The sequence below is a fragment of the Citrobacter amalonaticus genome (assembly GCF_002918555.1).
Taxonomy (GTDB): Bacteria; Pseudomonadota; Gammaproteobacteria; order Enterobacterales; family Enterobacteriaceae; genus Citrobacter_C; species Citrobacter_C amalonaticus_A.
In genome coordinates this window covers 345,107-449,067 of the sequence record NZ_PQMB01000004.1, presented here as the reverse complement: position 1 = coordinate 449,067, position 103,961 = coordinate 345,107, and the positions used below count along the sequence as shown (strand labels likewise).

Here is a 103,961-nt window from a genome sequence, read left to right as displayed (position 1 = left end):
TGGAAGGCGGGCCGAACCTGAGCTACGCGAAGGGCAGCCGCACGGCGTCCCTGCAGGGTGCAGCGGGTCAGCGTTTCGGCGTTGACGACGGTCAGAAAGGCGGCAGCGTGAACGGCATGGCGCAGGCCGGGGTGAGCTACAGTTCAGACAACACCCGGATGGGGGTGGATGCGTACAGCTGGAAAGAAGACGGCATCAGCGACAAGGGCTTTATGCTGAACGTTAAACACCATTTCTGATAACAGCCAGAGTGGGTAAAAGCAGAACCGCCGGAGTGATTTCCGGCGGTTTTTTTACGCTTAACGACGAACGGCAATCGCTTCGATCTCGATTTTCACATCCTTCGGCAAACGGGCAACTTCCACGCAGGAGCGCGCCGGGAAGGTCGCGTTGTGCTCGGTGAAGAAGGCTTCGTAAGTGGCGTTGACGGTGGCGAAATCATTCAGATCTTTAACGAACACAGTCGTTTTCACGATGTCGCCCACTTTCAGGCCAGCCGCTTCCACGATAGCTTTCACATTTTCCAGCGACTGACGCGCCTGAGCGGACACGTCTTCCGGTACGCTGCCGGTTTTGGGATCAACCGGGATCTGACCGGAAGTGATGATCATGCTGCCCAGATCTACGCCCTGAACGTATGGACCGATAGCAGCAGGTGCATTTTCCGTCGCGATAATTTTGCTCATGATTTCTCCTGAATAACAGTGGTAATAGAATTTTCTTCGGCATTATACACGTCATTTTTCACGCTGCCTCTTCGCTGGCTAAACCCTCATACCCAATTAGTTAGCCAGCACCACATTATGCGAAAATTCTTTTTCACAGTATTTACATTTGAGTGCGATGTCATTCGTGCGTTTTTTCACTGCAAAACTGGACGAAACGGGTTCAGCATGGCTGATGCAGTTGCTGTTCGGGCAGACCAGTACGTTGTCGATGCGCTCCGGCAAACTTGGGCGTGATTTCCCTACCACTTCGTAGTTGTCGATCCGGTTCACGGTAGCCTGCGGTGCGTACAGGGAGAGTTGGTTAACCTGTTCGGCGGTCAGGAAGGTATTTTCGATTTTAATCAGGTCCTTGCGCCCCATTTCACCGGAAGGCAGGTTCAGGCCAATGGTGATGCGCTGGTCGGTTTCCGTCAGCTTGAACAGGGTCAGCAATTTAAAGCCAATCTGCGCGGGGATGTGGTCGATTACGGTGCCGCATTTGATCGCTTCAACCTGCAATTTATTGTCGTGTGTCATCTCTTTTCTTCCTTCCTTTACAGTGCCAGATCGTCAGTCAGAACCAGTGCCAGTAACGCCTGGCGAGCGAAAATCCCGTTACCCGCCTGCTGGAAGTACCAGGCGTGCGGCGTTTTATCCACGTCGGTGGCGATTTCATCAATGCGCGGCAGCGGGTGCAGCACCTTCATGTTTTCCCGTGCGCCTGCCAGATCGCTGGCGCGCAGGACAAACTGAGCCTTCACGTTGGCGTATTCCGATGGGTCCAGGCGCTCTTTCTGCACGCGGGTCATATACAGGATATCCACTTCCGCCATCACTTCGTCGATAGCGCTGTGCAGACTCCAGGCAATCCCTTTTTCGTCAAGCATGTCGAGGATGTACTGCGGCATCGCCAGCGCGTCCGGAGCGATAAAGTAGAAGCGGTTGCCGTTAAATTTTGCCAGCGCCTGCGTCAGTGAGTGCACGGTACGGCCATACTTCAGGTCGCCAACCATCGCCACGCGCAAATTCTCCAGTCGGCCCTGCGTCTCCTGAATGGTGAACAGATCCAGCAGCGTCTGAGTGGGATGCTGGTTTGAGCCATCTCCGGCGTTCAGCACCGGCACGTTGCCGGAAAACTCAGTCGCCAGACGCGCTGCGCCCTCCTGAGGATGACGCATCACAATGGCATCCACGTAGGTGCTGATCACCGAAATGGTATCCGCCAGGGTTTCGCCTTTCTTGCCCAGCGAGGTGTTGGCGCTGTCAGAGAAACCGACCACGCTGGCGCCCAGGCGGTGCATTGAGGTCTCGAACGACAGACGGGTACGAGTGGAAGCTTCGAAGAAACAGCTGGCGATCACTTTGTGTTTCAGCAGCTCCGGCTGCGGGTTCGCTTTTAATTTCGCTGCCGTCGCCAGTACCAGATTAAGGTCATCGCGACTAAGGTCGTTTATGGAAATGATGTGTTTTTGATATAGCGGGTTAGCCATGTTTATCTCCTGACGCCTGGGCAAAAAAAAAGCCCCTCAATTGAGGGGCTGTGAATAGGGCATTAACGGAAAGAAAAACGGCAGGCCAGCGTCTGCTTTCAGACGCGGTAAGACAGAATGTCGTACACACTGAACCATACTTCCTCCCGGCAAATTGTCCGCGATTATACTCAGCTCAGCTTTGGGATCAAGCGATTAATGCGGGTTTTATTCATAGCAAACGGTTTTAATGAATATTAATTCATTTTTAGTAAATAATTAATCTGCTTGTGGACCAGGCCCGTGCGCTCAACTACGCGCGGGGCGACCCAGACGATACTGCTACCGGCAATCACCCCCAGAATTTCTGGCAGAGCGTGATAGTCGAGAATTCTGGCGACTGCGCGGCCATATCCGGCGGCGGTGTGGATAAGGATAAATTCGCTATTATGTTCCACGCTGACCACCATTTCCGCAATCGAACGGGCGGCATCCGGCGCGGGGCGCAGCTGTGGATTTACGGAATAAATTTTTTGTCCTTTGGTATTTCTTATTTTTATGACGCCAAGCAACTTGAGCAGGCGTGAGACCGTCGACTGGCTGATGCTTTCGAAACCATGACTTTGCAGGTCGCGACGTATCTCCTCCTGGGACAGGTAACTTTTTTCGCTAATCAGGCGCTGACAAACTGAGAGTTGTAGTTCTTCTTTTTCTGAAGCGGGTTGATAAAATTTCATCATCAGTTATTCCAGTGTAATAAGCCGAAGGTAACAACCAATAGGTTTGTCCAATGTTTCTATTTGTCATAGATAGATGGCGTACTAAGTCAAAGTTCTCCATTTCAATAGGGATGTGCTTGATCGGCTTATTGAAATTTCATCGGAGCGCGCTTCTGCATCCTGATGGATGATATCTTCATGAGAAAATATTCCACTTAGCCGCCGAAGGGAAGGCGGAGTTTTGCCGCTTCGTCTTCCCTGTGTTTGCGTGCGTCAACTGAGCGTGAGCACGCCTGTTGCTAACAAATAGACTGCGTAGATCCCCGCCGCCACCACCATAATAGCCAGAACGATCTCTATTGGATTGAAAAGTCTTCCTTTTTTCTCTTTTCTCGCCCAGATATAAAAAACGATGCCGAGAGCGTAAAGGATCATCGACAGCAGCAAATATTCCATCCCTGCGGCATAGACCAGCCATGCGCCGTAGAGTGTCGCCATTGCGCCGATGAAGATGTCGCGGGCGATGGAACGCTGTTCATCGTTCCTGTAACCGTCCTTTTGCAACGCCACTTTCAGGGCGTATAAGCCGCTGAGGAAATAGGGGATCAGGATCATCGAGGTGGCCAGCAGCAGCAGCGCGAGATACCCCGCCTGTTGGAAATGGGCGATGATGAGAAACAGCTGGGTCAGGCCATTGGTCAGAAGCAGTGCGTTGATCGGCGCTTTATTGGCGTTTTCCTTGCCCAGAAATTTGGGCATGGTGCCGTCTTTACCTGCCATATACGCCGTTTCCGCAGACAGCAGCGTCCAGGCCAGCAGTGCGGCGCCTACGGATACGATCAGGCCGATATTCATCAGGGCTGCGCCCCACGGCCCGACTGCCGCAGCCAGCACGCCGGCGGTAGAAGGGTTCTTCAATTGCGCGAGCTCAGGCTGGGAAAGCACGCCGAGCGACAGAACCGACACGGCGACGAACAGCAGGATCGAGATGAAAAAGCCAATCATCGTGGCCTTACCCACGTCTGATTTTTTCATCGCCCGGCCCGAGTACATGGCGGCGCCTTCAATGCCGATGAACACCCAGGTGGTGACCAACATGATGTTTTTCACCTGGTCCATGACGGATCCGAGATGTTCATTACCCCAAAATTCGATCCGGAAGGTGCGGACCTGAAAGGCGACGCTGACCAGAACGACAAACATGATCAGGGGGACGACTTTGGCGACCGTGCCGATCAGATTAAGCAGCGCCGCGCCCTGTACGCCACGACAGATCAGGAAATGCAGACTCCAGAGCAGGATTGAACCGACGATCAGCGCAGAAAGCGTGGTTCCATCACCGAAGAAACCGAGCGCGCTGAACGAGCCGAGTGCGGAGCAGATGACCACATAGTACGAAACGTTGCCAATCCACGCCGAGATCCAGTAGCCCCAGGCTGAGTTAAAACCGATGTACTCGCCGAAGCCTGCGCGGGCATAGCCATACACGCCGCCTTCTATTTCGCTTTTGCGGTGCGCCAGGGTCTGGAAAACAAAGGCAAGGGTTAACATACCAATGAAGGTAATGCCCCAGCCGATCAAAATCGCGCCAGCGCCTGCTTTCGCGGCCATATTTTGCGGAAGAGAAAATACGCCAGCGGCGATCAGTGCGCTGACCACCAGCGCCGTCAGCGCCGGAAGTTTGAGCTTGCCTTCGGTCTGCGAGGCCGAAGCGTCCACAGCCGGTTTGCTGTTATCAAGAGTAGTCATGAAGAGTGTCCTCACTCTGACAGAGAGTTATTTTTAGAAGTAGCCGTATTGCTTGCCGACGTATTCAGAGGTCATGCACTGCAAGACGCCGCTGTATCCAAGGGAGAAATAGACGATGTCGCCCACCTGATATCCCGAGGCGGCGTGGGTGACGTCCAGGATCAGGTGATCGGAACTGGCGCCGAGCACTTTGACGCCAGGGTCAAATGGCTGGAGTTGAGAGAAGGAAACATCCTGTTCGCCAAGCGCGGCGAGCGCCCGGTGGTGCACGCCAAGATCGTCAAATATCGGCTTTCTTCCCATGGCATCCAGCGCTGTGGAACGTTGCGGAACAGAGGGCTTATCTTTCAGCTCGATGATCTCCACGCCGAGCCTGATGGCATCCTGGCGTGTGTGAGGAATCGGCTCGTCATTCAGGCCGAAGCCCATGATCAGCGAGGCGCCGAGGCGCAGTTGATTAACACCCTCCGGCAGCCCACCGTTAATCAGCAGAAACAGGGCGGAGGAACTGGCGCCTGAAATGGTTCGCAGTTCAATGCCCAGTTCGTTTTCGATGTCGCGAGCCAGATCGACCAACTGCTGCTGGTTTTCGGTTGTGGGTTCAACGCCGCCGTAGCAGGCAAGATTGGCGCCCAGCCCTTCCAGCGTCAGCCCCGGCAACGTGTTATGCACCAGCCGCGCAAGCCGCCGCGTCTCCTGCGGATCCATGCAGCCTTCACGTAGATCGCCCAGGTCATGCATCAGAATGACCCGGTGCTTTTTGTTCTGCGCCACTGCCGCCGCAGAGAGTGCCTGCAACGTGTGTTCTTCGGAGTTCAGCGAGATATCCGCATAGGCGACAATGTCATGCGCAAGGCTGATTTGCGGCAGACGCAGCAACAGTTTGTCGACGGGCAGGTCGGCGATTTTCTTGAGATTCTGGATACGGGAATCGGCGATCGTGCTGATACCGGCGTCAATCATTGCTCTGGCAACGCTCGCCGCTTCGCAGCTCAGCTTATTAACGCCAACGGGTTCGACACCATGCTGGCGACATAGCGCGATCAGCGTCCGGGTGTTGTCACGAATGACCGAAAGATTAACGAAGAGGCACGGAAAATCCTGGTTTCGCATAATGGGTCTCCTTACGTGAGACGCGGGGCTGACGACGCGCCCGCGCCTGATTCGTCCGGTCCAATTGCTACCGTGAAGAAAGACGCCGTTTCGCACGGCGCTTTCCCTATGGGTTAGTCGCCAAGCGTCGCTACCATGACCGCTTTAATGGTGTGCATGCGGTTTTCCGCTTCGTCGAACACGATGGAGTGCGCGGATTCGAAAACCTCTTCGGTAACTTCCAGCCCTTTCAGGCCGTAAGCGGCTTCGATTTCACGACCTACTTTGGTGTGTTCGTTATGGAAGGCGGGCAGACAGTGCATGAACTTCACATCAGGGTTGCCGGTTGCGTTGATAACCGTCTGGTTGATTTGATAAGGCTTCATCAGGCTGACACGTTCTGCCCACGCTTCTTTTGGCTCGCCCATCGAAACCCAGACGTCGGTGTAGAGGAAATCCACGTCATAAACGCCTTCTTCTACGTCTTCCGTCAGCGTGATGCGCGCCCCGGTAGTGCTGGCGATGGTGCGGCATTCGGCAACCAGCGCCTCATCCGGCCAGAAGGATTTCGGTGCCACCAGGCGGATATCCATTCCCATCTTCGCCGCGCCGACCATCAGCGAGTTACCCATGTTGTTACGGGCATCGCCCAGATAGGCGAAGCTGAGTTCCGGCAGCGTTTTACCCGGAGAGTGCTCCAGCATGGTCATCAGATCCGCGAGGATCTGTGTGGGATGGAATTCGTCGGTCAGGCCGTTCCAGACCGGCACACCTGCGTACTGCCCCAGCTCTTCGACGATCTGTTGGCCAAAGCCCCGGTATTCGATGCCGTCATACATCCGTCCCAGCACGCGGGCGGTATCCTTCATCGACTCTTTGTGACCAATTTGCGAGCCGCTTGGCCCGAGGTAGGTGACCTGTGCCCCCTGGTCGAATGCGCCAACTTCAAAGGCGCAGCGGGTGCGGGTGGAGGTTTTTTCGAAGATCAACGCAATGTTTTTGCCTGACAGCGTTTGTTTTTCGCGTCCGGCTTTCTTCGCGGCTTTCAACTCGATCGCCAGATCGATCAGGTACTGGATTTCCGCCGGGGTGTAATCCAGCAGCTTCAGAAAGTTACGATTTTTCAGTGAAATAGCCATTTATCTATCCTTAAGTCGATGTCGTGCTGGAACCCGCAGGCCTGATGGCGCTGCGCATATCAGGTCTGCAGATACGTGCTAATGGGTTATGCGTCGGTGGTTTCCAGGCGTATCAATGTGCCTTTGTCACCGGCGAGAATGGCCGGGCCGTCGGCCAGTGAACCGATACCGGCAATTCCGCGGCAGCGGCTGACAAACTCAGCGCAGGCGGTGACTTTTGGCCCCATCGAACCGGCATCGAATTGCATTTCGCTGAGCAGTTCCGGCGTCACCTGCGCCAGCGGGCGCTGCGTGGGTTTGCCCCAGTCGAGATACACCGCGTCGGCATCGGTGAGGATCAGCAGCGCATCGGCGTGGATCTGGCTGGCGAGCAGCGCAGCGGAAAGGTCTTTATCGATAACCGCTTCGATGCCGTGATAGCCGTCCACTTTCTCGACTACCGGAACGCCGCCGCCGCCGTTGCAGATCACCAGGTGATCGCGGGCAATCAGCGCCTGGATCGCATCGCGCTCGACAATGCGTTTTGGCTGCGGTGAAGGAACCACGCGGCGGAAAGCCTTGCCGTCGGCTTTGAAAATCCACCCTTTTTCTGCTTCTAACGCTCTGGACTGGGCTTCGTCGTAAATCGGTCCGATGTATTTGGTGGGGTTGCGGAATGCCGGATCGTTGGCATCGACCTCAACCTGAGTGAGCAGTACGCTGATTTCCCGCTGCGGGAGCTGGTTTTTTAGCGCCTGTTGCAACATGTAGCCGATCATTCCCTGACTTTCCGCGCCAAGAATGTCGAGGGGATAAGGCGTGACGCGGTCATAAGCACTGTTTTGCAGCGCCAGCAGGCCAACCTGCGGACCGTTGCCATGTACCAGCACAACCCGCCACTGTTGGGTGAGCTGTGCTATGGTTTTCGCCGCTAACTCGATGTTTTTGCGTTGAATATCTGCTTCCAGTGGCTCGCCGCGTTTGAGCAGCGCATTGCCGCCCAGCGCGACAACCAGGGTCGGTTTGTTTTCCATGTCCGTTCCTTAAATTCCATCACGTTCCAGGGGGCAACTCATGCAGCGCGCGCCACCGCGCCCGCGTCCCAGCTCGTCGCCAGGAATGGGCAGAACGGTGATGCCGGCCTTGTCGTATTTTTCGTTGGTCCAGATGTTGCGCTCATAGCCGACCACCACGCCGGGACGAAGGGTGAGGACGTTGTTCGCGTCATTCCACTGCTCGCGTTCGGCCTCAAAGGCGTCGCCGCCGGTGGTGATTAAGCGCACCTGATCGATGCCGAGCGCTTTCTCAATGGCGTGAACCAGGGTGTTCTCCTGGGTACGCTTCAGTCCGCCGCGCCCGTCCGGAGTGATGGTCCAGCACTGGACATCCGGACGAACCACTTCCGGGTAGACGGAGAAGGTGTCGATGTCGATATGGGTCATCACGGTATCGAGGTGCATGCAGGAGCGGTGTTTGGGCAGTTCAACGGCAATAACGCGCTCAGCCTGGCGATGCTTAAACAGCGACTGGGCTAGGAACTCGATCCCCTGCGGCGTGGTGCGTTCGGACATGCCGATCAGCACCGCCCCGCGTCCAATCACCAGCACGTCACCACCTTCTAATGTGGCGTGGTCATAATTGATATTTTCGTCGCCGAAATACTTAATAAATTCACCGTCGGCAAATTGCGGATGCCAGCGATAAATAGCACGCAGATTATTGGTTTCGCGCTGGCGGGCAGATTTAGCCATTGGGTTAATAGAGACGCCGTTATATATCCAGCAGGAGGTGTCTCGGGTAAATAAATGGTTGGGTAATGGCTTCATAATAAAGTCATTAACATCATGAGTATCAACCACCATATTTTTAATCGAGGCGGGAATTTCGCCGTAGGTCAGGCCGCCGCTTAAATGACGCGCCAGTTCCCGGTGTGACATATCCGCAAGCCAGGCGCGGACATCGGTAGCAAAGATTGGACCCAGTCGATAATCAGAGATTTGTGTTTCCAGCAGCCAGCTTTTGGCTTCAGAAATATCGAGGGTTTGTGTCAATAAATCAGTGAGTAACAGTACTTCTATACCCTGCTGGCGGAGCGTGTTGGCAAAAATGTCATGCTCTTCACCCGCTCGCTCAACTGACAGGACGTCATCAAACAGCAGCTCCTGGCAGTTCGATGGCGTGAGGCGTTTCAGACTGAGATTAGGGCGATGCAGCATCACGCTGCGCAATTGACCGATTTCAGAACCAACATAATGTTTTTCCATTACGATACCTTTCACTCTATTTTCAGGAATAAAAAGGAGAGGGCTGCAAATAATTAATGAGTTTGCAGTCATTACTGTTCAGCTAATTTCTGAGAGGCATCATTGAATTTAATTTACGAAGGTAATGTGATGTATTTCACATCAAAAGGGATGTTTGATTTTTCTTATTTAATATATGACGTGGGTCTGAGAAATTAAAAAAACAAATGTTCGTAAACTGAATTACTACGCATTTATTTGGCGGGTTATTCTTCTGTGTTAATTGTTTGTATGTTTTTACAAATAATGACCAAATCCTAACTTATTGATTTTTATGTTTTTTATGTATTGGCGAGCATAATTATGCGTAATGCGGATGACATTATTTTCGCTATAAACTAAATTTCAAAATAACTATAGCGATAAGCACTGATTATGCAGGGGGAGTGAATTGTGATCGATCCAAGGTTTTTCTGGTAACCCTTTTTATAACAATAAGTTGAATTTATGGGAAAAAAAGTGATTTCAGAAGTTATGCAGAAAAAATGCATAAAACGCTACTATGAATTAACAGACAGTCAACAACTCCAGCGATAAACATGCGCTGACGCAAAACATGAAGAGATAGCGGTGGTATGGCATTCGATTTTTTCGTATAACAAGTAAATTGAAACGATGTTTTATTGGGGGTTAAGATGATCACAGGCAATATCCACAATCTGCAATCCTGGCTGCCGGAAGAGTTACGCCAGGCAATCGAGCATATCAAAGCGCATGTCACGGATGAAACCGCCAAAGGTAAACATGACATTGATGGTGACCGGTTGTTTTATCTGATTTCAGAAGATATGACCGAACCTTTTGAAAAGCGTCGTGCGGAGTATCACGCTCGCTACCTGGACATTCAGATTGTCTTAAAGGGCCAGGAGGGAATGACTTTCAGCACCCAACCAGCGGGCGCGCCTGAAACCGACTGGCTGGCTGACAAAGACATCGCGTTTTTGCCTGAAGGGACAGAAGAAAAAACGGTGATCCTCAATGAAGGTGACTTTGTGGTCTTTTATCCAGGCGAAGTGCATAAACCTCTGTGCGCGGTCGGTGCGCCGGCGCAGGTGCGTAAAGCGGTGGTGAAGCTGCTGGTAGCATAAAAAAGAAAAGGCCGGGTTCGGCCTTTTCTTTTTCCGGGGACTTATTTCGCTAACGTCGCGACCATCACCGCTTTGATGGTATGCATCCGGTTTTCTGCCTGATCGAAGACGATACTGGCCGGAGATTCAAATACCTCATCGGTCACCTCCATCCCGCCGTGTAAGCCGAATTCAGCCGCCATTTGTTTGCCAAGTGTGGTCTGGTCGTCATGGAACGCCGGCAGACAGTGCAGGAATTTCACCTGTGGATTGCCGGTCAGCTGCATCATTTTGCTGTTCACCTGATAGTCGCGCAGCAGCGCAATACGTTCCGCCCACTTCTCTTTCGGTTCGCCCATCGACACCCAGACGTCGGTATAGATAAAGTCAGCGCCCTGTACGCCAGCCGCAATATCCTCAGTCAGCGTAATGTTGCCGCCATTTTTCTTCGCCATTGCGCCGCATTCTGCAACCAGAGACTCCTGGGGCCAGCATGCTTTTGGCGCCACCAGGCGCAGATCCAGCCCGGTTAACGCTGCCGCTTCCAGCATGGAGTTACCCATGTTGTTACGCGCATCGCCAGCGTAAACCAGCGTCATTTCGTTAAACGCTTTACCCGGCAGGTGTTCATGCATTGTCAGCAGGTCTGCCAACAGCTGCGTGGGGTGGAACTCGTCGGTTAAACCATTCCATACCGGTACGCCGGAATATTCCGCCAGCGTTTCCACCACTTCCTGGCCGTAGCCGCGATATTGAATACCGTCATACATCCGTCCGAGTACGCGGGCGGTGTCCTTAATTGACTCTTTATGCCCAATCTGGCTGCCGCTGGATCCGAGATAAGTAACGCGAGCGCCCTGGTCGTAAGCGGCAACTTCGAAAGAGCATCGGGTACGGGTCGAGTCTTTTTCGAAGATGAGCGCGATATTTTTGCCAGTAAGCTTTTGTTCTTCTTTGCCATTTTTCTTATCAGCTTTTAGTTTTTCGGCAAGCTGTAGTAGCGCGGTGAGTTCAGCAGAGGTGAAATCGAGTAACTTCAAGAAGTGCTTCTGATAAAAACCTGACATAGTTCCCTCCCATGGCTTAGGCCATTTATTGAATTAAAATTCAATTTATATGGATGATTATTCATTTGCAACCCCGTATAACAAATCTTTCTTACAAAGGTGGAGGCAATGACGGCGGTATGTGACAATAAGAGTATCGGCAGGACATTATGAGGAATGAGCTATGGCAAACCCGGAACTACTGGAAGAGCAGCGTGAAGAGACGCGCCTGATTATTGACGAATTGCTGGAAGATGGCAGCGACCCGGACGCGCTGTACACCATTGAACACCATCTTTCCGCAGATGATTTCGAGACGCTGGAGAAAGCGGCGGTAGAAGCCTTCAGGCTGGGCTATGAGGTGACCGAGCCGGAGGAGCTGGAAGTGGAAGAGGGTGACACGGTGATTTGCTGTGACATCCTTAGCGAATGCGCGCTGAACGCAGAACTTATCGACGTGCAGGTTGAGCAACTGATGAACCTGGCTGAGAAGTACGACGTTGAGTACGACGGTTGGGGCACCTACTTTGAAGATCCGAATGGCGAAGAAGGTGATGACGGCGACGATGAAGATTACGTCGACGATGACGACGACGGTGTGCGTCACTAAGAACCTGGCTCATCAGGCTATTTTGCCCAGGTTCTGAGCGTCAGATGTTACCCGGAGCGGCGCTGGCTGCCGCTCCGGATTCCTTATGGATTATTCGTCTGTTGGTAGCGCCTGAGATGCAGTAAGAAGGCTTACAGGGGTTTGAGCATTCGTACTTCGCAATCGACATGCCCGGTGCAGCCCAGCGGCTCGCTGATATGCTCAAACCCTAAATGTTCATACAGGCCGATGGCCTCGCGTAAAAAGGCGGTCGTCTCCAGATAGCAGCGTTTAAAGCCCTGCTCGCGGGCGTGATCCAGTGCCATCAGCGCCAGCTTCTTCGCCATTCCCTGCCCACGTGCAGCAGGTAAAAAGTACATTTTTTGTAGCTCGCAAATGTCCGGTTCGCTACATGTTAAAGGGGCAATTCCGCCGCCCCCCACGACTTCGCCATTGTGTTCAACCACCCAGTAGGCGTGTCCTGGCTGAGAATAGAGTTGGTACAACTCATCCAGATTCGGGTCGGCAACGGTGTAGCCTTTATCTGCGGTAAGCCCGTATTCTGCGGAAACCTGGCGGATAACCGTAGCGATAGCAGGATTATCCTGTGCTGAAAGAGGACGGAGGGTGAGCGCCGGGTGCGTCTGATTATTCATATTGTCGTTTAATTAAATATAAAAATATATAACTGCAATTGATATCATTCTCTTTGAATACATGCAAGAGGTACGTCAAAAAACAAGCGTTTATTCATGGGCAAGTTATTCTGCTGTTGCTAATAAGTATGTTTTTATTATTTATGAGATTTATACTCTTCATATTTCAAATTGCAGATGCGTCGCCGCGTTACCCGGCCTTCGGGGCCAGCGCAAGCGCTGTTCAAAACGACGACGCGTTTTGTCCTGCAACTCGAATTATTTAGAGTATATATTGAGGAAATAAAAGAATTGTTATGGATTCGGTGGTAAAAACGAGCCGTGGTCCCGTTGGCTGTTTAACTTTCATGGTCGTGCCGGGGCATACTTTATTCTCTGCCTGACTAATTTGATGCTGTGTATTATTACCTTCGGGATATATATCGCCGTGGGCGATGGTGCGCAGTCGGCGCTATATTTATGAAAATATGGCGTTGAGCGGCGTCCGCTTGGCTATCATACGCGGGGGCTGGCGATTTTCCTGAGCTGATATTATTATTCTTGTTTGCTATGGTATTCCCCATTCTGATGGTCAAAAACATAAAATATAATGCCATGAGGACCAGGCTGAATAATATGCGCTTTAACTTTCATTATTCACCCGTACAGGTATGGTGGGTGATGGCGGGATTGCCCGTTGTATCTGATACAAAAAGGCCGGAGTATGCTCCGGCCTTAATTCTTTCTCGCAAGGATTACAGTGCGGCGATAACCGCCTGCTGCTCAATCAGCTTCGCTTTTGCTTCGGCGTAGCCTTCCAGCTTCTCACGCTCTTTGGCGATAACCGCTTCCGGGGCGCGCGCCACAAAACCTTCATTCGCCAGCTTGCCTTCGATACGGCCAATTTCCGCTTCGACTTTCGCCACTTCCTTCGCCAGACGCGCCAGCTCGGCCTCTTTGTCGATAAGACCCGCCATCGGGATCAGCAGTTCGGCGCCGTCGATGATTTTGGTCACGGAAACCGGACCTTTGTCATCGGCTGGCAGCACGGTGATGCTCTCCAGACGTGCCAGGTTCAGCAGGAAGCTGCGGTTGTCGTTCACACGACGAATCGCGTCGGGACTGCACCCACGAAGCAGCAGTTCGAGCGGTTTGCCTGGAGCGATGTTCATTTCCGCACGGATATTACGTACGGCAACGATCGCCTGCTTCAGCCATTCGGTGTCAGCCAGTGCCGCTTCATCAACCTGAGAGGCATCATACTGCGGGAACGGTTGCAGCATGATGGTGTCGGCGGTAATACCGCAAATTACCTTCACGCGCTGCCAGATGGTTTCGGTGATGAACGGGATGATCGGATGAGCCAGGCGCAGCAGACCTTCCAGCACGGTGACCAGCGTATGGCGGGTGCCGCGCAGTTCAGACCCGGAGCCGCCGTTCATGACCGGCTTGGTCAGTTCCAGATACCAGTCGCAGAACTGGTTCCAGGTGAACTCGTACAGAATGCCTGCCGCGATATCAAAGCGGAAGTTATCCAGCGCTTCGCGGTACGCTTTGGTGGTCTGGTTGAACTCTGCCAGAATCCAGCGATCCGCCAGCGACAGCGTCATTTCGCCGCCGTTAAAGCCGCAGTCATTTCCTTCCGTGTTCATCAGCACAAAGCGGCTGGCGTTCCACAGCTTGTTGCAGAAGTTACGGTAACCTTCCAGACGCTTCATATCCCAGTTGATGTCGCGGCCGGTAGAGGCCAGCGCCGCCAGGGTGAAACGCAGGGCGTCGGTGCCGTGCGGCTCAATGCCTTCCGGGAACTGTTTCTCGGTGCGTTTGGCGATTTTCTCTGCCAGCTGCGGCTGCATCATGTTGCCGGTGCGTTTTTCCAGCAGATCCGGCAGGGAGATGCCGTCGACCATATCCAGCGGATCGATAACGTTCCCCTTGGATTTGGACATCTTCTGGCCTTCGTCGTCGCGGATCAGGCCGGTCATGTAGACGGTCTTAAACGGCACCTGCGGCTTGCCGTTTTCATCTTTGATGAAGTGCATGGTCATCATGATCATGCGGGCAATCCAGAAGAAGATGATGTCGAAACCGGAAACCATCACGCTGGTTGGATGGAACTGACGCAGGGCGTCGGTGTTTTCCGGCCAGCCCAGGGTGGAGAAGGTCCACAGCGCAGAGGAGAACCAGGTATCGAGAACGTCTTCGTCCTGGCGCAGCGCAACGTCGGCCCCCAGGTTGTTCTCCTGACGCACTTCGTCTTCAGTACGACCAACATAGACGTTGCCGTCGTTGTCATACCATGCGGGGATACGGTGACCCCACCACAGCTGACGGGAGATACACCAGTCCTGAATATCGCGCATCCAGGAGAAGTACATGTTTTCATACTGCTTCGGTACGAACTGAATGTCGCCGTTCTCAACCGCTTCTACAGCCGGTTTCGCCAGCACGTCGGCACGGACGTACCACTGGTCGGTCAGCATCGGTTCGATCACCACGCCGCCACGGTCGCCGTACGGCACGGTCAGGTCGTGGGGTTTGATCTCTTCCAGCAGGCCCAACGCATCAACGGCGGCAACCACCGCTTTACGCGCGGCAAAGCGCTCCAGTTTCTGGAACTGCGCCGGGATCTCATTGGAATAGACGTCAGATTCTTCGCCTTTGGTGTCGTAGACTTCGGCGGTTTCACGGATATCGCCGTCAAAGGTCAGAATGTTGATCATCGGCAGGCCGTGACGCTTACCGACTTCATAGTCGTTAAAGTCGTGCGCCGGGGTGATCTTCACGCAGCCGGTGCCTTTTTCCATGTCGGCGTGCTCGTCGCCCACGATCGGAATGCGGCGGTTAACCAGCGGCAGAATGACGAATTTGCCGATCAAATCTTTATAACGCGGATCTTCCGGGTTGACGGCCACACCGGTATCGCCCAGTACGGTTTCCGGACGGGTCGTTGCCACAACCAGGTAATCTTTACCGTCTGCGGTTTTCGCACCGTCGGCAAGCGGATAGCGGATGTGCCACATGGAGCCTTTAGACTCGCGGTTCTCCACTTCCAGATCGGAGATGGCGGTGCGCAGTTTCGGGTCCCAGTTTACCAGGCGCTTGCCGCGGTAAATCAGGTCTTCTTTGTACAGACGGACAAACACTTCTTTCACGGCATTGGAAAGACCTTCGTCCATGGTGAAGCGCTCGCGCTCCCAGTCAACGGAGTTACCGAGACGGCGCATCTGACGGGTAATGGTACCGCCGGATTCCGCTTTCCACTGCCAGATTTTGTCGATGAATGCATCGCGACCATAGTCGTGACGGGTTTTACCTTCTTCGGCGGCAATTTTGCGCTCAACCACCATCTGGGTTGCGATCCCGGCGTGGTCGGTACCGACCTGCCACAGGGTATTTTTACCCTGCATACGCTGATAGCGGATCAGGGTATCCATGATGGTTTGCTGGAAAGCATGACCCATATGCAAACTGCCGGTGACGTTCGGCGGTGGGATCATGATGCAAAAGGACTCTTTGCTTTCATCGCCGTTAGGCTTGAAATAGCCCTGCTTTTCCCAGTGCTCGTAAAGCGGCTGTTCGATATCTTGGGGGTTGTATGTCTTTTCCATTATTTCCAGGTTGCCGTATTCAGGTTAAAACCAGCCACGCGGTAGGCTTTATAGCGTTCGCGTGCCGATTGTTTCAGAGAATCTTCGTAAGGGACAAAGTCTATCACTTCTGTGAAAGCGGTGGCAAAATCTGCAAACCCGACGCGCAGACTGATGAGCAGATCGCGCGGGCTGCTGTTGCGTTTTTCCGGCCAGGCGATCTCTACCGGCGCGCCGCCGCGCGGACCTTCTCCTGCCAGATTATGCGGGACAAAACTCTCTGCCGGTCTTGCCCACAGCGCTTCATCCAGGCGGATGGCCTGTTTTTCGTTTTCACAGGCAATTAATACGCGTTTGCCGCTGCGCCAACGTTCTGCGGCAATTTCACACACCAGTTGTTCTACGGCGCTGAGGCCATCAACGATGTTGTCATTGTCCAGAATATAAAAGGTTGCATTCTTCATATCTCTACCCGTCGTCTTTCACGTTGCCTCTTTGTTGGCTGCCTTCACCCACCCCAGTCACATAGTAAACTATGCTCCTGGGGATGTGTTCAGTTGCCGCCGCGATGCAACTCGAAATCCATAGGGTACAGAATTCTAATTGCCTGAGCCTGTCGGCCGGATAGCCGCGTAAACGTCGCTATCCGGCAATCAAACAACGTTACTCTTCGCCGTTAAATCCGGCGCGATTGAGCAGGAACTGTGACAGCAAGGCCACCGGACGACCGGTTGCGCCTTTCGCTTTCCCGGAACGCCATGCGGTACCGGCGATATCCAGATGCGCCCAGTTGTATTTGCGGGTAAAGCGCGACAGGAAGCAGCCTGCGGTGATGGCACCGCCAGGACGTCCTCCGATGTTCGCCATATCAGCAAAGTTGGACTCCAGCTGTTCCTGATACTCATCGCCCAGCGGCAGACGCCATGCGCGATCGCCAGCCTGCTCGGAGGCACCGATCAGCTCATGTGCCAGCGGGTTATGGTTCGACATCAGACCGGTGATGTGGTGGCCCAGGGCAATCACGCAGGCACCAGTGAGGGTCGCAACGTCAATCACCGCTTCCGGTTCAAAACGCTCAACGTAGGTTAACACGTCGCACAGTACCAGACGGCCTTCGGCATCGGTGTTCAGCACCTCAACGGTCTGACCGGACATGGTGGTCAGCACGTCACCCGGACGATAGGCCCGGCCGCCAGGCATGTTTTCACAGCCAGCCAGCACACCGATAACGTTAATCGGCAGCTGTAGCTCCGCAACCATCCGCATTACGCCGTAAACTGCCGCCGCGCCGCACATGTCGTATTTCATCTCGTCCATGCCTTCGGCAGGCTTGATGGAGATACCTCCGGAGTCAAAGGTCAGCCCTTTGCCCACCAGCACCACTGGACGCGCGTCTTCGGACGGATTGCCTTTATATTCGATCACCGACATCAGCGACTCGTTTTGTGAGCCGTGACCGACCGCCAGGTAGGAGTGCATCCCCAGCTCTTTCATCTGCTGTTCGCCGATGACGCGGGTGATGACGTTTTTGCTATAGCTGTCGGCCAGCTGGCGAGCCTGAGAGGCCAGATAGGCGGCATTACAGATATTCGGCGGCATATTGCCAAGGTCTTTTGCCGCTTTAATCCCGGCGGCAATGGCCAGACCGTGCTGGATGGCGCGCTCGCCGCTGGTCAGTTCACGACGGGTCGGTACGTTGAAGACCATTTTACGCAGCGGACGACGCGGTTCGCTTTTGTTGGTCTTCAGTTGATCAAAGCTGTACAGCGTCTCTTTCGCCGTCTCGACAGCCTGACGCACTTTCCAGTAGTTGTTACGGCCTTTTACATGCAGTTCAGTCAGGAAGCAGACGGCTTCCATTGAGCCTGTATCATTCAGAGTATTAATGGTTTTCTGAATGACCTGCTTGTACTGACGCTCATCAAGCTCGCGCTCTTTACCACAGCCAATGAGGAGGATTCGCTCGGAAAGAACGTTAGGAACGTGGTGCAGCAACAGCGTCTGCCCCGGTTTTCCTTCCAGTTCGCCACGGCGCAGCAGGGCGCTGATATATCCGTCGCTGATCTTATCGAGCTGTTCTGCAATCGGAGAAAGGCGGCGTGGTTCAAAGACGCCCACGACGATGCAGGCACTCCGCTGTTTCTCCGGGCTACCGCTTTTTACACTAAACTCCATGCACTACGCTCCTGAATCTTAAAGACAACGGCGGCACCTGCAGTTAGAATTGCAAGCTTTCGTAACTCATGTCCGCAGTTGCGATGACTTCGTGTTAATCTTACGTTATTACGGCATTGGCACGTCAGAACGCGTTCTGAAGGGCGAATCCGCTGAGTATAATAATTTTAGCGACGATTTCGACGACTCAAGAGAATAAATGACGTTTAAGCCATGAAACAAGCTAAATTCCTGCAAAAGACGAGTTTTTACGGGCGTATTTAAAGTGATAATCATAAGATATCTGGTGCGGGAGACGCTCAAAAGCCAGCTGGCAATACTCTTCATCTTACTTTTGATCTTCTTTTGTCAAAAGTTGGTGAGGATCCTCGGCGCGGCGGTTGACGGTGATATTCCGGCAAATCTGGTGCTCTCGCTGCTGGGGCTGGGCGTACCGGAAATGGCGCAGCTCATCCTGCCGTTAAGCCTGTTTCTCGGGCTGCTGATGACGCTGGGCAAACTGTATACCGAAAGTGAAATTACGGTCATGCATGCCTGTGGGCTGAGCAAGGCTGTTCTGGTGAAAGCGGCCATGATACTGGCGCTGTTTACCGGTATTGTTGCGGCGGTTAACGTGATGTGGGCGGGGCCATGGTCCTCGAAACATCAGGATGAAGTGCTCGCGGAAGCGAAAGCCAACCCTGGCATGGCGGCACTGGCGCAGGGACAATTCCAGCAGGCAACGAACGGTAGCTCGGTGCTGTTTATTGAAAGCGTTGACGGCAGCAACTTTAATGATGTGTTCCTCGCACAGATTCGCCCGAAAGGCAGCGCACGTCCTTCCGTGGTGGTAGCCGATTCCGGACATTTAAACCAATTACGCGACGGCTCTCAGGTGGTCACCCTGAACAAGGGGACACGTTTTGAAGGGACTGCGCTGCTGCGCGATTTCCGTATTACCGATTTTGAGAACTATCAGGCGATTATCGGGCACCAGGCGGTAGCGCTGGACCCGAATGACACCGACCAGATGGACATGCGCACGCTGTGGTCAACAGACACCGATCGCGCACGTGCGGAGCTGCACTGGCGTATCACGCTGGTATTCACCGTATTTATGATGGCGCTGATGGTTGTGCCGCTGAGCGTGGTAAACCCTCGTCAGGGACGCGTGTTGTCAATGCTGCCAGCGATGCTGCTGTATCTGATGTTCTTCCTCATCCAGACCTCCCTGAAATCGAACGGCGGTAAGGGTAAGCTGGATCCGGTTATCTGGATGTGGGTAGTTAACCTGCTGTATCTGGCGCTGGCGATTGCTCTGAACCTGTGGGATACGGTGCCGGTACGCCGCCTGCGCGCCCGTTTTATGCGTAAAGGAGCGGTGTGATGCAGCCATTTGGTGTACTTGACCGCTATATCGGTAAAACCATTTTTACCACCATCATGATGACTCTGTTCATGCTGGTGTCGCTCTCCGGGATCATCAAGTTTGTTGACCAGCTGAAAAAAGCCGGGCAGGGGAACTACGATGCGATGGGCGCAGGGATGTATACCCTGCTTAGCGTGCCAAAAGATGTGCAGATTTTCTTCCCAATGGCGGCGCTGCTTGGGGCGCTGCTGGGGCTGGGGATGCTGGCGCAGCGCAGCGAGCTGGTGGTCATGCAGGCATCCGGCTTTACCCGGATGCAGGTGGCGCTCTCGGTTATGAAAACCGCGATCCCGCTGGTGCTGCTGACAATGGCTATTGGCGAATGGGTGGCTCCGCAGGGCGAGCAGATGGCACGTAACTATCGTGCGCAGGCGATGTACGGCGGCTCGTTGCTCTCCACCCAGCAAGGTTTGTGGGCGAAAGATGGCGACAGCTTTGTCTATATCGAACGCGTGAAGGGTGATGAGGAGCTGGCGGGGATAAGCATTTATGCTTTTAACGACCAGCGCCGTTTACAGTCTGTGCGCTATGCCGCCTCCGCGAAGTTCGATCCGGAACATAAGATCTGGCGTCTGTCGCAGGTGGATGAGTCTGACCTGAAAGATCCAAAGCAAATCACCGGTTCACAAACCGTGAGTGGGACGTGGAAAACCAACCTCACGCCGGACAAGCTGGGCGTGGTGGCGCTGGATCCGGATGCGCTCTCCATTAGCGGTTTGCATAACTACGTGAAGTATCTGAAGTCGAGCGGCCAGGACGCCGGGCGTTACCAGCTCAACATGTGGAGCAAAATCTTCCAGCCGCTTTCTGTGGCGGTCATGATGCTGATGGCGCTGTCGTTTATCTTTGGTCCGCTGCGTAGCGTAGCGATGGGCGTGCGTGTGGTCACCGGTATCAGCTTCGGCTTTGTGTTCTACGTTCTGGACCAGATCTTCGGTCCGCTGACGCTGGTTTATGGCATTCCACCGATTATCGGCGCGCTGCTGCCAAGCGCTTCGTTCTTCCTGATCAGTCTCTGGCTGATGATGCGGAAGGCGTAAATTGTTGGTCGGATAGCGGCACCGCGCCGCAGGCCGGATAAGGCGTTTCTCCGCCATCCGGCAAGGTAAAGCGCAGTGCCTGATGGCGCTGCGCTTATCAGGTCTGTGCTGGCGTTAGCGTTTTCTGCCCCCCATCAGGCTACCCAACATCCCCCGGATAATCTGGTTCGTCACCTGACGCGCTGCGCTTTTCGCAACGCTCTGCACCACGCCATCGCGCTTGCCGCCGCGCGGCCCGGTACTGCCAAACAGAATATCCTTCAGTCCGCCAAGAATGCCGTCGTCAACGGCGACTTCTTTACCTTTTACCTCGGGATTATTTTGTTGATCGGTGGCGGCCTGAACGCCTTTTTGCAGCATCTCCCAGGCCGATTCACGGTCGACGGCGTCTTCATATTTGCCGTACAGCGGGGAGTGGTTGATAAGCCCGTTGCGCTCATCATCCGTCACCGGTCCCATGCGTGAGCACGGCGCAATGACCATTGCCCGCTCAACCACCGACGGGCTGCCTTTGGCATCCAGAAACGAGATCAGTGCTTCACCGGTCCCCAGTTCCTGGATCGCTTTCTCTGTATCAAACGCCGGATTGGCGCGCATGGTTTGCGCTGCCGTTTTCACCGCCTTCTGATCTTTCGGCGTGAAGGCGCGCAGGGCGTGCTGCACGCGGTTACCCAACTGACCGAGCACGTTGTCCGGAATATCAGACGGATTCTGCGAGACAAACCAGACGCCGACCCCTTTTGAGCGGATCAGGCGGATGACCTGCTCGATTTTATCCAGCAGCACCTGCGGGGCGTCGTTGAACAACAGATGCGCCTCGTCGAAGAAGAAGACCAGTTTGGGTTTTTCCAGATCGCCCGCTTCCGGCAGCTGTTCATAAAGCTCAGAGAGCATCCATAGCAGGCTGGCGGCGTACAGTTTTGGCATCTGGTAGAGTTTTTCCGCGCTGAGGATATTGATGATCCCTCTGCCGTTAGCATCGGTGCGCATCCAGTCTTTAATCTCAAGCATCGGTTCGCCAAAGAAGTGCGTGGCGCCTTGTTGTTCAAGCGTGAGCAGCCCGCGCTGGATCGCCCCAACCGAGGCGCTACTGATATTGCCGTACTGATTCTGGAAAGATTTAGCGTTATCGCCGATATACTGGGTGATTGCCCGCAGGTCTTTGAAATCCAGCAGCAACAGGCCCTGGTCATCGGCAATGCGGAAGATAATATTCAGCACGCCGGACTGCACTTCATTCAGGTTCAGCAGACGCGCGAGCAGCAGCGGCCCGAGGTCCGAGACGGTGGCCCGCACCGGATGACCTTTCTCGCCGAAGATATCCCACAATATCACCGGGCTGGCATGTGGCTGCCAGTCGTTGACGCCGATATTTTTCAGTCGGGTAAGCAGCTTTTCGGAGCCTGCGCCTTCCTGCGCCACGCCAGTTAAGTCACCTTTCACATCCGCCATAAATACCGGGACGCCGATTTCCGACAGTGATTCCGCCAGTTTTTGCAGGGTGACGGTTTTACCGGTCCCGGTCGCGCCGGTAATCAGGCCGTGACGGTTTGCCATGCCCGGCAGCAGGAACAGTTCTGTATCCAGCGTGCGGGCAATTAACAGGGGTGAGCTCATGAAATTTCCTCCATTTATCCTGCGTGGAGTATAGGCAATGTCCATGAAAGAAAGTATGTGTCAGGAAGAGAAAATGACGCAGAGCCTGGCAGGACAGGCTCTTAAAGCGTATTGCCGTGGTAAATCTGATACCCTAAATCAATCGTATTGTGGTTATGGTCGTTGTTCTTGATTTTGCTCAGTAACATCTGCGCGGCGGTACGACCGATGTCAAAACGGGGGGTGATCACGCTGGCAAGACTTGGGATCATCTGTCGGCCCATCTCCAGCCCGTGGAATCCGGCAATGGAGATCTGCTCAGGGACAGAGAGGTTACGTTCCCGGCAAAAAAGCAGGGCGCCCATCGCGATATCATCATTAGTGCAAAACACGCCATCCAGATCGGGGTGCTCGCCGAGCGCGTCGCGCATCAGTTGTGTACCCAGATGAATAGAGGAAATGGCTCGTGGATTGACCCGTAAAGGCGTCAGTCCCTGCCGCGTCATCGCATCGCAGTAACCGTGATAACGTTGCTCATCACGGATATCATCTTTTGACCCAAGGTAGAGGACTTTCTGCCGCTGGCGCTTATCCAGCATGGTGCTGACCATATCAAACGCCGCCTGACGATTATCGAATCCTACTTCCATGTCCAGACGATCGCCCTGGATATCCATCAGTTCGATAATCGGAATGGCGGCTGAGCGCAGGAACTTCACCGTTCTGAGGGTGTGGTACTTTTCGGAAAGAATAATGCCGTCGATATTATAGGACAGCAGATTGATGACCGACTCTTCCTCCGATTCGCGATCATAGTTGTAGTTCGCAATCAGCGTCTGGTAGTTATGGCCGGAAGTCACCGATTCAATACCGGCAAGAATATCGGCGAACAACTGGTTCTGAAAAGAGGGGATCAGTACGCCAAGCGTGTAACTTTGCGCATTCAGCAGCATGGCAGGCGCACGGTTTGGGATGTAATTGATCTCCTCCATGATCTGCGCGATACGATCGGCGGTTTCCTTTGCGACCTTTTTCGGCGAACGGATATAGCGGCTCACCGTCATTTTAGTGACGCCCGCGAGCGTGGCGATGTCCTGCAAGGAAATTCTGTGGTTCCTCATTTTGTCTCCAGTGCCGGGGAACGACGACATTGTTCCCCGGTGATAAAACTACCCCTTCGTAACGCCTTAATGGAGAATTGCGTTGAGCGCCAGTACGCCCAGCAGGCCCATAACAGAAATCAGCGTTTCCATGACGGTCCACGTCCGCAACGTTTCACCCACGCTGAGGTTAAAGTAGCCTTTAAACAACCAGAAGCCCGGATCGTTAACGTGTGAGGCGATCACACTGCCAGCGCCGGTTGCCAGGACCATCAGCGCGGGATCGGCGTGGGTGACGTTGATTATCGGCAGTACCACGCCTGCGGTGGTGATCGCCGCGACGGTGGCTGAACCAAGCGCAATGCGCAGTAATGCCGCAACCGTCCAGCACATGAGCAGAGGTGAGAGCGAGGTGCCCGTCATCAGCTGCGAGATATACTGACCCACGCCGCTATCCACCAGAACCTGCTTGAACGCGCCGCCGCCAGCGATAATAAACACAATCATCGCAATGGCGCCGATGGAGTCACCCACGATATCCATGATTTGCTCTATCGTCCGGCCATTACGCCGACCAAGAGTGAAAATGGCCAGCACAATGGCGATAAACAGCGCCACCGCAGGGTTACCGATAAACTCAAAGAACACCCGCACGCTGTTGGTCTTCGGCAGGGTGATTTCGCACACTGCCGCCACCGCCATCAGTATGACCGGGATGACTGCTGCAAAGATACTGTTCCAGAACGACGGCATCTCCTCTTCGGTGAACAGATGCGGATTAAATAATCCTTCCGGCGGCGCTTTTTCGAAACGCGTTAGCAGTTTTGAAAACAGTGGGCCTGCGACGATGACGGTTGGAATCGTTATAATGAACCCATACAGCAGCGTTGTACCGAGATTCGCCTCAAAGATTGTCGCAATGGCGGTCGGACCTGGATGCGGCGGCAGAAAGCAATGAGTGACGGAGAGGGCTGCCACCATGGGGACACCCACGTACAGCAGTGGTAAACCCGAAGACGCCACCACCGTAAACACCAGTGGCAGCAGCAGAACAAAACCCACTTCAAAGAACATTGCCAGACCGACAACCAGCCCGGTGACGACCAGCGCCCACTGCACGTGTTTTTTACCGAAAGTATCGATAAGCGTGGTGGCGATGCGCTGCGCTGCGCCCGTATCGGAAATTAATTTACCCAACATCGCGCCAAAACCGAGGATCATCGCCAGCCCGCCGAGCGTGCCGCCGATCCCGTTTTGAATCGAGTGTAAAACGGCTTGTGCGTCCATCCCTTCGGCAAATCCGACGACCGCCGCGACCAGTACCAGGGCTATAAAGCCGTTGACTTTAAAGCCAATCATCAGGACCAGAAGCAGTGCGACGCCTGCCGCAATTATGATTAATGGCATAATCTTTTCTCTTATATCCCCGTCATACTTCAGGTTGCAGGTGTGTTGGCTACGCTCACTCACCCGAATCACTTACTCAAGTAAGCTCATCGGGTTCATTTACTTGCCGCCGTCCTGCAACTCGAATTATTTAGGGGGGGCCAAAAATGCAGCGCCTGGGCGCTGCGTGATGTTGCGTTGTGTTGTATCAGACGGCGACCAGCATGCCGCCATCGACAAATAGCAAATGGCCGTTAACAAAATCAGACGCTTTGGAAGAGAGGAACACCGCTGCGCCAATCAGTTCCTGCGGATCGCCCCAGCGTGCGGCAGGGGTTCGTTTACACAGCCAGGCGGTGAAGGCTTCATCCTCAACCAGCGCTTTGGTCATCTCTGTTTTAAAGTATCCCGGCGCGATGCCGTTAACCTGGATGTTATGACGCGCTAACTCTACGCACATCCCGCGTGTCAGCATTTTCACCGCACCTTTTGAAGCGGCATACGGGGTGATGGTGTCGCGGCCCAGCTCGCTTTGCATTGAGCAGATGTTGATAACTTTCCCGGCCTGGCGCGCCACCATGCGGCGCGTCACCGCCTGAGACACGAGGAACACGGCGGTCTGGTTTACCGCGATGACATCGTTCCACTCCTGTTCTGGGAATTCGGTAAACGGATGGCGACGCTGGATCCCGGCGTTATTCACCAGCACATCGACAGGACCAATATCTTTTTCTATCTGTTCAACCGCGTCGTCGATTTCCTGTTTGTGGGTTACATTGAAGGGCGCTGCAACGGCGCGGATCCCATCCTGCTGTAGTTTTGTTACCGCTGCTGCTGCGCGTTCTGGCGTAATATCGTTAACGATAATTTGTGCGCCATATTTGCCAAGCCCGGTGGCCAGCAAATAGCCGATCCCCTGGGCGGAGCCGGTGATTAAAATATTTTTACCTTCCAGCGAAAAAAGATCGTTCATGGTGTCCTTCCTTATTTTTCATTCTCAAAAACCAGCTGCACTTTCGCCGCCTGTGTTTTATCGCCCGCGAAGATCAGCGCCTGTTCCAGATCGGTGAACGGATATTCCGCACTCAGCAGTGGCAGGGGATTAATCACGTTATGAGCAAGCCAGGAGACGGCGGTGTTGAATTCGGTGGTAAACCGGAAAGAGCCTTTCAGGGCGATCTCTTTGCCGATTAGCATCATCATCGGGAAATCCGGAACTGCGCCGCCCATTCCAACCTGCACCATCACGCCTTTTGCGCGGGTCACTTCCAGGCAGGTAGTGATGGAAGAGGGGTGGCCCGACACCTCAAAGCTGATATCGAAATAGCCTTTTTCCTCTTTCCAGCTATCCAGCGAGTCATGCTGCGGATTCACCAGAGTATCTGCGCCCATTTGCTGCGCCAGCGACAGTGAACGGGGGCTGATATCCGCACAGACCACTTCCGCAGCGCCCAGGGTTTTTACCGCGCTGACGATCAGACAGCCAATTGGCCCGACCCCGGAGATAAACACCCGTTTACCCTGAAGATCGCCGGCCTCATGGGCTGCATGGATAGCCACCGCCAGCGGTTCGGCAAAGGCCATAACTTTTTCATCCGCCTGTTCCGGATAAGGGACGCACTGGGCAGTATCGACAGTTTTAAACTGGGTAAAACCACCATCAACATGTGGAAAATACATGGCGCTGCCAAAGAAGCGCATTTCAGTACACTGGTTTTCTTCATGCTGAAGACAGTATTTACAGTGGCCGCATGGCTTAGACGGATTAATGGCAACCCGCTGTCCTTCACGTAATGTTTTTGAATCACTATGAACGACTTTACCAATCACTTCATGGCCTAAAATCATCGGCGCTTTTATTGTGAAGTTACCAACTTTTCCCTCCTGATAATAATGCAGGTCGGACCCGCAAATACCGCCTCGTGTTATTTTTACGAGCGTGCCTTTATTATTCCATGCGATATTCTGTTGTGTTACGGCAACAGAATGCTTACCTGCAACAACGCAGGATTGGGTTTTCACTTCCATAAATTCCTCACTGGGGTCTGGTAGTCACCTCAGGTGCATTTAAGCGGTTTTAATTGTTATTATTTGTGATGAAGATCACGCGTGAAAATTGTTACACTACAATGTTACGCATAACGTGATGCGCCTTGTAATTCTTGTTGATGGAAATAAAAAAACGTGAAATTGCTGAATGTGCAGGCGTAGTATCAGATCATGGAATACGACTCAGGGGTATTTAAATGGCCGGGGAAAGCTATATTTTGATGGGCGTTTCGGGAAGTGGTAAATCGTTAATTGGCAATAAAGTTGCCGCGTTATTATCGGCGAAATTCATTGATGGTGACGATCTCCATCCAGCCAAAAACATTGATAAAATGTCTCAGGGGATTCCATTAACCGATGAAGACCGATTGCCGTGGTTAGAACGGTTAAACGATGCGTCCTACAGTCTTTATAAAAAGAATGAAACGGGATTTATTGTTTGCTCATCATTAAAAAAACAGTATCGCGATTTTTTACGTAAAGGCAGCCCCAACGTGCATTTCCTCTGGCTGGATGGTGACTATGACACCATCCAGGCGCGGATGGAGCGCCGGGCTGGGCATTTTATGCCAGTCGGTTTGCTGAAAAGCCAGTTTGATGCGCTGGAATGCCCGAAGTCGGATGAAAAAGATGTCGTGCGTATTGATGCGAACCATGACATTGAGAGCGTGACGGAGCAGTGTCGGCAGGCGGTTTTTGCTTTTCGCCAGGCGCAGGAGAGTCTCAGCGCGTCAGTATGAGCATCGACGCGCTGGGTCAGAAAATCAGAAGTCAGCTTTCAGCACCACGCGATAGCGGGCCTTACCATCGCGAACGTGCCGGATAGCCTCGTTGATTTGCGACATCGGAAAGAGTTCTGTGGTCGGCGCGACTTTACTGCGACCGGCAAATTTCATCAGCTTACGCAGTTCATAAGGCGTACCGGTTGCCGAGCCAGAGATGCTGCGATCCCCGGCGATCAGGGTAAACGCCGGAACCGGAAGCGGCTTCAGTACCGCCCCGACGGTGTGGAAGTTGCCACCATAGGCCAGCGCTTCGAAGTAGGGCTGCCAGTCGAGATCGACATTGACGGTGTTGATAATGAGATCGAACTGGCCTGCCAGCGCTTTCAGTGCCTCTGGATCGCGACTGTTGACGACTTTATCGGCCCCCATCGCCAGTACTTCCTGTTCTTTCGCCGGACTGGAGCTGAACGCGGTAACTTCGCAGCCCATCGCATGCAGCAGCTTGATGGCGATATGGCCCAGTCCACCGATACCGATTACGCCAACGCGGCTGGTGGCGGTGACATGGTGCATCAGCAGCGGTTTGAACACGGTGATACCGCCGCACAGCAGAGGGCCGGCGGATTCGATATCGATGCTTTCCGGAAGCGGGATCACCCACTGCCAGTCTGCACGCAGCTTTTCGGCAAAGCCGCCGCGGTTGAGGATGGTGGGAACGGAGCCTTCCAGACAGTTAATCTGATTGCCACTGATACAGGCATCGCAGTGCCCGCAGCTGCGTGCAGTCCAGCCAATCCCAACGCGCTGACCAACCTTCAGACCTTTATCTTGCGCCGCGCTGCCGAGCGCCGCCACGCGGCCTATTACCTCGTGTCCGGCAACCAGCGGATACTGAGAGAATCCCCATTCATTGTCGATCATCGACAGGTCTGAATGACAAATACCGCAGTAATCCACCTGGACTTCGACATCTTCCGGCTTAAGCTCGCCCGCATCATATTCATAGAGTTCGAGTTCGCTGCCAGCTTCTTTTGCTGCGTAACTTTTTATCATCGCCATCGTGTTTCCCCTCAATGTGGTGTTGAACAGGAAAGTGTAGAGCATGAGATGCTGCGCCGCTTTGCAGAAGAGGGGATAAAGGACGATGAAAACCGTCAGAGAAGGAGTGCTTGTTTTTTCGACACTTAACGAAACTACCGTACGCAACTGCTTGCATGGTGGCGCGTGACAGGTATAATCCACAACGTTTTCCGCATACCTCTTCAGTGCCGAAGTGGCGAAATCGGTAGACGCAGTTGATTCAAAATCAACCGTAGAAATACGTGCCGGTTCGAGTCCGGCCTTCGGCACCATACAAAGCTTTTTTCAAGTCTACTAACGTCTGCTTTAGTCCATAAAAACAGTAAGTTAAGCAGGTTCCTGACTTGGCTTAGTCTGTTCACGTCTACTCAATTCCTTGAACATATACCAACCGATGATGGTATAACTGATGGTATTCCCGGTTCGATTGATTTTGGTACCAACACTGGAGGTATCAACTGATGGCTCTCACCGATATCAAAGTCAGGACTACCAAGCCCTCCGACAAACCTTTCAAACTCACAGATGGGCAGGGTATGCACCTGCTGATCAACCCCAATGGTTCAAAATACTGGCGACTCCAATACCGTTTCGATGGCAAACAAAAAGTTTTAGCATTGGGTGTTTATCCAATGGTCTCTCTTGGTGAAGCTCGCAGGAAACGAGATGAAGCCAAAAAGTTGGTATCTGATGGTATCGACCCTTCTGAGAAGAAAAAAGCCGACAAGATCGAGCAGAGCGAAGCTCTTACTTTTGAATCTGTTGCCAGGGACTGGCATAAGGCTTGTAAAAGAAAATGGTCAGATTCCCACAGCGAGAGAGTTCTAAAAAGCATGGAAGATGGTCTCTTTACTGCCATTGGTAAAAGAAAAATATCCGAGCTTAATACCAGAGATCTTCTTGCCCCTATCAAGGCTGTTGAAGCTTCCGGGCGATTGGAAGTTGCTTCCCGCCTACAGCAAAGAACAACAGCAGTAATGCGATATGCCGTCCAAAATGGGCTGATAGATTACAATCCTGCTCAGGAGATGGCAGGAGCTATTGCCGTAGCCAAACGAACCCACAGGCCAGCTTTGCCATTCGAACGATTCTCAGAACTCTTAGAACGAATTGATAACTTCAAAGGTAGGAAACTCACGAAGTTAGCCGTAAAGCTGACATTGCTCATTTTCATTCGTTCCAGTGAACTCAGATTCGCAAGATGGTCGGAGATCGACTTTGAAAATGCGATGTGGACTATCCCTGGAGAACGCGAGCTATTGCCAGGGGTCAAACATTCGCACCGTGGTTCGAAAATGCGAACTCCACATCTTGTTCCTTTGAGTTGTCAGGCATTGGCTGTGTTGACGGAAATTAAAGAGATCAGCGGTGATCATGAACTCGTGTTCATTGGCGACCATGATTTCAGAAAGCCTATGAGTGAAAATACGGTAAACAAGGCTTTGAGGTCTATGGGCTATGACACAACCGTGGAGGTCTGTGGACATGGATTCAGGGCTATGGCTTGTAGTGCCTTGATTGAATCCGGTTTGTGGTCGAAAGATGCTGTTGAACGGCAAATGAGCCATCAGGAGCGGAACTCAGTTCGTGCTGCTTACATACATAAAGCAGAGCACCTTGATGAGCGAAAGTTAATGCTTCAATGGTGGGCCGATTACCTTGACCTTCTTAGAATACGACAAGTTTCACCATTTGATTTTAAAAAGACTTAACTATGAATAAGTAGTTAATTAATCGTTCTTCCTTATCAATGCTGTTAAGGGAGAATCAATTCAAATAAGTAGTGTTAACTCATTCAAGCTTTGAATACAGTGGAGGGATTAATGAAAGTAGTAAGCCCTTATGAAGAATTAAAAAGCTGGTTTAGTCTCGAAAACTATGAGCAGTTAAAATCACTTACAATCAAAGAACTGCATACTGAGCTTGCCTTTAGAGAAGCGATTTTCGACAGTGTAAATTTTGGATGGGAGGATGATAATCAAAATTTAAGGTCTATCCTTGAAGGTAATCCTATTTTAAGCAGACAAGATAATAATCATGGTCATTTTGGTAAGGGCCAAAGACATGTTACGCAGGTTAGCTTTGGTGATATAAAAAAATTAGAGAACAAGTTAATAATGTTTAGCATGGATTTTTTTGAAGAAAATGGCGATTTCAAAAAAGAGTTGAAAAAGAAACCAATAACAAAAACTATGAGAGACTTTTTTCTAAACCAAAATAGCAGCAAGATGTATGTTTCATTTGATTTAGGAATGTCCAGCGATGAAGAAATTATAACAACCTTACAAACGATGCTACCCGTTCTCAGGAAAGAATATGAAATTGAGCCAGTAAAAACAGAAAAAATTGGACTGGCAAAAATAAGAAAACTTGTCGATTACAATATTATCCCAATGATGGATCTATTGATTTGGGCAAAATTTAAAAAAGTAAAAATCTCAAATATGGTGTTGTCTCGTGTCTTGTATCCCGACTTTACAAATGAGATCAGAGGAGAAGATCACATTAAAGATACAGACAGGCCTGTTGCAGAGAAGTCATTGAATGGAGAAACAACCCGTAGTCTGGAATACTTTATCAGCAAAAACAGCCATCTCCTCAACATACCGATTTCTGAACTCGGCTCTTTCTAGTTGTAAATCATCATGTTAATTGTCAAGGGGAGGGCATAAATATTTTTCTTCCCCGGAATTCCCTTTCATTCTTCCCTCATCTAACTTTTCAGTTATCAGCATTCCCTTCATAGATACAAATCTGTGTGGCTAATATCTTCGTAACGGAAGCGGAGGAGACAGCCAAATGACTACAACTAATCAAAGCTTAATTCGTTTGCCAGAAGTCTTGAAACGAACTGGTTTCGGCAAGGCATGGATCTATCGTTTGATCAGTGAAGGTCGGTTTCCAGCATCAGTAAAGATCGGCGTTCGTGCCGTTGCTTTTGTCGAGAGTGAAGTTGACGAGTGGATTCAGTCTGTTATTGAAAAAAGTCGAAATAATGTTGCTTAATTGAACTTAGGAGAGATTTTATGAATATCGAAGAATTTGTGAGTGAAGAAAACTATATGTGTAATCTGGGCCAAGATCTTTTTTCCAAGATCTTCGAACCCGGAGCAATTTATGATTTACCTGATAATCAATTTAACAGAAAGATTGTTTACTGGTTAAGCCAGTATTTAGTAGGGAATCTAAGGGAACCGTTAGATGCGATCTCTGAGCTTAATATGTTCAATCAGTTTTACGTTTATGAGACATGGTTCTCGCTAATTAAATGTCCTATTGAGATGAAAAGTCTTTCAAAGCGAATAATCCAATACCACATTGGACTGAGAACTCTTTTGTAAAAATGTAAAGTTTGACTCCATATTTTAACTTAAAACCTTACAAAATTACTTACATTATTTTGGATGCCGTTTATTAGCAAGGCAGTGAGATAGTATCCCAAGGATTAGGTGTACATAATATTAACTAGATCTACCAGATGATAATTTGACAGGAATAAACATCTATCTCACTGTTTTAATTTAACTAAATGGCTTAATCAATTCAAATAAATTTGTAAATCTACGAAATGCTTATTATTAATATATTGGAATTATACTTTTTGTAAAGTTTAGGAGGAAAATATGCGTAGTATTTGTGTGGATTCTTTTATGTTCGAAAATGGTGAGAGATATTGTCATATCGTAAATAAAAATACTGGTGAACCATTGTATTATCCTAACTTGTATATAACAACACAGGTCAGGAATCGGTCAGAGTCTATATCAACAATGAAGGTTATTGCCGGTAGCATTTCATTGTTATATCGATTCTTTATGAGGAAAGAGATCAATATTGATGAAAGAATTCAGAAAAGGATATTTCTGGCTCCTCATGAAATTGAAGATTTGATCGAATTCACTTCATTCAATTTTCGAGATGGCGAGAATGATAATTTTAGAAGTTCAAATGTCAAAAAACCAACTAAGTACTTTCGGATAACAACCATAGCTAACTATCTGGAATGGCTGTGCAAAATACATCTTTCTCATACAGGACAGAAGGATACTCTCAAATATATTTTAGATTTCATTAACAACATAAAACGAAAGAAACCGAGAAATAATGATAAATATAATATGGATATAGAAAAAAGTTTAAATAATGAACAATTGGATTCTTTGTTTAGCATTCTTGCACCGGGTAGCAAATTAAATCCTTTTTCAGAAAAAGTGCAAAAAAGAAACAATCTAATATTCCTGCTATTACACTGCTTTGGCCTGAGAGCAGGTGAACTTTTGAATCTGCGAATTGGTGATATAGATTTTGCAGAATCGACAATTGCAATAAGAAGAAGAGCAAATGATAAAACAGATCCGCGAGTGTATCAGCCTTTAGTTAAAACTTGTGAGAGGAAATTAATTGCTGATAAAAAGCTCATGTTTGAAATTTCAGATTATATTCTGAATGATCGAAGAAACATAAAAAATTCTAACAAACATGATTTCCTGTTTATTACTTATAAGGAAGGAAAAACTCAAGGGCAACCTATTTCATTTTCTTCATATCACAAAGTGGTGAGTGTTGTTCGTCAATCCTCCTCACTTCTAGGGGGATTGACAGGTCACAAACTCAGACATACATGGAATTATGAGTTTTCGAAATCAATAGACAAGAATCAGGACATATCCGATGAAAAAGAACAACAAATCCGTTCTTATCTCATGGGATGGCGACCGGGTTCAGAAACTTCAATAATTTATAATCGCAGGCATATTTTTGAGCTATCGAAAAAAACTGCACTTGAACAACAAGAGCAACTATTCAAAGGAGAAGTTGATGAATAATTTAATTAAATATAACTCGGATAAAATGTCTTTGCATGAACATAAAATCGTCAGTTCGCTTGAAAATAATGGAATCAATCTTACAAACTTAATATATGCTATGAACGAAAATTTGGTTTGTGGATTTGTAAATACAGTACAGTATTATTTTAATAGCAACAGCTATTTGTATGTGAAAAATATTGTTAGAAATATGGAGGGTCTTATCCGTAAATTATCTCCTACTCATATTGATGATAAGGTTCTAATTGAATATCAAAATAAAGAATTATCAAAATCCCCAGCATCATTTCGTGTTTTACGACCATTTTTGATTAAATGGTTTGAGTTAGGATATCCTGGAATAGATGAAAGTGCGGTAGAACTGTTAAAGCATTTGGACCTAAAAATAAAAAAATCTGGTCAGTCTGTGCTTCAAGATGATCCAACAGAGGGACCACTAACTAAAGAAGAACATGCTTCTTTGATTAAGGCTATGAATCATGCATATAGAAAAGGTGAACTGTCACTGCCAGATTATGCAATATCACTATTGATCAGCCTTACAGGTAGAAGACCTCAGCAGTTAGTTATGTTGAAATATAAAGACCTTCTTCAAAATAACTTAGATAATGGAAAAGTAGAATATGTAATTTCAGTGCCACGAGTTAAACAACGGGGTAAAGAACTACGATATCGAGAACTTGCAATAATATCAGAGGTTGCATCAATTGTTCAATTGCAAGCTAATCAATCAGTGAAACTTGTTGAGCAAGCTCTTGGAAAAACTCTTGATGATTATTCTAAACGAGAAGTTCCTATTTTCTTAAATGAGGAAAAACTCTCAGATTTATCCATAACAGGTTCAATTCTTCTGGAGAATAATAAATTTTATGCGAAGCCTACAATTGCTAATGTAGCATTGAAGAGTATTGTTAATAATGGGGATATAATATCCAACCGTACCGGTTCGATACTAAATGTTACTCCTCGTAGGCTTCGTTATACAATAGCAACCATGCTGGCTAAGGATGGGCATAATGTTAATACTATAGCTGAATTATTGGATCATTCCTCTACTTCAAGTGCGGGGATTTATATTAAAAATCATGCTGACAGTGTTGAGAGGATTGATTCCGCTGTTTCAGAACAATTGTCATTTGTCGCTGATATTTTTATGAACGGAATCAAATCGAAAAAGAGTAGTCATTTCAAATTTTTTTCTTCAAGTAGATGCCAGAGTCAGAATTCAGGATTTCCTTGCAATCAATGTATATTTTTTATTCCGATTGATCGCAGTGAGGTGAATCAACTATGAATAATATTATTTTGTTCAAATCAAAAAAACATATTCTTGTAGAAGAAAATTATAATGAGTTCATAAAATTTTGTCGCTATCAACTGCCCGGACTAACCCAAACTCAGGATTGGGAACAATATGTTTGGAAAGGGTACGTAACTTTTAGAAAGATTGGGGTTGGAAATAAAGTATTTAACTACAAAGATGCCATGCATGAAGATTTTCTCGATTTTGCAAAAGCACATATCAGATATCAACACTCATTGAAACCATTGAAAAATTATGGGGTTATTATGATGGCCTTGCGATGTCTCGAACAGGCCCTTTTGCAGGTTCAGAACACTGGTCTCATTTATAATGTTACAGCCGTTGTTTTCGATGAGGCAATGCAGATCGGGAGTAAATATTTTGAAGGTAACGTTTTGGCTAAATGTGGAATACAGCTTGAAAAAATATCAAAGTTTCTGTGTGAACATAATCTTGTAAAGTCAGGATATATCTCATGGAAAAACCATGTAAAACAGAAAGTCAAAAACAATTATCTTCCTGAGATCGAGGATTATCACCGAAGCGATAAGTTACCAGATGAAGAGGCATTGCTCGCTATTGCTGATATTTTTTCTCAAAATGATGAGTTACTGAGTCCAAGGGATAAGTTCACCAGTTCAGTATTTGCACTTCTGCTTTGTTGTCCGAGCAGAATTTCTGAAATTTTAGCCTTACCTGCTGATTGTGAGATTACACAAATAGATGGAAAGGGTATCGAAAGATATGGATTGAGATTTTATTCGGTAAAAGGGTATGGCCCTAATATCAAATGGATTCCACGGGTTATGATACCAGTTGCAAAGAAAGCGATTAGAAGATTACTTTCCTTATCACAACATGCAAGAGCACTTGCTCAGTGGTGCGAAAAGTACCCGGATAAATTTTACCGACATGAGCTTTGCCCAACAGTTGATGAAAAAGCTAAATTGACCGTTGTACAAGTTTGCCATGCACTGGGGTATCATTTATTTGATCATAAATCATGTGTTTTAAAAATTAAAAGAACGAGTTTGGATGGTGGGAGAAGTTTCTTAAACCACAATGATTACAACTATTCATTGAGTGATTTGTGGGAAATTATTAGTTCTAATTTTAGCAGAGACTTTCCATGGTATGATAAAGAAAAATCCATAAAATTTAGTAATGCTTTATGCTTGCTCAATACGGATCAATTTTCTTTATCAAGAATGACTTCAATTTTCACATTTTATAAACCTACTAAAAGTTTCTTTTTCAGTGATATACAAAGTAAAAAAAGCTATGAGATGAATTATAAAAATATATTTTCCCGATATGGGTATTATGATGATGAAGGTAAACCACTACTTATTCGCTCACACCAGCCACGGCATCTTTTAAACACAATAGCTCATTATGGTGAAATGTCTGAACTGGATATAGCTAAATGGTCTTGTCGTATCAATGCGAATCAGAACAGAGTTTATAACCATGTGTCAGAAGAAGATATGTTAGATAAAATAAAAGCTATTAAATTGAGCATGAAAAATTATTGTCAAAGGGAATCAATACCCACAAATGAAATGACAGTTGATTTTGATAACCTGAATGAAGGAGCAATTCACTTAACAGAATTTGGCTACTGTGTGCATAACTATTTATTTCGTCCTTGTAATAAAATCGATGAATTTATAGAATATGATAATGAAACACTGGAAATGAAATCAATAGATAGAATTAGACTTGAATATATCCGAGAAAAAGTAACAAAACTGAAGAGTATAACGCAGACCGCTTATGAAAATGGTGATTATGGTGCAGACAAATGGCTGCAACACCATGAGAAAAATTTGGAAAGAATTAATAAACTATTGAATAATTGAAACAGGAGATACATATGGCAAAACATTTAAACAGGAGTGAAATAAAAACAATTACAAATATTATACTGGCTTGGGACGGCAAAATAACATGGGATGATTTATGTGAATCAGTATATAAAAATCTAAACAGAACCATTACAAGGCAATCTTTAAGTGCTCATAACGAAGTTGTTGAAGCATATAAAACAAAGAAAAATTTGTCCAATTTGAAAAAATCAGGCCTTAAAAAACCAGCTAATTTAACGATTGCGGCACAACAAATATTAAATCTAAAAGCCGAAAATGAAATGTTAAAAAAACAGAACAATAGATACAAAGAGCAATTTAGTTATTGGCAGTATAATGCTTATAGACATGGTCTCACTATGGAACAATTGAATAGACCATTTAATAAAAAATAGCAATTGATAGGTTGCACCTATTGACAAGTTAAATAAATGCGATAAATATAAACATATGGTCAGGAAGACTATTTCAATTATGCAAGGATGCATTTTATGGACAAAAACATCATCAATTCAGAGTTTACTCTGGAAGAGCAACTTATCATTATTGTCGATAAGTATATCTCAAAAAGATACCATCCCGGAGATAAAAGTTTCTCATATCAACTTTACCTAATTTTTGTGGGCTATCATTTAAAGTATTTCTATCCTAAAAGAATTTATTCCAAATCAGATCGCAATATAGACAATGTGATGACCATGTTCAGTTCGGTATACAAAAGTCTGACAAGCAGTCTACTACAACGATTAAATAACAAAGAAGGGGTTCTTAGGGAGCTAAATTCTCTCGTTAATTATATTGATAACAATCAAGAAAAAGCCGAAGAAATCTATACTACTGTCAGAGCACAATATGAAATGAAAGTAATCGAGAAAGAGTTAACCCATGAAGTTCGCGTAAGAGCCGTCAGATTATAGGCAATAAAAAGCCCCAATGCGGGGGCTAAAAGAGACTTCTTGATATAGGCTACTACTGAACTTCTTTCCAGTTACCATCAGCTTTCACAAGCTTTACAGGCTTTGTCTGTTTCATATTGCTAATAGAGGCATCGACAATGCAGTTATAAACATTGTTTGCTTCTTCTGTGCAGTTAACTTTCTTCACATAATCGATTCTTAAAAGATCTTTTTCGGGAATACTTGAGTTCAGAGCTTTCATACTTGCATTTGATCTTTCTACAACAATTTTGAAAGCATTGTATATATCGTCTTGCGATGGTTCACTGTTACATGCAGTTAGAAGACATGTAGTAAGGATAACTGTAAGGATTGAGTATATTTTCATTTTATTATCCAGAAATAATTAATTAAGAATGCCAGTTTTGGTGTTGTTGTTGTCAGAGGAGAAAGCCCATCTACTTACGGTCTCTCCCTTGAAGTCGATTTCAAGCGTTTTAGACTGAGTCTGAGAACCGCCAGTTAGCAATCCGACAACAGGGATAAAAGTCGTTGCACGGAACTGATTGTTAGACATGAAATATTTCCACTGCTCATTTCCGTCATCGAGTGTGGTTCTTGTATCAGGCTCACCTAACTTAGTGAGTAATTCCGACTTAGTTGTTTTGTTTTTAATGATCTTTGACTGGAGGCTTTGCGGTGTTTCGTTTTTAAGGTTCTGGTTCCCTGATGTTGAACAGCCAGAAATTAAAAATATTGCAATGAAAAAGGAGGTTACAATAAATTTATTCATTTTATCTTCCTTATTATATTTGATTAGGGTTAGCTTTTATGTGTGAAAACGGCTCTGTGTGCAAATTTCTTACGTAAATAGAATCTTAAAGAAATTGCTGATGCAAAATAGATAACGACAGCAAATATAAAACTTTGACTGACAGCGAATATGAAGAAAGCTATCGCCAACAGCACAATTCCTATTAGTAAAGCTAACCAAGATGAAACGGCTCCATATTTGATGGTTGAATGACAGCCAGTGCAGACGCTAACTCCAAACTGGCTCTCTTTGAAGCAGAACGGGCACTTTATTGTTTCGTTTTTCATATCAACCTCAAGGTTGCAGATTAAATGGTGCGTTTACAGAGATTCTCGATGACCGACTCTCTTTAGTAAAATTGCTTGTACCGATCGATGATTAGCTCTTGATAGGTTTTGGTTATCACAACTAGATTATCGATCTGTAATAACGATCAATATTTTCTTGACTAAACGCAAATTTGTTACTACAGATAGAGTGCGGTTACGAAAAGTATTTGTAATTGACTGTCTATAAACGAATTTTTCTTGCAGGTTTTAGATGATGTGTTGAATAGACTTCTGAGAAGTTTGTAGGGGTCTTATGAAGAATGCTCTTACCATAGCTTCGCAGAAGCTCTATTAACCTTCTGATAAATGGAATCCAGCCGATGAGCCTGAGATGCTTTTGCTGTTTGACTGTATTCTTTAGAAGAATCTTTTCTACGAGTGCGGTCCGTTTGTCTTCTCTGAGCCGTAATTCCAGTTCTGCAATTTTTCCACCGATACTTTCCCTTCTCTCAGTTGTCCTTAAAATCGTTGCAGGAGCAGGAGCAGGAGCAGGAGCAGGAGCAGGAGCAGGAGCAGGAGCAGGAGCAGGAGCAGGAGCAGGAGCAGGAGCAGGAGCAGGAGCAGGAGCAGGAGCAGGAGCAGGAGCAGGAGCAGGAGCAGGAGCAGGAACAGCAGGGTGGTCTTTTGTTGGTGTGTTGGTTCGTATAGCTTCTAAGTGGTCGGGGTTGTAGCTAAGTTGCTTTTGAAGATTTACCCAAGAGTATGCCTTTCCAAGCTGAGATGCTTTGAAGGCTATATCTCGGTAGGAAAATGAGAACCCGTTCATTTTACCTGTGCTTGCGACATTCGCCGTCCAACCGACTTCTGCTTCTTCCAGCCTCTTGATAAAAGTTAAAAGGTCAGGTGTATCTGCAAAACTTTTATCAAGTATCTGCTGCAGAGCTTCTCTTGGTGAAAGCACCCCGGTTCGTTCCGATAGCATTTTCTCATTACGGGATACTCTCTTCCGCTTCGGTTGTGCTTGCGAGGGGGGAGATGCAGTTTTGGTCACTGTCAGGCCATGAGCGACTTCGAGTTTACTGATGATCTGCGTGCTGATGAGGTTTTCGTTCCTACCCAAGTAGAGCTTCCCACCATTGAGATCTATGCGACTTGCGATAATGTGTATGTGCTGGCCATCGTCTTCATGAAGCACATAACAACGAAGGTGAGTATCATTAAACCCCATCCTCTTCATGTAGTCATCTGCGATGCTGGACCACTGTTCAGCCGTTAGTGATTCACCTGCTGGTAAGCGTAGGGAGTTATGCCATACCGGTTTCTGAACATCTGGACGAAGCTTTTTAGTGCCATCAAATTCAGCGATCAGTTCAAGGACTGAATCACCTAACATGTTCCCGCCAATTACGATTGGATCACTTTTATGATGTGAACCTGGCTTTAACACATAGAGAACCACACCAGAGAAGCTTTTTCCCCTTTTGATCTTCTGCATTCCTTTCATGCGAAAAAACTACCTTACGGACGGATCAGAAGCTGTAAGACATGAGCGAAGCTCTTTAATCTGCTTTTTAACAGCGAAGATCTCTGTTTTCGTCAATTCACTATTACTGCTTTTAGTATCAAGGTGGATTATTAGACGATTTAGCTTTTGAGATATATCTGACAATGATTGCCAAACTTCTAAGTTGATTGCAGGAATGGCAGGAGGAAGCTTTTGAAGTGATGCCATGCGAAGCCATTCACCTTTGCGTTTATCACCACGGCTTGCATTAAGAAGCTCTAACTCTTCTTTATTTAATCGTACACTGACACAGTGTATTCGCAATGATTGAGATTTATTATCGCTAATTGGCTTAAATTTATTTGTATACGACAATGTTATTATTTTACTCATATAAACTCCTTTTCATATGTGTATTCGCTTTAAAGTGAGCAATTCCTTTGCAACACATTATATATTTATAGTGGAAATGCAATTCATGTCAATGAGGTAGGTTCGACTTTGACTTTCTTTTTCAACCGAAGGGCGAAAAACAAGGGAACTCAGAGAAGCGGAGCTTCGATGAGTTAGCCCTTGCTTAGGAGGTGTAGTGTTTATTATATGTTTGGTTTATTACTATTTGATATTTTATCCAAAGGGTTGAGTGAGTTTGAAATTTCATCTTTGTCTGAAGCGATTTTGTCAAACTTATCTTTAAGATAGTTAATGCTAGTTTCTAAATATAATATTACACTATTATTGCGATTTATTTCTTTATGAATTTTTAATAAAAAACAGCACGTCGAATATAATATCATGTCGAAAATTGTAATGGTTGATTTTTCTTCTGGCAACTCTTCTAACTCTTCTTCACACTCTTCGCCTAACAGTATAATTCTTAAACGACAGCCTTCTTCTTCGTTAATAAGCTTTAACTTTTTTTCTAATATAGGAAATTTGAATAAAGGATTTTCAGCTTGGTGAGCTTTCTGCAACTCCTTTTTTTTATTTAATGCATATGCTTCTGTAACACAAACAATAGGATCAATTTTATTGGCTCGATCAATAACTACAAAAATAGGAATGAAGTTAGAAGGGCAAATATTATTATGCGATAGTTCAATTTTTAAAAATTCAGGGATATATACTAAAAACTCCGGGGTGCAAATCTTTACAATGTAAAATCTATGATTTGACATATTAAGATCTCTCTTGGCTATGATTTAAGAATGCTGATATCAAAAAATAAATATTAACATCATTCATAGATATTGACAAACAAAAAATATGCATTATCAGTAATTAAAAGAGGGGAATATATGGACTTTCATCATTTCAATTTAAAACTTGAAGAAATTTGCTGCGGAAATAAAAAGTTGTTTGCGTTTCCTAAAATATATATTGATGCAAACAACAACTTATACTACAACTCACTTGATAGCGTTTGTCTTTCCGAGTCGTACATAACTAAAAAAAATTATTTTTATAATAACAACGAGATTTTAATTGATATATTAAAGATAAAAAAAGAATTTAAAGTGCATGATTTATATTTGGAGTTTGATGAAACAAGTTTGTCTTTAATAAAAGTGCCAATTTATTTTAGTGTTGATGAATATCATTTCAATGAATTAATATCAGACGTGTTTACTTTAACAATGATAAAAAAACTATGTAAACAAAAAAATGAAGAGGCACTACTAGTTTCGATAATAAATTATCTTAAACTGTTTGATTTAAATAAATCTATTTTTATCATGCAATATATTTCCTTTTATAATATGGTAACACAACACCAGCTTTCGAGAATTTATATTGAATACATTCGTCATCTGAACAAAAAAAATTTATTTAGTACGAAAAATAATGAAAAGCTAACTCAAAAGGCAATATTTAGGTATTTTTCAATAAAGGAAATAAAGTTAGCATGAGGAACCGAATTTATTCAGTTTAAGTATTTATGCTATACAGGGTGACTTAAAACCAGAAACTGCCTTGATGTTACCTTTGGATTGTGATAACTGCCCGCTTACTGTAAAATTAGTTGTAAGAAAACGATTGCTTATAAGAGTGAAGGATAAATTGAATAAAATCAAGGCCATAGATCTTTTTTCAGGTGCGGGAGGCTTTTCGTTAGCCGCTCTGGATCTGGGTATTGAAATTTTAGCTGCAATAGAACTTGATAAAGATGCTTGTGATACATACAGAAAAAATTTAATTCAAAAAAGAGAAAATAGCATAAAATTACTAAACAAAGATATTATGGCTATTTCACCTGATGAGTTAATGGATAGCTTACAACTAAAAGAAAAAGAGTTGGATCTAATCATTGGTGGGCCACCTTGCCAAGGTTTTTCATCTCATAGAATAAAAAATGCTGGTGTTAATGATCCAAGAAATGAATTACTTATTCGCTACTATGATTTTGTTAAAATTTTTCAGCCTAAGATGTTTCTTGTTGAAAATGTGCCAGGTTTGCTTTGGGAAAAACATAAAGATTATTTAAACAACTTTAAAAGGCTTGCCGCTAATAGTGGATATAATATCTTGGGTCCATTAAAGTTGAATGCAAAAGATTATGGAGTTCCTCAAAACAGAAACCGGGTATTTATCTTAGGACTCAGAGATGATATTTCTATCAGCGAAGGTGATTGGCCACCTTCCCCAACTCATTTCAAAGATAAAAAACCTTATTGGGTTAATGCTTCTGAAATCTTTGAAAAACCTACATCTTCTATTATTGAAAAAATTACTGCTGTTTTAGGGCAAGATGTCGCACACAAATTAAAATTTAGAAATACGCTTAAAGAAAATAAAAGTGATCCAAATAATATTCATATGAATCATGCTGATTATATGATTGAAAGATTTAGTTTGACACCAATTAATGGCAGTCGGGAAGATGTTGATTTTAGATTGCCTTGTCATTCGAATGGCTATGTTGGTCATAAAGATGTTTATGGTCGGATAAGGCTATCATTACCTGGCCCAACAATAACGACTGGTTGTTTTAATCCTTCAAAGGGCCGTTTCCTACATCCGTGGGATAACCATGGAATTACTGTAAGGCAGGCGGCTAGATTTCAAACATTCCCCGATGATTACATTTTTTCTGGAGGCATCATTAGCCAAGGGAAACAGGTGGGAAATGCTGTTCCTGTAAATCTGGGGAAAATTCTTCTGAAATCTTGTGTTGAAATAATAATCAATAACTCTCATAGGGATGATAAAAATGCAGATGAGATCTCTTAGCTTTAAAGCGAGAGCAAGGACAATTGAACATCTCGGTAAGGGGCAGATTGCAGATTGTCCAACTGCTGTAAGCGAGCTTTGGAAAAATGCATATGATGCTTATGCAAGAGATGTGGCATTATACACAATAGATGGCGATTACCCTTGCGGAGCCCTTATAGATAACGGTTGCGGAATGTCCTTGCAACAAATTATTGATAATTGGCTTGTTGTTGGCACCGAATCTAAAACGAGAAAGAACACATTAGAAGAAAATGAGCGGTTCGGATTAGGTATCCGAAAAACTCAAGGAGAAAAAGGGATTGGGCGATTATCTGCTGCTTTTCTATCTCCCGTAACTTTTCTTGTTACTAAGAAAATGGATAATAATTATGTTGCCTTACTAATTGATTGGAGGCTTTTCGAAAACCCGTATCTCTCATTTGACGATGTCACTGTTCCATTCAGAGAGTTTGAAAAAATAGATTCTCTCTCTGATGTTTTATCTGGTTTGCTCATTGAACTTAAGAAGAATGTATCCTTTCCCAGCAAAGATGATGATGAAGATGAAGTTCGTCATTTTAATCATCTTCTCACAAAAGCAGCTTGGGAAAAATTCTCAGAAGACGAGAAAGCTGTAAATGAAAAAAGTGACTTTATTACTACTCAAGATAAAATAATTAATTTTTGTGACCAATTTAAAATTGATCCTAGTGTCTTCGTTCCTTGGGAAGAAATCCTAATCAAAGTTGAAAAGATAGACGGTGGTAAACATGGTACCGCTCTCTTTTTATTGGAGCTTGGACGAGATTTGTCATTATTAACCAATGCAGGGGATTTAGCTAAGGATAATGCAGAGTTATCTGATGTTGAACAAAGCTTGGTTGACACTTTAAGGGCATTTGTAAATCCTTATATTTTAGAGGATCTATCATTCTCTTATGAGATATATACAGTTAAGGCCAATGGTTACCATCGTCAAATATTAAAGCAATCGGATGTATTTAGTAAAAGCGATTTTGATGCTTTAGAGCACACTGTTGTAGGCTATGTTGATGAGAAAGGTTGGTTTAGAGGTCGCGTAAAAGCTTTTGGTGAGGATAAGGGCGAAGTAGTTATTCCTGCCAGCATAAGTGTTAATTCTGATTCTGGAGTCGGACCATTTGAAATTCAAATTGGGACATTAGAATTTCTGCCGCAAAATACCTCGCACACCGAGCGAGAGCATACACACTTTGACCTCAAGGCAAAAAAATATGCTGGGCTTATGGTGTTTCGGGATAATTTAAGAGTGTTGCCATATGGACGAGTAGATAATGATTTCTTCCAAATCGAGGAAAGACGTTCATGGAATGCTGGGCGGTACTATTGGTCTAACCGAAGAATTTTCGGATTTATCAGTATCACACAATCAAATAATAAAGAACTAAAGGATAAATCTGGAAGGGAAGGCTTCATTCGAAACCAAGCTGCTAGAGAATTGAAAACATTAGTTTCAGATTTATTAACATCATTAGCGGATAGATTTTTTGGTAGAAATTCCGAAGATCGTAAAGAACTTCTTGAGCAAGTTAAACGTGAAAAGGAATTACGAAAATCAGCACAGCAACAAGCTCGTAAATCGACACAAAAGAGTTTCTCTGAGGCACTAAAAACGCAAACTCCCGTTTTAGATGCTTCGCTTGAAGCTGTAAAAAAATTGAAGACTAAATTAGATAGTAATCAAAACAAGCATGATTATAATTATATAAAAGAAATAGATGCTGACCTTGCTAATTTAGAATCATTGAGAACAGAAATAAAAACTCCAACTAAGCCACCTAAAATTGGTGTATATGAGGAGAGATATAGAAATTATCGTGATAAATACAATGAATTCTCTGCGTATATATTAGAGATGAAATTAATAGTTAATAAATTGGATTCTGAATTAAATAAGTTAGAACCTTCGTTAGTAGGTAAAAATCATCTTGATAAAAATCAAGGGATCATAAATGCCAGATTAACCAAGTTTAGTAATAATATAGATGAAAAAACAAATGCTCTCTTAAAGAAATGGGGAGAAGAAATTAAAAGTGATAGAGCTATATATTACTCTAAAGCTATATCAATAGTTGACTCAATTAATAACAATACTGAGATCGAGAATGTTTTAAATTTACTCGACAGCATTTATATTGAAACAATTGACTCCCTAACATTCAAATATCAATCTATAAATAAAGGATTAGAAAGGTTATTTGAAGGAGTAAATTTAGACTCAGCTTTTTCGCTATCAGAAGAAGAAAGAGAGTATTTCGAGGATAAAGCTAAGAGTTTAAATGCTTTGGCTCAGTTAGGAATCAGCGTCGAAATACTCTCACACGAGCTTGAAGAAATGGACTCGATGGTTACACGAGGACTAAATTCTTTGCCTTCAGCCGCGAAGGAACACCCTGGTTTCACATTGGCTCTGAATGCACATAGATCATTAACACAACAAATCAGGTTTTTATCACCTTTGAAAATATCTGGATATCAGTCAAGGCAAAAAATTTCTGGAAAAAATATAATGGATTATATCCTGAAGTTTTTTGGTGATCGTTTTGAAAGACAACGTATTTCCATTGAGTTCGGTGATGATTTTAAGAACATATCTATCAATGATATACCTTCACGAATATATCCGGTTTTTACTAATATTATAAATAACGCAATGTATTGGGTGAGTTTGTCCGATAATCGTCTAATCAAAATAGATTTTGTTAATTCTTTAGTTATAATTGCAAATACAGGCCCTGCTATAGACCCAGATGACATTCCTCGTTTATTTGAATTGTTTTATAGCAAAAGAGCTAATGGTCATGGTGTCGGGCTTTATTTATGCAGGGAGAATTTAGCTGTAGCACACCACAAGATTTGGTATTCTGATCCAAATGTTGAAGATGACTATTTAATTAAAGATGGTGCTAATTTCGTAATTAAGTTCAATGGAGTGGAGTCATAACATGGCTATAACAACTTATAATTCCCTTGTGCAGAAAACTTTTTGTGATAATGCTATTCGTTCAGTAGTAATGATAGATGACGATTTTATTACTTATTCTGACTCTATCAAAGCACTTAATAGCGAGATAAAATTAGACCCAGCAAAAGTTGATTCCTCAAAGCGTGCTGCTACCCTCGAAGAATATTTTCAAGCCAAGAATATGATCTGTGATATTGACAACGGTTCAGTAAACTTTGATGTTGACCGCATCCGTAAGTCAGATTTGGTCATAATGGATTATCATTTAGATAACAATGCACCGGATAAAACTATTACAATATTAAAAGAATTAAAAAATTCTGATCATTTGAATATGATTGTTATTTATACGAGAGAGGAGCTCAAAACTGTTTGGATGCAAATTGCTTCTTCTCTAAGAGGGATCGAAAATTGTAATGAGAAAATACTTGAAACAGAAAATGATGAATTAATTGAATACTGGCAGAGTGTTATTTCACCTGATTTGATCCACAAAGGAGAAAGGGCATTAACGAGGGATGAAACTGTACTATATATCCAAAATGACTGCCTATGTAAGCGTATTAAGAAAGCAATCCGAGATGATGGAAGCCTTACAGAGCAAAATGATATTAATTTCATTGCTAAGATGATTTCTGAATATGCAGTCGCTGAAAATGCCGTCATTCCAGATTATGTGACAAAAAGTATGGTTGTAGGGGACACAGCCGGTATTAAATGGATTCAAAGTGGTAATATATTTATCAGTGTGTTCCATAAGGATAAAGATGATCATGAAAGTGATGGTGAGAGAATTTGGCAAACACTAAATGAATCATTAATTGAATGGAATCCATCTTACTATCAAATTATCAAGTCAGAGATTCAAAATACTATTGAAGCCGAAGCACTTTCTTTCAATAACCATTTAGCTAATGATGGTTATGGTCAAGCTGGGTGGTTGAATCAAATATTAAATTCCGCTTCTGATGAAATTAAAAGGAAAAACATTGAATTTGTTTTTAGTAATTTATCTGAAGAACTCTATGAAAGATTGAAGGGAAATAAATCTTTAGTAGGCTTCATTAATGATGTTTTTGAAACATATACAACTGATTTTAAAAGTAGTGGAGAAGCGAAATCATTAGATTATTGTTCAAAACAAATGAATTTACCTGCAAATGCAAGCTCATTTAATGAGATGTATCATGCTTTGAACATGAATCTGTCTTCTAAAAATTTTGAAGAAGGACATATTTCAACAGGCACAATTTTCTTCGATACTGAATCTGAAAAATGGTATTTATGTGTTTCTGCTGCTTGCGATCTTGTGCCTACTCAGGGTAATGATCCACATCATAAAAGATTAAGTCCTCATCGTTTAATTAAGGTGTTAGAACTTTTCAATGCTAACCAGAATAAAGCATTACCTAATGCAGAACAATCCAAGTATATTTATGTAATTCATAAGAATACCAGAAAGTATTTATCTATATTTGAAGGCGATAAAACTTTACCAGTGGTTGATTATATGGTTGTTTTAAATCACGGCCATACCGTTCCGGGGGAAGAGAAAAATATACTTTCAGCGGTATTCTTGAGTAGCATGGATGACAATGTACAAAATGTACCAGTTAAACTGAAATTAAAGTCCCAGCTTCGAAGTGGTTATGCTGAACGATACCAAGCTATTGCGTCGCAATACAGTTCTAGAATTGGTGTAGATTATGTATCTATGATGCCTTAAAACATGAAAAGCCGATATGATATAGGAGTATAATCATATCGGCTTTTTATAGTGCCAAGTTATATTTAATACTCTTCCGAAACTTAATTATTATCTTTGCTTTAATCTCCTAAGTTTCATTGACTCAAGCGAAAATAACAATAAAGTTGTGCTATAAATGAATCCTGAATTAGTTAGCAACTTGAGATTTAAGGCATCTGGTTGTTCACTTAAAAAATGAAATGCATAAACCAAATAAACTGCTAATGTTGCCGTTCCAATCGTTGGGCCGATATCGCCCTGATCATGAGGTTCCAATGTGACATTGAACTTAAATATGAGCCATTCATATCCCCCTGTTAAAAAGACTACCATTATCATTGCAGATAAAAGATATAGTATGTTTTCTATGTTAGGACTTTTTAATGCTGACTCTTTTTGTAAAAATTCACATACTGATAAACCAAAGAAAATAAAATAAAGCGGTCTTGAACTAAATTTTTCAAAAATCTTAAATAATGTATCCAAGTTCATTTCTCCATGCAATATATTTGTTGTTTTATATTACCATAAATCAAGAATCCTTATAACCTGTATACAAATTATCCTATTTTTCAATCGGATGAAAAAATAAATATACGAGTTATTTTGATGTTCTTTAAAAAATTCTTGCTAAAAATACATAAATTAACTTACATTCATAATGTTCGTCATGATTTTTTATAGTGTTCGATTATCACCAATCGGGACTGATGGTATCAATGATGGTATCTAACCTACTATGTTAAGTTTAATCTCTTAAGATCATAAGGATAGTTGCGATGTTCGAGTCCGGCCTTCGATCATTTGCATCATCTTACGCGACTGCGCCAGCTTCTCTTCCATACGCAGCATCCGCAGATCGGCGAAAGGATCGTTGTGTTCTGCGGCGATGCGTATCTGGTTGAGAATTTCGATAAAGCGCGGCATCCCGATGATTGGCGCTGGGCCGTTCTCGGTCGCCCGCCGCCTGGTCCACAGCCGGGTCGCGTTGTGGGTGTGAAGCTGAATATGGATCGCACTACGCAGGAAACCCATGTTGAAGGTGTCGTCCGACATATCTGTTTCCTGTTGCGGATGGGGGTCAGCGCAGAGTGATGGCGTGAGGGGTTGTGAGCAATGGGAAAACGAAAACGCAGGCGGGGAGATTGTTTGATCTGGGTTTTGATGCAGTTATGTTAACGGTTATATTTCAGGCATCCGTGCCCTAATCAGTTCCATGTGAATATTAAAAAAGGAATACAAAAATACTCCAAATCAAATATCCCGCTTATGATATCCATTCATCCTGTGTTGGAGTGTGTCTCGACGCTCATCGGGAGTAAGAAATGGAGTTTCAGGTGGTAAATATCTTTTAAGATCAGATAACGGTACTAACTCATAACTAACGCTTGGCTTTGAGTCTTGTGGCATATTTTGCCACCGGATCATTAATGTATTTTCATGCAGGCCCGCAGTATCCAGCCAGTTTGCTACTCCTGGATCCTTTAAACTGACAACAAAAGTATATGATCCGTCATTATTTGGATAAGCCTGTCTGTTATTCAGGCTTGATTGATGATAATCTACATTGACAGATATGATCCATGCATTGGATACGGGAACGACAAAATATTTAGCACCGCCTGTATATACAGTAATGATAAATGCCTCGGATTCATCTATATCAATATGGCCGAATGAACTGGCTTGTGTAACAAGAGTTCCTAATACCGAAGATTGTTTAGGTTGAGGGACTGTATTTACCGGGTTTGGTATATAGGTTTCCACCCCCATTGCGCCTACACCATAGGTGATTGCGCTTTCTTCTAAGTTTTTGACTGCTGTGTTTATAATGTCGTCAAGTGAAATTCTTTTTTCTCGCGCCTGATTGATTAATTCCACTCTGAGCGTATCTGGTATTTCACTGGACCAGTCAGCTAAGTTATGTCTGATAAATAAAAATTGAACCATATCGTTAGATTGAAGGTGATTACTTCTCCCCTCGGAGGCACTGTTGTCTATAGTAATAGTGTATTCACCATTGCTGTCCACTTCTAATGTGTTTTTATCTAAATAAGCAACTGTATTTTGTGAGTTCGGGTTAATAATCAGTGAGTAGGTATAATCACTGGTTCCCCCTTTCGTGTTTTGTTTTCCATTGATTATATATCGATTATTGCTATCAATAGGGACCATTCTGTATATGGTATCTGGATTGTCGTAAGAATATCTTCCTCCAGGGATTTCAAATTTTTTATCAAAGCTAAGTCTCGGTTTTGCATTATTTACCCAGTAAACTGATGGAGAGTAAGGGTCGATATTAACAGCTTTCTGTATGGAACTGAATAATAGTTCATTAATTGTTGGTTCTAATGTTTCTAACACTTCTGGTTTTAATTTTTCCTGATAATGACTATGGGATAAAATATAAGATTCTGTAGCTTTGTTTTTCGCATCTAAAAATTTTTGATATACTGGGGTGGTTTTGTCGATGGCTTGCCCGTAAATGCTGTAAGCAAGTTTATCAAGTTCCCTTTGTTCTGTTGTGTCTAGCGGGTTTATGTTCATCTTTGAGACCTCTTTATATTATGGGTGATATTGGGTTTAATCCTTAAAGTTTTTGCATAACTTTGGATTTGAGCTTTTTTTATCATTACCGAGCTAACCTATAAAAAATCATATTTATAGCGTTATGCAAATAACTAATTTGATTCATATGGTAATTAACTGAAAGAAAATGATTTAATCTATTATCTTGTTATTATCTTTATTGATGAACATCAATATTTAGCATATATCACAAAAAATATTTAATTTTCCTGTAGGGATTAAAATCTGTAACTGCTCCCTAAATACCCGGTCCTTGGCGAGTCGTCATATTCTGGCGCAGCCGGAACCAGACTTGTCCCAGCGCGGATTTAGCCGTGCCGGGATGTGCCTGCATATCGTTCGACAGCCGGTAATCATCGCTTTGTGAGATGAAGCCAGTGAAACCGACAAAGGGGGGAGAGGGTGGTCCTGGCGAATCTGGCGTCATACCCGGCAATCAGACACCCACCCAGACCGGGGATGGTGAAACTGCCGTCGGCGTGACCACCGGAACTCATGCGGGCATTTAAGGTGCTGGTTAAACAGATTGCCTTTCAGCATTGCGTCCAGCCAGAAACGACTTTGATCATAATAGCTGGCGTATAACGCGGCGCTGTAGCTGTCTACTGAGCCGTCGCTGTTGTTGGCGAGATCAAGATCGGAACGGCTGTAGCCGCCTGCAATACCGAGTGTAAGCAGGCCAGTCTGGTGAGGAAGGTTTTTGTCATAGCCCATCATCAGACCACCGAGCCGCTGGCGGTATGCTGTATTGCCTGTGCGGTTAACGTCAAAGCGATTACTCAGCGCCTGCACCCATAGCTCTCCCTGATGCGGTCGGGAAGGAGTAACGACCAGGCCGCCAGTTCCAACGGTGGTGTTAATAATCTGGCCGCCTTGTCCTGGATCTGCGACGCTATTATTTCCTGCGTTAACGTAAACCTGTCCGCCACTATCCACATAGGTGTTTTCAGCATAACCGTTCACCTGTAGATCACCACCGGTGGTTATCTGTGAATCATAAGCGCTGCCGCCCGGTTCCAGAAACAGTTCACCGTGATCGGTAACGGTGATGTGATTGGTTTGCCCACCATCGCCAACGTAGCTCCAGGCATAGGGGCCAGTGATGGTGGAGTCAGATAAACATGCTGATTACCTTTTGAGCCATCAACAACATCGCCAGAAACGGTATTTCCGGCGTTAATCTGGGGTGTGGTAATCCGCTTCGGCAGATAACGAGATAAACGGTAGTGTCAGTGTTATCAGGTAAGGGGCGAGTTTCATTGGGATCTCCCGGTAGCGATTGTGCTGGAGTCTGGGGAAATCCAGGAAGGGCGAACAGGTTGTTTTGTATATGAGCCGGGGAAGTTTTAGCGAAATGCGGTGGGTGTTGATGCCACTGGCATCACCCTTTTGCCTGGCGGTGGGTAGGTATTGCCAGGCAATCCGATGTGACAGTGGTATCAGATACTAAGGCGTTATAGATTTGCCGGACGGTGTATCACGGGGTCAAAAGGGCGTGTCGCTGCCGATATAGCAGGCCAGTTGTTTTTGGGTGAAGAATTGCTCTATCTCTGCCAGCCGCGCATCTGTCGGTGGTTGCCAGTTTTGCGCCGGATAGGTTTTGCCCAGCTGTTGCCACTTTGAGGCCCCCAGCCGGTGAAAGGGCAGCAGATTAACTTCATATGCGCCCGCCGATTCCATAAATGCCGCCAGCGCCTGTATGTTATCGTCAGTGTCGTTAAAACCAGCAATTACCGGCACCCGTAACACCAGACGACCCGGCCAGTCACTGCGGACCAGAGCCTGAATATTGCTCAGGATTAGGGTATTATCCACCCCGGTAAACTGGCGATGAACATGACTATCCAGATGTTTGACATCGATAAACGCGAAATCAATAAACCGCATAACGTCCAGGAAAATGTCTTCGCGGACATAAGCCGTGGTTTCGATGGCCGTATGGATCCCGGCCTTCTGGCAACGATGAGCGATATTGTCCAGAAAACGATGCTGGACAAACGGATCGCCGCCGCTGAATGTCACACCACCGTCTTCCCCCCAGAAATCCCGGTCATGTTGTAAACGCTGGAGTAATGCGTCTGCGGAATAGTCGTGGCCGCATCGTTTGAGCGCCTGTGGCGGACAGGCATGAGTGCAGGTTAACGTCCGGCATGTCTGGCATAGTGCGTTATCCAGCATCAGTTGACCGTCCGCAACGGTAATTGCCTGACTGGCGCAGCTTTCCACGCATCGGGTGCATCCCTGTGATGCGACGCAGCGCATCTTACTGAATAACATCTTTTCCTGCGGTTGCCAGCTTTCCGGGTTGGCGCACCACTGGCAGCTCAGGCGGCAACCGCTCATAAACACGGTGGTGCGGCTGCCGGGGCCATCATGAATTGAGTGGCTCTGAATATCGAAGATCAGACCCTTTTCAGCATCCATCTCATGTCTCCTGTAAAAAAGAACCCGCCGGAAAGCGGGTTCAGGGCGACCGGAGTCACGTTAACGGCGGGTGAATGCCTCACACAGCCCGGCGTTGGTACTGGCGTCAACCCAGTAAGGTTTTCCCAGACCAAGACACTGCGCCGGTGAGGTTGTGTCGTCGTAGTGACGGCAGTGTTCGCAGCGCGGTTTTTCACTGAAGTGTTCGCAGACAGGAGAGTCCGTCATGATGATATCGCCGCTGCGGCGGCAGAGACCTTTGGCGACATCGACCGGGCAGAACTGATGGCACTGGCTATGGTTACGTTCACACATGATTACATCTCCTCGTATTCGGTTCTGGCAATAACTTCATCCTGAATCGGCTTGCCAATTTCACACCAGTACTGCGTAAAGCCCGCGACGCGGACCATCAGCTCACGGTAGTTTTCGGGGTGCTGCTGCGCGTCACGCAGCGTTCTGGAGTCCACAATGTTGTACTGAATATGGAATCCCCCTTTACGCAGGTAACTGCGGGTCAGCTCCAGCAGTTTGCGCGAGCCTGCCGCGCCGTGTACCGATGTCGGGTGGAGTTTGAGGTTCATCTGTGAGTTCTGCGACTGGCTGTGATCCCAGACGGTGGCGGAACTGAATAACGCATACGGCCCGTTACGATCGGTGCCGGGATAGGCGGACATGGATCCATCTGAATAGGTGGTTCCCGCCAGCCGTCCGTCAGCGCTTGCCAGCGTGCAGGCACCCTGCGGACCGTGGGTGGAAACGGAGATCTGGCAGCCATACATTTTTTTGCCGTACAGCGACTCATACTGGCGCGCCATCGAGCAAAACCAGCTTTCGTACATTTTTAGCAAATCATCGACACAGGGATCGTTATTGCCGAATTTAGGCGCATTCAGGCAGGCGGCGTGGATATCGTCATAGTCTTTGCCGGTATCGGTTTTGCGCTGCTCCGCCATCGAGTAATTGCCGCTTTCTTCCGCCGTCTGATAGCCGAAATTATTCAGCAGTGCGTCAGTGAGTTGTTCGAGAGAATACGTTTTGTCATCGAAGACCAGCTTTTTAATCGCCGCCAGCGAGTTGATGCAGGTGATGGTGCCGCAGCTTTCAATGTTATAGGTGGCGTTATAGCGGTAGCCCATCTGGCCGATATGTTTGCCTTTGCGCAGGCAATCCGGCTTCAGGAAGGAATTCATGATGGACATATTATTTTTACGCCAGATATCCATCTGAATGTTATTGGCTTTCGCCACCACATCACAGGTCTGTTCATAATAATGGGTGAACTGCTCCCACAGCTGTTCAAAGCTGTCCAGTTTCAGGTTATGCGGTGGGTAAACCTGAATTCCGGTACGCCTGTCCATCCCGTTAGTGAGAACGAGTTCAAGGATTTTCGGATTCGCGAGGAAGTGGACGCCGGTGGCCGCCGTTTGCCCGGAACCGCCGGGGATATCATACTGCTTCCCGTTCAGCGTGAGGGGTAAAAACGAACCGGGCGAGGTTTCAAGGCAGCCGCCGATGGCGATAGCCCGGGCCTCTTCGACATCCATCCCTTCGGCGGCGTACTGGCTCAGCAGGAACTGCATGCCAACCTGGTTGTTGATCCACGCCGGATAGCCCGCGCCGGTTTTGGTGCATTCCACCGCTTTCAGCAGGAAAGACTCCGGCACTTTCTCGTCATACAGCACGCTCAGCGTCGGCTGGGTGGACTGGCAGCGGATGCCCGCCTCCAGAATCAGCTCTTCAAGCCGGTTGGCGGCGGACAGACCGTCTTTTTTCAGGCCGCCGAGGACCACATTGTTGAAGGTGTTGCCGGAGAGCACGCCGCCGACTACGCCAGTAGAGGCGAAGCAGTCAACGCAGGTCAGTTTGACGCGATGAAGCTGAAGTAGCTCCAGCGCTTCGTCTTCCGTGAGGCGGCCTGCGGCGATATCCTGCCCGAACCACGGCCAGAGGATTTGGCCGAGACGTCCCGGCGACATGCCCGATGCCGCATCTTCGTTCAGCATGGCAAGATGCAGGGTGTAGCTGAGCTGCAGCGCTTCGCGGAAGGTCCGGGGCTGATGGTGGGTAATCCACGCGAGACATTCCGCAATATCGGTATATTCCTGGCGCTGCTGCGCATCCGCAGTTTGTTCAGCCAGCTCACGCGCGTGCTGCTCGTAGTGATGGATCCAGTTCTGCAATCCTTCAATGATAATGCGCACGGCATCGTAGTAATAGAGCCTGTCCATGCCGGTGATGCCGTCGCCGTCCGCGTTTCCTGCAACCTGGTCACGCTGTTCGAGAGCAAAGTTTTTAATGCCGTCCAGCCCATACTGAAGCGGATAGTAGTAGTTAACCACCTCACGCCCCTGCGGGATGGTATAGCCGGAATCGAACATGCAGATTACCGACTTCATGATGTCTTCTTTAACCTGGTAATCCGGGATCAGCATTTCGTACTTATGCCCGAGCGCTTCGACTGAGCGCCCCTCCCAGGCTCTGGCTAAGGCAATCAGGGCCGGGGTCTGCTCTGCACGGATGCCAAACTTCCCGGCAATGGAAACAATATTGCCGTAACTTTGCGTGACGTTACCGCCGCCGCCGCCAAAATGAGACAGCTTCCCGGCGCTGTCGCTTCCGGTATCGGTACGGGCCGTCAGTTCGTCAGCATTGGCGAGAAAGAAGCTTTCCGACAGCCATGGCATCGGGAAGGAGCCGCGATACCAGGCGGTTTTCTGCATCACCAGTTTTTCGCCGGGGAAAATATTGGGCGTTAAATGGGAAAATGCGCATTTCAGCGCTTCTGCCCGGCGGATAATCGCCACGTCGTCAGCCAGTTCATCCCACTTGCGGGTATACCAGTAGGGAAATTCGGTATCCACAGAAGAGAGTGTCTGAAAATAGATATCCCGCAGTTTTTTTGCGCGGGGATGGGGGGCGTCTTTCAGGTTTAATTCATCGGAGATAGCGGAGTGAGCAGCATGTGAAGCAATGCCTCGCTGCTGGAGAATAGCAAGTTTTTCGGCATTCATTATGTTAGAGCCTTCTAAACAGAGTGGTCTTCTGACCGTCGTCCCTCGTGATATTCCCTCAGTCTATTTATAAAATAGCCTGCTAATAGTTTATCTTGCGCAATAATCAATTCAAAGAGGGTGTTTGTATTTTATTGTTTAATATCAATTGGTTAATTAACTGCGATGCGTTACGTATCCGTAAATTATTTCTATTTTCATTCGCATTAAATGGTTTGTTTTATCTCTGACGCCTTAAAATAATGGAGTAGCGGTGTCCGGTATCTGTATGTCATAAGCGCTGCCACCCGGTTCCAGAAACAGTTCACGTGATCGGTAACTAGTTTTAGAAAAACTGGCTCGAATCTGCCTCGATGGAAAGTTACCTGTATTTGGCTTTGACCTTGATGTGAAACGTTTTCAAGGGAAATATTACGCTTCGGCGGAACATTACGGGAAACCAACGAAACCAGAAGAAATGGGGCGTTATAACGATCTGTCTGGTAAAACCGGGGTTCGTTACTTTGCGGAAAATAGCCTGACAGCGCTGGCTGAAAGCTATGGCAGAATGTACCACCACGCCAATGGAGATTTCGCAATATCAGGGCATGCCTTGGATATTGCACATATGTATACGCTGCACCCGAAATCCCCATTGATACTGGTTGATATGGCAACACTTGCGTCAATGTTGCATTTAACAGCGGATCAACTGACAGGTGTTGATTACTCGCTGACGCAAGCCATTACTGGTTACCGACAAATTATCCAGGGTGCAATTTTCAGGGTATCTACTATGCGAGCCGACACTATCTCACGGGAATGTGTCTTGCTGTGTTCGAACCAGAGGAAGGGGAGTTGTTTGAAACTCTGGCATCCGAACCACTCAGTAAATATACCGAGCATCAATCACTGCCTGTTGGCTAGATCCTGGCTTTGAACAGGTCCATCTCACGTTCGCTCATCCGCGTTTTCTTTTGCAGATAAGCACCCACGACATATACCAGCAAATCCAGATCCTCCAGCACCAGGATTTCAGATGCCAGGGATTTATCATCAAAATCTGCAAACACTGAAGAAACGATATGCCCGACCCGGTTCGCTATGATTTCGTTAGGATTAAATGAGGACGCCGGTTTTTTTCTTTCTCTTTCAACTAACTGCGTATTCATACCACCTCCATACTTCGTTTTTCAGGAAGGAATACGAAGTAATTTTACGATTGTAATAATCATAAAAATCGTCAAATTTTAGTTCAAAAAAAGTTCTTCTCTGTCTGTTGCTTGTAGGGAAAACAACGGATGCTTCTCGTTGTCTGCACTGTTTTAACTGGTGTGGTTGTGGGCTGTGCTTATATGTCGATAAAATGCATTTTTTTAAACATATAGCTGGAATATATTTATGCCATCGATATGTATTGAGCATATATAGCGCAGGCATTGTCCTGGCGATGGCAGGAAGGACGGTGTTGATTTCACCAGTCGGTGATATTTTTATTGATCGTTATCAAAGAATAAAGCAAACCGCCGTTTTTAATCTCATTATTAGTTTTTGGAGAAGGTTCTTGCTGGTTGACATTTTTCTTCGAATGTCCTGATGGCGTTGCCTGCGGATGCGGTTTGGATTTTCCATTCACCTGAAAGAGCAATGTCACGATTTTTTAATTTAATTGTTAATATGTTATCTGGTGCATGTTCAACAAAATGCAAAAGAGTGAAAGACAAAGAAGAACTGGCCGACATAAACGCATAGCTGCTTTCTGATGAGGGAACCTGAGGAGCGGTGAAGTGAATATTTCTTTTTTTTGCGTCTGTCAATGTTATGGCTGTTGGTATAATGCCGTATTCTTTATCCTGTTCATTCATTATAATAACCCCGGAGGAAAATAAATCATCATCACAACTGAAAAGAATAGCTGCACCGCTGTCATCAAATACTCCTGTCAGTGTTAACAGGCCCTCTGGTTGTTCCTCGGTGTACCAGTCGGTTTGCGCAAATAAAGGATTCGCGATGGTGAGTATAAGCAGGGGGGATAATAGCCTTTTCATAAATAACTCCGGCTGTTTTGATATCATGGTTTTTTTATTTGAAATGATAGTGATGGTGTTTTTTATTTTATTGAAAATCATAGGGTTATTACCTTTTTGTAAAACAAAATTTATTTTATTCTCTGGGGCGTGAGAGATGATGATTCAGGCTGCTGTTTCTCTTACTGGAGCAGGACGTGTGCTGCCAGGCGTTTTACTCTTATGTTCTGCAAATTTTTTGATGGCAGAGCCTGTTACATCATTAGAAAACCAGTGTCTTCCCGCAGCGCTGGAAACTATTCGTCGTACTGAACCCCAGACTGATGGTATTTTTCTGGGGTCCAACCGTATTGAGGGCGATGAGGTGACGCGCTATTCTCCTGAGATCCTCATTGGTGAAGGTCAGTATCATACTGGACACTGGCACACATTTGGCTTTCGCTGTGAAATATCATCGGATACTGGCCTGGTTATTCATTTCAGCTATCTGCCGGATGACTCTTTCTTACAAAAGAAACTCATTGCCCCTCGTCGGATGAAACAATAAAAAGCTTCCTTATATACTGAACTCTTCATTCTCAAATTTTGGTTCAGACGTCATTTCGGCATGAAACGTAATGACATTTTCACGATGTGTATCTTGCGCCATATGCTGAGCATGTCCGTTTAATGCGCCGCCTTTTTTTACAGAGAGCTTTTCATAAATGATCGACCCCGTAATGTTCCCGTTCGCGTAGATTTCGATACTCTCAGCCTGGCACTGGCCGATTATCTGACCATCAATATTCAAATTTTTGCAGTTAACGTCGCCGTGGATCTCTCCCCCCTGTAAAACACTAATGATTCCGTCTTCAGCATCGACATTTCCATGAAGGATGCCATGAATAGAGACCATACCCGTGGTGACAATATTTCCTTCAAAGGTGGTATCGCTGGAAATGACGGTGTTTGCTTTTGTTTCTGTTTTCCCGATGATCGGGAACGGCATTTCATGTGATTCCGTCGTGGGGGGCATCGGCGATGGGTCAGTTTTCTTGCCAAACATATTTGTTATCTCCTGTAGACTATAAATTGCAAATGCGCAGAATGCGCAACTACCTAAAACTACGGACATGTTATGAAGATATAAAAATCTGGCAATCAGTGCAGAAAGCCAGAGCAGACATCCAGTATTAATCCAGATATAATTGATGCTACACAGATAAGTGTATCTTTGAAACATGAGACTACATTTCTTATTGCAATTAATGGGAAAGAAAATCAACAAGCCTTATTTAAGATGAAACACCCCCTGATTATATAAATTTTATCCTTATGCCTGACAGCGCGATTAATTATGCGTTATCTCCGCTGCCGCACGCTGGAAGGGAGAAATCCCATATATTTTACAAAAACTTTAGCAAAGTAGGCATTTGAACAAAAACCAAGGTCGTGCGCTATCTTTGTAAGCGAATGATTTGTTCTGCGTAACCGCCGCAGTGCTTCAGTGGTTTTCAGACGATTCACAAAATCACTGAACGGGCCCACTTCATAATTAATTTTTCTCTTCAATGTGGATGGTGAGATATGCATTACGCTTGATACTTCACTTAACGTCCATGTGCGGCAATAATCGCTCATAATGATACTGGCGGTGCGCTCAGCATAGGATTCCTGACTGTGCTTATGCAGGATATCGACCATTTCAGGCATCACTTTCAGCATAAAACCCAACACCAGATGGTACTCATGTAACCTGATAGTCTGATTTGTCGGGGTCTCGGGAAACTGGCCGCATACGTTCTCTGCGGCTAAAAGATAGCTCACCCTCTCTAAGACCCGGTGTTCACTATGACTTAATTTTCTAAAATCAATCAAATGTGAGGACAAAGACTCAGGTGTATCGCTTTTTGGCAGGATACGGTTCTGTTCATAACCCGATTCGATATAAGAAAAAAAGTTAAACAAGCTAATTATGCGTGGGTCGATTTTAATCACGCGGATTTTATATGATGTCCCTGATGCAATTTTATCCAGCATTCTGGAGGGAAGGATGGTGCCTTTCTCAAGAAAAATTGCCTGACCAGTACAACACCTTGTCGGATAATTATGATCGTTATCAGAGAACCAAAGTTCACCCTCTAGAACATAAATCAGGCAATGATGTGAAAGTAAAATCTCTGGCGCAAGATAGTCCAGAATTTTGTCTGTATGTCCGGTAGTTATATGGATTCCTTGATGGGTAGTATCCTCGAACATTCAAGCCTCCATTCCTGTATTTAATTACTATTACGTGTTTCTTTAATAAACAGGATAATAGAAAACATTAATAATTCTACCAGGTTAACGGTACGTCAAACCTTACATCATTATTTTCTCATTGCAGTCCGTATGGTGGCAACGCATCGGAATATTGATTGTTATGATTGATTTTTTATAGAATTCAAATAGTTAAATGTGTGTTTATTGAGAATTCGCATATCTGGAAACGCAAAAATACAGAATAAAAGATCGAAAATCTCTCTAAATCAGAGAAATATTCAACGCAAAGTGCTTATCTTTTATGCAGTTACAGCATGATGCTCAGGTGGGATTATTGCTGACAAGGCGGATTTAACCGTTAATGCATAAACTTGCAGACAGGCCGGTTCGCCCTGCGGGAGGACTTTGACAACGTAGGCTCACGCCATGCTTAGTCATTTGATAGTGGCTCGCCGTTTGACACTGAATATGCACAAGAGCAAGTAAGGAAGGCTTTTAACGGGAGTCAGCGTCTGCCAGTTCATCAGTAATTTAACTTTTTAATCTGGATTATTATGCTTATAAAAGATTTTTTTTGGTGTTAAGTTCCAAAATTTGTATTTTTCATGGATAGGAATTCTTTGCGGTGAATGTTTTAATTTGTTGTTTTTAAAGTGATTTTTTCGCTATTTTGACATTATCTGAGAGCTTTCATTGGATGCGCTCCCGGTCATATAATGCACTCCGTCAGATGCGTCGTTATGTTTATACCCTGTTTATTATTAAGTTATGCCCTGGTGTTTACGATCTTCAATCACCCGAACTGTCGGTGCAGGGAATAAAGTGAGCTGAGCGAGATCAGACTGATAATAAATCATTTTGTAATGCTGGTTTTATTCATTTCCTGTTTTTTATTTATATGTTGATGCCGATAAAAACCGTTTCTGGTTTTTATTCTGGCGTAATACATCTGTCGAGAAATTATGAGATTGCTGAAGCTTATATCTCCTGTCAGTACAGCGGTTGGTTTGGCGTTTATTTTACCCGTGATGTTAATAAGCTGCATTTCCCGCAATGCGCAGGCCGAATTGCAAATGCCGCGAGCCATGATCCCACTGGAATCAGGACCTGTCGTTAATAATGCGTCGTTGCGTTTTATACCTGATAGTGGCCTCCGGGCCGGCGTAAAAGATAGCGGAACCCTGCTGGGAAAACTGGTGGTTGATATGGTGGCGCCTGGAAGTGAAGTCGCCGTTCAATTTGCGCCGGACAGAGTTGGCACGAATGGCCTGGGGACACAGGGTTATATCGTGAATCAGGGGGATGGCTCGCGCATTAACAGTGCAATACAGGCGCGAGAGTGCGGGTGTACCGCGCCGGGCGCCGGACCATCAGGGGCAAACGGATACGCCAGCACTTTACAGGGGGATCTTGTACTGGTGACGCATGGACGCCAGACCCTGACGCCGGGTCGTTACCAGATAAAGCTGGTTGCAGCAGTGATGCTGCCATAAGAAAAACCTTTCTTTTTTAACAGGTAAAAAAATAAATGAGTATTAATTATAAATATCTGGTTATTGCTGCTGAGCTGGTACTGATGGGGTGGGTTGGGCTCTCTTATGCGGGAAGCTGGGGAACCGCGAAAACGCAAGATATGGAGTTTACTATCATGCCGGAAGTCACCTCATCCCTGAAATGGGAACCGGCATCAGGTCTCCACGGGGTGGGCGGCTCAATGTCCAGCGATGTCGCGGTTGGCTCGTTCCATATCTCTGTTTCCGATGGTTTTCACATTGGCGCCCGTTTTGCGGATGAATTCCTGCAAAGCGGACAGGATACATTGCATGGCTTTGCGGCAACGGAGGATGGCAGTCACAAGGTGAAGCTGTACCTGACGCCGGGCGTAAACACGGTTGTAAAGGATGACCCCTCGTTCACCGCAGGAGCAGGACGGATTATCTACGGGCCAGACGGCGGGACATTCCTGGTTAAAGTTGATGGTGATCAGAAGGTTACACCAGGTGATTACACTTCTCGGGTGGCGTTCGCCACATGGTATGAGTAATGGCTGGCAAGAAAATGAATATACAACTCGTTTCTGGCGCTGATTTATGCCGGAAACCATGGCGCCGCCCTATGGCTGTACGCAACGTCAAGGGCGTCAATACTAAGTCCGTCGCCTGTTTAGCCTGCGGTGTGGTGATCCCCTGGCACTTTAAACGGTGTCCGTATTGCGGATGCCGGATATGGCGAATGCGCTGGGGCGGCCAGCACGATAAGCGCCGATATATTCTCTACACGGGGATGCTGATATTGCTGATGCTGGTTAACCAGTGGCTTATGCACTGACAGACATAATGCGCCGCGGAATGAGAACGTAATGCTTTTGAGGAGAACAGATTTGATGAGCAGTGGTTTGAACAAACTGAAGTATGTCCTGATGTTGTGGCCGGTACTGTCAATCGGGACCATTTTTGCTGAAACAGGTCCACAACCGGTTGCGGTCTATTCGAATGATGTTACTACAAAGACGGCAACGGATTCGCCCGCGGAGGCACATAAAGAAGCATCTGAGATAGCGCCGGTAATTGAAGCTGCCTCAGCGCCAGAAGTGAAAACAGACCCTGTTGTTTCTGGTGAAAAACCATCTTCTGATACCGCCGCACCGGCGATCTCTGAGGCTGATAAACCCGTAGCCTCTGCTGCGACAAAAGCGGATGTGACAGCGAAAGGTTCCTCTCCGGTGGCTGCGGTAAGCGAAAATACGCTGACTGCGCCGGTGAATTCCCCGGCTCCCGCTGTTAATAAAGTAAAAAATGATACCGGCACGCTATCATTCGATGCTCTCCCGGATAAAAAACTGGCGGTTACTTCTGAGAAAACACCAGTAGCGGAAAACGCACCACAGACGGCGGCCTTCACGCCCGCACAGGAGAAACGGATCGGGGAAATTGCTGCAGAGTATTTTCTCGCACATCCTGATTTACTGGTCCAGGTTGGTCAAAAACTGACGCAGCAGCGGGAAGAAGAAAACTACCGGATGCAGGTAAAAGCCGCCATCGTCCATCAGTCTCAGTTAACCGATGAAGGTAAAGAGACGCCGGTGTTTGGTTCAGAGACTGCCCCGGTATCGGTGACCGTTTTTTCTGATTACCAGTGTACGCCGTGTAGCCGACTCTCTTCTGAGCTGATGTATGCCATGAATGGATCACCGGAGGCCCGATTCTGGTTTCGCGAATGGCCGGTGATGGCCACCCGCTGGCCTGCTTCTCTGAAAGCGGCGCAGACTGGGTTACAGATATGGCAACGCAAAGGGATCCAGGCCTATATGACCTATCGTAAGGCGGTGTTTGCGACCGGTCACACCGAAGGTGATCTGACTACCCAGGATATTCGCAGAGCGGCAACACAGGCGGGTTCCAGCGCACTGGTTGCTTCCGGTGAAGCGCTGGATACGATGTCGCGCACAGATGAGCTGGCTCAGCAAATAGGGCTGGACACACCGCCCGTGATCGTCGTGATGCCAGTGACAGGCGCAACGCCTGAGAACACAACGGTAATTACCGGCATGACGACGGCGGAAAATATTCGGGCGGCGATCGTGCTGGCGAACGGCCAGGCGGCGCGTCCCTCACATAATGCAATGCAGAAATAACGCATCGCGTTCCTGGTGGTGAATATAGCGATTGTTTAGCGGTATTCTGTTCTGACGTTCCAGACGGTTCTCTGTTTACAGACGAAGAGTGCGCATTGTAATGATGTGCGCTCTTTTTTCTGCTTCATTTTCCTGAGGCTCTCCTTGTTGTCAGAAAAGACGACCTGCTTTATATCATCCCATGCGCAATGAATTGCCTTTTATATTGACTTTATCTGATGCCTTGTCCCTCTCTACCAAAAATCAGAACGGGCGAATCGCGCGATTTCGTTGAACGGACGGTATTCTCCTGTGTTCTGTCCTCTGATAACGCACGCGTTCTGGTTATCAGGACGCGTTTATTCTTATGTCATCATTGTGGTTCTGTTGATGAATATTTTGATAGTTTTATATTCTTTATATTTGTTTTTTATTGGTGTTTTGAACTGTTTTTTCAACAAAAAACAGATGGGATTTTTCTGTGCTTCATTTTTTATCTCTTTGTTTTTAAAGTAAATATCTTGTGTTTTTGTAACTATCTTAGGGGTTTTCAAGAGATGTGACCCATCTTATAATTCTCTCATTCCGGAATTGCTGTTGCCTCGCAGGTAAGCGAAGCCGGAAATAATATTATCAAAAGAGCCAGATGGATGTGCCTGTTGTTTTTTTTTGCGCCCGCACTAACACTGCGGGAGTTTTTTAAATGATTGAAATAATATTTGTCTGAAATGTCCGGGCTATCCCATGATAATCGGCAGGTCATATTTCTATATGCCATTTGCCGTTTATTGCCTAATAATTATTTTTAATCTGTATTTATTGATAAATATGAAAAAAGATACTTTTTTATTCCGTAAGAAAAATACCGCTCTGTTCTGTTCCCTGGGCCTGCTGATGGCGGGGATGACCCTGATGGAGACTTCTGCCACGGCATCGGAATCCGCCACGGTGAACACCCAGGCGTTCGGCGTGTCGGTATCGCCTTCGCGGGTGATTTTTCCGCTGAACGGCAACGGCGCGACGCTGACCATTAAAAACCCGCAGAACTACCCGATGCTGGCGCGTACCACGCTGGTGGGGGAAGACCGCAAGTCGGCGGTGCCGTTTGTGGCGACGCCGCCGCTGTTCCGCCTGGACGGTAATCAGCAGAGCCAGGTGCGTATTGTGCGAACCGGCGGCGACTACCCGGCGGACCGTGAATCGCTGGCGTGGGCCTGCATACAGGGTGTGCCGCCGCAGGCGGCGGGGGAAGCGCTGAAGGATGAGGCGAAGAAATCGACGTCCGTATCGGTACAGGTATCAATCAGCACCTGCATGAAGATGATGCTCCGCCCGGAGTCACTGAAACAGAGCCCGGAAGACGTGGGCGGACAGGTGACGTGGCATCAGGAGGGCAACCAGCTGGTGGCGAAGAACCCGACGGCGTATTACCTGAGCCTGGCGGAGCTGAAGGTGGGGGGAACGGCGGTGAAGGAGCCGGAGTACCTGGCGCCGCAGTCAGAGAAGCGCTACAGCCTGGGTGCGGGGAAAGGGGGCGAGGTGAGCTGGAAGGTGATAACCGATTACGGCGGCAACAGCCGGGAGTTTCGCGCGTCACTGAAGTGACGAAATAGCTTCCGGTGCAGCGGTAAAAGGTCCGGTGCAGAGATCAAAAAATAAAGAGAGGAGTGGTAATGCGCCGGGCGGTTTTGTCAGTGCTGGTGGGTTTGCTTTGTGTACCACCAGGAGCGTTTGCAGCAGCGAATAGCGATTACACCTTTAATACCGATGCTTTTGGTAAAGGCGTGGCGGTTTCACAGTTTAACCAGGCCGGGTACGAGCCACCGGGTGTTTATCTGGCCGATATCCTGCTGAATAGCAAAAAGGTGGCCTCCCGCGAGGTCAACTTCCACTCTGAAAAGCAGGACAACGGGCGTCTGCATCTGGTGCCCTGCCTGCCGGTGAGCTGGCTGTCGGATTTTGGCGTGCGCGTGGAGGATTATCCGCAGCTGGCCGGGAAGACCGGGACCAGTGATAAAGAAGAGGGGACCTGTGCAAATCTGTCAGCGATCCCGCTGGCCAGCGCGGAGTATGACTTTGCAGCCAGCACCTTGTCGCTGGATATTCCGCAGGTGGCGTTGCGGCCTGAAGAAAAGGGCGTTGCGCCAATGGCGCGCTGGGATGACGGTATCCCGGCCGTTTTGCTGGGATACAACGCGAATGAATCCCGGACAGAAACCCGTGGTTCAGGGGGCAGTAGCACCAACAGTCAGTATCTGCGACTGCAGCCGGGGGCAAACCTGGGACCATGGCGGTTTCGTAATGCCACAACATGGTCGAAAAGCGGGCATGACGCGGGCAAGTGGGAGACTTCCACAACCTATCTGGAGCGCGGCATTAACCAGCTGAAAGGGCGGTTAACCATGGGCGATCTGACGACTTCCCAGGATATGGCCGTTTTTGACGGTGTTCCGCTGCGTGGCGTGCAGCTGGCGACGGATACGTCCATGTTACCTACCTGGATGCGCGAGTTTTCACCCGTCGTTCGCGGTATTGCGCGAACCCATGCGCGGGTGACGGTACGTCAGAACGGCTACAGCATCTATAGCGAAATGGTGGCTCCGGGGCCGTTTGAGCTGAAAGACCTGCAGCCGGGCTCATCCGGAGAACTGGATGTGACGGTGGAAGAAGAAGACGGCTCCACGCAACACTTTACGGTGGCCAACTCGTCACAAGCGGTGTTTTTACGCAGAGGTGCGTTCCGTTATGGCCTGGCGGCGGGCTTTTACCGGCCTTCCGGCGTAACGGGGAGCGACAAACTTAGCGATGCCAAAGTGCTGCAGGGTACGGCGATTTATGGTCTGCCGATGAACCTGACAATATATGGCGGCATCCAGATGGCCAATCATTATCAGGGACTGGCGGTGGGATTGGGGACGCTGCTGGGGAAACTGGGAGCGGCATCAGTCGATGTGGTGCGCTCGGCGGCCCGCCTGGCAGACGGCAGCCAGGATACCGGTTCGGCGGTGCGCTTGCGTTACAGCAAGACGCTGGACTCGACGGGGACATCATTCACCTTATCTGACTATCGTTATGGTTCGAAGGGTTACCACGATATGGCGCCGGTGCTGGACAGCTATGTCGATCCGTCCAATAGCAACCAGGAAGATGGTGCGCACGGCGTTACGCCGAAAGAGCGGCTGTCGATGTCGCTGAGCCAGTCGCTGGGCAAGCTGGGGAATCTGGGACTGTCATGGTGGCGCAACGGCTATCGGGGGCGTCGTCAGACGGACCAGTCCTACTCTGCTCGCTACAGTTTTTCGCTGCTGGGATCCGGGGTCAGTCTGTATGCGACTCAGACAAAGAACGCGGGTCAGAACGACGGGGCAGGACACAATGAGCGCCAGTTCGGGGTAAATGTCTCCGTGCCGTTGTCCCGCTGGTTGCCGGGTACCTCGGCCAGTTGGCAAACAACCTCTTCCTCCGGGAAGCGCAGCGATCGGCTGAACCTGTACGGTAGTGCGGCGGATAACCGCCTTAACTGGAACGTGCAGCAGGGGTATCAGCCGTCACAACCGTCGGATTCGAACCGTGATGGTTATGCCGGACTGAACTGGCGCGGGGGCGATGGTACGGTCAATGCCGGGTATAGCTACACGGGCGATCAGTATCGTACCTGGAACCTGGGCGTCAGCGGCGGCTTATTACTGCACGAACATGGCATCACTGCGGGGCAGTCGGTGGATGGCACGCAGGCGCTGGTTAGCGCACCCGGCGTGTCGGGAGTGGGATTAAGCAGTTCACCCGGTGTGAAAACCGATTATCGCGGCTATGCGCTGCAGGGCTATATGAGCCCGTATCAGGAGAACACTGTCTCTCTCGATTCCTTGACCCTGGCGGCGGGTGATGAGGTGAAACAGACCGATATGAAGGTGGTACCGACCAAAGGGGCGGTGATGGCGGTGCGTTACCCGGTGAAAACCGGACTGGCGCTCCTGTTGAAGCTGGCGCGGTCTGACGGTAAAGCGTTGCCGTTTGGTGCGATGGCCGACCTGGAAACAGAAAATCCAGACGATAGCAACGCCGTTGCGCGTAACGGTATCGTCGGTGATAACGGTGAAGTCTATATGGCCGGGATGCCGGAAAAAGGCACCGTAAACGTCAGGTGGGGCAGCGAGGCCGGAGAATCATGTAAAGCCGCATATAGCGTTTCGGAAGAGATGAAAAAAGAAAAAGTTGTGACGCTGAAAGCTGTATGTCGGGCGGAATAAGAATAAGCCGATGAGTATAAAAAATGAAAACAGTGATTCCAGTGACTCGACGAAATACGATTGGCCTGATGAATGTGCAGCCAATAAATAAAGCGAATGCGTTCGGGAATAAAACCAGCGAATTTATATGGCGATATTGCTGCGCTGCAGATGGTGATATGTCCACCGGACCGCCGGGTATTTTAAGGATAAATCGCGGTTCGTAATACCGTGGGTGAGCAGAAAGTAAATCCACAAAATTTACGGTAGCTATTTTAAGAGAGAGTAACAATGAAAATGATAAACCACCGCCGCCGGATGGTTGCGGCACTTCTGGGCACCCTGCTGGTCGCGGGTGCGGCGCACAGCCAGAGTATTGACAAGTTGCACAAGGTAACGGGAACGCTGAACGTGACCGTCAGTGACGGCACGACGTGCTCCATCACGCCAGATATCACGGCACCGGACCTGAGCACTTTTGATACATGGACATCTTTCGGGAAAGTCGACTTTGGCTGCCAGAAAGGCGGTACGGATACTTCAGCGACTATTGGCATCGCGAAAACGGCTGATATGGTGAAGGATGCTGCGAAACCTGACCAGTTTTATATGACGAAGGACGCCCTGGGAAGTGCGGTTACGGCTGCAAAATATTTTGTTCGATTCGGCGCGCAGACCGGTACCAGCGTCCGGGCGGCCACCGCCGATGATCTGGCGGTTAATTTTATGGATGGGCTTGTGGGCACCACCGATGTTGCAGGGGGCGGAACTGTAGGGTTAGACGGTTACGTTAATTCGGGTTCGGCACCGGCACAATTTACCATTCCACTGATGGTAATGGCGTGGAACTGATTACTTTTTGCAATGAATAACAGTAAATAAAACAGGATTATCTATGAAGCTTAACAGTTTACTCTGCGGCCTTGCCCTGGCGGGAATGTACGTAGCGGCCCCGTCTTTTGCAGCAACCGCAGCCTATGTGGCGGGCTCAGAGAATTATGCAAATGTTCAGGTCACAATGGGGGGCGCCATTACCTGCTCAATTGCGACGAACCCGGTGAAGGGTAACGGCGCGACGGACACCAGCCTGGCGGTGAAAATTGAATCGAAATGCGAGCTGGGTGCGACGTCGTTCCCGACGGCGGTGGGTATCGGTGCGACGAAGCCGGGTTACACCTTTACGTCGACAGCAGATGGCGTAACGGTAAATAACGGTACGGATTCCGTGGATTTTATCTGGGATACCGGTATGGACAAGCATGCATTGGGCAGTGCAACCGATGATGATATTTTTGGCGGTACCTATGCGGTAACGGACCCGCTGGTGAGCAAGGAAGTGACGGCGACCATCCAGAAGCCAGGGGGCGGTAACCTGCCGGTGGGCGACTGGGATATCCCGCTGGTGATGGCGATGTACACCAACTGATTAAACAGCCCGCTCTTTCCGGGCGGGTGCTAACGAAGGCGTCTTTCATTTATTGTGCAGGACGCCATCGCTGAACCGTTTGCTGAACCACGACCATATATTCACGTTATCCGGTACGGATATTTCACCTCTTCCGTTTTCCATCAGGGGTGAGACTTCTTTTTTTCGCGTATTTATTTTCATATTTTTGGCGCTCATCGGGCGCTTTTTTTTTACCGGTTACGGTGTGTTTTTTCCCGGCGGTAACGGATGCCGTTTCCCCCGTTACGGAATGTCCGCCGCTGCGACACGGTTTTTTCCCGTCCTTCTGCGCCTGATTTGTTATTCTGTTATATAAACCTCTGCGATATTTCCTTCAGCGGTGCTTTCCTCACCGCCCCGTGGAATTCATTATCCTCTCTGCATCCCTTTACCGGCAGGATCCTTTTACCCGGATCTTTTATTCATCTCTTTTTCCTGAATCACTCCTGACCTCTTTCGCCCCTGTCCGGGGCGGCCTGTTATTCGGCGACGGCCGGAATACGGGCCATGTCTTTTCATTGCAACACTGTCCTTGAATGATTTTATGGTTTTATATCCCATTTATTATATCTTTACTGGTGTTTATCTCTGTTTTTTGTGGTAAATAAAGATCGGATTATTTTATGGTGTTTTTTGTATCCTGCTGTTTTTGCTGATGATATTGTCCGTTTCGGTAATCGTCTGATGGGTTTCCTGATGAAGCGGCCCATCTTATAATGATTTCATTCCAGAAATGCTGTAGCGCTTCGCCAGGTGACTTAACCTGAAGAATAATATATTCAGAAGAGCAGATTATTTTTCCGGTTTGTTTCTGTTGCCTCTGTGAAGATATGGCATGGCTGATTGTTAAATAATTAAAATGATTTTTTTAAACTGACTTTTATTATCCTGAAATAAAGAAAGGGGCGGGGTTTTACTATTTCCCGCCCGTGGCTGACTGCCGGTTTACTATTTTGAGAGTGTATTTGGAAAATATGAAAAAAGACGCTGCTGTATTCCGTAAGAAAAATATTGCCCTGTTCTGTTCCCTGGGCCTGCTGATGGCGGGGATGACCCTGACGGAGGCTTCTGCCACGGCATCGGAATCCACCACGGTGAACACCCAGGCGTTCGGCGTGTCGGTATCGCCTTAGCGGGTGATTTTTCCGCTGAACGGGAACGGCGCGACGCTGACCATTAAAAACCCGCAGAACTACCCGATGCTGGCGCGTACCACGCTGGTGGCGGAAGACCGCAAGTCAGCGGTGCCGTTTGTGGCGACGCCGCCGCTGTTCCGCCTGGACGGTAACCAGCAGAGCCAGGTGCGCATAGTACGAACCGGCGGCGACTACCCGACGGACCGTGAATCGCTGGCGTGGGCCTGCATACAGGGTGTGCCGCCGCAGGCGGCGGGGGAGGCGCTGAAGGATGAGGCGAAGAAATCGACGTCGGTGTCGGTACAGGTATCAATCAGCACCTGCATGAAGATGATGCTCCGCCCGGAGTCGCTGAAACAGAGCCCGGAAGACGTGGGCGGACAGGTGACGTGGCATCAGGAGGGCAACCAGCTGGTGGCGAAGAACCCGACGGCGTATTACCTGAGCCTGGCGGAGCTGAAGGTGGGGGGAACGGCGGTGAAAGAGCCGGAGTACCTGGCGCCGCAGTCAGAGAAGCGCTACAGCCTGGGTGCAGGGAAAGGGGGCGAGGTGAGCTGGAAGGTGATAACCGATTACGGCGGCAACAGCCGGGAGTTTCGCGCGTCGCTGAAGTGACGGCAGCAGTTTGCGATGTAGTTGTGATGTAAGGGGTTATCCGCCGGATAACCCGCAGGACTGATGGTAACCACGTTTAATAAAAGAGAGAGCAATAATGAAAATGATGAACAACCGCCGCCGGATGGGAGCAATGCTTCTGGGCACCCTGCTGGTCGCGGGCGCGGCGCACAGCCAGAGTATTGACAAGTTGCATCAGGCAACGGGAACGCTGAACGTGACCGTCAGTGACGGGACGACGTGCTCCATCAAGCCAAAGATCACAGCACCGGACCTGAGCACTTTTGATGCATGGACACCTTTCGGGACAGTCGAATTTGGCTGTCAGAAAAGCGGTACGGATACCTCAGCGACTATTGGCATCGTGAAAACGGCTGATATGGTGAAGGAAGCTGCGCGCCCTGGCCAGTTTTATATGACGAAGGATGCCCAGGGGAATGCTGTAACGGCTCTTAAATTCTACTTTAAACTCGCTGCACAGACCGGTACCAGCGTCCAGGCGGCCACCGCCGATGATATGGCGGCCGGTTTTATGGATGGTTTTGTGGGCACCACCACCGCTCCAGGGGCTGGCAGTGTGGAGTTAGGTGGTTACGTTAAATCGGGTTCGGCACCGACACAATTTACCATTCCACTGATGGTAATGGCGTGGAACTGATTACTTTTTGCAATGAATAACAGTAAATAAAACAGGATTATCTATGAAGCTTAACAGTTTACTCTGCGGCCTTGCCCTGGCGGGAATGTACGTAGCGGCCCCGTCTTTTGCAGCAACCTATGTGGCGGGCTCAGAGAATTATGCAAATGTTCAGGTCACAATGGGGGGCGCCATTACCTGCTCAATTGCGACGAACCCGGTGAAGGGTAACGGCGCAACGGACACCAGCCTGGCGGTGAAAATTGAATCGAAATGCGAGCTGGGTGCGACCTCGTTCCCGACGGCGGTGGGTATCGGTGCGACGAAGCCGGGTTACACCTTTACGTCGACAGCAGATGGCGTAACGGTAAATAACGGTACGGATTCCGTGGATTTTATCTGGGATACCGGTATGGACAAGCATGCATTGGGCAGTGCAACCGATGATGATATTTTTGGCGGTACCTATGCAGTAACGGACCCGCTGGTGAGCAAGGAAGTGACGGCGACCATCCAGAAGCCGGGTGGCGGTAACCTGCCGGTGGGCGACTGGGATATCCCGCTGGTGATGGCGATGTACACCAACTAAACAAACAGCCCGCCCTTTCCGGGGCGGGAGTTAACGAAGGCGTCTTTCATTTATTGTGCGGGACGCCATCGCTGAACCACGACCATTTATTCACGTTATCCGGTACGGATATTTCACCTCTTCCGTTTTCCATCAGGGATGAGACTTCTTTTTTTTCGCGTATTTATTTTTCATATTTTTGGCGCTCATCGGGCGCCTTTTTTTTATCGGTTATCTAAACGGGCAACGTCAGGTTGCCCGCACGATGATTAATGGAATAAATTACGCGTATACACTTTATTCAGTCTGGAACGATATTTGTCGTCATAGCATTTTCGGCGCTGGCTATCACAAAAAACACCGTTGCTGAGGGTATAGCTGGCGAGATTGACATTCTTCATATCGCCCAGAGCAGACTGCAATGCGGTGGTATTGCCGATATAGACCTGGGTTAATCCCATTGATATGCCGCTGGGATCGGCGCAGAAATTAGAGGTTCTGTCGCAGATAATTCCTTTGGCCGGAAAAAAGATCGCTTCGTTGGTGTCTGGCAGCGGTTGCGGTTCATTTGACACGCTTTCACCATATAACATTTCGGTCGTTCTCCTGTCTTCAAATGATTTATTCTGATCGATAAAACATTTATGTTCATGAACGCTGCAAAGCACGCCGTTACTTAACGTGAAGGATTTTCTGCGGTGTGGATGGCTGTCATTCAGCCTGTCTGCCGCATATTCGCCAAGGAAACGGGTGGTCAGCTCGGTTGATAGCCCGTTACGGTCGGCGCAGAAACCTTCCTGCCGGTCGCAGAGCACACCGCTTTGCGGGGAATAAATCTTCCCACCGGCAGCCATTGCCTGCCCGAAGCCGGAGCAACCGGCGATGCCCATCAGACACACCATCGCGATACTGAGTTTCATCTTATTCATCGTCAAACCTTATTGTATTGTTCTGTTGCCGGGATAATCTTTCGGGCAGAACATTTTCACTGTGGCATCCGTCTTTATTGCCAGACAAAGAAAATCCCCAGGCTCACAGAAAACCCGGGGATAACAGATGCACTATCCGTAACATTTTTAATATTTCTGTTACTCGACGGGAATGCTAAAAACGGCAGTTAATGGGCGTCAACCTGTCGGGTAAATAAAATTTGGCGAAGGAAATAAAAAGGCCGACCTTTGAAGGTCGGCCTTTTGCTTACTGGAAAAAAGAACGAGTGAGAACACCTTTAAAGGTATAAACGACACGGGGTCCTTGTCAAGGATTAATAGGTGGCCGTTAGCGTAAAATATCACAATAGATCGATGATAAGTGCGTTATTTTGCGCTTATTTTGATAGCAATGATATTTGCTTAAATATAAGCTTAACGACGGTCAGGTTTTTTGTATTGCTATTCGGGCTTAATGTCGCCTGCGAACAGGTATTGCAAAGTATGACGGGTATATAACGTGTTATTTGATGAATCGCTTTATTTTTGGGAGCTATCAGCCGGTGTTCTGGCGACGGTTCTTTTGCTGTGGTTGATTATCACAGGCTTTCCCGGAGAACGAAAACGTAGAGGATTTTACTCTCCGTCTCCGTGGATTGTGCGCTGGCTTTGTGGGGAACTTTCAGTCAGTGCTTCGTTATGGCAGGGAGGTGCCTTGATACCCGGCTGTTTCTGGTGGCTGTGCGTCATGGGATATGGGCCGGACAAAGACTGGCAACAGCTGATTGTGTCTGTCTGGTGCATTTTTATCGGGTTGGCGATGGTGAATTCGGGGCGTAAATCATCGTTATCAGGTTCAGCGTGCGCAGGCGTACTGCTGTTGACCACGTTGGTATTGCTGATCGGTGTTGTCGGCAGCAGGGCAGCGGTGCTGAAACTGCTGTTTTCCCGGCAGGCGTAAGACAAATAACTGGCGGTGCCTGTAATACGTACCGCCAATACGATGCAGGAGACACTGGGGATGGTAATGGAATGGAGTACTGAAAATCGGTGCAAAGAGGATGATATCCGCCAGCGCGTGGAAGGTCGGCAGACAAACCATGCGGTTTACTATTTGCCGGCCTGTTTGTCGCATCTGCAGAATCCACCGCTCTGGCTGGCGGTCGCGCGTTGGGGGCTGCTGATCGGGGAGATGATCTCCCGGAATGATATTGCGCAAGCGTTTCATATTTCACTGCGCAGAGCGGCAGATATCATGACCTATATTACCTGCGAGCGGCAGGATGTGGTGAAAGCGACAAAATGCGTTTCCCGGACAGGCCACGGGAGACGAACCGCCAGGATCATGATACTGGCTATTTCTGAAGCCTCCCTGACATCGCCCTCACAATCGGCACCTGCGGAAAAATCGCGGGAACAGGGTTGTGCGGCAGCTAAAAAGACCGCGGGTGCGCAGGCAGAGACGGAATTGCGGCAGATCCGCCAGTTTTTTCTGCGCCAGCGTTACCGTCGTGATGGAGAAAACACGCTGCCATGAACGAACATATGATGAAATTATTTCGCTGCTATAGCGGACGAAAACGGGTGGCGCTTGCGGGAGGCGTTCTCTGGTTATTGTCAGGCATCCCCTCCGCTTACGCCAACCCGGACTCTCATCCCCCCGAGGTAGACTGCCAGCATCTGGAGTCGACGACGGATATTCTTATTTGTGATAACCGTTGGCTTCGTGAGCGAAATGCGCAGCTGAATACGCTTTATGAATTGTTGCGAATAAGTTTGCCCTGTGAAAAACGCGGTAAGCTGGATAAAAAAGAGAAAGCCTGGAAACAGGAAATGGAATCATGTGGTACGGACACGCTGTGTCTGGCGGGTGAATATACCGGGCAGGTTTCGGAACTCCGGGAACAGTACCAGATACGCATTTTAAAATTGACGGAAAATAATTGATCTTATTGTTTTCTGATAATTAAAAAAACGACCTGCTGATTCTCCAGATACGGGTGGGGAAGTACAGGGATGTTATCCGGAATTCAATATCGGCGTAAAGGTGGGATTGTCGTGTGACGGAACGCATTCGCGCAGCGTCAGTTCTGCTGACTGCCTTCGTGGGATCCGCGTGTTTAGCCGCACGGACAGTGTGGAGGCGCTCAGGTGGATGATTCGACGTTCGGCGCCGTTCACGGGGAATGGTCGGGACGCCACGGAGATTTGACGCATGTGACCTCCCCTGAAGTGACCACATCGTCATTTGCACCTGACAAACATTCTCAGCTTATATTCCTGAAAAAGGATCAATAAAAAGCTCATGAAATCCAGACTTTATCAAAAAGAGAATATCCGGGACTTCATACTGAACAAAATTATCACTGATACAAAAATTGACCCGTTTTATGATCTGATTCAGAGAATCAAACTATCTGTTGTTCATAGCTTACTTGTCCTGTTAATAATAACTTATTGGATAATGATATGACTGGTGACAAGAATGGTAAAAATGATGTCGGGCAATGGTTACATAAAATTGATTTGAATCTGTTACCTGTCTTTATGGTAGCAATGCAGGAAATGAATTTTACTCATGCAGCAGAAAAGCTGGGGATGACTCAGCCTGCGGTGAGTAATGCTATTTCACGGTTGAAACTCATATTTAATGATGAACTATTTTTAAGGCAGGGGCGTGGCGTCAGACCAACAATCTTAGGCACTCAAGTTTATGATTCAGTGTGCAAATCGATGGATATACTACTGAACATAATACCTGTCGCACCACGGGAAACCGAACCGGATAATTTAACATTCACCTTCGGCATTGAGAGTCCCCTGGATATATCATTGATACCCATCATATTACGGTTGTTTGAAGGGGAGAAGAATTTCAACATTAAATTTGAACAATATTTTAATAAGTTCAAAAAAACAGACGATGATAATAAATCTGCTGATTTCGTCATCTCATATAGTGAAATAAAACAAAAGGATTTTTCTTCCGTTTCCTTATTTGATGACGAAATTGTGATTGTTGCCAGCAAAAAACATCCCCGGCTTCAGGAGATAAGTATGAAGGGGGGCGTTTATCGAGAGCAACATGCGGTGGCATCACCGGAAAGACATTTATCGTTTAGTCAGTACTGGTATGACACTCCGGAAAAAGAATCCTGTATTTCATACTATGGAACCGATATATTAAGTGTGTTCAATATTGTTTCACAGACCGAAATGATTTCTTTTTCCCCATATAATCTCGCTGAAAAATACGAAAAATTTTTAGGCTTAAAGATATTGCCATTACCATTAAACATAAACAGATTAACGTGTTATCTTTCCTGGGATAACAAATCAGCAAGGCATCAGGGAAAAGAAAAAATTGCAAAAATACTGAAAAAAACATGCCGGCGTTAAGTGGCGAAATTATATAAAAGCGTATTTCTTATTGATTGATGGCAGGCGTGATTGACAACTCTTGTGATTGATATTATTCAGAGAGGGTCATGATGATTTGGTTTCTGATTTTTATAAATACCTCTTATAAAAAATACGCTATAAATTACAGGCTGAAATAAATACCAGCACAGATACCCGAAGGACAACCGCTTCAGTCATGCCGCTGACGTGCTCTGCTAAATAACGTGTATAAAAGGGGCCTGGTATCCATAGTTAATAATTCTGTAAATATTTAAATTGTTAATATAACATGCTGAATATAGAGCTATTTGCCCCTGAGAAAATGATTGCGCTCAATGACTATCTCATTGAAAACAAAGATTGTTTCTCTTTGTTTTCAATGCTTTCTCATCCTTTCATTATGTATCGTTGCATTTATAATCTCTGTTTTCCTGGTGAAGTTAACTGAATAAGAAAAGGATGATGATTCACATTAATAGCATAACAGATATTGATTAATCTCAACCCGGCGGCGCTTAAGATATTCATTTGACATCTTCAGCGGATGGGCTGCCGGGATGAAGGAAATGAGTTTACTTTTAACGCTATCAGGGGATGTCAGGTCACATTTAATCAATAACTTTATTACTACTGGATTTTAAAGGATTGTTTAACAATGTTGTTAAGAGCATATGACAGATATGTCATAAATTTTTTTCTTCTTTTTGCCGTGAGCATGTTAAATGGATGTGCATTACTACCTGGGCAGCATTTAAAATTTTCATCCGAAAAAACAACACAGATGACAGATAATAAATATGATCTGGATTCGGTCGTAAATATGTATGAAATTACGCCGGAGTTAACGCAAAAACTCCGGCCCCCTCCTGCTGTTGCACGAAGTAATCCACAACTGGATATTCAGCTAAAAAACTATCAGTACAGAACAGCGCCTGGTGATGTTCTGATGATTACGGTCTGGGATCATCCTGAACTGACAACTCCGGCGGGTGAGTATCGTAGTGCAAGTGATTCCGGGAACTGGGTGGGTTCGGATGGCACAATCTTTTATCCGTATATTGGGAAAATAGCTGTAGCCGGGAAAACATTGTCAGAAATACGTGATGTTATTATCTCACGCCTGTCAACTTACATTGAAAGTCCTCAGGTTGATGTCAGCGTTGCCGCATTTCGCTCGCAAAAAATCTATGTCACCGGAGAAGTCATGAAATCAGGTCAACAGCAAGTGACCAATATTCCTTTAACCGTGATCGATGCGATTAATGCTGCCGGTGGCCTTGCGCATGATGCTGACTGGCATAATGTTATTTTAACTCACCATGGAAAAGAGACCCGAATTTCATTATACGCTTTATTCCAGAATGGCGACCTGACACAAAACCAGCTACTGTCTTCCGGTGATATTCTTTTTGTTCCCCGCAATGATAACCTTAAAATCTTTGTGATGGGCGAGGTTGAGAAGCAAAGTACCCTTAAGATGGATCGTAGTGGTATGACACTGGCTGAAGCGTTAGGCGATTCGGGAGGAATTTCTCAGTCTACCGGAGATGCTACGGGGATATTTGTTATTCGTTCATTGAAAAATGATAAAAAAGGAAAAATTGCAAATATATACAGGCTGGATGCCCAGGAGGCAGCGGCGATGGTACTGGGGACCGAATTTGAACTCCGTCCCTATGACATTGTTTTTGTTACCAGTGCTCCGGTGTCACAATGGAATCGGGTGATTTCACAACTTATTCCGACGATCTCTGGCATTCATAATATGGCAGAATCTTTCCATTTAGTCAGAAACTGGAATTAATTATGTTTGATTCTGTTCTGATAGTGTGCACAGGAAATATTTGTCGCTCTCCTGTGGGAGAGCGCTATTTACGTCATCTTTTCCCAAAAAAGAAAATAGACTCAGCAGGAACCCGAGCCTGTACAGGGCTGGCGGCCAGTTACCAGATGAAAGAAGTGGCAGCCCGGTATGGATTGTCGCTGGCAGGACATACAGGAACACCGCTGACGGAAGATAAATTAAATCAGTACGATCTTATTCTGGCGATGGAGAAAACACATATATTCCACATTTTAAGTATGGCACCGTATGTCCGGGGAAAAACGTTTTTGTTTGGCCACTGGATTGCTCAACAGAATATCCCCGACCCCATTGGTTATGATGATGCTGTCTTTGAGGCTGTATATCAGCTCATTGCGCAAGCCAGCCAGCAGTGGGCGAATAAATTAAACTCAACATTATCGTGGAGGAATGGATGTCTTTAATCACTCCATCATCAGCGGTGACAGAACCTGAAACAATAGACCTGCTCTCTTTGTTTGCTGAGCTGGTTCGCTACTGGAAGCTGTTCCTTTCCGGCACCATCCTTTTTTTAGGATTTGCTGTTTTATATTTATTGTTCTCTACACCGATTTATCGGGCCGATGCCTTAATACAGGTTGAGCAGAAGCAGGAGAATGCCCTGTTCAGTGGTCTGAAAGAGGTTCTGAATGATCATCAGCCATCGCCCGCATCGGAAATTGCGCTTTTAAAATCGAGGATGATTCTGGGTAAAGCGGTTGACGACCTGAACTTACAGAACCGGGTTGTTCCGGACTGGTTTACAAAAATGCGTATAACACTATCACGGCTGACAGGGAGTGCATCCGGGGTAATCGATTTTTCATATCTTTCATTATCCAAAGATAATATGCATCTGATATTGACCGTGCTGGACAACACGCATTATCAGATTGCGGGTGACGGTTTCATACTCGAGGGTTCTGCTGGTAAGCCTCTTGAGGGGCATGGCGTGTCTTTGCTTATTCGTCAAATCGATGCGTGGAAAGGTTCTCGTTTTGTTATATCACGGGTTACGCATCTGGCTGCCATTGCCGCATTACAACAGCATTTCAGTATTACTGAAACAGGGAAAAATACAGGGATGCTAAGTCTCTCTCTTACAGGAGAAAATCCGTCACAGATTTCAGGCGTTCTTGACAGTATCAGCCATTATTATCTGAAGCAGAATGTTGAACGGCAGTCTGCGCGGGATGAGAACAGTCTGCTATTTCTGAAGCGACAGTTACCCGTTCTGAGGGCCGAGCTGGACGAAGCCGAAGACAGGTTAAGTGCTTACCGGCAACAAAATAATTCAGTCGATCTCTCCCTGGAAACGAAATCCATTCTTGAGCAGATTGTGGATGTGGATAAACAGCTCAATGAACTGACGTTCCGCGAAGCGGAAATTTCCCGTCTTTATCATAAGGAACATCCTGTTTATCGTGCGCTCCTGGAAAAGCAAAATGCATTACAGCAAGAAAAAAGCAGACTGAATGGGCGTATTAGCGTTATGCCTGTCACTCAGCAGACGGTATTGGGACTTAGCCGAAAGGTAGAGTCTGAACGGCTGGTCTACCAGCAGTTGCTGAATCGACAGCAAGAGCTGAATATATCCAGAGCGGGGGCTATCGGCAATGTCAGGATTATTGACGAGGCTGTGACGCAGGCGGTTCCCGTCAGTCCGAAAAAGCTGCTTATCGTTATTATCGGCGCAATGACAGGTATGATTTTTTCAGGTGGGTTAATTCTGATGTTTGTGGCATTTCGTCGCGGGATCGAATCGACCGAAGCGCTTGAAAGAGAGGGAATTAACGTATGCGCCAGCGTGCCTCTGTCTTTGACGATGGTAACGCATTCCAGAAAAAATAAGGCTCCTGTGGAAGGGCTGTTAACCACCCTGATGCCTGCCGATCTGGCCGTTGAAGCGATACGCAGTCTGCGAACCAATATCTATTTTGCCATGATGGATGCGCACAATCATGTGCTGATGATTTCAGGCGCCAGTCCGGGGGCGGGTAAGACGTTCATCAGCAGTAATCTGTCGCACATCGTTGCTCTGACAGAGAAAAAAGTGCTTTTTATTGATGCGGATTTGCGCAAAGGATATGCGCACCGGTTGTTTGGCGGCACTGAAAGCCCAGGGTTATCAGATATTCTTGCCGGGAGAGCGTGTCTTGCACAGGCCAGAGTGTCTTTGCCGGAGTACGGGTTTGATTATATCGGTCGTGGTCCCGTTCCTTCTAACCCGACGGAACTGCTTTTACATCCACGTCTGGCGGCTTTACTGACAGAGGCATCTTCTCAGTATGATCTGATTATCGTTGATACACCTCCTGTTCTGGCGGTCACGGATGCTGCAATTATCGGCCGGTATGCGGGAACGGTTATGATGGTCGTCCGGTATGGTGTTGATACTGTTCAGGATATCACTGGCAGCCTGAAACGACTGGAACAAAGTGGCGTGATGGTGAAAGGGTGTATTCTGAATGCAGTGAAGAGAAGAGCCGGAGACTATTATCGTTATGGTCATGGTCAGTATGATTACTCGCATCTGAAAGATTAGGGCGCTTCTGACGCAGATACCGGTTGCTGACCACCTCCGCAGAAGTGGGTGGTCGTGCAGAGATAAAACGCCGGGGGATCTCCGCTACCCGCTCAGACTCCCGCGTATTACTGGTTAACAGAATGGCCCCGACCGCAATGGCATGTCAGGAGAGGGGCGTGTCGTCCGGGCTGCAGGGGGACTGATGCTGAACGGATCTCAGAGTGCGTCTTCCGGTACCGGACAGGCGGCTTTCCACGCGGCCAGCCGCGCCTCATCATTGCCGGAGGGGCGGGACAGAAGCCAGCGTGCCATCAGCCGGTCTGCGTTATCCCCGGTCGGTATCGACCGGCGTCGCGGCGTCGACGGCGTCGGTGACGCCGGGCGTTTAGCCGACTCCTTCACCGCCAGAATGCGTATCGTCAGTTGACGGTGTCCGCCCGGCAGGTGCCGGCTGTAGCTCTCAAATGTGATATCGTCGTGGTGATAGCGGTGACAGAGATAATTAAGGACGCCGCTGGCCCGGCGCTGGTCCACCCGGAAAGCCTGACAGACCTGCTCACGGCTGAATGCCTTCCCCGTCAACAGCCCCCACCAGGCCACCGCCCGGTACAGCGGCATCCCGCCCAGATGGCGGATTTCCGCTGGCATATAAAAATCGCCGTGGTTACTTTGTCCGCCACGTACCGTGCCGACAGTCTGCAATGTATTCATAGGGGTTCTCCCTGTTCTGAAAAATAAACTGAACGCCGGGGCGACATGGCTCCCAGACGATAATGAAAGAGACCAAATGGCATGGCCGCGCCGTATAAAAAACCCTGCAGGTAGTCAACCCCGCAGTCCTGTAGCTGCTTTGCCTGCTCTGCGGTTTCTACCCCTTCGGCAATCACCCTGGCACCCGAGCTGCGGGCCAGCCTGACCGTGTCCGTCACAAACGCCTGGGTGACAGGATCGGTTAAATCCGCTGCAACCTGACAGCCGAGCTTGATAAAGGCGGCCCGGGAGACAGCCAACAGCGTTTCACCGGCATATCCGGTACCATAGTCATCCACGGCAAAACACAGCCCGTCCCCGGTCAGTCCGGCCAGAACGTCGGCGGCACCGGTAAAATCGCGAATATCTTCACGTTCAGTGATTTCAAAAACGGGTATCACACCCGTCTGCCGTAGCTGGTTATTCAGCGTGACAAGATAAGCCCGGAAACCGGGGGCCATAATCTGGCTCAGGCTAATATTCATCGTCAGCATGAAATGACCGGTTCTGCCGTTGTGCAAATCGTAAATATCCGGAATAACCTTATTGGCCAGAGTCCGGGTCAGTAATTCCGACAGGCCGGTTGTTTCAATACTGTGAATAAAGGTGCCCGCTTCCAGTAACCCTTTTTCCGGATTAAGCCAGCGGGCCAGAACTTCACATCCGGCGACCTTTCCGGTGTCGGCATGAATAACTGGTTGATAAAATGGGATAAATTCACATTGAGCAAAAGCCTGCTGCAGACGAATTTCTGAAAAGTGCATGCCGCCCCCTGCATATTAAAATATATGAGCTTATTTACTGTCGAAATTAAATAACATCAGTACCGACGGATAATCGTGTCATTCTCTGTTTTAATCTGTCCGCTAAGATATAAATCACAGAACTTCCGCCATGAATTTATTCCTATTTTCTTCAGGGCGTTCTGTCTTATCTGATATAGCGTCTGTTCAGAGATGCCCATGCAGGCAGACATTTCCTGAACAGTTTCTCCGCTCAGGGGAATAACCAGCGACACCCATTCCTTCAGGGAAAAACCATACCGGTTGTCCCGGTAGCGGGCCACCACACGCATGGGACGCCAGGTTTTACCGTCCAGCCAGGACAGAAAATTACGCCGGAAGAGACCGCTTTGAAGATTATGAGAGTTAAAAAAAGTCACATGGCCACGAAACTTACGCGAAATATACCAGGTCAGGTAAGCATTATACCGGCTGACCAGTACACCAATACGTTTCCGCCCGTTTATCTGATTTAAAAAATCCACAGCAGTTTTGAAATTACTGAGGGCTTCAGTACCGGACAAATCCAGTACCAGCAGAATAACCAGCGGGGCGTCATCTGTAATAACAACATCTTCAATATGTTTAATAAAATGTATTGTAATGTTATCGTCACTAAAAAGGTGACGCATACCTGTGGTGAAATATTCACAACAGGCCATTACCTGCACTGTCCGGCAATCATTCATGTATTCGCATCCCTGTGTTTCACCCACAGGCAGTCTGACCTGTAGGTTATCCCCGGCTCCTGCCGGTAAGCTGTGCGATAAAAATATCACGTAACTAACCTGTTTTTTTGATCTGAAACCGGGGTTTCAGAAATGGACTAATAAGATTGTAAAGATTCCTGAAAGTAATGAGCTGACTGTAATTTTTGACAACAGACTGCGAATTACCACGGAAAGCTAATATTATTCTGGGCTGTTGATGATAGGGGGTCGGTACAGAGAAAAAAAGCGCCAGGAATTAATCGGGAATTTGAAGGAATAATCTGTAATAACAGTGAATTGAGTAACATTATATACAATATTCCTGGAGAGTGAATGGGACTAATTCAGATTTTAATTCCATTAAAATAATCAAACATAGGTAAATAAGCTATCAATTGTTGCAATATTGGTGCATATCTCTAATGGAGAGGGGCGGAGACACTTGACATCTCCGTTCTGTCGTTGAAATCGTCATAAGGAATGCAGGTTCAGCGTGACATACGAACGGCACTAAAGACAAAGGATGATTTTCAGAGGTACAAGGAAAGGAGGCTTTCTGATATGGCTGATATTCTGGATGTTATCTGTCATTTATGGCATGAATCAACAACGCATCATCCTTTTCTTTCACTCTTGTTCTGGTTTCTGTTCTGGGTCTGGTTGCTGCTGTTCCACCATGAGTGACAGTCAATATACATACCTGCGGCGGTCATCTTAATCTTACACGTGGCAGCGACGGTCAGTCTCCGGGGGAGGGGCGCAAACAAATGGTATAAAATTTTGATGCAGAGCAGAGTTATTCCCATCCTGGCGTTTATATCTTCGGTAGTTAGCTCATCTTTAAAAGGCATCTATATGAAAAACGTACTGAATATTTCCCGGAGTATAAAGAAATTTTTAATCTTTGCCGCAGTCTGGAGCTGCGCTGTGGGTTCTGCCTGCGCCGATGAACATGTTTTGAATCCGGCTCAGTCCAGTTATTTGCATAGCCTGATTAAAACAGAACTCCGTAATCTGGACGACCAGAATTATGTCAATAGCAACTGGACAGAAGCCCAGCGGGTGGCCGAGTTTATCTGCAGACCTTTGGCACAAAAATACGTTAAGTCTCTTTTTCCGAAGGTTGATAAAGTCATTATGGACCAGGGGAAAACCAATAAGCAGCGCCTCATCTCATCAACCCGACTCACCGGTAATGGTCAGTATCGCTCCGGAAATAGCTGGACACCTTTTGATTACGAATGTCAATTGTCAGAAAAAACAGGTAAGGCTCTGAAGTTTAATTTTCTTAGCAAATAAAGGGTTACGATGGCTTTCGGCAATATATTTATGGAAAACGTTATTCCCGACGATAGCCGATACGCCCTGAGCCTGCATAATAATTTTGATGGTGTTTCCATTGCCTCCCACCGAACTTTGATTTAATAAGTTAAAACTTATCGGTGAGAAAGTATTATATCCTTCGACAAATTTTGATGAAAAAATGACTTTTGCAGGAAAATAATTTATCCACCGTCGGTGGGCTTGTTTTCATTCCACTGTTTTTCTTTTTTATTTTCAATGTGGACTGGTTCGCTGTTTACTGCTGCGGGGAGCCGTCATTCCTTCATCGCCGCATAGCGCTTGCGGTACTCCCCTGGCGGAATGCCGTTATGTTTGCGAAACACCTTTGTGAAGTAGACCGGGTCGCTGTAGCCGACCGACAGCGCCACCTTGTTCAACGGTAGCGTTGTGGTCTGTACCAGCCACCTGGCCCGATTAATCCGCTGCATTTCGCGCCAGGCATAGATGGTTTGACCCAGCTCGTTCTTAAACAGGTGCGCCAGACGTGAGGGGGACAGGAAAACCATTGCCGCCAGCGTCTCAACTTTCATCTCCTGAGCGATATGTTCATTCAGGTAGTCGCAGACGGCATTAATGCGCGGGTCGTGGGCATGGCGGTTGCTGACAGGCTGGAGCTGGAAGCAGCTCAGGATCAGCCGCTCCAGCGCGTTCATCGACAGCGCCTCAGCGAGGGGTGCCGTATCGTTATGGTAGCGGATGACCTCGTAAAACAGATCGCGCAGCACCCGCAGTTGCTGCGGATCGTGCACCGTGGTTTTGCCGATACCGTGGGTGGTGTGATCCCACTTCAGCCAGTCGATCCAGTAGGGTCGCGGAATAAAGTAGATCCACAGATGATCCCAGTGATCGCTGTGCTCGTCGCGCCCGTAGTGGTGCGGCACGCCGGGAGGGAACAGCAGCAGCTCGTTTTCGCCAGACAACAACGATCCTTCGCCTGCCCTGGCTCTCGCCTGGCCCCGCAGGGTCAGGTTGATGATATAGCCCTTCATCCCCTGCGGGCGATTGATGTAATAGTCGAGCTTTGAGCCGCGGGTAATCGGCGTAAAACCGGCAACCACCCAGGCGTTAAAGGTGAAGGTTTTTATCAACGGCGAGAAATGTAAAAGCTCATTGATATCTAACTCCATATCTCCTCCGCCCGGATGCCGTTAACTTTCGATGATACTAAAGCCCCAGCCATTGAGACACAATGGCTCGCCGCACGTTACCGTTTTACCGCTGAGCAGCTCGGTGCCGCTGGCCTGCGCGACAATCTCCTGACGATTGTCGCTGTAGTTAAACAGAAAGTGGATGCGCTTGCCGTCGCGGTTGCGCATCGTTCTGGCGACCAGCGGGAAGCGGCAGGCAGAGCTGCGCGAATGTAAATGCAGATCGCTGGTCAGCGCACCGAACAGCTGGTTAATCAATGCCTTGCCCGGCAGGAAGCCGACGTAAAGCGCCCGTCCTTTGCCGTAGTCTGCTTCGGTGGCGGCGGCATACTGACCCCAGGCCGGATGCTGATAGCGCAGCAGCGTCCGTGTGCCCGGTTCTGGCGTCAACAGTTCCATCCACAGTTCGGCCTCGTTGTGCTCGCGGCAGTCAAGCGCGGGCGTGCAGGAGGCCACCGTAACGTCTTCCGGCAGGGAGAACTGGTTGTAGCTCACGCCGCAGGCCTGATGCAGAATACCGGGCTGCGTGCTGTTACGGACCTTCACGTTTTCGTCGCTGAAGCCGGATTTAAAGCTAATCAACGCGCGTCCGCCTTGTGCAATATAACGATTAATTCGCTCGAGCAGGCCGTCATCGGCGGCGTATAGCGCGGGGATAATCAGTGCCTTATAACGCGCCGTGTCGTCCGTCACATCGTTGATGATATCCAGCGAGATATTGTGGTCGTACAGCGCGTCGTGGAAACGGCGGAAAATATCGTTATAGACGTTGCCCTGGGCGTCGCCGGGGCGGAACTGGTTAAGCGCATCCATTGCGTCGTTATCGATCAGCAGCGCGACATCGTTTTCCGCACGCAGCCCGGCAAGTTTCGGTGAAAGGCGGGCGAAGTCGGCTCCAATGGTCGTCGCTTCCTGCCAGGTGGCGTTGCGTGAAAAGTCGTGGCTCAGCAGCCCTTTCCAGTAGGTTTCAAACGCATTGTGAATAGAGTGCCAGTGCCAGTAGGACACCATCGCCGCGCCGGATGCGACGTGGCTAAAAGCCTGAAGCCGCAGCTGGCCGGGGTAAGGCGTCCACTGGGCAAAGCCTTGCGCCTGCGTTTCCAGCACAAAATAGTTATTCCCGCCTTTTAACGCCCGGGTAATGGCCCCGCCGAAGGCGATTTCCCGCCCGGTCAGGTGTTTCTGGCCTGGGTGATAGATGTCGACGCCAGCGACGTCCAGCGCCTGTGCCGCCGCAAAATGATTAACATGCGGCTGTACACCGAACGAGTAACCGCGCCATTCGAAGTCAAAATTATGGGTCACGAACTGATGCGGCTGGGCGTATTCGCGCACGATCTTCGCCTGCCAGGCCAGATAGTCCGTTACCTGCTGGCGCTGATAGCGTGAAAAGGCGCAGGCGAGGCTGGCATTGATCGTGTTCTCCACGGACGGAAAGTCGTCCCAGCTGTCGATGCGGTTACTCCAGTAGTCGAGGCCGAAGTCGTGGTTCAACTGGTCGAGGCTGGCGTATTTTTCCCGCAGGCTACGCACGAACCCTTCCTGCATATAGCGTCCGACGTTGTTGTAGTGCTTGGTCTCATTATCCAGCTGCCAGCCAATAATCGCCGGGTGGTGCTGCACGTGGGCCATCAGAGTACGAATGATCTTTTCCGCATAGCGGCGGAAGGTTGGATTTACAATATCCATAATCTGTCGTGGGCCGTATTTCTGCTGCCCATTGATGGTGGTGACCAGAATATCCGGGTGTCTGGCGGTGAGCCATGCCGGTACGGCGTAAGTGGGGGTGCCGATGATCACCGCAATGCCCGCCTCATGCATGGCGTTCAGGACGCGGTCAATGTGACAGAAATTGTATTCACCTTCCTGTGGCTCAAGCGTACTCCAGGTCGATTCGGCAATACGCACCACGTTGATGCCTGTCTCGCGCATCAGCGCAATATCCTCTGCCAGGCGATCCTCCGGCATATACTCGTCGTAATAAGCGACACCGTAATATAAATCAGACATGCAGTTACCTCATGAAATTAATATGTCGTTGCTGGCTGTGGGGCGAAGGCTCGCGTTTTTTCTAGCGTGATAAAGGAGAGCAGGGTGAAGCTGAGGGCAATGCTTCCCAGCACCACGTAGCTGCTGGTAAAACCCATGCTTTGGTACATATGACCAATGCCAGTGGAGAGAAAAATGGAGCTGAAGCTTTTGGAGAACTGAAAGCCAATCAGGTAAACCGTGGCCGAGAGCAGCGGGTTAAAGTTAGCACTAATGTATTTCAGCGCTGCGACCAGCAGCACCGAGCTTTCAAAGCCGTGAAGCAGTTTAATCAGGCTGATGGAGACCGGACCAATGGCCCAGGCAGAGCCGATGATGCGCAGGCTCATGATCATACCGCAGTACAGGAGCGCGTTTTTCGGGCCGATTTTATTAACGAACCAGGGGGCGAAAAACATCACCATCGCATCCAGGAAGATCTGCCCGGTGGTCAGGTAACCGAAGACTTCCGCGCCGCGCGCCTTGCTCTCAAAGAAACCACTGTAATAAATAGCAAACTGCTGATCGTAGGTTTCATAGACAGCGCCCACCCCAATCATATAGAAGGCGAAGAACCAGAACTTCTTCATTTTGAGCAGCGCAATCGCGTCGTTAAAGGTCACGGGCGTTGCTTTTGTCTGCTGCTTCACCGCTGCGCTGGTCGTATCGACCTCTGTTTTCCAGACGATAAACAGCAGGCAAACGCCAGCGGCGCTGGCCAGCCAGAAAATCATGTTCTGATCGATACCGTAGAGCTTACCTGCGGCAAACGTGCCGATGGCGGCGCCAATTCCGCCGAACATCCGCGCGCGGCCAAACTCGAAGCCGGAGGCGCGGCTGACTTTATCGATATAGGCTTCGCAGATGCCGCAGCCCGCGCCGTAGGCCATGCCGATATAAACCCCGCCAGCCATTGCGCCGAGGATGACGTTGTATTTCAGCAGGGGAGCGAAAATGTAAATCCAGTAGGGGGCAAACAGCGTAATGATAATGGCCAGCATCCACATCAGGTGTTTGCGGTAGACCAGTTTATCGGAAATAAAACCAAAGAGCGGCTGCACGCATACCGCGATGATGGCGGTAAATGAATAGACCAGGCCGACGTCGGTATAGCTAATGCCAATGGTTTCGGTTAACCAAAGCGACAAATAGGGATAGCAGCATCCCCAGCCAATAAAAAAGAACAGGAAGAACAGGCAACTGATAGAGTAATTTTTATTCATGATACCCTCGTTTCCTCATACGGGAAGCTTGATGTAGAGATACGGGCAACGTTATCGTTTCGCGTTACGGGGAGTCATAAACGTTTCGCTATCGACCAGTAATAATCTGCTATAGCGAGATGGGCGTGAGCAGCTTCACATTATGTGAGGAGGAAGCGGGGGGGGGGCTTCCTCTCTTAAAAAGGGAGAAGATGGGCGTTCTGAGTCGTGGAAACCCGGTACCGGCCAGGTTCAGCGATGAGAACGATCCCGCCAGGCCTGAGACTCTTTGCCCGCCGCGCCTGGCCGGGAACCGGTATGCTGATGCTGGCGTGACGATACCGCCCGTTAACGGGCAGTGCGCCCCCCGTCAGCGATCGTTGAGAATGTCATTGTCCGATACCTGTCTGTGAATTGCCGTACTGGTTCATCAGGGGCAATTCTTTTTGAGCAACGGAGACGCGGCTCACTCATCCGCTTTATGCGCCCAGGCGGGCATCGCTGTCAGGTAGCGTTTTGCCCGCTTGCGTGACTCCTCCTCGCCTGTTTTTTGCCAGGAGTCAAGAAACCTGGCCAGACCGGAAACGGCCTCTTCCCAGGATTTCAGATTACCGTCGCTGTCGCTGCAGTAAGCGCAATATTTATCGCTGGCCCCCTGCGCATCAGGTGCGGACATCGGCATTCCGCAGGCCTGACAAAACCGTTCGTGCTGTGTCATAACGCGCTCCTTCTGTCGTTTTGTTGTCTGATAAACATACAGAATTAATGCGCGGCGATTAGCGTGTAAGATCAACAGATCCTGTCGTGACCACCCTGAATATTGATTGAACTCATATACCCGATGAATGCCGCTTTGATAGTCTCGACGTATCTCTTCGGTTGTTGACAGGATAGTCGTGTTGGAAATCTTTTTTTAACCCACTGAAAAATATCTTATAAATATTTTTCATACATAAATATCTACGGTCCGTTCAGTACGGATCCGATTTTGTATGGGTTAAAAAAGGTACGTTATGAAAGTTACATGGATCGTCACGCCCGTGGGGTATCAGCGTATTTCCAAACGCTGCCCTTCGTGCAACGTAAAACGGGACTTCGCCCCTTCAGGAGCTGTACGGGTTAATTCGCAGAAGAAGCGGCTGGATGTGTGGAGCATTTATAAATGCACGCACTGCGATTACACCTGGAATATCTCCCTGTTTTCGCGCCTGCACGTCAGCAAAATTAACCCTGAACTTTATCAGCGGTTGATGGCGAACGATGCCGCTACGGTGCGTCATTTTGCCGGTGACAAAGCGACGCTGAAGCGAAACAACGCCGAACTGTCGGGGAGGCCTGATTTTCGCATTCAGGAGCGGTGGTCGGTATGCCTCACCACCTGCAAGTGGATCAGCGTTAGCGTCAGGATTTCCCGTCCTTTTCAGGTCAGCCTGCTGTCGATTTTGCAGAAGCAACTCATGCTGAGTACTGCCGAAATCAAGAGAGGGATTGAGTCAGGGCAAATACGTGGCGTCACGATGAACACGCTTAAATCGCGGAAGCTGAAGGCCGCGGAATGTCAGTTTCAGCTGTCTGCGGAAACGCTGTATGCCCGACGCAGGGTTGTTCTGACGCGTCGTTAACGACAGGAAGCCCATTTCCGGAAGCATCGCTGCGCCACAGGAAATGGGCGACCAGGGCTGACGTGCGAAGCGGGGTTCCGCTATTAACGCGTTATAACCACCATCCTCCGTTTAAAACACAGGCGCTGTTTAAATCAGCAGCGGCGTCGCTCCCGGATCTCCCGTTAACCATTGATAATATGAATGTCATATTCCGTCACAGAGTGACGCTGTTTCTCTACACCGTCGCTTTTTCATCACTGACCGCTGTCAGCAATTCTTGTGATTTGGTTAACCAATTTTAGCTTCAAGGTTGACATGTTATACCAAAAGGAGGAATTTATGCGCCATATCGTCGAGTCCACAACAATCAATGAGGAATAAGCATGGAACAGACATGGCGCTGGTATGGCCCAAACGATCCGGTCACCTTAGCTGACGTACGTCAGGCGGGCGCCACGGGGGTGGTGACTGCCCTGCATCACATCCCGAACGGGGAAGTGTGGTCAGTTGAAGAGATCCAAAAGCGCAAAGCCATTATTGAAGAGGCGGGGCTGGTGTGGTCGGTGGTGGAAAGCGTGCCGATTCATGAAGATATCAAAACCCGTTCCGGTCACTATCTCCAGTGGATCGCCAACTACCAGCAGTCCCTGCGTAACCTCGCGCAGTGCGGGATCCGTACCGTATGCTACAACTTCATGCCGGTGCTCGACTGGACCCGTACCGACCTGGAATATGTCCTGCCGGACGGTTCAAAAGCGCTGCGTTTCGATCAGATTGAGTTTGCCGCCTTTGAGCTGCATATCCTCAAGCGTCCGGGCGCGGAAGCGGACTACACCGCAGAAGAAATCGCTCAGGCGCATGAGCGCTTTGCCACGATGAGCGAAGAAGATAAGTCGCGCCTGACCCGCAACATTATCGCCGGTTTGCCGGGTGCGGAAGAGGGTTACACCCTTGACCAGTTCCGCCAGCACCTGGAACGCTATAAAGATATCGACAAAAACGGCCTGCGCGAGAATTTCGCCGTCTTCCTGAAAGCCATTATTCCGGTAGCGGAAGAAGTGGGGGTCCGCATGGCGGTGCACCCGGACGATCCGCCGCGCCCGATCCTCGGCCTGCCGCGTATTGTCTCTACCGTGGAAGATATGCAGTGGATGGTGGATACCGTGAACAGCATGGCCAATGGTTTCACCATGTGTACCGGCTCTTACGGGGTGCGTGCCGACAACGATCTGGTCGACATGATCCAACAGTTTGGCCCGCGTATTTACTTCACTCACCTGCGCTCCACGCTGCGGGAAGATAACCCGAAAACCTTCCATGAAGCCGCGCACCTGTACGGCGACGTGGATATGTACGAAGTGGTCAAAGCGATTGTGGAAGAAGAGCAGCGCCGCAAGGCGGAAGGGAAGGACGATCCGATCCCGATGCGCCCGGATCACGGTCATCAGATGCTCGATGACCTGAAAAAGAAAACGAATCCGGGTTATTCCGCGATAGGTCGCCTCAAGGGGCTGGCGGAAGTGCGCGGCGTTGAGATGGCTATTCAGCGCGCCTTTTTCAGCCGCTAACCTTTACTCGTCATACTTCAGGTTGTGGGTGTGCTGGCTTTGTTACCCGGCCTTCGGCCTCGCCCCTTCGGGGCCAGCGCAAGCGCTGTTCAAAACGACTACGCGTTTTGTCCCGCAACTCGAATTATTTAGAGTATATATCGGCGAGGCTGTGCGCCATGCCGGTTTTTCTTTCTCTTACCGCCGGGTTCCCCGGCGGGTTCAGGAGTTTTCAATGACGACGACAATTGCTGACAGCAACCTGCCGGTTGCCCGTCCCGCCTGGGATCGCTCGCGTCTGGCATCCCGTATTGTGCATCTGGGCTGTGGGGCGTTTCACCGTGCGCACCAGGCGCTGTACACTCACCATTTACTGGAAACAACCGACAGCGACTGGGGGATCTGCGAAGTTAACCTGATGCCGGGTAACGACCGGGTGCTGATTGAGAATCTGAAAAAACAGCAGCTGCTTTATACCGTGGCGGAAAAGGGCGCGGAAAGCACCACGCTGAAGGTGATCGGCTCGATGAAAGAGGCGCTGCACCCGGAAATTGACGGCTGCGACGGGATCCTGCGCGCGATGGTACGTCCGCAGACGGCGATTGTGTCCCTGACGGTCACGGAAAAAGGCTACTGCACCGACGCCGCCAGCGGTCAACTGGATCTCAATAACCCATTGATTCAGCACGATCTCGCCAGCCCGGCAACGCCGAAGTCTGCGATTGGTTATATTGTGGAAGCGCTGCGTCTGCGCCGGGAACAGGGGCTGACGGCGTTTACCGTGATGTCCTGCGATAACGTTCGTGAAAATGGCCATGTGGCGAAGGTGGCGGTTCTCGGGCTGGCGCAGGCGCGCGACCCGGAGCTGGCGAAGTGGATTGCAACTCACGCCACCTTCCCGTGTACCATGGTTGACCGTATTGTGCCGGCGGCCACGCCGGAAACCCTGCAGGAGATTGCCGATCAGCTCGGCGTGTACGACCCGTGCGCTATCGCCTGCGAGCCGTTCCGTCAGTGGGTGATTGAGGACAACTTTGTGAACGGTCGTCCGCAGTGGGACAAGGTCGGCGCGCAGTTTGTGGCGGACGTGGTGCCGTTTGAAATGATGAAGCTGCGGATGCTCAACGGCAGCCACTCTTTCCTTGCGTATCTGGGCTATCTCGGCGGGTATGAAACTATCGCCGATACCATGACCAACCCGGCATATCGCAATGCGGCGTTCGCGCTGATGATGCAGGAACAGGCCCCGACGCTCTCCATGCCGGAAGGCACCGATCTTAACGCCTATGCGACGCTGCTTATCGGGCGTTTCAGCAATCCGTCTTTGCGTCACCGCACCTGGCAGATTGCGATGGACGGCAGCCAGAAGCTGCCGCAGCGTCTGCTGGATCCGATTCGTCTGCATGTGCAAAACGGCAGCGACTGGCGGCATCTGGCGCTGGGCGTGGCGGGCTGGATGCGCTACGTGCAGGGCGTGGACGAACAGGGCAATGATATTGAGGTGGTGGATCCGCTGGTGGCGGAGTTCCGGCAGATCAACCAGCGCTATCACGGCCACGAACGTGTGGACGCGCTGCTGGCCTTAAGCGGCATCTTTAGCCACGATCTCCGTGATAACCACGAGTTTGTCGCGACTGTGAAGCTCGCTTATCAACAGCTGTGCGAACAGGGTGCGCGTGAGTGTGTCGCGGCGTTAAGCGCCGACGCCTGATCTGCTCACGATAATGGGTCAACCTAATGTCTGTTTGGTTGACCCGTTTCCTGTTTTTGGCTCGCCGCAAATGCTATATACTCGTCATACTTCAGGTTGCTGGTACGTTGCCGCGTGATCCGGCCTTCGGGGCCAGCGCAAGCGCTGTTCAAAACGACGACGCCGTTTTGTCCCGCAACTCGAATTATGTAGAGTAGAGTTCGGGACCCAATCCTCCGCTGACGGGTATGAAATATGAAATCTGAAACCTCTTCGCCAAGACCCTATCAGGAAGTGGGCGCGATGATCCGCGATCTGATCGTCAGGACGCCGTACACCCCTGGCGAGCGCCTGCCGCCGGAGCGAGAAATCGCCGAAATGCTGAATGTCACCCGTACCGTGGTGCGTGAGGCGCTGATCATGCTGGAGATCAACGGTCTGGTGGAGGTGCGTCGCGGAGCCGGGATCTATGTGCTCGACAACGCTGGCGAAGCCGGGATGGAGAGCGAGGATGTCAGCCACTGCAATGACGCCGGTCCGTTTGAGTTGTTGCAGGCGCGCCAGCTGCTGGAAAGCAATATTGCCGAATTTGCCGCACTGCAGGCCACCCGCGAAGATATCAGCAAAATGCGTCAGGCCCTGCTGCTTGAAGAACGTGAGCTGGCGTCAAGCGCGCCGGGCGGTTCTGAAAGTGGAGACATGCAGTTTCATCTGGCGATCGCCGAAGCAACCCACAACAGCATGCTGGTGGAGCTGTTTCGCCAGTCGTGGGAGTGGCGGGAAAACAACCCGATGTGGATCCAGCTTCACCGCCATCTCGACGATACCCACTATCGCAAAGCGTGGCTGGGCGATCACAAACAGATCCTCGTGGCGTTAATCAAAAAAGATGCCCGCGCCGCGAAGCTGGCGATGTGGCAGCATCTGGAGAACGTCAAGCAGCGGCTGATGGAGTTCTCCAACGTCGATGACCTCTGGTTCGATGGCTATCTCTTCGACTCCTGGCCGCTGGATAAAGTCGACGCCTGACCTACGCCACAATGGTCGTTACCTGCCCCGGAAAACTAATCTGAATCACCCCGCCCCAGGTGCACATTAGCTGCGACTGGGCGCTGAGGGCGGGCATATTTCCGACCATGACCGTTGGCGAGCCGGGCATCCAGGGGGCTACGGTGGCTGGAATGCACGGCATTGGCGTCAATGTGCCAAACGCGGCCGCGGTGGCTGCGGCCACGATCGGGTTGGCGATACTGTTACACATCCCGAAAGGCAGAATATTTACAAACGGTTTGTTATCCATAATATTCGCCATCGGCATGCTGTTAACGATAGTACGGTTGGTGGGCAAGACGTTCAGCGTGGCAGGTGCGAGGCCGAATGAACATTGCAGTATTGCACCAGTACACACTCCTGGACAGCTCATGGTAATACTCCCAGTTGCCGCCACAGTCGGCGGGCGGATTCATCGCCGTTAATCAGTTCAGAGAGCAGCTCCGGCAGCGGCATATTCCCCCAGGCACAGGCGCGGTACAGCAAATAGGGGACCGGACTGTGCGGTTCGGTTCGCGCCAGATAATCTGCCACCTGTTTTATCACCAGATACGCCTGTTCCCGATGCGCAAACGTGACGGTATTGCCGATCGCTGGCGCCGCGTCCTGCACGACAGGCTGCGGCGCTTCCGGCATCACGTTACCCAGCGCCTGCAGGCAGGTTTTGATTTTTTGCTCCATTACGCTGAAGGAAGGCGCAGAGGCGTCGGGCCAGCTTTGACAGATAGCATTCAAACGTTTAAGCCATTCAAGGCTTGCCGTCAATGCCTGAGCATGGGGGACTTCTGCGCCGGGCAGCGGAATATCCGTAAGCTTTCCCTGCTGCCATTGCGTCAGAGAGATAGTCTCCCCGTGGACGGTGAAGAGCGGCGCCCCGGCAATCAGCGTGGCGTACTGCTGCGCCATCCAGCGCAGCGGGGCAGCGCGATAGTCGTAATCGCCCTCTTTGATCTGCGGATGCAATTCTACAGGATAACGCTCCAGCGCCAGCGTGGATAATGCCAGCGCATCGGGCAGGGCGCTCAGCCCCCGCGTTCTGATCCACGCTTCGCCCAGCCAGCCCATGATCACCAGATCCTTACTCAGCGTTTCGGTCAGCAGGGTGGCTATGCTGGCAACCTCCTCCCAGTCGGCGCGCCGCGGCGTACTCTGCCAGACGCCGGTGGGCAGCGTTTCATCATCCTGCTGCCGGGCGGCGGCCAGCCTGTCGAACTCCGGTGAATAACGGATAGCGTCTCCGCAGAGGTTATCTGCCCGAATGGGCGCCAGTAATGCCTGAATATTTTCCATCAATGATCTCCTGATAATCCCTGTTCGGTAAGCGGGAACCACGGTAGCGGCGTCTTTCCTTTGCTGTCCAGCAGCGCTATCTGTAACCAGACCGTTGCCCGTAGCTGTTTGTCACTATCGCCCACGGGAAGCGTAAAACGCAGCGGCAGCGGTTGGGCCAGCGCGCCGCCGACACGCTGTTGCCCAATCATCCTCAGCAGCGACCATGCCCCCTGCCAGCGCCAGCGACCCGTATCGCCGCTCACCGTCACGCCTGTTTGCGTGCTGCCCGGCAGCGGTCGCCATGGGGAGTTTGCCGCCCAGCGCAGGCTGAAGTTCAGGCTGTCGCCGCTGCGCCACTGTAGATCCGTTGTCCCGCCCGGAGAGCTGATGGTCTGTTGATTGCCGTCCAGCCGCCAGTCGGCTATCTGGTCGGCTCCGGTTTCGAGATGACGTGAGGTTCGCCAGATAACCCGCACGGTCACCCCTTCGGGAGCGACCAGCGCGGCAAGCAGCGGCTGTGCCGCTGCCAGTTGCTGAATCAACGGCGGCTGCTCGGGCAGCGCTTCCGGCGGGAGCTGAGCGAGCAGTTCGTTCAGTTCACGTACCCGATCGACATCGGCATCCGGCGCGTGCGGGACGACGGTAAAGGGAAAGCGTCCTGTCAGCCAGACGTTGTACAGGGTGAAGATTTTCTGCGTCGCGCCAATGCTCGCCTGCTGGCGCAGTTGCTGACATTTTTGCTGCGATGCGTGTACCAGCGCGTTCAGGGACTGGCTGTAAAAATCGTTGTCGCCGGATGCGCTGAACTGCGCCAGCTCGTCCCGACAGTTTTGCGCGGTCATTGTCGGCAGCGCGGCGGCAAGCGTGGTCATCTGTACCGGCGGGCTGCCCGGATCCTGCTGTTGCAACCGCTGCATGGCTGCCAGCGAACGGGTCCAGCGAACGATAAGCTGGTTATCCGCAGGCGTTAGCCAGGCACGCTGTTTGTCGAGCCAGGCGATATCCTGCTCGTAACGGATCAACGCCCCGGAGATTTGCTCTGCCTGCGCGGTGGCCCAGCCCGCGACCTTCTGCCCGCTGGACTGCGCCTGTTCCGCGGTGGCGTAGTTGACAACCGGTGGATTCACCGCCGGGAGCAGTGCGCCGCCATCCTGCCGCAGCCGGGCGATGACCTGGGCGGCGATTTGCTGGCGTAACGCTGTCGTTAACTGAGGACGATTAAGCTGGCTGAGCGCGTCAATGACCCGATCCGCGCTGGCGGTGCTGATGTTATTGCTTTGCGCCGCGTTGGCCGTCGCCGCGTAGAGCGCCTGGCGCATGGCGTTTTCCGCCGCCTGCTGCGCCAGCAGGGTGAGTCTGGGGCGCCAGAGGCTGTCCGGAAGCTGCTGCACGAAACGCTCATATCCGCCGTACAGCGCCAGTGCCTGCTGAAGTTGCCGATTGCCAGGATACCCCGTTGCGCTTTCTGTCGCCGGGCTTGTGCCCTGCTGCCAGAAAGGCTGATTAAGCAAATCGCGCAGGCTTTTCTGTAGCGCCAGAATGTCCGGTGACACGTTAAAATCGCCTTCCGGTGACTGTTCGGTCAGGGAAGAGAAGTGCAGTCGGGAACCATCAACCTGCGCCAGAAACCGTTGACGCAGCAGTCCCTCGTGACGCAGCAGATCCACAATCACATTGTTGTCAATCAGCCGGAGCGTGCGGGCCTGGGTCAGTAGCTCATCCAGCGGCAGGCGAACAGGGGTGTGCGTGGCGTCGCGGCTGAGGTTGTTAATCGTCGTCAGCGTACTCTGTAAGCGGCTAACCTGGCGAACCAGTGAGCGGACAAACAGGGGCGTCACACGTGTGCCGTTGCTAAAGAGCGCCAGCAGCTGTTCAAGCTGTTCTTCGTTGTTATCCAGGCTGGTATTGCCATAATTCTGCTCCAGCCAGCGCATGGTTTCGCGGGAAAAAATCGCGCTGTTGCGCCGGGTCAGTTCGCTGGCGTCGGGCAACCGCAGACGTGAAAGGTTGAGGGTGGCGAACATCGCGTTCAGCCCTTCCTGCGAGGGCAGTGAGTCCGTATCGACGGTAACCCCCCAGACGCTGGCGCTGACTGTCGCCAGCGTCTGCACCGTTGGCTGTTTTACCTGCATCAGTTGCAGCAAGGGCAGATAGCGTGACTCCATCTGCTTCGCCTGGCTCAGTACCTGCTGAATCTGCCGGTAGCGCTCTTCCGGCAGCAGATCGTCCTGCTCCTGCATTTTTTCACTCTGATTTCGCAGACAAATACTGTTGGTGGCAGGGACCAGCAGGCTGCTCATGGTGGCGTTGTGAAAGGTTTCCCGCAGTTTTGTATCGGTGCGGCTGAACAGTGAACCGGGCCAGACGACAGAGCGAAACTGCCATTGTGGAATGGCATTTAACACGCGCCAGTACAGGGCGGCAGAGCGCTCGCCGGAGCTATCGGCACGGACAGTTTGCGTCGCGAGCACCTGCAGGCGATCGTGCAGCAGCAGGGCGTTGGTGTACTGGTAGCGCCAGCTCCAGGTCATGGCGATAAGCCACAGTACGCAAAGGCAGCTATAGCACGCGAGAGTGATGAAATGACGGCGCAGATTCAGGCGCAGCAGGCGGCGCACGGGCAGCGCGAGTCCGTGCTCTGCGGCGATTTTTCCACTCAGCAGCGTCTGGCAAAACTGCATCTGCGGTTTGTCATGCGTCAGGGTTCTGGCAACAAACCAGATCCCGCGCAGCAGCGGCGGTTCGTCGCGGGCGTTACTGTTAAACAGAGAGTCAAAATAGTCATGCAATGGGGTAGCCAGCGGCGGGATACACTCCGGCAGCCGGAACAGCGCTTCCGGCGTATTTCCCTGTAGCGCGCCGAGTTCAGTGATGACCTGGCGCAACGATGTCCGGGTGTTTTCCAGCGCATCGTCAATCCACTGCGGCTTCCAGACCGCCTCTCTGGCGACCGGGATGGCGCTACCGACAGGACTGCGGCGGGCCTCCTCTGGTAATTGCGCAAGCAGTGCGGCGGTGCCTTCCAGTGATTCCAGACCGCTTACCAGCAGGTAGATGGGCAGGCTCAGTCCACATACCTGCTGGATCTGCTGGCAGTTGTTCAGCAGGCTGGTACGGGTGGCATCATCGCTGTGCAACGCTTCCAGCGGCAGGGTGATAATCAGGGCATCCAGAGGGCGTTGAGGGCGGCTTTTCACCAGCGCAGCCAGCGTTTTTTGCCAGTCATTCTGGCGAATGAGCCGCTTTTTCCCGGTCGTCTGTAGCGCCTGAGGCACGCACAGAAGGCTGCACTGTGGGTTAAACCACCACTGCCCGAACCAGTATTCAAAGCCGTCGGTCAGCGACCAGCTGCGGCAGAGCTGGCGGTTGTCCTCTTCATCGCCGAGCATCAGGATACGCATACTATCGTAAGGATCCTGACCGCCGCAGGCGCGCTGGATCTCCTTTTGTGCGCGAGTAAAGGTATCGTTGCGATATTCCCACTGCCACCAGACGCACCAGAGGGTTATCGCCAGCAGTACCAGCACAACGATCAGCAAAGTCAGCCAGGGTTGCGTCACTTTTCATCTCCCGGACAAGACTGGGTAACCGGAAAGTCAGGCAGCGTGTTTACGCCAATGGCATCTTCAATACTCAGCCACAGGCGCTGGCTTAACAGCAGCAGCGCCAGGATCACAATGAGGGCGATGAGGTGCAGCCTTGAGTTATCGGGCAGGCGGCGACGCGCCGGGAGCTGTAAGGGCGATCCCAGCGACGCGGAGACCATGCGCCGGGCGAGATCCTCAGGCTGCGCGTCGCCCTGGAAGGCGAAGTGCCAGAGTAAACGGCAGGTTTCCTGCTGCGCCTGCGCATTGAAATCCTCGCGGCGGGAGCCAAATCCGAGCGTCAGGCAGCGCAGCCAGACAGCGGCCAGGTCGCGCTGCCCCGGATTACGCTCAGTGAGCAACGTTTCGATCTTCCGGGGGATCCGATCCCCTGCGCTGTGGGTTTGCCACAGATGATATTCCAGCGGGCAGGTCTGCCACAGAGTAAGCGCTGGCCAGCTGCTGTAGAGAACCGTTTCATCAATCAGCGCGACCAGCGCGTAAATAGCATCATCAATCTGCTGTTGAAAGGGGGAGCCCAGCTCGCGCGTCAGGCGTCGGCTGTACTCTGCCACTGCCTGATTCGCGTATTCAAAGGCCTGATGATGCAGGACATCAGGCGGCAGCGTGCTGCTTTTCCAGCGTTCGAACTGCGCCAGCCAGCGGGAAAAAATATCATCAAACAGGCGGCTGGCAGGCATGTCAGGATTCGCGGGCGTCATGACGATCCTCCTGGCGGTAAAGCATAATTTGCTGCGGCATATCGTCCGTTTCATGTAGCGGCATGATGGTCAGCAACGCCTCTTTTTCAAACCACTGGGTGGTCAGCGTCAGGGTGAACAATGCGATGCTGCTTTCGGTTTCCCACTCGCCGCGCTGCTCCGTCGCCAGCGGGACGAAGCTCATGCCGTGCATCCGCTGACGGCGCAGGACGGGCAGGAATGGCTGGCTGGCGATAAGACTGCGTTGTAGCCAGCCCTCTGCCCGGGACGTGTCGCCATTGGGCATCAGAATGCCGATCACCACCTGTTCTCCGGCGTGAATGTCCACAGGGAGTTGCAGCGAAAAGAGGTTGTCCTGCTTTCCGAAGTTGAGCCGCTGGTAGCGGCGATGAATATGCGCCAGCTGCGTTTTCAGCAGTGAGAAAAGCGTGGCAAAACCGGGCTGCATGTTCTGGTAATCGAAGGCGGGAAGCAGGGGCAACGTTTTGTCTTGTGTCAGAATTGCCGTCTGCCCCACAAACAGACACAGGGCGCGCCAGAGATCCTGCGGGTGCGGTTGCCCGCTGTTGCACAGGGTTTCCAGTAGCGGCAGCGCGCTCTGAATGCTCTGTAGCGACAGCGCCAGCCACAGCCAGTCGTGAGTGTGTTGACTCTGCTGCGCCAGCTGCATTTCCCGGCTCAGGAACAGGATTTTCTCTCTCGCCTGCAGGCAGATCTGGCGCGTGTGGCGGCTGAGATAGCTCTCTTCGCTGACGCCAGGCGTGGGGGGAAACCACGCGTTCTGGCGAAATCCGCCTTCGGTGTAGACCACCTGAAGGAGCGGCAGGCAGATTAAATCGGCGCGTTCGTGCGAAGTGACCAGGCGCGGCGCGGGCTGCCAGAGGGGAATGCTTTCGGGAAATTCGCCGCTGCTCAGATCCGGCAACGGCGCGCTGTTGATGGAACGGTTACGGGTATTCATCTGCTGCCACTGTCCGGCGCGACGGTACGGCGACAGCGCCAGCCAGAGGCTATGTTCGCTGTCCGGCGGTGCCGGGAGCAGACGAGAGCAGTCAAACTCCAGCGGTGAATCGCAGCCCACGTCGTAATCAACCGGCGTACCGTCGGGCATGATGGCCTCAAGGTGCAGAATGCGCAGCATACCCGCGCACAACGCCGCTTCGTCAATCTGTAGCCGCTTCACCCCCCAGAACCAGTGATTGGCGCACTGCGCGAGCGCGGCGGAAAGCGTTTCATTACGCAATGCCTGCAACTGGAAATGCTGTGGCAGCATTGCCATCCCTTCATACCAGCAGACCATTGCCGGAATTGTGCTCATGTTACTTTCCTTGTTCAGGGGGCCAGAACGACCTCATCCGTCATCAGCAACAGATGTAGTGAATCGGTTTTATCCAGCCGCAGTCGGTGTTCTCCTTCACTGCGGTAGCGAGCAAACAGCAGGATAGCCTCTGCCGGAACGCCTTGCAGAGGTGGCTCCTTCGCAACGAAGCGAGAACCCGGCACCAGCTCCAGAGACCAGACGCGTAGCCCATCAGGGGCGTCGCGCAGCAGCTGTGATTTCGCGTTGAACCACTGCGCGGCGGAGAGTGCCTGTATGGTTGGGATCAGCACGCTGTTGCCAACCGCGACAATATCCACTGCAACTGGAGCGTTATCATTTGCATCCGGAACGGTTTCAATCACTACGGCCTTTAATTCAACCCGGTTTTGCCAGAACGAACAGCCGCTATTCAGTAAAATTAAGAAACTGAATAATATTATTCTGGCTGAGTGGCATATACCGGTTGTCATATAAAATCTCTTTATACCCGTCATCATTCATATGACACAGGTGTTAGCAGCAAACATTCACGATGTAAGCTTTGGTTTAGGGTATATATCTTTTTAAAGAAGGTAATTAATGGCGACGGTTTGTTTTTTGATTTAAATCATTATTCTTCACATATTTCGCAATAAAAATGTTAACAATAAATCATGCATGACATGAATGAATTTAATTGAAAATATATTATTGTTGGTGTTTTTGTGTTTATCTTATTGAATTTTAATGGTTAATTTTTGGTTAATTGATTTTTATCAAATGAATAGTTTTTGTGTTAAAAGTAAAAAATTAAGTTGATCTTTATTTTTTGTTGTGTCTTTTATATTGGCTGTCGTTATTCAGAAATATCGCGTTTTGAATAATGGTGCTACTGAGTGAGCACCAGGGATACTATTGTCTTAAAAAGGATTGAATATGGCAGAGAGCATTCAGCATAAACTCAATCGTATTAGACCGCCGCGTGTACAAATAACGTATGACGTGGAAACTGGCGGTGCGATTGAGAAAAAAGAACTTCCTCTGGTCGTCGGAATTTTAGCAGATTTATCCGGGCAGCCTGCATCGCCTCCTGAGAAATTACGTGAGCGCCGTTTTGTCGAAATTGATCGTGATAATTTTGATGATGTGCTCTCTTCCATCGCGCCTCGCCTGGCGATGCAGGTGGAAAATCGTCTGGCGAATGATGGCAGCAAACTTAACGTTGAGCTGCATTTCAACGAATTCGATGACTTTTCTCCCCTCAATATTATCAATCAGGTTAAACCGCTCCAGCGCCTGTTCCTTGCCAGGCAGCGCTTGCGCGATCTGCTGACCAAACTGGACGGCAACGACGATTTGGATGCGCTGTTACAGCAGGTAGTAAACGATAACGCGGAGCTTCAGACGCTAAGACCCTCGGCGCAAGAAAAACCGGCCGAAAACGCGTAACGGAAAGGAGAAGAGCAATGGACAATGTTCAGGAACACGCTGAAAGCGGCGGGCAAACGGTCACGCTGAGCGTGCTGGATCGCATTATTCAGGAAGGGAGAATGGCGCGCGATGAGCTGCAACAGACCTACGCGCGCGACATGCTGGAAGAACTGGCGACGCAAATTCTTGACGAAGGCATGGCGATAGAGAGCGACACCGTGGCGATGATCAACCACCGTATCGCGCGAATTGATGCGCTCATCAGCGACCAGCTCAATGACGTGCTGCACCACCCTGATATGCAGAAGCTGGAAGCCTCGTGGCGCGGCCTGCACCAGTTTGTGATGAATACGGAAACCAGTACACGGCTGAAACTGCGCCTGCTGAACGTTTCGCGCAAAGAGTTGCAGGACGATCTGGAAAAAGCGGTGGAGTTCGATCAGAGCACGCTGTTTAAAAAATTGTATGAGGATGAGTACGGCACCTT

General features: G+C 48.8%; 104 protein-coding genes, 1 tRNA gene and 1 pseudogene (1 of these 106 cut by a window edge). 53 read left to right on the top strand and 53 right to left on the bottom strand.

All coding sequences use genetic code 11. From position 1 onward, the window contains the following. A partial coding sequence (locus C3432_RS19875; protein ID WP_146050987.1) for a hypothetical protein occupies nucleotides 1-239 on the top strand: 239 nt, incomplete at its 5' end. Nucleotides 240-299: 60 nt separating this feature from the next. Here C3432_RS19875 and C3432_RS19870 read toward each other — a convergent pair. From C3432_RS19870 to pyrL, 4 genes are all read right to left on the bottom strand, one after another. Further along, a complete protein-coding gene (locus C3432_RS19870; protein WP_103778273.1) occupies nucleotides 300-686 on the bottom strand; it encodes an enamine/imine deaminase in 387 nt (128 codons plus the stop codon). Nucleotides 687-782: 96 nt separating this feature from the next. After that, nucleotides 783-1,244 (bottom strand): aspartate carbamoyltransferase regulatory subunit, encoded by a 462-nt coding sequence (gene pyrI, locus C3432_RS19865; protein ID WP_103778272.1) that lies wholly within the window; start codon nucleotides 1,242-1,244, stop codon nucleotides 783-785. Between the two features lie 17 nt (nucleotides 1,245-1,261). After that, a complete protein-coding gene (gene pyrB / locus C3432_RS19860; protein WP_103778271.1) occupies nucleotides 1,262-2,197 on the bottom strand; it encodes an aspartate carbamoyltransferase in 936 nt (311 codons plus the stop codon). A gap of 36 nt (nucleotides 2,198-2,233) precedes the next feature. Further along, nucleotides 2,234-2,335, bottom strand: coding sequence for a pyr operon leader peptide (pyrL, locus tag C3432_RS19855; RefSeq protein WP_103778270.1), 102 nt, complete (start codon nucleotides 2,333-2,335; stop codon nucleotides 2,234-2,236). Between pyrL and C3432_RS19850 the strand changes: the two genes are divergently transcribed. Continuing rightward, nucleotides 2,315-2,437 carry a hypothetical protein gene (locus C3432_RS19850; RefSeq protein ID WP_103778269.1) on the top strand — a complete coding sequence of 41 codons (123 nt, stop codon included), beginning with the start codon at nucleotides 2,315-2,317 and terminating at the stop codon, nucleotides 2,435-2,437. The two genes, pyrL and C3432_RS19850, sit on opposite strands and share 21 nt — an antisense overlap. Here the strand turns inward: C3432_RS19850 and C3432_RS19845 are convergent. The 6 genes from C3432_RS19845 to arcA form a co-directional block, all read right to left on the bottom strand. Beyond that, complete coding sequence (locus C3432_RS19845; protein ID WP_103778285.1) at nucleotides 2,434-2,913, bottom strand: arginine repressor; 480 nt, start codon at nucleotides 2,911-2,913, stop codon at nucleotides 2,434-2,436. The genes C3432_RS19850 and C3432_RS19845 overlap by 4 nt on opposite strands. 255 nt (nucleotides 2,914-3,168) lie before the next feature. Continuing rightward, a complete protein-coding gene (arcD, locus tag C3432_RS19840; RefSeq protein WP_103778268.1) occupies nucleotides 3,169-4,644 on the bottom strand; it encodes an arginine-ornithine antiporter in 1,476 nt (491 codons plus the stop codon). A gap of 33 nt (nucleotides 4,645-4,677) precedes the next feature. Continuing rightward, a complete protein-coding gene (locus tag C3432_RS19835; protein ID WP_103778267.1) occupies nucleotides 4,678-5,757 on the bottom strand; it encodes an alanine/ornithine racemase family PLP-dependent enzyme in 1,080 nt (359 codons plus the stop codon). A gap of 113 nt (nucleotides 5,758-5,870) precedes the next feature. Further along, nucleotides 5,871-6,875, bottom strand: a complete 1,005-nt coding sequence (gene argF, locus C3432_RS19830; RefSeq protein ID WP_103778266.1) for an ornithine carbamoyltransferase — start codon at nucleotides 6,873-6,875, stop codon at nucleotides 5,871-5,873. An 86-nt stretch (nucleotides 6,876-6,961) separates the two neighbouring features. After that, nucleotides 6,962-7,888: a carbamate kinase gene (gene arcC / locus C3432_RS19825; protein ID WP_103778265.1), complete on the bottom strand. Its 927-nt coding sequence runs from the start codon at nucleotides 7,886-7,888 to the stop codon at nucleotides 6,962-6,964. A gap of 9 nt (nucleotides 7,889-7,897) precedes the next feature. Continuing rightward, nucleotides 7,898-9,118 carry an arginine deiminase gene (gene arcA, locus C3432_RS19820; RefSeq protein WP_103778264.1) on the bottom strand — a complete coding sequence of 407 codons (1,221 nt, stop codon included), beginning with the start codon at nucleotides 9,116-9,118 and terminating at the stop codon, nucleotides 7,898-7,900. A 674-nt stretch (nucleotides 9,119-9,792) separates the two neighbouring features. Between arcA and C3432_RS19810 the strand changes: the two genes are divergently transcribed. Further along, a complete protein-coding gene (locus C3432_RS19810) occupies nucleotides 9,793-10,245 on the top strand; it encodes a YhcH/YjgK/YiaL family protein (RefSeq protein WP_103778262.1) in 453 nt (150 codons plus the stop codon). A 41-nt stretch (nucleotides 10,246-10,286) separates the two neighbouring features. Here the strand turns inward: C3432_RS19810 and argF (C3432_RS19805) are convergent, their stop codons facing one another. Then, complete coding sequence (gene argF / locus C3432_RS19805; protein ID WP_103778261.1) at nucleotides 10,287-11,291, bottom strand: ornithine carbamoyltransferase; 1,005 nt, start codon at nucleotides 11,289-11,291, stop codon at nucleotides 10,287-10,289. Continuing rightward, nucleotides 11,261-11,356 carry a putative translational regulatory protein ArgL gene (gene argL / locus C3432_RS28415; protein WP_374755476.1) on the bottom strand — a complete coding sequence of 32 codons (96 nt, stop codon included), beginning with the start codon at nucleotides 11,354-11,356 and terminating at the stop codon, nucleotides 11,261-11,263. The genes argF (C3432_RS19805) and argL overlap by 31 nt, the downstream gene beginning before the upstream one ends. A 98-nt stretch (nucleotides 11,357-11,454) precedes the next feature. Between argL and rraB the strand changes: the two genes are divergently transcribed. Next, a complete protein-coding gene (rraB, locus tag C3432_RS19800) occupies nucleotides 11,455-11,880 on the top strand; it encodes a ribonuclease E inhibitor RraB (RefSeq protein ID WP_103778260.1) in 426 nt (141 codons plus the stop codon). Nucleotides 11,881-12,011: 131 nt separating this feature from the next. Here the strand turns inward: rraB and C3432_RS19795 are convergent, their stop codons facing one another. Next, nucleotides 12,012-12,515 carry a GNAT family N-acetyltransferase gene (locus tag C3432_RS19795; RefSeq protein ID WP_103778259.1) on the bottom strand — a complete coding sequence of 168 codons (504 nt, stop codon included), beginning with the start codon at nucleotides 12,513-12,515 and terminating at the stop codon, nucleotides 12,012-12,014. A gap of 334 nt (nucleotides 12,516-12,849) precedes the next feature. Between C3432_RS19795 and C3432_RS28410 the strand changes: the two genes are divergently transcribed. Next, on the top strand, nucleotides 12,850-12,978 hold the full coding sequence (locus C3432_RS28410) for a DUF898 family protein (protein WP_146050942.1): 129 nt from the start codon (nucleotides 12,850-12,852) through the stop codon (nucleotides 12,976-12,978). A gap of 62 nt (nucleotides 12,979-13,040) precedes the next feature. Continuing rightward, complete coding sequence (locus tag C3432_RS28405; protein WP_374755479.1) at nucleotides 13,041-13,307, top strand: DUF898 family protein; 267 nt, start codon at nucleotides 13,041-13,043, stop codon at nucleotides 13,305-13,307. On the opposite strand, the gene C3432_RS19790 is transcribed toward C3432_RS28405, so the two are convergent. From C3432_RS19790 to pepA, 3 genes are all read right to left on the bottom strand, one after another. Then, complete coding sequence (locus C3432_RS19790; RefSeq protein WP_103778258.1) at nucleotides 13,250-16,105, bottom strand: valine--tRNA ligase; 2,856 nt, start codon at nucleotides 16,103-16,105, stop codon at nucleotides 13,250-13,252. The two genes, C3432_RS28405 and C3432_RS19790, sit on opposite strands and share 58 nt — an antisense overlap. Beyond that, nucleotides 16,105-16,548 (bottom strand): DNA polymerase III subunit chi, encoded by a 444-nt coding sequence (gene holC / locus C3432_RS19785; RefSeq protein ID WP_103778257.1) that lies wholly within the window; start codon nucleotides 16,546-16,548, stop codon nucleotides 16,105-16,107. Before holC ends, C3432_RS19790 begins: the two co-directional genes overlap by 1 nt. 199 nt (nucleotides 16,549-16,747) lie before the next feature. After that, nucleotides 16,748-18,259, bottom strand: a complete 1,512-nt coding sequence (gene pepA / locus C3432_RS19780) for a leucyl aminopeptidase (RefSeq protein ID WP_103778256.1) — start codon at nucleotides 18,257-18,259, stop codon at nucleotides 16,748-16,750. 152 nt (nucleotides 18,260-18,411) lie between these two features. On the opposite strand from pepA, the gene ytgA reads away from it, so the two are divergent. From ytgA to lptG, 3 genes are all read left to right on the top strand, one after another. Then, the gene (gene ytgA, locus C3432_RS27840) at nucleotides 18,412-18,462 is read left to right on the top strand and encodes a protein YtgA (RefSeq protein WP_211180521.1); all 51 of its coding nucleotides are present in this window, start codon (nucleotides 18,412-18,414) and stop codon (nucleotides 18,460-18,462) included. A gap of 62 nt (nucleotides 18,463-18,524) precedes the next feature. Continuing rightward, entirely contained in the window at nucleotides 18,525-19,625 is a 1,101-nt protein-coding gene (lptF, locus tag C3432_RS19770) for an LPS export ABC transporter permease LptF (protein WP_103778254.1), read from the top strand. After that, nucleotides 19,625-20,707 (top strand): LPS export ABC transporter permease LptG, encoded by a 1,083-nt coding sequence (lptG, locus tag C3432_RS19765; RefSeq protein ID WP_103778253.1) that lies wholly within the window; start codon nucleotides 19,625-19,627, stop codon nucleotides 20,705-20,707. The genes lptF and lptG overlap by 1 nt, the downstream gene beginning before the upstream one ends. Nucleotides 20,708-20,821: 114 nt before the next feature. Here lptG and C3432_RS19760 read toward each other — a convergent pair whose 3' ends face one another. The 5 genes from C3432_RS19760 to idnD all read right to left on the bottom strand — a co-directional run bounded on the left by C3432_RS19760 (nucleotide 20,822) and on the right by idnD (nucleotide 26,817). Beyond that, a complete protein-coding gene (locus C3432_RS19760; protein WP_103778252.1) occupies nucleotides 20,822-22,324 on the bottom strand; it encodes a helicase HerA-like C-terminal domain-containing protein in 1,503 nt (500 codons plus the stop codon). Nucleotides 22,325-22,425: 101 nt separating this feature from the next. Then, nucleotides 22,426-23,424: a DNA-binding transcriptional regulator IdnR gene (idnR, locus tag C3432_RS19755; protein WP_103778251.1), complete on the bottom strand. Its 999-nt coding sequence runs from the start codon at nucleotides 23,422-23,424 to the stop codon at nucleotides 22,426-22,428. Between the two features lie 66 nt (nucleotides 23,425-23,490). After that, nucleotides 23,491-24,810, bottom strand: a complete 1,320-nt coding sequence (idnT, locus tag C3432_RS19750; protein WP_103778250.1) for a gnt-II system L-idonate transporter — start codon at nucleotides 24,808-24,810, stop codon at nucleotides 23,491-23,493. 187 nt (nucleotides 24,811-24,997) lie between these two features. Next, nucleotides 24,998-25,762 (bottom strand): gluconate 5-dehydrogenase, encoded by a 765-nt coding sequence (gene idnO, locus C3432_RS19745; protein ID WP_103778249.1) that lies wholly within the window; start codon nucleotides 25,760-25,762, stop codon nucleotides 24,998-25,000. A gap of 11 nt (nucleotides 25,763-25,773) precedes the next feature. Next, entirely contained in the window at nucleotides 25,774-26,817 is a 1,044-nt protein-coding gene (idnD, locus tag C3432_RS19740; RefSeq protein WP_103778248.1) for an L-idonate 5-dehydrogenase, read from the bottom strand. A gap of 218 nt (nucleotides 26,818-27,035) precedes the next feature. On the opposite strand from idnD, the gene idnK reads away from it, so the two are divergent. Further along, nucleotides 27,036-27,578 carry a gluconokinase gene (gene idnK, locus C3432_RS19735; RefSeq protein ID WP_103778247.1) on the top strand — a complete coding sequence of 181 codons (543 nt, stop codon included), beginning with the start codon at nucleotides 27,036-27,038 and terminating at the stop codon, nucleotides 27,576-27,578. Between the two features lie 24 nt (nucleotides 27,579-27,602). Here idnK and ahr read toward each other — a convergent pair whose 3' ends face one another. Then, on the bottom strand, nucleotides 27,603-28,622 hold the full coding sequence (gene ahr, locus C3432_RS19730) for an NADPH-dependent aldehyde reductase Ahr (RefSeq protein WP_103778246.1): 1,020 nt from the start codon (nucleotides 28,620-28,622) through the stop codon (nucleotides 27,603-27,605). A gap of 208 nt (nucleotides 28,623-28,830) precedes the next feature. On the opposite strand from ahr, the gene C3432_RS19725 reads away from it, so the two are divergent. The 10 genes from C3432_RS19725 to C3432_RS19680 all read left to right on the top strand — a co-directional run bounded on the left by C3432_RS19725 (nucleotide 28,831) and on the right by C3432_RS19680 (nucleotide 37,560). After that, a tRNA-Leu gene (locus tag C3432_RS19725) sits at nucleotides 28,831-28,915 on the top strand. A 189-nt stretch (nucleotides 28,916-29,104) separates the two neighbouring features. Beyond that, complete coding sequence (locus C3432_RS19720; protein WP_103778245.1) at nucleotides 29,105-30,355, top strand: tyrosine-type recombinase/integrase; 1,251 nt, start codon at nucleotides 29,105-29,107, stop codon at nucleotides 30,353-30,355. Between the two features lie 111 nt (nucleotides 30,356-30,466). Then, nucleotides 30,467-31,276 carry a DUF6387 family protein gene (locus C3432_RS19715; protein ID WP_103778244.1) on the top strand — a complete coding sequence of 270 codons (810 nt, stop codon included), beginning with the start codon at nucleotides 30,467-30,469 and terminating at the stop codon, nucleotides 31,274-31,276. 166 nt (nucleotides 31,277-31,442) lie between these two features. Then, nucleotides 31,443-31,649 (top strand): helix-turn-helix transcriptional regulator, encoded by a 207-nt coding sequence (locus tag C3432_RS19710; RefSeq protein WP_103778243.1) that lies wholly within the window; start codon nucleotides 31,443-31,445, stop codon nucleotides 31,647-31,649. 20 nt (nucleotides 31,650-31,669) lie between these two features. Continuing rightward, complete coding sequence (locus C3432_RS28080; RefSeq protein ID WP_103778242.1) at nucleotides 31,670-31,984, top strand: hypothetical protein; 315 nt, start codon at nucleotides 31,670-31,672, stop codon at nucleotides 31,982-31,984. A gap of 282 nt (nucleotides 31,985-32,266) precedes the next feature. Then, on the top strand, nucleotides 32,267-33,469 hold the full coding sequence (locus C3432_RS19700) for a site-specific integrase (RefSeq protein WP_103778241.1): 1,203 nt from the start codon (nucleotides 32,267-32,269) through the stop codon (nucleotides 33,467-33,469). After that, the gene (locus tag C3432_RS19695; protein WP_103778240.1) at nucleotides 33,462-34,766 is read left to right on the top strand and encodes a tyrosine-type recombinase/integrase; all 1,305 of its coding nucleotides are present in this window, start codon (nucleotides 33,462-33,464) and stop codon (nucleotides 34,764-34,766) included. Before C3432_RS19700 ends, C3432_RS19695 begins: the two co-directional genes overlap by 8 nt. Further along, nucleotides 34,763-36,637 (top strand): DNA-binding protein, encoded by a 1,875-nt coding sequence (locus tag C3432_RS19690; RefSeq protein WP_103778239.1) that lies wholly within the window; start codon nucleotides 34,763-34,765, stop codon nucleotides 36,635-36,637. Before C3432_RS19695 ends, C3432_RS19690 begins: the two co-directional genes overlap by 4 nt. A 14-nt stretch (nucleotides 36,638-36,651) precedes the next feature. Next, nucleotides 36,652-37,038, top strand: a complete 387-nt coding sequence (locus C3432_RS19685) for a hypothetical protein (RefSeq protein WP_032746578.1) — start codon at nucleotides 36,652-36,654, stop codon at nucleotides 37,036-37,038. Nucleotides 37,039-37,134: 96 nt separating this feature from the next. Continuing rightward, nucleotides 37,135-37,560 carry a hypothetical protein gene (locus C3432_RS19680; protein WP_103778238.1) on the top strand — a complete coding sequence of 142 codons (426 nt, stop codon included), beginning with the start codon at nucleotides 37,135-37,137 and terminating at the stop codon, nucleotides 37,558-37,560. A 52-nt stretch (nucleotides 37,561-37,612) separates the two neighbouring features. Here C3432_RS19680 and C3432_RS19675 read toward each other — a convergent pair whose 3' ends face one another. From C3432_RS19675 to C3432_RS19650, 5 genes are all read right to left on the bottom strand, one after another. Beyond that, complete coding sequence (locus C3432_RS19675) at nucleotides 37,613-37,927, bottom strand: cell wall-binding protein (RefSeq protein ID WP_103778237.1); 315 nt, start codon at nucleotides 37,925-37,927, stop codon at nucleotides 37,613-37,615. A gap of 18 nt (nucleotides 37,928-37,945) precedes the next feature. Continuing rightward, nucleotides 37,946-38,332, bottom strand: a complete 387-nt coding sequence (locus tag C3432_RS19670) for a hypothetical protein (protein ID WP_103778236.1) — start codon at nucleotides 38,330-38,332, stop codon at nucleotides 37,946-37,948. A gap of 531 nt (nucleotides 38,333-38,863) precedes the next feature. Then, nucleotides 38,864-40,126: a relaxase/mobilization nuclease domain-containing protein gene (locus tag C3432_RS28560; protein WP_103778235.1), complete on the bottom strand. Its 1,263-nt coding sequence runs from the start codon at nucleotides 40,124-40,126 to the stop codon at nucleotides 38,864-38,866. A gap of 9 nt (nucleotides 40,127-40,135) precedes the next feature. After that, on the bottom strand, nucleotides 40,136-40,519 hold the full coding sequence (locus tag C3432_RS19655) for a hypothetical protein (RefSeq protein ID WP_103778234.1): 384 nt from the start codon (nucleotides 40,517-40,519) through the stop codon (nucleotides 40,136-40,138). A 203-nt stretch (nucleotides 40,520-40,722) separates the two neighbouring features. Next, entirely contained in the window at nucleotides 40,723-41,304 is a 582-nt protein-coding gene (locus C3432_RS19650; protein ID WP_103778233.1) for a hypothetical protein, read from the bottom strand. 120 nt (nucleotides 41,305-41,424) lie between these two features. On the opposite strand from C3432_RS19650, the gene C3432_RS19645 reads away from it, so the two are divergent. The 4 genes from C3432_RS19645 to C3432_RS19630 all read left to right on the top strand — a co-directional run bounded on the left by C3432_RS19645 (nucleotide 41,425) and on the right by C3432_RS19630 (nucleotide 48,069). Beyond that, nucleotides 41,425-42,036 carry a hypothetical protein gene (locus C3432_RS19645; RefSeq protein WP_103778232.1) on the top strand — a complete coding sequence of 204 codons (612 nt, stop codon included), beginning with the start codon at nucleotides 41,425-41,427 and terminating at the stop codon, nucleotides 42,034-42,036. A 67-nt stretch (nucleotides 42,037-42,103) separates the two neighbouring features. After that, on the top strand, nucleotides 42,104-43,357 hold the full coding sequence (locus tag C3432_RS19640; protein ID WP_103778231.1) for a DNA cytosine methyltransferase: 1,254 nt from the start codon (nucleotides 42,104-42,106) through the stop codon (nucleotides 43,355-43,357). After that, nucleotides 43,338-46,322 carry an ATP-binding protein gene (locus tag C3432_RS19635; RefSeq protein WP_103778230.1) on the top strand — a complete coding sequence of 995 codons (2,985 nt, stop codon included), beginning with the start codon at nucleotides 43,338-43,340 and terminating at the stop codon, nucleotides 46,320-46,322. The genes C3432_RS19640 and C3432_RS19635 overlap by 20 nt, the downstream gene beginning before the upstream one ends. 1 nt (nucleotide 46,323) lies before the next feature. After that, on the top strand, nucleotides 46,324-48,069 hold the full coding sequence (locus tag C3432_RS19630; protein ID WP_103778229.1) for a response regulator receiver domain: 1,746 nt from the start codon (nucleotides 46,324-46,326) through the stop codon (nucleotides 48,067-48,069). A 90-nt stretch (nucleotides 48,070-48,159) separates the two neighbouring features. Here the strand turns inward: C3432_RS19630 and C3432_RS19625 are convergent, their stop codons facing one another. From C3432_RS19625 to hpdB, 7 genes and pseudogenes are all read right to left on the bottom strand, one after another. Beyond that, on the bottom strand, nucleotides 48,160-48,582 hold the full coding sequence (locus C3432_RS19625; RefSeq protein ID WP_023240650.1) for a hypothetical protein: 423 nt from the start codon (nucleotides 48,580-48,582) through the stop codon (nucleotides 48,160-48,162). Between the two features lie 306 nt (nucleotides 48,583-48,888). Beyond that, nucleotides 48,889-49,146 (bottom strand): annotated as a pseudogene (locus C3432_RS19620) (AcaB family transcriptional regulator); the annotation flags it as partial. A gap of 198 nt (nucleotides 49,147-49,344) precedes the next feature. Then, nucleotides 49,345-50,637, bottom strand: coding sequence for a DUF1214 domain-containing protein (locus C3432_RS19615; RefSeq protein ID WP_103778228.1), 1,293 nt, complete (start codon nucleotides 50,635-50,637; stop codon nucleotides 49,345-49,347). A gap of 465 nt (nucleotides 50,638-51,102) precedes the next feature. Next, nucleotides 51,103-51,642, bottom strand: coding sequence for an autotransporter outer membrane beta-barrel domain-containing protein (locus C3432_RS28075; RefSeq protein ID WP_258041633.1), 540 nt, complete (start codon nucleotides 51,640-51,642; stop codon nucleotides 51,103-51,105). A gap of 522 nt (nucleotides 51,643-52,164) precedes the next feature. Continuing rightward, the gene (hpdA, locus tag C3432_RS19605) at nucleotides 52,165-53,103 is read right to left on the bottom strand and encodes a 4-hydroxyphenylacetate decarboxylase activase (protein WP_103778227.1); all 939 of its coding nucleotides are present in this window, start codon (nucleotides 53,101-53,103) and stop codon (nucleotides 52,165-52,167) included. A gap of 60 nt (nucleotides 53,104-53,163) precedes the next feature. Beyond that, on the bottom strand, nucleotides 53,164-53,418 hold the full coding sequence (gene hpdC, locus C3432_RS19600) for a 4-hydroxyphenylacetate decarboxylase small subunit (protein ID WP_103778226.1): 255 nt from the start codon (nucleotides 53,416-53,418) through the stop codon (nucleotides 53,164-53,166). Between the two features lie 2 nt (nucleotides 53,419-53,420). After that, nucleotides 53,421-56,117 carry a 4-hydroxyphenylacetate decarboxylase large subunit gene (gene hpdB, locus C3432_RS19595; protein WP_103778225.1) on the bottom strand — a complete coding sequence of 899 codons (2,697 nt, stop codon included), beginning with the start codon at nucleotides 56,115-56,117 and terminating at the stop codon, nucleotides 53,421-53,423. A gap of 388 nt (nucleotides 56,118-56,505) precedes the next feature. Between hpdB and C3432_RS19590 the strand changes: the two genes are divergently transcribed. Next, nucleotides 56,506-57,036, top strand: coding sequence for an RES family NAD+ phosphorylase (locus tag C3432_RS19590; RefSeq protein ID WP_181012956.1), 531 nt, complete (start codon nucleotides 56,506-56,508; stop codon nucleotides 57,034-57,036). Here the strand turns inward: C3432_RS19590 and C3432_RS19585 are convergent. After that, nucleotides 57,020-57,268, bottom strand: a complete 249-nt coding sequence (locus C3432_RS19585) for a hypothetical protein (protein ID WP_103778223.1) — start codon at nucleotides 57,266-57,268, stop codon at nucleotides 57,020-57,022. The genes C3432_RS19590 and C3432_RS19585 overlap by 17 nt on opposite strands. Before the next feature lie 372 nt (nucleotides 57,269-57,640). After that, a complete protein-coding gene (locus C3432_RS19580; RefSeq protein WP_103778222.1) occupies nucleotides 57,641-58,225 on the bottom strand; it encodes a hypothetical protein in 585 nt (194 codons plus the stop codon). 55 nt (nucleotides 58,226-58,280) lie between these two features. On the opposite strand from C3432_RS19580, the gene C3432_RS19575 reads away from it, so the two are divergent. Then, the gene (locus tag C3432_RS19575) at nucleotides 58,281-58,670 is read left to right on the top strand and encodes a hypothetical protein (protein WP_103778221.1); all 390 of its coding nucleotides are present in this window, start codon (nucleotides 58,281-58,283) and stop codon (nucleotides 58,668-58,670) included. A 9-nt stretch (nucleotides 58,671-58,679) separates the two neighbouring features. On the opposite strand, the gene C3432_RS19570 is transcribed toward C3432_RS19575, so the two are convergent. Both C3432_RS19570 and C3432_RS19565 read right to left on the bottom strand, forming a co-directional pair. Next, nucleotides 58,680-59,168, bottom strand: a complete 489-nt coding sequence (locus tag C3432_RS19570) for a bactofilin family protein (RefSeq protein ID WP_181012955.1) — start codon at nucleotides 59,166-59,168, stop codon at nucleotides 58,680-58,682. Nucleotides 59,169-59,464: 296 nt separating this feature from the next. Further along, the gene (locus tag C3432_RS19565; protein WP_103778219.1) at nucleotides 59,465-60,361 is read right to left on the bottom strand and encodes a helix-turn-helix transcriptional regulator; all 897 of its coding nucleotides are present in this window, start codon (nucleotides 60,359-60,361) and stop codon (nucleotides 59,465-59,467) included. A gap of 971 nt (nucleotides 60,362-61,332) precedes the next feature. Between C3432_RS19565 and C3432_RS19560 the strand changes: the two genes are divergently transcribed. The 12 genes from C3432_RS19560 to C3432_RS19510 all read left to right on the top strand — a co-directional run bounded on the left by C3432_RS19560 (nucleotide 61,333) and on the right by C3432_RS19510 (nucleotide 72,630). Beyond that, nucleotides 61,333-61,857: a hypothetical protein gene (locus tag C3432_RS19560; RefSeq protein ID WP_146050938.1), complete on the top strand. Its 525-nt coding sequence runs from the start codon at nucleotides 61,333-61,335 to the stop codon at nucleotides 61,855-61,857. Nucleotides 61,858-61,892: 35 nt separating this feature from the next. Beyond that, nucleotides 61,893-62,408, top strand: coding sequence for a hypothetical protein (locus C3432_RS19555; protein WP_103778217.1), 516 nt, complete (start codon nucleotides 61,893-61,895; stop codon nucleotides 62,406-62,408). 71 nt (nucleotides 62,409-62,479) lie between these two features. Continuing rightward, nucleotides 62,480-62,692 (top strand): hypothetical protein, encoded by a 213-nt coding sequence (locus C3432_RS27510; RefSeq protein ID WP_146050937.1) that lies wholly within the window; start codon nucleotides 62,480-62,482, stop codon nucleotides 62,690-62,692. Between the two features lie 55 nt (nucleotides 62,693-62,747). Then, entirely contained in the window at nucleotides 62,748-63,998 is a 1,251-nt protein-coding gene (locus tag C3432_RS19550; protein WP_181012954.1) for a thioredoxin domain-containing protein, read from the top strand. A gap of 807 nt (nucleotides 63,999-64,805) precedes the next feature. Beyond that, the gene (locus tag C3432_RS19540; RefSeq protein WP_181012953.1) at nucleotides 64,806-65,582 is read left to right on the top strand and encodes a fimbria/pilus periplasmic chaperone; all 777 of its coding nucleotides are present in this window, start codon (nucleotides 64,806-64,808) and stop codon (nucleotides 65,580-65,582) included. Nucleotides 65,583-65,650: 68 nt separating this feature from the next. Further along, nucleotides 65,651-68,227 carry a fimbria/pilus outer membrane usher protein gene (locus C3432_RS19535; RefSeq protein ID WP_103778213.1) on the top strand — a complete coding sequence of 859 codons (2,577 nt, stop codon included), beginning with the start codon at nucleotides 65,651-65,653 and terminating at the stop codon, nucleotides 68,225-68,227. A gap of 270 nt (nucleotides 68,228-68,497) precedes the next feature. Further along, nucleotides 68,498-69,058: a hypothetical protein gene (locus tag C3432_RS19530; RefSeq protein ID WP_103778212.1), complete on the top strand. Its 561-nt coding sequence runs from the start codon at nucleotides 68,498-68,500 to the stop codon at nucleotides 69,056-69,058. Between the two features lie 43 nt (nucleotides 69,059-69,101). Further along, nucleotides 69,102-69,632 (top strand): hypothetical protein, encoded by a 531-nt coding sequence (locus C3432_RS19525; protein WP_103778211.1) that lies wholly within the window; start codon nucleotides 69,102-69,104, stop codon nucleotides 69,630-69,632. Nucleotides 69,633-70,627: 995 nt separating this feature from the next. Further along, entirely contained in the window at nucleotides 70,628-70,786 is a 159-nt protein-coding gene (locus C3432_RS27730) for a hypothetical protein (RefSeq protein ID WP_181012952.1), read from the top strand. Between the two features lie 3 nt (nucleotides 70,787-70,789). Continuing rightward, nucleotides 70,790-71,404: a fimbria/pilus periplasmic chaperone gene (locus tag C3432_RS19520; protein ID WP_103778210.1), complete on the top strand. Its 615-nt coding sequence runs from the start codon at nucleotides 70,790-70,792 to the stop codon at nucleotides 71,402-71,404. A 97-nt stretch (nucleotides 71,405-71,501) separates the two neighbouring features. After that, a complete protein-coding gene (locus C3432_RS19515; RefSeq protein WP_103778209.1) occupies nucleotides 71,502-72,062 on the top strand; it encodes a hypothetical protein in 561 nt (186 codons plus the stop codon). 43 nt (nucleotides 72,063-72,105) lie between these two features. Then, on the top strand, nucleotides 72,106-72,630 hold the full coding sequence (locus C3432_RS19510; RefSeq protein WP_103778208.1) for a hypothetical protein: 525 nt from the start codon (nucleotides 72,106-72,108) through the stop codon (nucleotides 72,628-72,630). Between the two features lie 248 nt (nucleotides 72,631-72,878). On the opposite strand, the gene C3432_RS19505 is transcribed toward C3432_RS19510, so the two are convergent. Further along, complete coding sequence (locus tag C3432_RS19505) at nucleotides 72,879-73,538, bottom strand: YcgJ family protein (RefSeq protein WP_103778207.1); 660 nt, start codon at nucleotides 73,536-73,538, stop codon at nucleotides 72,879-72,881. A 715-nt stretch (nucleotides 73,539-74,253) separates the two neighbouring features. Between C3432_RS19505 and C3432_RS19500 the strand changes: the two genes are divergently transcribed. The 3 genes from C3432_RS19500 (at nucleotide 74,254) to C3432_RS19490 (ending at nucleotide 75,485) form a co-directional block, all read left to right on the top strand. Further along, on the top strand, nucleotides 74,254-74,499 hold the full coding sequence (locus C3432_RS19500; protein WP_146050936.1) for a hypothetical protein: 246 nt from the start codon (nucleotides 74,254-74,256) through the stop codon (nucleotides 74,497-74,499). Nucleotides 74,500-74,565: 66 nt separating this feature from the next. Then, nucleotides 74,566-75,075, top strand: a complete 510-nt coding sequence (locus C3432_RS19495; RefSeq protein WP_181012951.1) for a CaiF/GrlA family transcriptional regulator — start codon at nucleotides 74,566-74,568, stop codon at nucleotides 75,073-75,075. Nucleotides 75,076-75,083: 8 nt separating this feature from the next. After that, nucleotides 75,084-75,485 carry a hypothetical protein gene (locus C3432_RS19490; protein ID WP_146050934.1) on the top strand — a complete coding sequence of 134 codons (402 nt, stop codon included), beginning with the start codon at nucleotides 75,084-75,086 and terminating at the stop codon, nucleotides 75,483-75,485. A 72-nt stretch (nucleotides 75,486-75,557) separates the two neighbouring features. Here C3432_RS19490 and C3432_RS27505 read toward each other — a convergent pair whose 3' ends face one another. After that, a complete protein-coding gene (locus C3432_RS27505; protein ID WP_146050933.1) occupies nucleotides 75,558-75,755 on the bottom strand; it encodes a hypothetical protein in 198 nt (65 codons plus the stop codon). A 252-nt stretch (nucleotides 75,756-76,007) separates the two neighbouring features. Between C3432_RS27505 and leuO the strand changes: the two genes are divergently transcribed. From leuO to C3432_RS19470, 4 genes are all read left to right on the top strand, one after another. Beyond that, on the top strand, nucleotides 76,008-76,937 hold the full coding sequence (gene leuO / locus C3432_RS19485) for a transcriptional regulator LeuO (protein ID WP_103778203.1): 930 nt from the start codon (nucleotides 76,008-76,010) through the stop codon (nucleotides 76,935-76,937). Between the two features lie 658 nt (nucleotides 76,938-77,595). Next, nucleotides 77,596-78,744, top strand: coding sequence for a polysaccharide export protein (locus C3432_RS19480; RefSeq protein WP_103778202.1), 1,149 nt, complete (start codon nucleotides 77,596-77,598; stop codon nucleotides 78,742-78,744). Nucleotides 78,745-78,746: 2 nt separating this feature from the next. Further along, on the top strand, nucleotides 78,747-79,208 hold the full coding sequence (locus C3432_RS19475; RefSeq protein ID WP_103778201.1) for an arsenate reductase/protein-tyrosine-phosphatase family protein: 462 nt from the start codon (nucleotides 78,747-78,749) through the stop codon (nucleotides 79,206-79,208). Then, on the top strand, nucleotides 79,199-81,328 hold the full coding sequence (locus tag C3432_RS19470; RefSeq protein WP_103778200.1) for a polysaccharide biosynthesis tyrosine autokinase: 2,130 nt from the start codon (nucleotides 79,199-79,201) through the stop codon (nucleotides 81,326-81,328). The genes C3432_RS19475 and C3432_RS19470 overlap by 10 nt, the downstream gene beginning before the upstream one ends. A 198-nt stretch (nucleotides 81,329-81,526) precedes the next feature. Here the strand turns inward: C3432_RS19470 and C3432_RS19465 are convergent, their stop codons facing one another. The 3 genes from C3432_RS19465 to C3432_RS19455 are packed head-to-tail and all read right to left on the bottom strand — an operon-like array spanning nucleotide 81,527 to nucleotide 83,558. Then, nucleotides 81,527-82,021 carry a CaiF/GrlA family transcriptional regulator gene (locus C3432_RS19465; protein WP_103778199.1) on the bottom strand — a complete coding sequence of 165 codons (495 nt, stop codon included), beginning with the start codon at nucleotides 82,019-82,021 and terminating at the stop codon, nucleotides 81,527-81,529. Continuing rightward, nucleotides 82,018-82,824, bottom strand: a complete 807-nt coding sequence (locus tag C3432_RS19460; protein ID WP_103778198.1) for an EAL domain-containing protein — start codon at nucleotides 82,822-82,824, stop codon at nucleotides 82,018-82,020. Before C3432_RS19460 ends, C3432_RS19465 begins: the two co-directional genes overlap by 4 nt. Before the next feature lie 56 nt (nucleotides 82,825-82,880). After that, the gene (locus C3432_RS19455; protein WP_146050932.1) at nucleotides 82,881-83,558 is read right to left on the bottom strand and encodes a helix-turn-helix transcriptional regulator; all 678 of its coding nucleotides are present in this window, start codon (nucleotides 83,556-83,558) and stop codon (nucleotides 82,881-82,883) included. A 555-nt stretch (nucleotides 83,559-84,113) separates the two neighbouring features. On the opposite strand from C3432_RS19455, the gene C3432_RS28070 reads away from it, so the two are divergent. Both C3432_RS28070 and C3432_RS19450 read left to right on the top strand, forming a co-directional pair. Then, on the top strand, nucleotides 84,114-84,236 hold the full coding sequence (locus C3432_RS28070) for a hypothetical protein (RefSeq protein WP_258041632.1): 123 nt from the start codon (nucleotides 84,114-84,116) through the stop codon (nucleotides 84,234-84,236). A gap of 171 nt (nucleotides 84,237-84,407) precedes the next feature. Further along, nucleotides 84,408-84,851: a hypothetical protein gene (locus C3432_RS19450; protein WP_103778196.1), complete on the top strand. Its 444-nt coding sequence runs from the start codon at nucleotides 84,408-84,410 to the stop codon at nucleotides 84,849-84,851. A gap of 299 nt (nucleotides 84,852-85,150) precedes the next feature. On the opposite strand, the gene araC is transcribed toward C3432_RS19450, so the two are convergent. The 4 genes from araC to C3432_RS19430 all read right to left on the bottom strand — a co-directional run bounded on the left by araC (nucleotide 85,151) and on the right by C3432_RS19430 (nucleotide 89,992). After that, nucleotides 85,151-86,023: an arabinose operon transcriptional regulator AraC gene (gene araC, locus C3432_RS19445; RefSeq protein ID WP_103778195.1), complete on the bottom strand. Its 873-nt coding sequence runs from the start codon at nucleotides 86,021-86,023 to the stop codon at nucleotides 85,151-85,153. Nucleotides 86,024-86,044: 21 nt separating this feature from the next. Further along, nucleotides 86,045-88,054, bottom strand: coding sequence for a beta-galactosidase (locus C3432_RS19440; protein WP_103778194.1), 2,010 nt, complete (start codon nucleotides 88,052-88,054; stop codon nucleotides 86,045-86,047). Between the two features lie 17 nt (nucleotides 88,055-88,071). Further along, the gene (locus C3432_RS19435; RefSeq protein WP_103778193.1) at nucleotides 88,072-89,295 is read right to left on the bottom strand and encodes an oligosaccharide MFS transporter; all 1,224 of its coding nucleotides are present in this window, start codon (nucleotides 89,293-89,295) and stop codon (nucleotides 88,072-88,074) included. A 445-nt stretch (nucleotides 89,296-89,740) separates the two neighbouring features. Next, nucleotides 89,741-89,992: a zinc ribbon domain-containing protein gene (locus C3432_RS19430; protein WP_103778192.1), complete on the bottom strand. Its 252-nt coding sequence runs from the start codon at nucleotides 89,990-89,992 to the stop codon at nucleotides 89,741-89,743. Between the two features lie 295 nt (nucleotides 89,993-90,287). Here C3432_RS19430 and C3432_RS19425 point away from each other — a divergent pair, with 295 nt between their 5' ends. The 4 genes from C3432_RS19425 to uxuR all read left to right on the top strand — a co-directional run bounded on the left by C3432_RS19425 (nucleotide 90,288) and on the right by uxuR (nucleotide 95,144). Then, entirely contained in the window at nucleotides 90,288-90,896 is a 609-nt protein-coding gene (locus C3432_RS19425; RefSeq protein WP_103778191.1) for a DUF1062 domain-containing protein, read from the top strand. 365 nt (nucleotides 90,897-91,261) lie between these two features. Next, nucleotides 91,262-92,446, top strand: a complete 1,185-nt coding sequence (uxuA, locus tag C3432_RS19420; RefSeq protein ID WP_103778190.1) for a mannonate dehydratase — start codon at nucleotides 91,262-91,264, stop codon at nucleotides 92,444-92,446. A gap of 214 nt (nucleotides 92,447-92,660) precedes the next feature. Further along, the gene (locus C3432_RS19415; RefSeq protein ID WP_103778189.1) at nucleotides 92,661-94,136 is read left to right on the top strand and encodes a fructuronate reductase; all 1,476 of its coding nucleotides are present in this window, start codon (nucleotides 92,661-92,663) and stop codon (nucleotides 94,134-94,136) included. Nucleotides 94,137-94,370: 234 nt separating this feature from the next. Then, nucleotides 94,371-95,144: a Uxu operon transcriptional regulator gene (gene uxuR / locus C3432_RS19410; protein ID WP_103778188.1), complete on the top strand. Its 774-nt coding sequence runs from the start codon at nucleotides 94,371-94,373 to the stop codon at nucleotides 95,142-95,144. 1 nt (nucleotide 95,145) lies between these two features. On the opposite strand, the gene C3432_RS19405 is transcribed toward uxuR, so the two are convergent. Genes C3432_RS19405 through C3432_RS19380 form a run of 6 tightly spaced genes read right to left on the bottom strand, consistent with a single transcriptional unit; the run spans nucleotide 95,146 to nucleotide 102,534 of the window. Continuing rightward, a complete protein-coding gene (locus C3432_RS19405; protein ID WP_103778187.1) occupies nucleotides 95,146-95,538 on the bottom strand; it encodes a DUF4280 domain-containing protein in 393 nt (130 codons plus the stop codon). After that, entirely contained in the window at nucleotides 95,535-96,455 is a 921-nt protein-coding gene (locus C3432_RS19400) for a type VI secretion system protein TssA (protein WP_103778186.1), read from the bottom strand. Before C3432_RS19400 ends, C3432_RS19405 begins: the two co-directional genes overlap by 4 nt. Continuing rightward, complete coding sequence (locus tag C3432_RS19395; protein ID WP_103778185.1) at nucleotides 96,455-99,997, bottom strand: type VI secretion system protein; 3,543 nt, start codon at nucleotides 99,995-99,997, stop codon at nucleotides 96,455-96,457. Before C3432_RS19395 ends, C3432_RS19400 begins: the two co-directional genes overlap by 1 nt. Further along, nucleotides 99,994-100,743: a DotU family type IV/VI secretion system protein gene (locus C3432_RS19390; RefSeq protein WP_103778184.1), complete on the bottom strand. Its 750-nt coding sequence runs from the start codon at nucleotides 100,741-100,743 to the stop codon at nucleotides 99,994-99,996. The genes C3432_RS19395 and C3432_RS19390 overlap by 4 nt, the downstream gene beginning before the upstream one ends. Further along, nucleotides 100,724-102,061, bottom strand: a complete 1,338-nt coding sequence (tssK, locus tag C3432_RS19385; RefSeq protein WP_103778183.1) for a type VI secretion system baseplate subunit TssK — start codon at nucleotides 102,059-102,061, stop codon at nucleotides 100,724-100,726. Before tssK ends, C3432_RS19390 begins: the two co-directional genes overlap by 20 nt. 14 nt (nucleotides 102,062-102,075) lie before the next feature. After that, entirely contained in the window at nucleotides 102,076-102,534 is a 459-nt protein-coding gene (locus C3432_RS19380; protein WP_103778182.1) for a T6SS protein Cts2N, read from the bottom strand. 445 nt (nucleotides 102,535-102,979) lie between these two features. Here C3432_RS19380 and tssB point away from each other — a divergent pair, with 445 nt between their 5' ends. Beyond that, a complete protein-coding gene (gene tssB, locus C3432_RS19375) occupies nucleotides 102,980-103,492 on the top strand; it encodes a type VI secretion system contractile sheath small subunit (protein ID WP_103778181.1) in 513 nt (170 codons plus the stop codon). A 17-nt stretch (nucleotides 103,493-103,509) separates the two neighbouring features. Beyond that, nucleotides 103,510-103,961 carry the start of a type VI secretion system contractile sheath large subunit gene (tssC, locus tag C3432_RS19370; RefSeq protein WP_103778180.1) on the top strand. The gene runs 1,030 nt beyond the window's last position, so the window shows 452 of its 1,482 coding nt (coding positions 1-452); it begins with the start codon at nucleotides 103,510-103,512; its stop codon lies beyond the right edge, outside the window.

Bases quoted from the DNA above. Each gene is read 5' to 3' on its own strand.
- C3432_RS19870 (WP_103778273.1), bottom strand. From the start codon at position 686: ATGAGCAAAATTATCGCGACGGAAAATGCACCTGCTGCTATCGGTCCA.
- pyrI (WP_103778272.1), bottom strand. From the start codon at position 1,244: ATGACACACGACAATAAATTGCAGGTTGAAGCGATCAAATGCGGCACC.
- pyrB (WP_103778271.1), bottom strand. From the start codon at position 2,197: ATGGCTAACCCGCTATATCAAAAACACATCATTTCCATAAACGACCTT.
- C3432_RS19850 (WP_103778269.1), top strand. From the start codon at position 2,315: ATGTCGTACACACTGAACCATACTTCCTCCCGGCAAATTGTCCGCGAT.
- pyrL (WP_103778270.1), bottom strand. From the start codon at position 2,335: ATGGTTCAGTGTGTACGACATTCTGTCTTACCGCGTCTGAAAGCAGAC.
- C3432_RS19845 (WP_103778285.1), bottom strand. From the start codon at position 2,913: ATGAAATTTTATCAACCCGCTTCAGAAAAAGAAGAACTACAACTCTCA.
- arcD (WP_103778268.1), bottom strand. From the start codon at position 4,644: ATGACTACTCTTGATAACAGCAAACCGGCTGTGGACGCTTCGGCCTCG.
- C3432_RS19835 (WP_103778267.1), bottom strand. From the start codon at position 5,757: ATGCGAAACCAGGATTTTCCGTGCCTCTTCGTTAATCTTTCGGTCATT.
- argF (WP_103778266.1), bottom strand. From the start codon at position 6,875: ATGGCTATTTCACTGAAAAATCGTAACTTTCTGAAGCTGCTGGATTAC.
- arcC (WP_103778265.1), bottom strand. From the start codon at position 7,888: ATGGAAAACAAACCGACCCTGGTTGTCGCGCTGGGCGGCAATGCGCTG.
- arcA (WP_103778264.1), bottom strand. From the start codon at position 9,118: ATGGAAAAACATTATGTTGGTTCTGAAATCGGTCAATTGCGCAGCGTG.
- C3432_RS19810 (WP_103778262.1), top strand. From the start codon at position 9,793: ATGATCACAGGCAATATCCACAATCTGCAATCCTGGCTGCCGGAAGAG.
- argF (WP_103778261.1), bottom strand. From the start codon at position 11,291: ATGTCAGGTTTTTATCAGAAGCACTTCTTGAAGTTACTCGATTTCACC.
- argL (WP_374755476.1), bottom strand. From the start codon at position 11,356: ATGAATAATCATCCATATAAATTGAATTTTAATTCAATAAATGGCCTA.
- rraB (WP_103778260.1), top strand. From the start codon at position 11,455: ATGGCAAACCCGGAACTACTGGAAGAGCAGCGTGAAGAGACGCGCCTG.
- C3432_RS19795 (WP_103778259.1), bottom strand. From the start codon at position 12,515: ATGAATAATCAGACGCACCCGGCGCTCACCCTCCGTCCTCTTTCAGCA.
- C3432_RS19790 (WP_103778258.1), bottom strand. From the start codon at position 16,105: ATGGAAAAGACATACAACCCCCAAGATATCGAACAGCCGCTTTACGAG.
- holC (WP_103778257.1), bottom strand. From the start codon at position 16,548: ATGAAGAATGCAACCTTTTATATTCTGGACAATGACAACATCGTTGAT.
- pepA (WP_103778256.1), bottom strand. From the start codon at position 18,259: ATGGAGTTTAGTGTAAAAAGCGGTAGCCCGGAGAAACAGCGGAGTGCC.
- lptG (WP_103778253.1), top strand. From the start codon at position 19,625: ATGCAGCCATTTGGTGTACTTGACCGCTATATCGGTAAAACCATTTTT.
- C3432_RS19760 (WP_103778252.1), bottom strand. From the start codon at position 22,324: ATGAGCTCACCCCTGTTAATTGCCCGCACGCTGGATACAGAACTGTTC.
- idnR (WP_103778251.1), bottom strand. From the start codon at position 23,424: ATGAGGAACCACAGAATTTCCTTGCAGGACATCGCCACGCTCGCGGGC.
- idnT (WP_103778250.1), bottom strand. From the start codon at position 24,810: ATGCCATTAATCATAATTGCGGCAGGCGTCGCACTGCTTCTGGTCCTG.
- idnO (WP_103778249.1), bottom strand. From the start codon at position 25,762: ATGAACGATCTTTTTTCGCTGGAAGGTAAAAATATTTTAATCACCGGC.
- idnD (WP_103778248.1), bottom strand. From the start codon at position 26,817: ATGGAAGTGAAAACCCAATCCTGCGTTGTTGCAGGTAAGCATTCTGTT.
- idnK (WP_103778247.1), top strand. From the start codon at position 27,036: ATGGCCGGGGAAAGCTATATTTTGATGGGCGTTTCGGGAAGTGGTAAA.
- ahr (WP_103778246.1), bottom strand. From the start codon at position 28,622: ATGGCGATGATAAAAAGTTACGCAGCAAAAGAAGCTGGCAGCGAACTC.
- C3432_RS19720 (WP_103778245.1), top strand. From the start codon at position 29,105: ATGGCTCTCACCGATATCAAAGTCAGGACTACCAAGCCCTCCGACAAA.
- C3432_RS19715 (WP_103778244.1), top strand. From the start codon at position 30,467: ATGAAAGTAGTAAGCCCTTATGAAGAATTAAAAAGCTGGTTTAGTCTC.
- C3432_RS19710 (WP_103778243.1), top strand. From the start codon at position 31,443: ATGACTACAACTAATCAAAGCTTAATTCGTTTGCCAGAAGTCTTGAAA.
- C3432_RS28080 (WP_103778242.1), top strand. From the start codon at position 31,670: ATGAATATCGAAGAATTTGTGAGTGAAGAAAACTATATGTGTAATCTG.
- C3432_RS19700 (WP_103778241.1), top strand. From the start codon at position 32,267: ATGCGTAGTATTTGTGTGGATTCTTTTATGTTCGAAAATGGTGAGAGA.
- C3432_RS19695 (WP_103778240.1), top strand. From the start codon at position 33,462: ATGAATAATTTAATTAAATATAACTCGGATAAAATGTCTTTGCATGAA.
- C3432_RS19690 (WP_103778239.1), top strand. From the start codon at position 34,763: ATGAATAATATTATTTTGTTCAAATCAAAAAAACATATTCTTGTAGAA.
- C3432_RS19685 (WP_032746578.1), top strand. From the start codon at position 36,652: ATGGCAAAACATTTAAACAGGAGTGAAATAAAAACAATTACAAATATT.
- C3432_RS19680 (WP_103778238.1), top strand. From the start codon at position 37,135: ATGGACAAAAACATCATCAATTCAGAGTTTACTCTGGAAGAGCAACTT.
- C3432_RS19675 (WP_103778237.1), bottom strand. From the start codon at position 37,927: ATGAAAATATACTCAATCCTTACAGTTATCCTTACTACATGTCTTCTA.
- C3432_RS19670 (WP_103778236.1), bottom strand. From the start codon at position 38,332: ATGAATAAATTTATTGTAACCTCCTTTTTCATTGCAATATTTTTAATT.
- C3432_RS28560 (WP_103778235.1), bottom strand. From the start codon at position 40,126: ATGAAAGGAATGCAGAAGATCAAAAGGGGAAAAAGCTTCTCTGGTGTG.
- C3432_RS19655 (WP_103778234.1), bottom strand. From the start codon at position 40,519: ATGAGTAAAATAATAACATTGTCGTATACAAATAAATTTAAGCCAATT.
- C3432_RS19650 (WP_103778233.1), bottom strand. From the start codon at position 41,304: ATGTCAAATCATAGATTTTACATTGTAAAGATTTGCACCCCGGAGTTT.
- C3432_RS19645 (WP_103778232.1), top strand. From the start codon at position 41,425: ATGGACTTTCATCATTTCAATTTAAAACTTGAAGAAATTTGCTGCGGA.
- C3432_RS19640 (WP_103778231.1), top strand. From the start codon at position 42,104: ATGTTACCTTTGGATTGTGATAACTGCCCGCTTACTGTAAAATTAGTT.
- C3432_RS19635 (WP_103778230.1), top strand. From the start codon at position 43,338: ATGCAGATGAGATCTCTTAGCTTTAAAGCGAGAGCAAGGACAATTGAA.
- C3432_RS19630 (WP_103778229.1), top strand. From the start codon at position 46,324: ATGGCTATAACAACTTATAATTCCCTTGTGCAGAAAACTTTTTGTGAT.
- C3432_RS19625 (WP_023240650.1), bottom strand. From the start codon at position 48,582: ATGAACTTGGATACATTATTTAAGATTTTTGAAAAATTTAGTTCAAGA.
- C3432_RS19615 (WP_103778228.1), bottom strand. From the start codon at position 50,637: ATGAACATAAACCCGCTAGACACAACAGAACAAAGGGAACTTGATAAA.
- hpdA (WP_103778227.1), bottom strand. From the start codon at position 53,103: ATGGATGCTGAAAAGGGTCTGATCTTCGATATTCAGAGCCACTCAATT.
- hpdC (WP_103778226.1), bottom strand. From the start codon at position 53,418: ATGTGTGAACGTAACCATAGCCAGTGCCATCAGTTCTGCCCGGTCGAT.
- hpdB (WP_103778225.1), bottom strand. From the start codon at position 56,117: ATGAATGCCGAAAAACTTGCTATTCTCCAGCAGCGAGGCATTGCTTCA.
- C3432_RS19585 (WP_103778223.1), bottom strand. From the start codon at position 57,268: ATGAATACGCAGTTAGTTGAAAGAGAAAGAAAAAAACCGGCGTCCTCA.
- C3432_RS19580 (WP_103778222.1), bottom strand. From the start codon at position 58,225: ATGATTTTCAATAAAATAAAAAACACCATCACTATCATTTCAAATAAA.
- C3432_RS19575 (WP_103778221.1), top strand. From the start codon at position 58,281: ATGATGATTCAGGCTGCTGTTTCTCTTACTGGAGCAGGACGTGTGCTG.
- C3432_RS19570 (WP_181012955.1), bottom strand. From the start codon at position 59,168: ATGTTTGGCAAGAAAACTGACCCATCGCCGATGCCCCCCACGACGGAA.
- C3432_RS19565 (WP_103778219.1), bottom strand. From the start codon at position 60,361: ATGTTCGAGGATACTACCCATCAAGGAATCCATATAACTACCGGACAT.
- C3432_RS19555 (WP_103778217.1), top strand. From the start codon at position 61,893: ATGAGTATTAATTATAAATATCTGGTTATTGCTGCTGAGCTGGTACTG.
- C3432_RS27510 (WP_146050937.1), top strand. From the start codon at position 62,480: ATGGCTGTACGCAACGTCAAGGGCGTCAATACTAAGTCCGTCGCCTGT.
- C3432_RS19550 (WP_181012954.1), top strand. From the start codon at position 62,748: ATGAGCAGTGGTTTGAACAAACTGAAGTATGTCCTGATGTTGTGGCCG.
- C3432_RS19540 (WP_181012953.1), top strand. From the start codon at position 64,806: ATGAAAAAAGATACTTTTTTATTCCGTAAGAAAAATACCGCTCTGTTC.
- C3432_RS19535 (WP_103778213.1), top strand. From the start codon at position 65,651: ATGCGCCGGGCGGTTTTGTCAGTGCTGGTGGGTTTGCTTTGTGTACCA.
- C3432_RS19530 (WP_103778212.1), top strand. From the start codon at position 68,498: ATGAAAATGATAAACCACCGCCGCCGGATGGTTGCGGCACTTCTGGGC.
- C3432_RS19525 (WP_103778211.1), top strand. From the start codon at position 69,102: ATGAAGCTTAACAGTTTACTCTGCGGCCTTGCCCTGGCGGGAATGTAC.
- C3432_RS27730 (WP_181012952.1), top strand. From the start codon at position 70,628: ATGAAAAAAGACGCTGCTGTATTCCGTAAGAAAAATATTGCCCTGTTC.
- C3432_RS19515 (WP_103778209.1), top strand. From the start codon at position 71,502: ATGAAAATGATGAACAACCGCCGCCGGATGGGAGCAATGCTTCTGGGC.
- C3432_RS19510 (WP_103778208.1), top strand. From the start codon at position 72,106: ATGAAGCTTAACAGTTTACTCTGCGGCCTTGCCCTGGCGGGAATGTAC.
- C3432_RS19505 (WP_103778207.1), bottom strand. From the start codon at position 73,538: ATGAATAAGATGAAACTCAGTATCGCGATGGTGTGTCTGATGGGCATC.
- C3432_RS19495 (WP_181012951.1), top strand. From the start codon at position 74,566: ATGGAATGGAGTACTGAAAATCGGTGCAAAGAGGATGATATCCGCCAG.
- C3432_RS19490 (WP_146050934.1), top strand. From the start codon at position 75,084: ATGATGAAATTATTTCGCTGCTATAGCGGACGAAAACGGGTGGCGCTT.
- C3432_RS27505 (WP_146050933.1), bottom strand. From the start codon at position 75,755: ATGCGTCAAATCTCCGTGGCGTCCCGACCATTCCCCGTGAACGGCGCC.
- leuO (WP_103778203.1), top strand. From the start codon at position 76,008: ATGACTGGTGACAAGAATGGTAAAAATGATGTCGGGCAATGGTTACAT.
- C3432_RS19480 (WP_103778202.1), top strand. From the start codon at position 77,596: ATGTTGTTAAGAGCATATGACAGATATGTCATAAATTTTTTTCTTCTT.
- C3432_RS19475 (WP_103778201.1), top strand. From the start codon at position 78,747: ATGTTTGATTCTGTTCTGATAGTGTGCACAGGAAATATTTGTCGCTCT.
- C3432_RS19470 (WP_103778200.1), top strand. From the start codon at position 79,199: ATGTCTTTAATCACTCCATCATCAGCGGTGACAGAACCTGAAACAATA.
- C3432_RS19465 (WP_103778199.1), bottom strand. From the start codon at position 82,021: ATGAATACATTGCAGACTGTCGGCACGGTACGTGGCGGACAAAGTAAC.
- C3432_RS19460 (WP_103778198.1), bottom strand. From the start codon at position 82,824: ATGCACTTTTCAGAAATTCGTCTGCAGCAGGCTTTTGCTCAATGTGAA.
- C3432_RS28070 (WP_258041632.1), top strand. From the start codon at position 84,114: ATGGCTGATATTCTGGATGTTATCTGTCATTTATGGCATGAATCAACA.
- C3432_RS19450 (WP_103778196.1), top strand. From the start codon at position 84,408: ATGAAAAACGTACTGAATATTTCCCGGAGTATAAAGAAATTTTTAATC.
- araC (WP_103778195.1), bottom strand. From the start codon at position 86,023: ATGGAGTTAGATATCAATGAGCTTTTACATTTCTCGCCGTTGATAAAA.
- C3432_RS19440 (WP_103778194.1), bottom strand. From the start codon at position 88,054: ATGTCTGATTTATATTACGGTGTCGCTTATTACGACGAGTATATGCCG.
- C3432_RS19435 (WP_103778193.1), bottom strand. From the start codon at position 89,295: ATGAATAAAAATTACTCTATCAGTTGCCTGTTCTTCCTGTTCTTTTTT.
- C3432_RS19430 (WP_103778192.1), bottom strand. From the start codon at position 89,992: ATGACACAGCACGAACGGTTTTGTCAGGCCTGCGGAATGCCGATGTCC.
- C3432_RS19425 (WP_103778191.1), top strand. From the start codon at position 90,288: ATGAAAGTTACATGGATCGTCACGCCCGTGGGGTATCAGCGTATTTCC.
- uxuA (WP_103778190.1), top strand. From the start codon at position 91,262: ATGGAACAGACATGGCGCTGGTATGGCCCAAACGATCCGGTCACCTTA.
- C3432_RS19415 (WP_103778189.1), top strand. From the start codon at position 92,661: ATGACGACGACAATTGCTGACAGCAACCTGCCGGTTGCCCGTCCCGCC.
- uxuR (WP_103778188.1), top strand. From the start codon at position 94,371: ATGAAATCTGAAACCTCTTCGCCAAGACCCTATCAGGAAGTGGGCGCG.
- C3432_RS19405 (WP_103778187.1), bottom strand. From the start codon at position 95,538: ATGAGCTGTCCAGGAGTGTGTACTGGTGCAATACTGCAATGTTCATTC.
- C3432_RS19400 (WP_103778186.1), bottom strand. From the start codon at position 96,455: ATGGAAAATATTCAGGCATTACTGGCGCCCATTCGGGCAGATAACCTC.
- C3432_RS19390 (WP_103778184.1), bottom strand. From the start codon at position 100,743: ATGACGCCCGCGAATCCTGACATGCCTGCCAGCCGCCTGTTTGATGAT.
- tssK (WP_103778183.1), bottom strand. From the start codon at position 102,061: ATGAGCACAATTCCGGCAATGGTCTGCTGGTATGAAGGGATGGCAATG.
- C3432_RS19380 (WP_103778182.1), bottom strand. From the start codon at position 102,534: ATGACAACCGGTATATGCCACTCAGCCAGAATAATATTATTCAGTTTC.
- tssB (WP_103778181.1), top strand. From the start codon at position 102,980: ATGGCAGAGAGCATTCAGCATAAACTCAATCGTATTAGACCGCCGCGT.